This is a genomic window from Paraburkholderia aromaticivorans (assembly GCF_002278075.1).
Taxonomy (GTDB): Bacteria; Pseudomonadota; Gammaproteobacteria; order Burkholderiales; family Burkholderiaceae; genus Paraburkholderia; species Paraburkholderia aromaticivorans.
The window spans coordinates 572,224-687,099 of the sequence record NZ_CP022989.1 but is presented as its reverse complement, the minus strand read 5'-3'; the positions used below and the strand labels follow the sequence as shown (position 1 = coordinate 687,099).

The following is a 114,876-nucleotide window of genomic DNA, read 5'->3' as shown; positions in this document are numbered from 1 at the left end:
GGCCTCGTTCAGGTCGTCTGCGACCCGGACCGCGCCGAGATGTTCAAGGCTGCCGAAGGCGTGCGCAACGAGTTCTGCCTGCAGATCAAGGGCGTGGTTCGTGCGCGTCCGGAAGGCACCACGAACGCCGCGCTGAAAAGCGGCAAGATCGAAGTGCTGTGCCACGAGCTGATCGTGCTGAACCCGTCGATCACGCCGCCGTTCCAGCTCGACGACGACAACCTGTCGGAAACCACGCGCCTCACGCATCGCGTGCTGGACCTGCGCCGTCCGCAGATGCAGCACAACCTGCGTCTGCGTTACCGCGTCGCGATCGAAGTGCGCAAGTATCTGGACGCGCAAGGCTTCATCGACATCGAAACGCCGATGCTCACCAAGAGCACGCCGGAAGGCGCGCGGGACTACCTGGTGCCGTCGCGTACCAACCCGGGCCAGTTCTTCGCGCTGCCGCAATCGCCGCAGCTGTTCAAGCAGCTGCTGATGGTGGCGAACTTCGACCGCTACTACCAGATCGTCAAGTGCTTCCGCGACGAAGACCTGCGCGCCGACCGTCAGCCGGAATTCACGCAGATCGACTGTGAAACCTCGTTCCTGTCGGAACAGGAAATCCGCGATCTGTTCGAAGCGATGATCCGCCACGTGTTCAAGGAAACGATCGGTGTCACGCTGGACGAAAAATTCCCGGTCATGCTGTATTCGGAAGCCATGCGCCGCTTCGGTTCGGACAAGCCGGACCTGCGCGTGAAGCTCGAATTCACGGACCTCACGGATGCGGTCCGCGACGTCGACTTCAAGGTGTTCAGCACGCCGGCCAACACGAAAGACGGCCGCGTCGCGGCCATTCGCGTACCGAAGGGCGGCGAGCTCTCGCGTGGCGATATCGACAGCTACACGGAATTCGTGCGCATCTACGGCGCGAAGGGCCTCGCGTGGATCAAGGTCAACGAAGTCGCGAAGGGCCGTGACGGTCTGCAAAGCCCGATCGTCAAGAACCTGCACGACGAAGCGGTCAAGGCGATCATCGAGCGCACCGGCGCGCAAGACGGCGACATCATTTTCTTCGCGGCGGATCGCGCGAAGGTGGTGAACGACAGCCTCGGCGCATTGCGTCTGAAGATCGGCCATTCGGAATTCGGCAAGGCCAATGGTCTGGTCGAAAGCGGCTGGAAGCCGCTGTGGGTGATCGACTTCCCGATGTTCGAATACGACGAGGAAGACAACCGCTACGTCGCCGCGCATCACCCGTTCACGAGCCCGAAAGACGAGCACCTCGAGTATCTGGAAACGGATCCGGCGCGCTGCCTCGCCAAGGCCTACGACATGGTGCTGAACGGCTGGGAAATCGGCGGCGGTTCGGTGCGTATCCACCGTGAAGAAGTGCAGAGCAAGGTGTTCCGCGCGCTGAAGATCAACGCGGAAGAAGCGCAAGCCAAGTTCGGCTTCCTGCTCGACGCGCTGCAATACGGCGCGCCGCCGCACGGTGGTATCGCATTCGGTCTGGACCGCATCGTCACGATGATGGCCGGCGCCGATTCGATCCGCGACGTGATCGCGTTCCCGAAGACGCAACGCGCGCAGTGTCTGCTCACGCAGGCGCCGAGCGAAGTGGACGAGCGCCAGCTGCGCGAGTTGCACATCCGTCTGCGTCAGCCGGAGCCGAAGGCGTAATGGCGTGAAGCCAGTCAACGCTGTCTGAAAACGACAGCGGCCGCAACCGGAAAAGGCGCTCATGCGCCTTTTTCGTTTTTTGCGTTACAGTCGATGCAACTGCGTTCGACCGCTCGTCGAACACTCGCCGACATGTACCGCGCAAGCGTTGCGCCTCGTTTTCACGCCATGCCGAAACCGCCGAAGATTCCACAATCCGTACTCGTCATCATTCATACGCCCGCGCTCGACGTTCTGCTGATCGAGCGCGCCGATCACGCCGGTTTCTGGCAGTCGGTCACGGGCTCGAAAGATCAGCTCGATGAACCGCTCAAGGAGACAGCGGCGCGCGAAGTCGCCGAAGAGACCGGCATCGTGGTGGGCAGTGCGCTGGTGCCGCAAAGCGCGTTGTTCGACTGGCAATATTCGATCGAATACGAGATCTACCCGGAGTTCCGGCATCGCTACGCCGAAGGCGTGATCCACAACACCGAACACTGGTTCAGCCTGCAGGTGCCCGAGCAACTCGAGGTCACGCTGGCGCCGCGCGAGCACACCGCGTTTCTGTGGCTGCCGTATGAAGAGGCGGCGTCGCGCTGCTTTTCCTCGTCGAATGCCGATGCGATCCTGCAGTTGCCTAAGCGGCTTGCCGGGCGCGCTGCCGTTGGGCGTTCCGCGGAGCGTGGCCGGTGAGCGTCGGCGGCGCGCGCCGTTTCGCCCGACTGCGACAATCGCTGCTTGGCCGTCGCTATTGGCAACGCTACCGGTTCACGAGCGGCAACGACGTCAAGCTGCTGCGTTCCGGCGACGAGTTCTTCAGTGCGCTGATCGCGCGCGTCGATGCCGCGCAGAGCGACGTGGTGCTCGAAACGTATATCTTCTGCTATGACAACGCCGGGCAGGCGGTCAGCGCGGCGCTGCTGCGCGCCGCCGCACGCGGCGTCAAGGTGCGGGTGATCACCGACGGCATCGGCACCGCGCGTTTGCCGATGTTCAACGAATGGTCCGCCGCCGGCGTCGATCATCGCATCTACAACCCGCATCTGTTCGGCCGCTTCGGCTTTTCGCGCACGCACCGCAAACTGGCGGTGATCGACGATCAGTTTGCGTTCTGCGGCGGGATCAACATCGTCGACGATTACGAGAACAACGGCGAGAAGCTGCCGTACCGGCGCTGGGACTTCGCGGTCGAATTGCATGGGCCGGTGGTCGGCGATATCCGCCAGGCGTTCGAGGTGCAGTGGCGCCGGATTCGTCTCGGGCATCGGCCGCTCGAATCCATAGCGCCGGATCTCGGGCCGAAGACCACCGCTTCGCTCGGCAGCCTGCGCCGGCGCCGCCGTCGTCGCAACGAGGAGTTGTGGGCGGGCGGTCAGCCCTGCGTGGCGTTCGTCGCGCGAGACAATCTGATCAACCGGCGTGCCATCGAGAAAGCCTATCTGGCCGCGATCGGCCAGGCGCGCAATGAAGTGCTGCTCGCCAATCCGTACTTCATGCCGGGGCGCAAGCTGCGGCGGGCGCTGGTGTTCGCCGCGCACCGCGGCGTAGTGGTCAAGCTGATTATCGGGCGCAAGGAATTCAAGGCGCTCGATTATGCGGTGCCGTTTCTGTATCGCTCGTTGCTCAAGGCCGGTGTGCAGATCGCGGAGTACGAGAAAACGCTGCTGCACGGCAAGGTCGCGGTAGTGGATTCGAACTGGGGGACGGTCGGCTCGTCGAACCTCGACGCACTGAGCCTGATGCTCAACAACGAAGCCAACGTGGTCCTGGTGAACGATCCGTCGATCGACGCGCTGCGCGAAGCGATCCTCGTCGCCTTCAAGGACTCGCGCCGCATCGACGAGGCGCGCTACCACGCGCGGCCGGCCGGTGAGCGCGTGCTCAACTGGCTCGCTTATACGACCTACCGGGCTGTGATGAAGCTGCTGACGGTCGGGGGCTACGATTGACTTCGCGGTAACGCGCTGACCGGCTGGCGCCCGCCACGCGCGCGCCAGCGTCAGGTGCAATGCTTGAGCGTCGTGCGTCCTGCGCCTCGCCGACGCATCGCACGCCACGCCACGTTTCGGAACGGTCCTAGAGACGGGCCGCCGCCCTGGCGAACATAATCTGCGCTCGCCATAGATCAAGTGGTCCAGCATCGAGTGGTCCGGCGAATTGCAGGCGCCACTCAAGCGCCTTCCCTTATCAAGCCTCGCGGCCGTTTCGACTGCGCGCTCACGGCAAGCGGATCGGCCGCGCAATGGATACGCATTCGGATCCGCATTCGCCAACCATGTCCACTTTCCCTTCCTCGCAGGTTGTCGACCATTCAAGTCTGCATGACGAGGCCGTGCAGGCCTATCAAGCCGGCCACCATGACGTGGTGCGCAGGCTCGCCGGGAAAATCCTCGCCGAGGACGCGGAGCATGTCGGCGCCATCCACTTGCAAGGCCTGCTCGCGCTGGCGTCCGGCAACTCGCACGACGCGCTGCGCTGGCTCGAACGCGCGATCCGGATTCGGCCGGAGCCGATCCTGTACAACACGCTGTACGCGATTCACCTCAAGCTCGGCGACTTCGCGGGCGCCGTGCGGAGTATTCGGCAGGGATTGGCAATCCAGCCCGACTTCACAGCGTTCCACTACAACCTCGCGTTGACACTGCACCATCTCGGCCATATCGAGGACGCCGCGCTCGGCTATCGGCGCACGCTCGAACTCGAGCCGGGCAACTCGGCGGCGCACAACAATCTCGGTCGCGTCTGTGCGGACCTCGGCGCAATGGAGGAGGCCGAGCTTCACTACCGGCGCGCTATCGAGCTGGCGCCCGCCAACCTCGTCGCGCGCAACAACCTGGCCATGGCATTACTCGCGACCGGCCGCTACGACGAGGCGTGGCCGTATTTCGAGGATCGCTGGGTCAGTTTCAAGCTGGCGGACGGCCGGCCCGTTCCCGCGCCGGTGGAAGTGCCGCTGCCGCGCTGGCCGGACCAGGGCGTGCGTCTAATCCAAGACGCGCGGGAAGCGCACAGATCGGCGCAAAACCTTCTCGTGCTTCACGAGCAAGGTTTCGGCGATAGCCTGCAGTTCGTGCGGTATCTGCCGCTCGCGCTCGCACACTGTGCTCAGGTGGGCTATGTGTGCCCGCCGGCCTTGCGGCGCCTCTATGAGCAGTCGTTGTGTTCACGCTGGCCGGGCCTCGTGTTGCTCGACGCCGTCCCCGCCGATCTGTCCGCGTGGCACCGCTATATTCCGCTGATGTCGCTGCCCGCGGCGTTCGCCACGCAAGTAGCGACGATCCCTGCCGCACTGCCTTACCTGCATGCCGACGCCGGGCTCGCCGCCGTCTGGCGCGCGCGGCTCGAAGCGCTGCCGGCCCCACACCAGCCGCGTGTCGGGCTGGTGTGGGCGGGCGGCCATTCGGGCATCGCCGTGGACCGTTTGCGCAGCCTCACCGCCGCGCAAGTCGCACCGCTGCTGGCGCTGCCTCACGTGCGCTGGGTCAGTCTGCAAAAGACCGACGATCCGGCCAAGCTTCCCAACGCCGCCGCCCGCGCGCAGCTCATCGACTGGACCGACGACATCGCCGACTTCGCGGATACCGCGGCCTTGATCGACAACCTCGACCTGGTGATTTCCGTCGATACCTCGGTCGCGCATCTTGCCGCGGCGATGGGCAAACCGGTCTGGCTGCTCAACCGTTTCGCCGGTTGCTGGCGCTGGTTGTATGGTCGGGACGACAGTCCGTGGTATCCCGGATTGCGCCTTTTCACGCAAACGCGCCGCGCCGATTGGGATGACTTGCTGGCGCGCGTCGCCGCTGCCCTTGCGCAAGCTTTCCCACCGCACGGCAACGCGTCCTGACGCGCTCCTCTGCCTCCCGCTCACTATCAAGCGATCCTGAAGCGGCGAGCGCAACGGCGTCAAGGCCGTGTCAGGCTTGCACCTCACGGAGCGTTCCGGTGGCGTTCCAGCATGGGATCCGCCGTGCCGCAGTGCTCTTCCAATACTCGTGATACGCCAAATCCTTCTGGATTCGCGCCAACTTGCTGCATGATGTCGGCCGGCTGTGCTAATCAGAGAAGCGTGCACTTTGGCAGGCAACCCCTGTCTCAAGGCAAACGCCTCTAAAAAATCTCATTCCTCTGATTGACGGATGCCGCAGAATTGAAACCAGGTTAGAAACCGGTTTCTAATAAAGTCCTTGTTTCGCGGACGGCAGCACTCAATAATAGTACGGCCGTTCGATTTTCTTTCGGTCACATTAGAACGGTAAAAAGCTATGCGAAAAGGCGAACAGACGCGAGCCGCAATTCTCGAAGCAGCACTTGATCTGGCAAGCCGCGACGGACTGGAAGGTCTGACGATCGGCTTGCTGGCCGAGCGTATGCAGATGAGCAAAAGCGGTGTGTTTGCGCATTTCGGGTCGCGCGAGGATTTGCAGGTCGAAGTCGTGCGCGAATATCACCGTCGTTTCGAAGACGAGGTGTTTTTCCCGAGTTTGCGCGAGCCTCGTGGATTGCCGCGCTTGCGCGCGATGATTTCCCGCTGGATCGAGAAACGCATTCAGGAAGTCACCACCGGTTGCATCTACATCAGCGGCGCCGTCGAATACGACGACCGCGCGGATAACCCGGTGCGCGAGCAACTGGTGTCGAGCGTGACGATCTGGCGTGCGGCGCTCACGCGCGCGATTTCGCAGGCAATGGAAGAAGGGCATCTGCGTGCCGACACCGATCCGCAACTGATGCTGTTCGAACTGTACAGCTTCACGCTCGGTCTGCATCACGACGCGCGCTTCCTGCATTTACCGGATGCGGTGCGTCTCACGTGGGCCGCGCTGGAAAAATTGATTGTTTCGTATCAGAGCGAAAGCCGTTAGCGGCGTCGCCGCCAAACAGGCGGATTCAGCGGCGCAGAAAGTTCCGATCCACGGACTCAGCTAACGGCCTGGCTTCTTGTCAAACTTGGGAGAGAGAGTCATGGGACAGTACGCCGCGCCGCTGCGCGACATGCAATTCGTGTTGCACGAACTGCTTAACGTCGAAGCCGAAATCAAGCAGATGCCGAAGCACGCGGATCTCGATGCCGACACGATCAACGCGGTCCTGGAAGAAGCCGGCAAGTTCTGCTCCGAAGTATTGTTCCCGCTCAACCACAGCGGCGATCAGGAAGGCTGCACGTACGTTGGAGACGGCGTCGTGACCACCCCGAAGGGCTTCAAGGAAGCCTACGCGCAATATGTCGAAGCAGGCTGGCCCGCACTGGGCTGCGATCCGGAGTACGGCGGCCAGGGGCTGCCTGCGTTCGTCAACAACGCGCTGTACGAAATGCTGAACTCGGCGAATCAGGCGTGGACCATGTATCCGGGCCTCTCGCACGGCGCGTACGAATGTCTGCACGCGCACGGCACGCCGGAGTTGCAGCAGCGCTATCTGCCGAAGCTGGTGGCGGGCGTCTGGACCGGCACGATGTGTCTGACCGAGCCGCATTGCGGCACGGACCTCGGCATTCTGCGCACCAAGGCCGAGCCGAACAGCGACGGCTCGTACGCGATCAGCGGCACGAAGATTTTCATCTCCAGCGGCGAACACGATCTCGCGGAGAACATCGTTCACCTGGTGCTCGCGCGTCTGCCGGATGCGCCCAAGGGCACCAAGGGCATTTCGCTTTTCATCGTGCCGAAGTTCGTGCCGAACGAGGCGGGCGAGCCGGGCGAGCGCAACGGCGTGAAGTGCGGTTCGATCGAACACAAGATGGGCATTCACGGCAACGCGACCTGCGTGATCAATCTCGACAACGCCAAGGGTTGGCTGGTCGGCGAGCCGAACAAGGGCTTGAACGCGATGTTCGTGATGATGAACGCCGCGCGTCTGGGCGTCGGCATGCAGAGCCTGGGCCTGACCGAAGTCGGCTATCAGAACTCGCTGGTGTACGCGAAGGAGCGTCTGCAGATGCGTTCGCTGACCGGCCCGAAGGCGCCGGAAAAGGCGGCCGATCCGATCATCGTGCACCCGGACGTGCGCCGCATGCTGCTCACGCAGAAGGCCTACGCCGAAGGCGCTCGCGCTTTCTCATACTGGTCGGCGCTGCATATCGACAAGGAACTGTCGCACGCTGACGAAGCGGTGCGCAAGGAAGCCGCCGACCTCGTCGCGCTGCTCACGCCGATCCTGAAAGCGTTCCTGTCGGACAACGCGTTCGAGAGCACCAACCACGCCATGCAGATCTACGGCGGCCACGGCTTCATCGCCGAGTGGGGCATGGAGCAGTACGTGCGCGACGCGCGCATCAACATGATCTACGAAGGCACCAACGCGATCCAGGCGCTCGACCTGCTCGGCCGCAAGATCCTCGGCGACATGGGCGCGAAGATGAAGAAGTTCGGCAAGCTGGTGTCCGAATTCGTCGAAGCGGAAGGCGTGAAGCCCGAGATGCAGGAGTTCATCAACCCGCTCGCGGACATCGGCGAAAAGGTGCAGAAGCTGACGATGGAAATCGGCATGAAGGCGATGCAGAACCCGGACGAGGTCGGCGCCGCCGCCGTGCCGTATCTGCGCACCGTGGGCCATCTGGTGTTCTCGTACTTCTGGGCGCGCATGGCACGCATCGCGCTCGACAAGGAAGCGTCGGGCGACCCGTTCTACAAGGCGAAGCTCGCCACGGCACGCTTTTACTTCGCGAAGCTGCTGCCGGAAACGGCCATGACGATCCGTCAGGCCCGCGCCGGCTCGAAGTCGATGATGGAAGTCGACGAAGCACTGTTCTAAGCCACATCGCGGCAGGCGCCACGCGCTCGACAACGCGTGGCGCCTGCGTCAGCCATTTATCGCGAAGCGTCCAACCAGGCTTCGCGACCTCGCATAACTCCCCGGAGGAACGACGTGAGCAATCTGATCATTCGCAAGGTGGCCGTGCTCGGCGCCGGCGTGATGGGCGCGCAGATCGCCGCGCACCTGATCAACGCCAAGGTGCCTGTGCTGCTGTTCGATCTGCCTGCCAAAGAAGGCCCGAAGAACGCGATCGCGCTGAAGGCGATCGAGAATCTGAAGAAGCTGTCGCCCGCGCCGTTCGGCGTGAAGGACGACGCGCAATACATCCAGCCCGCGAACTACGACGACGACATCGAGAAGCTCGCCGAATGCGACCTCGTGATCGAAGCAATCGCCGAGCGCATGGACTGGAAGCACGACCTGTACAAGAAGGTGGCGCCGCATCTCGCGCCGAACGCGATCTTCGCGACCAACACGTCGGGGCTGTCGATCACCGCCTTGTCGGAAGGTTTTTCGGATGAACTGAAGGCGCGCTTTTGCGGCGTGCACTTCTTCAATCCGCCGCGCTACATGCATCTGGTCGAACTGATCCCGACCGCGACCACGCGCCCGGAAATCCTCGACCAACTCGAGTCGTTCCTGACCAGCGTAGTCGGCAAGGGCGTCGTGCGCGCGAAAGACACGCCGAACTTCATCGCCAATCGCGTCGGGATTTTCTCGATTCTCGCCGTCGTGACCGAAGCCGCGAAATTCGGCCTGCGTTTCGACGAAGTGGACGACCTGACCGGCGCGCGTCTCGGCCGTGCGAAGTCGGCCACGTTCCGTACCGCGGATGTGGTCGGTCTCGATACGATGGCGCACGTCATCAAGACGATGCAGGACACGCTGAAAGACGACCCGTTCTATCCGGTCTACGAAACGCCTGCCGTGCTGGCCGAGCTGGTGAAGAAGGGCGCGCTGGGTCAGAAGACCGGCGGCGGCTTCTACAAGAAAGAAGGCAAGGCGATCAAGGTGCTCGACGCAAAGACGGGCGAGTACGTGGACGGCGGCGCGAAGGCGGACGAACTGGTCGGCCGCATTCTGAAGCGCCCGCCGGCGGAGCGCCTGAAGCTGCTGCGCGAATCCGAGCATCCGCAGGCGCAGTTCCTGTGGGCGATTTTCCGCGACGTGTATCACTACATCGGCGTGCATCTGGAGTCGATCGCCGACAACGCGCGCGACGTCGATCTGGCGATCCGCTGGGGCTTCGGCTGGAACGAAGGTCCGTTCGAAGGCTGGCAGACGGCCGGCTGGAAGCAGGTCGCCGAGTGGGTGCAGGAAGATATCGCGGCCGGCAAGGCGCTCTCGAACGTGCCGCTGCCGTCGTGGGTGCTGGAAGGTCCGGTGGCCGAGAAGGGCGGCGTGCATACCGACGAAGGTTCGTGGTCGCCTGCTTCGAAGACGTTCGTGCCGCGCTCGTCGCTGTCGGTGTACGACAAGCAGGTGTTCCGTGCACCGCTGGTCGGCGAAACCACGGCTGATCCGAAAACCTACGGCAAGACGCTGTTCGAAACCGACGCCGTGCGCGCCTGGGTCGACGATCGCGCGGGCGAGAACGACGTGCTGATCGTGTCGTTCAAGAGCAAGATGAACACGATCGGACCGTCGGTGATCGACGGTCTGACGCAGGCGATCGAGCTGGCCGAAAAGGACTACAAGGGGCTGGTGGTGTGGCAGCCGACGTCGCTGAAACTCGGCACGCCGGGCGGCCCGTTCTCCGCTGGCGCCAACCTCGAAGAAGCGATGCCGGCCTTCATGATGGGCGGCGCAAAGGGCATCGAGCCGTTCGTGAAGAAATTCCAGCAAGGCATGCTGCGCGTGAAGTACGCCAGCGTGCCGGTGATCTCGGCCGTGTCGGGCATCGCGCTCGGCGGCGGTTGCGAGCTCGCGCTGCATAGCGCGAAGCGGGTCGCGCATATCGAAAGCTATATGGGCCTGGTGGAAGTCGGCGTGGGTCTCGTGCCCGCGGGCGGCGGCCTGAAGGAAGCGGCGCTGCGCGCGGCGGAAGCGGCGACGCAAGTCGGCGCGACCAACGACCTGCTGAAGTTCGTGCAGAAGTCGTTCGAAAACGCGGCGATGGCCAAGGTCTCGGCCTCCGCGCTCGACGCCCGCGCAATGGGCTACCTGAAGCCGTCCGATACGATCGTCTTCAACGTGTTCGAACTGCTCGACGTCGCGAAGAAGGAAGCGCGCGCATTGTCGGCGGCGGGTTACCGTCCGCCGCTGCGGGTCACGCAAGTGCCGGTGGCCGGGCGTTCGGCGATCGCGACCATCAAGGCGTCGCTCGTCAACATGCGTGATGGCCGTTTCATCAGCGAGCACGATTTCCTGATTGCGAGCCGCATCGCGGAAGCGGTGTGCGGCGGCGACGTGGAAGCGGGCAGTCTGGTCGACGAAGAATGGCTGCTGCAACTCGAGCGTCGCGCGTTCGTCGATCTGCTCGGCACGCAAAAGACGCAGGAACGGATCATGGGCATGCTGCAAACCGGCAAGCCGGTGCGCAACTAAGCGACGAGGGAGATTTCCAAATGGCAAAGCAACTGCAAGACGCATACATCGTCGCCGCGAGCCGCACGCCGATCGGCAAGGCGCCGCGCGGCATGTTCAAGAACACGCGTCCGGACGAACTGCTGGTGCACGCGATCAAATCGGCCGTGGCGCAAGTGCCCGGCCTCGACACCAAGGTGATCGAAGACGCGATCATCGGCTGCGCGATTCCGGAAGCGGAACAAGGCCTGAACGTGGCGCGCATGGGCGCGCTGCTGGCCGGCCTGCCGAATACCGTCGGCGGCGTGACGGTGAACCGCTTCTGCGCGTCCGGCCTGACCGCGCTCGCCATGGCCGCCGACCGCATCCGCGTCGGCGAGTCGGACGCGATGATCGCGGGCGGCTGCGAATCGATGAGCATGGTGCCGATGATGGGCAACAAGCCGTCCATGTCGCCGCATATCTTCGACCGCAATGAAGACATCGGCATTGCCTACGGCATGGGCCTGACGGCAGAGAAGGTGGCCGAGCGCTGGAAAATCAGCCGCGAAGCGCAGGACGCTTTCTCGGTCGAATCGCACCGCCGCGCCATCGCCGCGCAGCAGGCCGGCGAGTTCAAGGACGAAATCGCCGCCTACACGATCACCGAGCGCTTTCCCGATCTCGCCACCGGCGAAGTCCGCGTGAAGACCCGTGAAGTGTCGCTCGACGAAGGTCCGCGCGCGGAAACGTCGCTCGAAGGTCTGGCCAAATTGCGCGCGGTGTTCGCCAACAAGGGTTCGGTGACGGCGGGCAACAGCTCGCAGACTTCGGACGGCGCGGGCGCGCTGATCGTGGTGTCGGAAAAGACGCTGAAGGAATTCAACCTGACGCCGCTCGCGCGCTTCGTCAGCTTCGCCGTGCGCGGCGTGCCGCCGGAGATCATGGGCATCGGCCCGAAGGAAGCGATTCCGGCCGCTCTGAAGGCCGCGGGCCTGAAGATCGACGACCTGGACTGGATCGAGCTGAACGAAGCGTTCGCCGCGCAATCGCTGGCGGTGATTCAGGACCTCGGGCTCGATCCTTCGAAGATCAACCCGCTCGGCGGCGCGATCGCCCTCGGCCACCCGCTGGGCGCGACGGGCGCGATTCGTGCGTCGACCGTGGTGCATGGTTTGCGCCGCCGTAACTACAAATACGGCATGGTCACGATGTGCGTCGGCACGGGCATGGGCGCAGCGGGCATCATCGAGCGCCTGTGAGCTTGATCATTCCGGCGTTCACCCCGATGTTCGCTTGGGTTCTCGCGGCAAGCTCCGGGGCGACCCGTTAAGAACCGCGCAACGGTTCGCAGGCCATCCGGCTTGCGGACCGTTTTTACATTCTGAGCAGGAGTACGAGGAGATGACGATGGATATTCTGGTCGAGCGCGCCGACGGCGTGCTGACGATTGCCTTCAACCGGCCCGACAAGAAAAACGCGATCACGGCCGCGATGTACCAGACGACGGCCGATGCGCTGGTCGAAGCGCAAGGCGACGCCGCGGTGCGCGCCATCCTGATCCGCGGCAGCGCGGGCATTTTCAGCGCCGGCAACGATCTCGAAGATTTCATGAAGGCGCCGCCGATGGGCGAAAACGCGCCGGTGTTCCAGTTCCTGCGCGCGATCAGTTCGGCGGAGAAACCGGTGGTGGCGTCGGTGGCGGGCCCGGCGGTGGGCATCGGCACGACCCTGCTGTTGCATTGCGATCTGGTCTACGCAGCCGACACGGCAAGCTTCTCGCTGCCTTTCGCGCAGCTCGGCCTGTGCCCGGAAGCGGCCTCGAGTCTGCTGTTGCAGCGTGTGGGCGGCTACCAGGCGGCGGCGGAGAAATTGCTGCTGGGCGAAGCGTTCGACGCCGCCGAGGCGCACCGCATGGGCTTCGTGAATCGCGTGCTGCCGGCTGCCGAAGTCGATGGGTTCGCCGCTTCGCAAGCTGCGAAGCTGGCTGCGCTGCCGGCCTCGTCGCTGCGTGTGACGAAGAGCTTGATGAAGCGCGCGAGCCACCAGGAACTGCAGACGCAGATGTCGGAAGAAGCCGTGCATTTCGGCAAGATGCTGCTCGCGCCCGAAGCACGCGAGGCGTTCAAAGCGTTCTTCGAGAAGCGCAAGCCGGACTTCCGGCAGTTCGACTGAGCGCCGCGCCTGAGCGCATCAGGCGCTCAGGTGTTCAGGCGCCCAGCCGCTCAAGGCTGCGCCGGCTGCAACGTGTCGTAGTCGACGTAGCTCTTTTCGCGGCAGAAGCTCACCAGCCGCACGCCCGCCTTGCGGGCAATCGCAATGGCCAGCGACGACGGCGCCGAGATCGTGGCGACCATCGGCACGCCGACCCGCGCGGCCTTGCGCACCAACTCGTAGCTGGCGCGGCTCGACAGAAACACGAAGCCCTCTTTGGTATCCACGCGATCGAGCACGAGCCGGCCGATCAGCTTGTCGAGCGCGTTGTGGCGGCCCACGTCCTCGAACGCGTAGCGGATCGCGCCTGCCGCGTCGCACCATGCGGCGGCGTGCAGGCCGCCGGTCAGCCGCGTCAACGCCTGGTGCCCGGGCAATTCCCGCGCGGCGCGCGCGATCGCGTCCGGCGCGAGCCGTTGCAGGAAACCGGTGTCCGGCACACGCTCGGGCTCCAGATCCAGCAGATCGATGCTTTCGATCCCGCACACGCCGCAACCGGTGCGCCCGGCGAGCGCGCGGCGCTTTTCCTTCAGCGCGACGAACGCCTGCTGCACGACCTGGAGCTGCACTTCGGCGTGCGGCAATTCGCCGTCGTCGTGCAACTCGACCTCGATGTCCTGAATGTCGCTGCCGCGCGCCACGATCCCTTCGGAAATGGCGAATCCGACCGCGAACGCTTCCAGATCGCGCGGCGTGCACATCATCACCGCGTGCGAAATACCGTTGAAGACGAGTGCGACCGGCCATTCCTGGCCGACGTGGTCGGTGACGGTTTCGACCACCTCGCCGCGATGCCGGCGCACCTGGCGCTCCACCGCGCCCGGTTGCCCGGCTGTTTCCAGTTCGTTCAAGCTAGTGACTCCTATGCCATGCTGCGCGCGCCTGGGCGGCTGGCGGGCCTGGGCGTTGCCGCCAGGCCGTGCCGCTGCCGCGCGAATAAGGTTCTAAAATACCTCAAGCTGGGCTTAAGCGTGGCCCGCCATCCACGAGGGACACTGCCATGGGACTCAACGAAGCGCCGCTTCTGTTCAACTTCGAGGTCGAGTCTTCGGAGAATTTCACTTACATCCCGATGTCCGTGCGCTTTAACCTCGACCGGTTCGGGCTGCGCATCTCGCTTGCGCAGTGGCAGTCGCTGCCGCTGGAAGACCGCAAGCTGCTGGCGCGTTTCCCGGTCGAGGAAGACGCGGAAATCGAACCGAATTTCGATCATGCGCTATTCGAAATGCTGCGCACCCACGCGAATGTCGAGCCGGAGTGGTTCACGCCCGAGGAAGCACCGGCCTGGCGCCGCACGGATAGCGTGCCGGAGGGCATCGCGCATCAGGCGCAACTGGCCGGCATCGCCGCGCCGGGCGTGGCCCGCTGGGCCGAACTGGAGCCGTTCAAGCGCTACGTGCTCGCCAAGCTGTCGCGCAAGCCGGAGGCCAACCACGACTTCATCCCCGCCATGAAGGAGTTCGGCGCGGCCGGCTAGGGCGGCCGGCCACGTTTTTTTCGTCCACTCCCCTCAACCTGTTCCGAACCCTGCCGTTATCCATGGGTTGGCGCGTAAAGAAATCCGTATCGATGCGGCCCGATGCATCGAAAGCGGCCGCGCACTCCCGCCCGCAGAACGATTGACGTTCGGAACCCATGACTTCTTTTCTATCGAAGCGGCTGCTGATCAACCTGGCGGTCGTCGCCGCAGCGGTCGGCGCGAACGCGTTCGTCGCCTACACGCAGATTTGCGGCCAGCGCGACGCCGACGCGCGCATGCTGCGTTCGACGAGCGTGCGCCAGAACCTCGACGCCTACCAGTCGACGCTCGACGGCGGCCTTGCCGCGCTCGGCCGCTTCGAGGCGTCGGGCGAGTCCGCGCCGGCCGGCGCGGCGACCGCCATGGCCGCGACGCTTGCGCGTCTGGAGCGCGACCTGCGCAGCGAGCTTGCCGGCGAACCCGCGCTGCTCGACGCGCTCGCCAGGCTGAGCACGGACAGCCACGCGTTGCAGCGCGACATCGACGACGCGCTGCTGCGAAGCGCCGGTGGCGGGCCGAACGCGTCGCGCGCGTGGGCGGCTTCGACCTACACTCACCTCGGGCTCGGCCTCGATCACGTCGAAGCCGCGCTGGCGGCGCTGCGCGGCGAGGAGAACCGCGCCTTGCGGGCGTCGCTCGCGGCCTCGGCAAGCGAAACCCAGCGGGCGATGTTCCTGCTGATCGTGACGATGCTGGCCGGCAGCGTGTTGCTGATCTACACGTTCGGCGCCCGCGAAAACAGCGCGCGCGAGAAGCTGCGCAGCGTGCGCGCGCTCGGCCGTCACGACGAACGCTTTCGCGGCCTGTTCGACGACCATCCGGTGCCCATGTACATCGTGGATCGTGAGACGCTGCGCTTTCTCGCCGTCAACGCGGCCGCGATCCAGCAATACGGCTATACCGAAAGCGAATTCCTCGCCATGACGATTCGCGCGATCCGGCCGCAAGCCGAAATCTCGCGTCTCGAATCGCACCTGCAGCGCAGCGACGCGACCCAGCACGGCCGCACCATGGCGGGTATCTGGCATCACCGGCGCAAGGACGGCTCGACGATCAGCGCCGACATTTCGTATCACGCGCTGAACTTCATGGGCCGCGCCGCGTTTTTCGTGCTCGCCGACGACGTCACCGACCAGATCAACGCCGAAGCCGAAGCGCAGCGTTCGAACCAGATGCTCGAAGCGGTGATCGACAACATTCCGCAGCGCGTGTTCTGGAAAGACATGGAGTCGCGCTATCTCGGCTGCAACATGGCGTTCGCGCGCGATGCGGGGCTCGCGTATCCCGAGCAGGTGGTGGGCAAGAGCGACGCCGACATGCCGTGGCGCGACTTCTCCAGTCTGCTGAGCGAGCACGACAAGGAAGTGGTGAGCACCGGCGTGCCGAAGATGAACTTCGAAGTCGATCTGATGATCGACGGCGTGCACCGCACCACGGTCACGAGCAAGCTGCCGTTCACCGACGGCGACGGCCGGGTGATCGGCGTGCTCGGTTCATACACGGATATCACCGAGCGCAAGCGCGCCGACCTTGCCTTGCGTCTGCAAAGCCGCGCGCTCGATGCCAGCGTCAACGCGATTCTGATCACCGCGCCCTCGCCGGCGGGCAATCTGATCGAATACGTGAACCCGGCGTTCATGCGCATTACCGGCTACGATGCCGCCGAGGCGATCGGCCACGATTGCCGCCTGCTGCAGCGTGACGACCGCGACCAGGAAGGCGTCGCGCTGATCCGCCAGGCGCTCGCGGCGAACCGTGAGGTGAGCGCGGTGGTGCGCAACTATCGCAAGGACGGCGCGTTGTTCTGGAATCAGCTCTTCATCGCGCCGGTGCCGAATCAGGACGGGGTGATCACGCATCACATCGGCGTGATCAACGACGTGACCGACCTGATGCGCTATCAGGAACAGCTCGAATATCAGGCCAATTACGACAGCCTGACGCGCCTGCCGAATCGCAACCTGCTGCGCGACCGTCTGCAGCATGCGCTGATCGTCGCGCAACGGCATCACAAGGGCGTCGCGGTCGTGTTCATCGATCTGGACGGTTTCAAGAACGTCAACGACAGCCTCGGCCACAGCGTGGGCGACCGGCTGCTGAGCGTGGTTGCCGAGCGCCTCGCGCGTTGCACGCGCACGAGCGACACGGTGGCGCGCCACGGCGGCGACGAGTTCGTGATCGTGATGACCGACACGGTTGACGAAAAGTCGCTGATTGCGTGGATGGAACGCGTGCGCGCGTCGATCTCCGAGCCGGTCTGGCTCGACGGCACCGAGCTGTACGTCGGCTGCAGCATGGGCGCGAGCCTGTTTCCGCAAGACGGCGAAGATGCCGAAACGCTGATGAAGAAGGCCGATCTCGCGATGTATCGCGCCAAGGACATGGGCCGCAATACGTTCCAGTTCTATCAGCCGGAAATGAACGCGAGCGCGGGCACGCGCCTGAATCTCGAGCGGCGGTTGCGCCGCGCGTTGCGCGACAACCAGTTCCTGCTGCACTACCAGCCGCAGGTGGATATCGAGAGCGGACAGATCGTCGGCACCGAGGCGCTGGTGCGCTGGCGCGATCCGGAAGTCGGACTGGTGCCGCCGTCGTCGTTCATTCCGGTGGCGGAAGAAAGCGGGCTGATCGGGCCGCTCTCGGAGTGGGTGCTGCGCGAGGCGTGCCGGCAGAACAAGGCGTGGCAGGACGAAGGTTTGCCCCCGGCGCGTGTCTCGGTGAATCTGTCGGCGCGGGTGTTCCAGCAGCGCGATATCGCCAAGCTGGTCATGCAGGTGCTGGACGAAACCGGCCTCGCGCCGCAGTACCTCGAACTCGAACTGACCGAAAGCACCATCATGCGCAACGCCGAAGAAGCCGTGTCGATGCTCAACGAGCTGCACGCGCTCGGCATCGGCCTTGCCATCGACGACTTCGGCACCGGCTATTCGAGTCTCAGCTATCTGAAGCGCTTCCCGGTGGACCGCCTGAAGATCGACCGCTCGTTTGTCTCCGACATCGGCGTGTCGGGCGACGATGAGACGATCACCTCGGCGATCATCGCGCTCGCGCACTCGCTGAAATTGCAGGTGATCGCCGAGGGCGTGGAAACCTCCGCGCAGCTCGACTTCCTGAAAGAGCGCGCGTGCGACGAGATGCAGGGCTTCTACTTCGCGAAGCCTTTGTCGACGGACGCGATGTCCGAGCTGCTGCAGGGCGGCGTGGGGCGCGAACTGGCGATGGTTTGAGCGTTCGCGCCGGGCGCGCTCACTGCGCCGGCGTGCTCACGAAAACCGGCAGGGCTTCCGCCTTTTCGGAGAACGACTGCAGGACGGGATGCGCCGTCTTGCTGACCATTCCCGGCAACATCATCTGCGTGAAATGCCAGGCCACCGCCACGGTGACGCCGGCCGCATCGAACTGATCGGCCTCGCCCGGCAGCGCCGCCGCCGCGAGATCGCGTTCGAGTTCGGCGTAGGCGGCGAACAGCTGCGTGCTCACGCGCTCGACCCACGGCTCGTGCTGCTTCTCCGCAGGACGCAGGTTGCGTTCGTAGACGATCTGCACGCTCTTCTCGCACGCGGCGAGCGCGAGACCCGTGAGACGGGCGGCGCGCAAGGCGGCCTCCGGCCGTGTCGGGAAGAGCTGCTGGTTCGGGCCGGCGAGCGTGGCCAGATACTGGAGAATTACCGTCGAGTCCATCACGGTTTGGCCGTTGTCGGCGATCAACGTAGGCGCCTTGACGACGGGATTGATTCTCGCGAACTGCTCGTAGGTGCTGAACACCGAGATCGCCTCGTGCTCGAACTCGAGCTTCAGCAATTTGAGGCAGATGGCGACCCGGCGTACGTAGGGCGAGTCCAGCATTCCAATCAGTTTCATCTCATTCCCGTTAGAACATCTATCATGGCGCGCCCAACTCCGCAGGGTTCCCGCGGTGCCCCCGTCGGTCGGGGACAAGGGCGCTCTGAGCCAATAGATTAAGCATCTCCGCGCATCAAAAAAAGCGACAATTAACGACGATCTACGTCAGAATTTCTTACATGAAACCAATCCCGCCTTTGACCGCGCTGCGCTGCTTCGAGGCCGTCGCCCGCCTGGGCGGCGTGACGCACGCTGCACGCGAACTGCATGTCACGCACTCGGCGGTGAGCCAGCAGATCAAGGTGCTGGAAGATTCAATGGGCGTCGCGCTGTTCACGCGCGAGGCGCGCGGGCTGCGGCTGACCGAGGAAGGGCGGCTTTACGCGCTCGACATCCGCATGGCGCTGCGCGACATCACCCATGCCACGCGCCGCGCGCAGGCGCGCCCGCACGAAAGCGAACTGGTGATCACGACCTTGCCGTCGTTCGCGCAGCATTGGCTCGTGCCGCGCCTCGCCAGCTTTCGCGAGGCCTACCCGCACTACCGCATCCGCTTGCTGACGAGTTTGCAGGTGGAGGACTTCCGTCAGGGCGTGAGCGATATCGGCATCCGCATGGGCCAGGGACATTGGCCCGACGTCGCGCAACAGAAGCTGTTCGACGACGAGATGGTGGTGGTCGCGGCGCCGCATTTCGCGCTCGCGCCGAACGGCCGCTTTCCCGCCAGCGCCGAGGACGTGATGGCCTGTCCGCTGATCTCGAGCCCCGATACGCCATGGCATGACTGGTGTCAGGCGGCGCAGGTGGCGGAACCGGCCGACGGGGCCGTGGTGTTGTCGGCGAACGATTCGAATATCGTGATCGGCGCCGTGCTGCAGGGCCAGGGCGTCGCGCTCGAACGGCGCAGCCTGGTCGCGTACGCACTCGCCCGGGGCGAACTGCGGCAGATCACCGATATCCGCGTGCCTTATCGTTACCCGTACTGGCTCGTCTGGCAGCAACGCGAAATCCTCGATGCGTCGCAGGCCCATTTCGCTCAGTGGATCGAAGGCCAGGTCGACGCCTATCTGCGCGGTAGCGGCGCATCGGTGGTGGGCCGTCGCGCGGGGTAGCCCGTGCGGCTTCGCGCTGGGCGGGCCGTGACGCGGGGGCTATGACGCGTGGGTTGTGACGCGTGAGCTTCGACGCACGGCTTCCGGCGTGGGCTTTCGAAAAACGCGACGCTCGCAACGACGTTTTTCGAAAAAGCGCGTCTGTCGGATATATTGATGCTTCCCATCTCAACATGCGCTGGGAACCACGAAGCACCGATTCACGTGGCGTTGCGCCCGCCTTTCGCTGCTCGCACCGGGTGATGGGCGTTTCGCCGTCGACTATTCGCCAATCCGCGCCAATCCGACTGGAGAGAACAATGACGTCGTCACCTGCAAAGAAGCTGTCTGTGTTGCTGGCATCGGTTGTACTGAGTGTGGCATGTGCCGCGCCGGCGTTCGCGCAGAGCGGCGGCGGCGGTGGCCCGGCGGGGAACGATTCCGACGCGGCGATACCGTCGGCCGCATCGAAAGCGGCTCCGTCCACCAAGGCTGAGCGCAAAGCCGCGCGCAAACAGGCGCGGGCGAAGAAAAACGCCGAGTTGAAAAAGTTGGAGGCCAACGGCTATCAGCCGTCGCGCAACGATCCGAACTATCCAAACGACATTCAGAACGCGCAGAAGAAGGCGGGAATCGGCGCGGCGGCGAGCCAGTAACCCGGCGTAGCGTTTGACGCTCGAGCTGTGAAGCCGAAACACAACGAGGCGCCTCGGCGCCTCGTTTTTCGTTTACCGCGGCCGCTCAATCCAGCGCCGGCAGCGCGCGCGGACGACGGTCGCTGTCGGTGGCGACGTAGGTCAGCGTGGCTTCGGTGACCTTCACGAGGTCTTCGGTCAGGCTCATGCGTTGCGCGTAGACCTCGACCTCGACGGTGACCGACGTGTTGCCCGTCTTGACGATGTCCGCGTAAAAGCTCAGCAGATCGCCGACGAACACCGGCTGCTTGAACACGAACGAATTGACCGCGATGGTCGCCACCCGCCCGTTGGCGCGGCGGCTCGCCGGAATCGAGCCGGCAATGTCCACTTGCGCCATGATCCAGCCGCCGAACACGTCGCCGTGGACGTTCGCGTCCGAAGGCTGCGGCACCACGCGCAGCGCGCAGTGCTTTCGCGGGAGTTGAAGAAGTTCGGTCATCGGGGCACCCTTGAGAAACGTGTTGGTTCGGTAGGCTGGACCAGCAGGCGGGGCAATTCACGACAACGTTACGGCACGCACCGCGCGGCCAACGTGCAACCTACGGCCGGTCAACCCATGAAAAGCGGCGCCAGCCGGCTTCTGCGACAATAGAAAGATCAGGAATTGTACGGGAAAGCGCCCAGCCGGGTCGCGCGACAAGATGCGGTGTGCCGGGCCGGCATGCCGCGGTCGGCGCGCCGCTGCGAACTCCGGCACTTCCACACTCTCCCCAGCCGATTCCCATGCGCCGCACGCCCTCGTCCGAACCCTCTCCGATCTCCACCCAGCCGCGCAACGACTGGCAGACCATTCTGTCGCTGCTGCCGTACCTCGCCACGTATAAATGGCGCGTCGCCTTCGCGCTGAGCTGCCTGATCGGCGCGAAGGTCGCCAATCTGGGGGTGCCGATCGTCATGAAGCGAATCGTCGACAGCCTCGCCTCGGTCCAGCATCTCACCGCGCTCGGCCGCGCCAACGATTCGCCGGGCCTCGTCCTGCTGGGCGGCGTCGGCCTGCTGGTGGTCGCGTATGCGGTGGTGCGGCTGTCCACGTCGCTATTCACCGAACTGCGCGAGATTCTGTTCTCGAAGGTGACCGAAAGCGCGGTGCGCCAGTTGGCGCTGAAAGTGTTCCGGCATCTGCATGCGCTGTCGTTGCGCTTTCATCTCGAACGGCAGACGGGCGGGATGTCGCGCGATATCGAGCGCGGCACGCGCGGCATTACGCAACTGATCTCGTATTCGCTGTACAGCATTCTGCCGACGCTCGTCGAAGTCGGACTCGTGCTCGGCTTTTTCGTCGTCAAGTACGAGGCGTATTACGCGGTGGTCACGTTCATCGCGCTCGCGGTGTACATCGTCTTCACGGTGAAGGTGACGGAGTGGCGCACGCATTTTCGCCGCACCATGAACGATCTCGATTCGAAGGCGAATTCACGCGCGATCGATTCGCTGCTGAACTACGAGACCGTCAAGTACTTCGGCAACGAAGAGTGGGAAGCGAGCCGTTACGACGAAAACCTGAAGCGCTATCGCACGGCGGCGATCAAGTCGCAGCGCTCGCTGTCGGCGCTGAACTTCGGCCAGCAGGCGATCATCGGCACCGGGCTCGTGTTCATTCTGTGGCGCGCCACGCAAGGCGTGATGGCCGGGCGTCTCACGCTGGGCGATCTGGTGTTGATCAACACCTTCATGCTGCAACTCTATATTCCGCTGAATTTTCTCGGCGTCGTGTATCGCGAGTTGAAGCAGAGCCTCACCGATATGGACCGCATGTTCACGCTGCTCGGCGCGGCGCAGGAAGTGCCCGACGTGGACGGCGCACCCGCGCTGCGCGTGAGCGGCGCGCAGGTGCGCTTCGAGCACGTGAACTTCGCGTACGAACCGGCGCGCCAGATTCTGCACGACGTGAGCTTCACCATTGCGGCGGGCACGACGACGGCGGTGGTCGGCCACAGCGGCTCGGGCAAGTCGACCCTCGCGCGGCTGATGTTCCGCTTCTACGATCTGGATCGCGCGACGGGCGGCGCGATCACCATCGACGGTCAGGATATTCGTGACGTCACGCAGGATTCGCTGCGCGCGTCGATCGGCATCGTGCCGCAGGATACGGTGCTGTTCAACGACTCGATCTACTACAACATCGCGTACGGCCGGCCGTCGGCGACCCGCGAGGAGGTGATCGCGGCGGCGCGCGCGGCGCATATTCACGAATTCATCGAGGGGCTGCCGAAGGGCTATGAAACGCCGGTCGGCGAGCGGGGCCTGAAGTTGTCCGGCGGCGAAAAGCAGCGCGTGGCGATTGCGCGGACCATCCTCAAGAATCCGCCGATCCTGTTGTTCGACGAAGCGACTTCCGCGCTCGATTCACGTTCCGAGCGCGCGATTCAGCACGAGCTCGATCTGATCGCCCGCGAGCGGACCACGCTAATCATTGCGCACCGGCTTTCGACCGTCGTGCATGCGCAGCAGATCATCGTGATGGACAAAGGGCGGATCGTCGAGCGCGGCACGCATGCGGAGCTGTTGCGCGCGAACGGCCTGTTCGCGCAGATGTGGGCGTTGCAGCAGCGTGCGAGCGAGGCGCCGGAATCGGCGGAGACGGTCGGCGCGGGGGACGGTGGGCGATAAGAAACGGCTGCGGTCGCCTGGCGTCGCGCGGCGCTAACCTTCAGCGCCGGATGCCGGATGCCAAACGCCAAACGCCAAACGCCAAACGCCAAACGCCAAACGCCGACAGAAGAGAGCGGAACGCCTAGCGCTTCTCGTCCAACGCGCGCAAACGCCGATCCAGCTCGCCTAACTGCGCGGGCGTGCCGACGTTCTCCCACAAGCCCTCGTACAACTCGCCGCTCGCCAGACCGCGTGCAATCGTGTCGCGGTAATACGGCGTGAGCGCGCGCCGCGTGCCGCGTGGCAGGTCACGGAACATGCGGGTGTCGTAGAGGCCGATGTTGCCGAACGTGAAGCGCGGCTCGGCCTCGAGCGACAGTGCGCCGTCGGCCAAACCGAAGTCGCCCACGGGATGAAACGCCGGATTCGGCACCATCACGAGATGCATGCCCGGCTCGGGTAACGCCGCGAGCTTTTCCGCGCGAGCATGCAACGTGGCGTAGTCGAAGTCCGCGTACACGTCGCCGCTGACCGCGACGAACACGTCACTCGCGCCGTTGTCTTCGAGCAGCGGCAACGCCTGCACGATGCCGCCCGCGGTCTCCAGCGCCTCGCGCTCGGCCGAGTAGCGCAACGCCACCTGCCAGCGCGAGCCGTCGCCGAGCGTGGCCTCGATCTGCTCGCCGAGCCACGCGTGATTGATCACGATGGTTCGAAAGCCCGCGTGCACGAGCCGCTCGATCTGCCAGACGATCAGCGGCTTGCCGCCCACTTCGAGCAAAGGCTTGGGACGCGTATCGGTCAACGGACGCATGCGCTCGCCGCGGCCGGCGGCGAAAATCATCGCTTTCTTGAGGGACATCGTCATCGGTCAGAAGGTGTAGCCGACTTCATTCGCGCGGCCTTCGAGATCGTCGAGCAGCTTCGCGAACGGACGCAGCGGCGCATAGCGTTCCGCGACCTTGCGCGCGTAGCCGATGAAACGCGGCAGGTCCTTCATGTAATGCGGCTTGCCGTCACGGTAGTTGATCCGGCAAAAGAGCCCCAGCACCTTGATGTGCCGTTGCAGACCCATCCATTCGACCTGACGATAAAACTCGCCGAAATCGGGATCGACCGGCAGACCGGCCTTTTTTGCCCGCTCCCAGTAGTACACGAAGCAATCCAGCTCGAACTCTTCGTCCCAGCTCAGGAACGCATCGCGCAACAGCGAGGCGACGTCGTAGGTGATCGGGCCGTACACCGCGTCCTGGAAGTCGAGCACGCCCGGGTTCACCGGATTGGGCTCGGCGGCGACCATCAGATTGCGCGGCATGAAGTCGCGCAGCATGAACACCTGCGGCTGCGCGCGGGCGCTCGCGATCAGCAGCGCAAACGTGCGCTCCAGCACGCCACGGGTCTTTTCGTCGGCCTCGCGGCCCAGATGCCGGCCGAGAAACCACTCCGGCATCAACTCCATCTCGCGGCGCAGAAAGGCTTCATCGAACGGCGGCAGCACGCCTTCGCGCGAGGTGAGCTGCCAGCGGATCAGCGCGTCGAGCGCATCGTGCATCAGCGTGCGGGCGCGGCGCGGGTCGCCTTCGTGTTGCGCTTCGGTGAGCGCGCCAAGGTACGAAGCCGTGCCCAGATCCGTGACCAGCATCAGGCCGGCCTCGAAATCGACCTCCAGAACACGCGGCACGTGCACGCCGGCGGTCTCGAGCAACTGCGCGAGCTGCACGAATTCGCGGCATTTTTCGGGCGGCGGGGCGTCGACGGCGATCAGGGTGGCCCTGCCTTCGCCTTCCGCCGCCTTACCGGCGAGCCGGAAATAGCGGCGAAAACTGGCGTCGGACGAAGCCGGGACGAGTGTGTCGAGCTCGAGCGCATAGCGCGCCGCATGGCCGTTCAGCCAGGCTTTGAGCAGTTCGAGACGGGTGTCGGTGGAGTCTTGGAGTGGGGGCAGCGTCATGAAAACCGGCGGCAAATTCAGAGGGGCAACGTCTTGCCATATAATACCCCACGACTTTTTTGACGCGGCTCACGCCGGCTTTCGCGTATTCCGCTTTACCGCCCGCCTCATTGTTCGACAGATTGTAAATATTGATGTGCAGCCGACTGTCACGGTCGGGGTGTGCAGGCGGTGGACCGTGACTGCAGAAGCTGATGGACGAGCCGATTCGCCAAACGATACATGCCGCCTAGACAGCTTTCCCAAACGACTCCCTCCTGTGCCACCGTGCCGCGCAAAAGGCGGCTCGTCGCGGCGTTAATCGCCGTTCCGGGCCTGATGCCCGCGCTTGCGCACGCCCAGTTGGTGGGGGAAGCTGCGCAGCCGCAACCCATCGACGCGCCGTGGGGCATGCAGCTCGCCCCGCAACTCGAGGAACGTCCGCTGCAGCCGGGCCAGAAGCCGGCCACGTTCGTGCTCGGCGATGCGACGAGCGGCACCACCGACCAGGACATGGCCGCCAAGGGTTCAGCCGAGGTGCGCCGCAATACGGTCGTCATCAAGGCCGACGCACTGCACTATGACGAGGACACGGACATGGCCGACGCGTACGGCCAGGTCCACGTGGTCAACAACGGCAATTCGTTCGTCGGGCCGGAAGCGCATATGCGCGTGGATTCGAGCGAAGGCTTCATGACCTCGCCGAAGTACCACTTCAACGTGACGGGCGGCTCGGGCAGCGCGGAGCGCGTCGACCTGCTCGACAGCGAGCGCTCGGTGTTCACCAGGGGCACCTACACGGCCTGCGCGTGCGCGGACGACCCCGCCTGGTACATCAAGGGCAGCGAATTCGATTTCGACACCGGCGCGGACGAAGGCGTCGCGCACAACGGCGTGCTGTTCTTCCAGGGCGTGCCGGTCTTCGCCTCGCCCTGGCTGTCGTTCCCGCTCTCGGGCGAACGCCGCAGCGGGATTCTGCCGCCCACGTTCTCGGTGAGTTCGTCGAACGGCTTCGAACTGTCGGTGCCGTATTACTTCAACATCGCGCCGAATCGCGATCTGACGCTCACACCGCGTCTGATCTCCAAGCGCGGCGTGCAGTTGCAGTCCACGTTCCGTTATCTGTCGCCCACGTATTCCGGCTCGATCACCGGCGAGTTCCTGCCGGACGATCACCTGACCAAGACCAACCGCTACGCGCTGTACATCCAGCACAACCAGAACTTCGGCAACGGGTTCGGCGGCTACATCTACTACAACAAGGTTTCGGACAACACGTATCCGGAAGACCTGTCGTCGTCGGTCAATCAGTTCATGAACGGCACCCAGCTCCTGTATCAACAGGAAGCCGGGTTGACCTATAACAACGGCCCGTGGTCGGTGCTCGCGCGTGAGCAGCACTGGCAGACGCTCACGCCGTCCGTGGCGCCGTACGGCCGCGAGCCGCAGTTGAACGTGAAGTACGCGAAGTACAACGTCGGCGGCTTCGACTACGGCGCGGAAGCCGACTACACGAATTTCCGCATCACCACGGCGGACATGACCGAAGGTCAGCGGGTGATGTTCAACCCGTACCTGTCGTATTCGGTGGTCGGGCCGGGTTACTTCGTCACGCCGAAGGTGCAATGGCACTTTGCGTCGTACAACCTGAACCACCTGAGCGCCGCCGACGTCGCGGCCGGCACGCCGAAAAACTTTACCGAATCGATCCCGACGCTTTCGTTCGATACGGGACTGATCTTCGACCGCTCGGTGCGGATCTTCGGTCAGGATTACATCCAGACGCTCGAACCGCGCCTGTACTACGTGTACACGCCGTATCGCAACCAGCAATCCGCGCCGCTGTTCGACACGGCCGAGTCCGACTTCGGCCTCGCGGAAATCTTCACGCCGAACACCTTCGTCGGCAACGACCGGATCGCCGACGCGAACCGTCTGACGGCCGCCCTCACCACGCGTTTCATCGACGCGGCCACGGGCGACGAACGGGCGCGTTTCGTGATCGCGCAGCAGTACTACTTCCAGGACCAGCGGGTCACGCTGCAGCCGACCCAGACCAGCGCGCAGGCCACGCATTCGGACCTGATCGCGGGTGCGTCCTTCAAGCTCGGCGCGGGTTTCGCTTCGGAAACGGCGTTCCAATATAATGCCGACAACAACCAGTTGGTGAAGACGAGCGTCGGCTTCGGGTTCAGTCCGGCCACCGGCAAGGTGATCAACGTCGCGTACCGCTACACCCGCGCGAACACCACGCTGGACAACACGCCGATCAATCAGGTGCTGATTTCGGGCCAATGGCCGCTCGCGCACCGCGTGTACGGGGTCGGCCGTTTCAATTACGACCTGGGCGGGCATCGGATCGTCGACGGTCTGGTCGGCCTGCAGTACGACGCCGATTGCTGGACGCTCGGCGCCGGGATTCAGCGCTATGCGAACGGCCTGAACACCTCGGGGCAGAATCAGTCGAGCACGCGGTTTCTCGCGCAGTTGACGTTCAAGGGCTTGTCGAGCGTCGACAACGGGCTGATGACCGCATTCCGCAGCAGTGTGGCGGGCTACACGCCGCTGCCGCCGCCGCCGCCGCCGGAATCGCGTTTCACCAACTACGAATGACGCTCGCCCGATCATTTATAAAGTGCGAAAAGACGGGCCAGGCGCGCCCGACATCATTGGAGTATCTGTGGCAATCATGAAAAAGCTTCGCTTGGCAACGCTTGCGGCCGGTCTTGCCGCCGTGGCGTCTTTCCTGTCGGTTGCTGCGCCGGTGCAGGCGCAGGCGCTGGGCGGCAATAGCGGCCAGACGGTCGACACCATTGCCGCAGTGGTCAACAACGGTGTCATCACGCGGCGCGAACTCGACGAACGCATGGGCCTGATCACCCGCCGCCTGAATCAGCAGAACGCGCCGGTCCCGCCGGCGGACCAGCTGCGCCAGCAGGTGCTCAACCAGATGGTGCTGGAACGCATTCAGTTGCAGAAGGCGAAAGAAGACGGTATCAATATCGACGACGCCACCGTGCAAAGAACGCTTGAACGGCTTGCGGCGGCGAACAACCTGACGCTCGACGTGTACCGCTCGCGGATCGAGGCGCAAGGCGTGCCCTGGAGCACCTTCACCGGTGACGCGCGAACCGAACTCACGCTCTCGCGCCTGCGCGAGAAGGAAGTGGACAGCAAGGTCACGGTCTCGGACGCCGAGGTCGCGAACTACATCGCCAGTCAGCGCGGGCCGAACGCCGGCCTGACGAGCGACCTGCATCTGCAGCACATTTTCATCAAGGCGCCGCTGAACGCGCCGGAGACCGATATCGAAGCGGCGCAGAAGAAGGCTCAGGCCCTGCTCGCCGAAGCCAAGGGCGGCGCCAACTTCGAAAAGCTGGCGAAGTCCAATTCGCAGGCGCCGGACGCATCGAAAGGCGGCGATTCGGGTTTCCTTGCGCCGGCCAAGCTGCCGCCTGAATTCGTCAAGGCCGCCTCGACGCTGCGCCCGGGCGAAGTCAATCCGGATCTGATCCGCACCAACGACGGTTTCGAAATCGTGCGCCTGGTCGATCGCCGCGCGGGGCAGGGCACCAGCTCGGATGCGCCGAAGCTCGTGCAAACGCATGTGCGCCACATTCTGCTGCGCGTCGGCGACGGCATGTCGGAGCCGCAAGCGCGTCAGAAGCTGCTCGAAATCAAGAACCAGATTGCCTCGGGCGGCGACTTCGCCAAATTCGCGCACACCTACTCGCAGGACGGCTCGTCGTCGCAGGGCGGCGACCTCGGCTGGATCAGCCCGGGCGAGACGGTGCCGGAATTCGAGCGTGCCATGAACAGCCTGCAGGACGGCCAGATCAGCGACCCGGTTCGCAGCGAATACGGCTACCATCTGATTCAGGTGCTGGGCCGCCGCGAATCCGAAGGCTCGGTCGCCCAGCAGATGGATCTGGCGCGCCAGGCCATCGGTCAGCGCAAGGCGGAACAGGCCTACGCCGACTGGCTGCGCGCACTGCGCGACACCGCGTATGTGGAAGTGAAGCCCACCCTGTCGAGCACGCAATAAACGTCATGACAACCGCCGCCCAGTCCGCCCGCCCACCGTTGCAGATCGCGATCACGACCGGCGAGCCCGCCGGCGTCGGCCCCGAGCTGACGGCGCAGGCGCTCGCCGGCGCGGCGGCGCATTGGCCCAACGCACAGTTCACCGTGCTCGGCGACGCGGACCTGCTTGCCGAACGCGCGCGCGCCGTGGGTGTCGACTGGAGTGCGCTGGTGGCCGATGGCAAGCGCGTGCGTGTGCTGCACCGGCCGCTTGCGGCGCCTGCTGTAGCGGGCAAGCTGGACGCGGCCAACGGCCGCTACGTGCTCGATCTGCTCGACAGCGCGATAGACGGCGCGCTGGCCGGCACCTTCGACGCGATCGTGACCGCGCCGCTGCAAAAGAGCACCATCAACGATGCCGGCGTGCCGTTCACCGGCCACACGGAGTATCTGGCCGAGCGCACCCACACGCCGCGTGTGGTGATGATGCTGGCCGGCACCGGCAAGCGCCCGTTGCGTGTCGCGCTGGCCACCACGCATCTGCCGCTCAAGGATGTGTCCGCCGCGTTGTCCATCGAAAGCATTCTCGAGACGCTGCGCATTATCGATCACGATTTGCGGCATCACTTCGGTTTGCCGGCGCCGCGCATTCTCGTGACGGGCTTGAATCCGCACGCGGGCGAAAACGGTTATCTCGGGCGCGAGGAAATCGAGGTCATCACTCCGGCGCTGAAGCTCGCGGACGAGCAAGGCATCGACGCGCGCGGTCCGTACCCGGCTGACACGCTTTTCCAGCCGCGTTATCTCGAGCAGGCCGACTGCGTGCTGGCCATGTTTCACGACCAGGGCCTGCCGGTATTGAAGTACGCCACGTTCGGCGAAGGCATCAATATCACGCTCGGTTTGCCGATCATCCGCACCTCGGTCGATCACGGTACCGCGCTGGATCTGGCCGGCACCGGCCGCGCCGACGCGGGCAGCCTGATCGCCGCAATCGAGACGGCGGTGTCGATGGCGCAGCACCGCCGCCCGGGCTGAGCCGAGGGCGACACACGGCTTCGTGCGCGCTCTTTGCGCGTTTTTTACCATGTATGCTGCCGCTGCACGGCACGTGCGGCTCGGCGAGCGGGCGCGACAAAGCGCATCGGTCAGCAAGCTCCTATTCTTAAGCAGTTCTCTTTCTTAGCGTTTCTTCGATGTCCACCAGCAGACAGCAACAGGGCCGGCACCAAGGTCATATCGCGCGCAAGCGTTTCGGTCAGAACTTTCTGGTCGACATGGGCGTGATCGATTCGATCGTCGACGTCATCCGGCCGCAGCGCGGCGAGCGCATGGTCGAGATCGGGCCGGGCCTCGGCGCGCTCACCGAACCGTTGATCGAGCGTCTGGCGACGCCTGACGCGCCCTTGCACGCCGTGGAACTGGATCGCGACCTGATCGGCCGTCTGAAGACGAAATTCGGCGACCTGCTCGAACTGCATGCGGGCGACGCGCTCGCGTTCGACTTCGGCTCGCTGGCCGCGCCTGGCGAGAAGGCGTCGCTGCGTATTGTCGGCAACCTGCCGTACAACATTTCGAGCCCGCTGCTGTTTCATCTGACGGCGTTCGCGCATCGCGTGATCGACCAGCACTTCATGTTGCAGAACGAAGTGGTCGAGCGGATGGTGGCGGAGCCGGGCACCAAGGCGTTCAGCCGACTCTCGGTGATGCTGCAATACCGTTACGTGATCGACAAGCAGCTCGACGTGCCGCCCGAAGCGTTCCAGCCGCCGCCGAAAGTCGATTCGGCGATCGTGCGGATGATCCCGTACGAGTTGCATGAACTGCCGCCCGTCGACGAGCGCGTGCTCGGTGAAGTGGTGACAGCGGCGTTTTCGCAGCGCCGGAAGATGCTACGCAACACGCTGGCCGCGTATCGCGATTCGGTGGATTTCGAAGGGCTCGGCTTCGATCTGCAGCGCCGCGCCGAAGACGTGCCGGTGGCCGAATACGTGCGCGTCGCGCAGATCGTGGCGGGCAAGGCCTGAGCCCAACGCCTGTGAGCCAGATTCCTAGGTGCTCACGCGCTTTGCCGGCGCGTTGACCAGCGCGATGCCCGTCAGCACCAGCACCGCGGCCATCAGAAAACGCAGACTGAACGACTCGCCGAGCAGCAGCACGCCGAAGCTCACGCCGAACAGCGGCGTGAGAAACGAGAATACCGACAGGCGCGACGCGATATAGCGCGTCAGCAACCAGAACCACACCAGATAGCTGACGAACGCCACGATCACGGCTTGATACGCGAGGCTCACCACCGCCAGCGGCGTGACGGTCTCCACGCGCGCCTGGCCGAGTCCGAATGCAAGCGTGAGCAGGACCACCGCCGACACCGTCAGTTGATAGAACAACGTCTTGCTCGCGCTCGAGTGGGCGAGGCGCGTGGCGCGCACCACCACGGTCGTGGCGGCCCACGCAATGCCGGCCAGCACGCCGAGCGCGTCACCGGCGACACCTGTCAGCATCGAGCTGCTTGCGGCGTGGCCATGCAGGAAACCATCCGCAAAGGCGAGCGCCATCCCCATGAACGCCACGAAGATACCGAGCCACTGAATCCGCCGCATGCGCTCGCCGGCGACGAACCAGTGCAGGCCGAGCGCCGTGAAGCACGGCGCGGTGTACAGAAAGACCGCCATGCGCGACGCGCTGGTCAACGTCAGGCCCAGAAAAATGCACACGAACTCGCTGGCGAACAGCACGCCCGCGAGCACGCCGGCGCCCAGGGTGCCGTCGTCGCGAAAGAGCGGTGTGCCGCGTGAGCGCGCCCAGCCCCATACCAGCACCGCCGCGATCGCCGAGCGCAGGCCGGCCTGAAAAACCGGCGGCAGCGCCACGTTGGTGCTCTTGATCGCGACTTGTTGAAGACCCCAGATCGCGCACAGGCCGATCATCAAGAGGATGGCGAAGCTATCCGGGGCGCGGCGTGCGGGCAGGGAGGTGGTGCTCATGAGCTGAGTGGAGGCGGGAATAGCTCGTACGATAGCAAACCTCGCCGTCACGCCGACCGATGACCCCACCGCCTACGCGTGCTTCTTACACGCCGCAAGCTTTTTGCTGATTTCACGACACCCGCGCAACACCGACCTCAGACTAATTTCGCACCGTTACCGTTTCGCGCTAAGGTTCAGCCACTAACGTTTTGTCAGGACATTCTCACCGGCCGCATCCTGTGCGGCGCAAGGCTTCTCAGTACGAAGAACGCGAAGTACAGACGGACAGCGGGCCGGACGGGCTCGATGGTCCGCCACGGCAGACGAACTCCATCCGCGCGACGCGGAGCCTATACGAGGAAAAGCGATGAAGAACGTAGGCAGGTGGGCGGCGGCCGCGGTGCCCGCGGCGTTGGCGTCGTTGGTGTGCCAGACGGCGCACGCGCAATCCAGCGTGACGCTCTACGGTGTGGTCGATGAGAGCGTGCGCTATCTGACTCATGCCAACCGGGCCGGCGATTCGTCGATCGGACTCGGCAACGGCGGCATGACGCAGAGCCGCTGGGGGCTGAAGGGCGTCGAGGATCTGGGCGGCGGCTGGTCCGCTTTCTTCAAGCTCGAAAACCGCATCTATATCAACAGCGGCCAAAGCGATCCCACGCTGCCGTTCTTCAATGAAGCGCAGGTCGGTGTACGTTCGGATTCATACGGTCAGATCATCCTCGGCCGTCAGTACAACGTCGTGATCGAAGGCGTCACGGTGGCCGGCTACGGCAGCAATGCCTGGATCCCGTACGACTTCAGCTTTCAACCTGAAGTGACGATGACGGGCGGCATCTGGACCAGCAACCAGGTGCAATATCAGGCGAGATATAACGGCTTCACGTTCGCGGCCGGCTATGCATTCGGCGGCAATGCCGGCAATTCCTATGGCAGCCAGATCGGCGCGGCCGCGGCTTATAAGCCGGAGGGCGGCCCGCTAAGCGTGGGCGGCGCATACGAAGTGTCGAAAGACTCCGTCAACGGCGCGGCCGCGAAGACCTGGACTTTCGGCGGTGCGTACACCTGGAACCTCACGCGCTTTTCGGCTGGCTACATCGTCAATCAGAACGATGCGGGCTTTTCGAATTTCGCCAATGGGCCGTTTACCGCGCCCGCGCTGGCGGCCCTCAAGTACACGGACTTTGCGCGGCGCCGCATGATCATGGGCGGCATCACTCAACAGGTCAGCAACAAGTGGCACTTCGCCGCGAACGTCTGGCGCACCCTGCAGGACGGCAAGACCGCCGCGCAGGACGGCTCAGCCTGGCAGTACCAGCTGGTTGCCGACTACAACCTGTCCCGCCGCACCGACATCTATCTGGAAGGCGACTATTCGATCTATCGCGGCGATCTGATCGGGGCGCAACTGCAAGGCGTCAACGGCGTCGGGCTCGCGCAGAAGGGCACGCAGATCGGCTTGATGGCGGGCGTGCGGCATCAGTTCTGAGGTCGGGCTTGGGTCAGGCGCGCCCTGCAGCGCCGCGGGATTCCGGGTACATTTACGTTCTCGCTATCACGCAACAGGGAGTGCACAATGCGCCTGCTTCACACCATGCTCCGGGTCGGCGACCTGGACCGCTCGATTGCCTTTTACACCGAACTGCTCGGCATGAAACTGCTGCGCCGCGAGGATTATCCGGACGGTAAATTCACGTTGGCCTTCGTCGGTTACGAAGATGAGCGCGACGGCACCGTGCTCGAACTCACCCACAACTGGGACACGCCTTCTTACGACCTCGGCACCGGTTTCGGCCACCTTGCCGTCGAAGTGGACGACGCGTACGCCGCATGTGACAAGATCAAGGCGCAAGGCGGCACGGTCGTGCGCGAAGCCGGCCCGATGAAGCACGGCACGACCGTGATCGCTTTCGTCACGGATCCGGACGGCTACAAGATCGAGTTCATCCAGAAGAAGAAATGAAGCAGGGCGGCGGGGCGAGATCGAACGATGAATAACAGCAATCCCTACTTCAAGGAACTCGACGAGATCCACGTCGAAATCGAGGCCCTGTTCGACGGTTCCGCGGATGAAGGCGCGCTGCAACGAATCATGGCGCGCTTCGCTCCGCAATTCACGCTGGTCATGACCTCGGGCATCGCGCTGGATTACGCCGGCTTGCGCGAAACATTCTCGAAGCTGCGCGGCGCGCGTCCAGGCTCGCAAATCAGCATCCGCGACAAGGAGATCGTCGCCGAGTATCCGTCAGGCGCGGTGGTGAAATATCGCGAGTATCAGCGCGACAACACCGGCAATGCCAACGTGCGGCGCTCCACGGCAGTGATGGATCTCGACGCGCACGGCAAGGTAACGTGGCGTCATCTGCAGGAAACCTTCTGCTCCGAATGAGCCGAATGAGCCGAATGAGCAAAGGAGTCTGACAAGCCGGCGCTTCAGTTTGACATTGAAGCGCCGGTTTCAAGGCGCATGGAAAACCTTAAAGCGTCGGCAGCAATTCCGGCGGGTGCGACTTCAACGTCTGCCGCGCTTCGCGGAACTCCGGAAAAATCGATTCGACGGTTTGCCAGAAGCGCGGGCTGTGATTCATTTCCCGCAGATGCGCGAGTTCGTGGGCAACGACGTAATCGATGATGGAAAGCGGAAAGTGAATCAGCCGCCAGTTCAGGCGAATCTTGCCGTCACTCGAACAACTGCCCCAACGCGTCGCCGCTGAAGAAAGCGCGTACGCGCGGTAGTTCACGCCCAGCTTCTCCGCGTAAATGGCGAGGCGCTCGCCGAACAGGCGCTTTGCTTCGCCCTGCAGCCAGCCTTGCACGCGGTCCTTGATCTGCTGCGGGTCCGCTTGCAGCGGCAGCGGTACTTGCAACGCCGCGTCGTCCGCGTTGAACGCGACCGTGCCTTGCGGCGAGCCGAGCGTCACGCGCACCGGGTGACCCAGATAGGGCACTTCAGCGCCATCTTTCCAGTCGACCTTCGGCAACGCGCGCTGCTCGACGCGCGTCTGCCATTCGATCAGCTTCGTGAAAATCCAGCGCTGCTTTTCGGTGATCGCGGTTTCGATATCGGCGAGCGTGACCCAACGCGGTGCGGTGATGGTCAGCCCCGTGCTGTCGATCGCAAAGCCGATCGAGCGGCGCGCCGAACGCTTGAGGGCGTAATGGAGCGTGCGTGAGCCGATCGCGAGGCTGCGCAGCTTGCTGCCATCCGGTGCGAGCGGCACGGCCGCTTGCTGGCTTTCGGGCGCGCTCTGGAAAGCGCCAGGCGTGGGTGCCGAAGGTGAAGGGGACGACGACGTCGACCCCGGCTCTGCGAAGAGCGGGAGATCGAGCTGCCGGTTATCGAGCGCCGCAGCGGGCTGCGACGTAGGAGACTTCTGCATCGGATTCGGCTTCGCGCAAATACGCCTTCGAGGGCGTGGGCGCGTCAGATTGGTGCCGCGGCGGAACTGCTTTCCGCCGCGCGGTACGCGGTAGGATCGATGCGACGCATTTCAGCTTCGATCCACCGTTCGACGCGCGTGTTCACTTCATCGGGCGTGAGCCCCGTCGTCTCGATCGGCTTGCCGATCGACACTGTGACTATACCCGCATATTTGAGAAACGAGTTGCGCGGCCACACACGTCCTGCGTTGTGTGCGATCGGTACGACCGGCGCGCCGGTGGCTATCGCGAAACGCGCACCGCCGGTTTTGTACTTACCTTGTTTGCCGGTCGGCGTGCGCGTGCCTTCCGGAAACATGATGACCCAGGCGCCTTCCGCCATGCGCGCTTTGCCTTGCTTGATGACCGATTCGAACGCGTACTTGCCTTCCTTGCGATCGATATGAACCATCTTCAGCATGCCGAGCGCCCAGCCGAAGAACGGCACATACAGCAGTTCGCGCTTGAACACATAGCACAGCGGCTTGGGCATGAGCGCCGGAAACGCCAGCGTTTCCCATGCCGATTGATGCTTGGACAGCAGCACGGCGGGACCGTCTGGCAGATTCTCCATGCCCTCGATCCGGTAGCGGATGCCGTTGAGCCAGCGCACCGTATGCAGCGTTGCGCGGCACCAGCCGGCCGCCATCCAGTAGCGGTTGTCGGCGCGCATGAATGGAAATGCGATGAAGCAGGCGGTCGCGTACGGCACCGTGAACAGAACGAAGTAGATCAGCAGAAGCAAAGAACGGATAAAGCGCATCGGCGTGGTCAGTGAGGGATGGGGACGCGCATGGCGCGCGTCACTCTTGAGCGTCGGCGAGGAAGTCGAGCGCGAAGGCACGCAGATCGTCGTGCACGATCGTGCCTTCGGGCAAGCCGCCGGCCGCGAGCGTTTTGCGCCCCTTGCCGGTCAGCACCAGATGAGTCGGATGGCCGAGTGCCGCGCCGGCTTGCAGATCGCGCATGGCGTCGCCGACTACCGGCGTATTTTCAGGATCGACCTCGAAGCGCTCCGTGATCATTTTCAGCATGCCGGGCTTCGGCTTGCGGCACTCGCAATGGTCTTCCGCCGTGTGCGGGCAGAAGAACACCGCGTCGATGCGCCCGCCGACCGCGGCCGCCATGCGATGCATCTTCAGATGCATCGCATTGAGCGCGTTCATGTCGAACAGACCGCGGCCGATGCCCGACTGATTGGTCGCGATCGCCACGCGATAGCCCGCCTGGTTCAGACGCGCGATGGCTTCGAGCGAACCGGGCAGCGCGACCCATTCGTCCGGCGTCTTGATGAACGCGTCGGAGTCGACGTTGATCACGCCGTCGCGGTCGAGGATCACCACTTTTTTGGTCGGCATGGCGCGGGGCTCAGGCGGCGAGTCGGGAAATGTCGGCGACGCAGTTCATCTGCTGATGCAGTGCGCCGAGCAAGGCCAGACGGTTGGCGCGCAACGCCGGATCTTCGGCGTTGACCATCACGTCGTTGAAGAACGTGTCGACCGGTTCGCGCAACGCGGCAAGCGCGGTCAGCGCACCCGTATAGTCGCGCGCGGCCAGTTGCGATTGCACGCGCGGCGCGACCTGTTCGAGTTGCGCATGCAGGGCTTTTTCTGCCGCTTCGACGAGCAGCGCGACCTGTACGCCGCCGGTCGCCGCGTGTTCCGACTTCTTCAGAATGTTCGAGATGCGCTTGTTGGCCGCCGCGAGCGAAGCCGCCTCAGCCAGCGACGCGAATTCGCGCACGGCATCCAGACGCGCGACGATGTCGTCCAGGCGCGTGGGGTTCAGCGCCAGCACCGCGTCGATTTCGCCCGGCGCATAGCCGCGCTCGCGCAGCAGACCGCGCAGGCGGTCCATGCAGAACTCATAGATCGCTTGCGTCGAATCGGCGATGTTCGGCACCGCGGCGAATTGTGCGTAAGCGGTGCGCAGCAGTTCGATCAGATCGACCGGCAGTTGCTTCTCGACGAGAATGCGCAGCACGCCGAGCGCGTGACGGCGCAACGCGAACGGGTCTTTCTCGCCGGTGGGTTGCAGGCCGATGCCCCAGATGCCGACCAGCGTTTCGAGCTTGTCGGCCAGCGCGACGACAGTGCCGGTTGCGGTAGCGGGCAATGCGTCGCCGGAGAAACGCGGCTGATAGTGTTCCGAGCACGCGAGCGCGACTTCTTCCGGCTCGCCGTCGTGGCGCGCGTAGTAGGTGCCCATCGTGCCTTGCAGCTCGGGGAATTCGCCGACCATGTCGGTGATCAGATCGGCCTTGGCCAGACGTGCGGCGCGCCTGGCGAGCGCCACGTCCGCGCCGATCAGTCCGGCAATCGCGCCGGCCAGCGCTTCGACCCGCTCCACGCGTTGCAGTGCCGAGCCCAGCTTGTTGTGATACACGACGTTCGCGAGCAGCGGCACGCGATCGGCGAGCGACTTCTTCTTGTCCTGCTCGAAGAAGAACTTCGCGTCGGCCAGACGCGGACGCACCACGCGCTCATTGCCTTCCACGATATCGCCCGGCGTGGACGTTTCGATATTCGACACGATCAGGAAGCGCGAGCGCAGCTTGCCGTTCGCATCGGTCAGCGCGAAGTATTTCTGGTTGGTCTGCATGGTGAGGATCAGGCATTCCTGCGGCACTTGCAGGAATTCGTCCTCGAAGCGGCAGGCGTAGACCACCGGCCATTCAACCAGCGACGTCACTTCGTCCAGCAGCGATTCCGGCATCACCACCTGGTCGCCGTTTGCTTGCGCGAGCAGATGCGTGCGGATGGTCTCCTTGCGATCGGAGAAATTCGCCACTACGCGGCCTTTGTGCAGCAGCGTCTCGGCGTACGAATCCGCGTGCTGGATCTGCACGAAACCTTCGGAGAGGAAACGATGGCCGAGCGTGGTGTCGTCGGCGTCGATGCCGAGCGCGCTCACTGCCACGATCTGTTCGCCATGCAGCGCGATGAGGCGATGCGCCGGACGCACGAATTGCACGTTGGTGCCGTCCGGACGCTGATACGTCATGACCTTCGGAATGGGCAGCCTGGCCAGCGTTTCGTCGAGCGCGCCTTGCAGGCCTTCGGCGAGCGTGGCGCCGGGCGCAGCATAGCGCAGGAAGAACGCTTCAGCCTTGCCGTCCTGTGCGCGCTCCAGGTCGTTCACCGAGAAATCGGGGAAACCGAGCGCGGCGAGTTTCTTGGCGAGCGGCGCGGTGGGCTGGCCGTCCTTATCCAGCGCGACGGAAACCGGCAGCACTTTTTCGCGCACGTGTCTTTCCGGCGCGACCGCGCGCACGTTCCTGATCGTGACGGCGAGGCGGCGCGGCGTGGCATAACGTTCGAACGACAATTCGCCTTCGACCAGGTCGCGCGCCGCGAGGCGCTGCGCAATGCCTTCCGCGAAGGCGTCGCCGAGACGCGCCAGCGCTTTAGGCGGCAATTCTTCGGTCAGCAGTTCGACGAGCAGGGTAGCTTGATGGGGTTGAGTCATTTCTTGATGTTCTCGTCAGTCCTGGTCGATCTTGCGTTCGACTTTCAGCGGCGGCGCCCATGCGGGCATGGCGGCGTCCTGTTCGTCAGTCGTGAGGCCGGGCACGCCGTGCACCGGATTGCCGAGCATCGGGAATCCGAGCTTCTCGCGCGAATCGTAGTAGGCCTGGGCGACCAGCTTCGACAGCGCGCGAATGCGGCCGATATATGCCGCGCGTTCCGTGACCGAAATGGCGCCGCGCGCGTCGAGCAGGTTGAACGTGTGGCCGGCTTTCAGCACCAGCTCATAGGCGGGCAGCGCGATCTGCGCCTCGATCATGCGTTTGGCTTCGGCTTCGTAACTGTTGAAGATCGAGAACAGCAACTCGACGTTCGCGTGCTCGAAGTTGTAGGCGGACTGTTCGACTTCGTTCTGATGGTAGACGTCGCCATAAGTCAGGCGACGCAGTTCGGGGCCGTTCGGCCCTTGCTCTTCCCACTCCGTCCAGACCAGGTCGTAGACGTTTTCTACCTTCTGCAAATACATGGCGAGGCGCTCGAGGCCATACGTGATTTCGCCGAGCACCGGCTTGCAGTCCAGACCGCCAACCTGCTGGAAGTAGGTGAACTGGGTCACTTCCATGCCGTTCAGCCACACTTCCCAGCCGAGACCCCAGGCGCCGAGGGTGGGGTTTTCCCAGTCGTCTTCGACGAAGCGCACGTCGTTCTGCTTCAGGTCGAAGCCGAGGGCTTCGAGCGAACCGAGGTACAGGTCGAGGATATTTTCCGGCGCCGGCTTGAGCACCACCTGGTACTGGTAGTAGTGCTGCAGACGGTTCGGATTCTCGCCGTAGCGGCCGTCTTTCGGACGGCGCGACGGTTGCACGTACGCCGCGCGCCACGGCTCGGGGCCGATCGCGCGCAGGAAAGTATGGACGTGGGACGTGCCCGCGCCGACTTCCATGTCGATTGGCTGGAGCAACGCGCAACCCTGCTTGTCCCAGTAGGACTGCATTGTCAGGATGATTTGCTGAAACGTGAGCATGAAGTGCCTTTCGGGCATGAGGCCGCGCCGTGAACGCCGAAGCGCGCCGGGGTGGCCGTGGAGCGAAGTGCTAAACCGGAGATTTTAACGGAAAGGGAGGGGGGTGTCCGTTTTGCGGGGTGATGAGGTCGACGGGAGCCGTCGAGTGCCCACTTTTTCATTCGGCCAGGATCTGGGTCCAGTCGGTTGTCCCTGGTTGCTCTTTCAGCACTTCCCCTCGTCTGACCGGAAGGCACGGGTTGCTGTATTTGTCGTTCTCGTTGTCGCTATCGAAATCGGGTGATATCTGACGGGTGCATGCGCGGTTTCCCACATAAGATCTGAATGTTCGTAAGGCCTTGTTGTCGCCACTAAAAGGAAGCCGCGAATTTAGGAATCGTCGGATTTCCCGGTTGCCGTGCCCCTTATAGGGTGCTTGTGCATGAAACAAGCACAACCGATAACCGATGGGGACGACGATGAAAAACAATGGAAGCACCAAGGGAACAGCAGGCGTTGCATTGCGACTGCTGGCGGCGTTCACGCTGCTCATGGGCGCATTTAGCGCAAACGGGGTCGACTGTTTCGCGCTTTATTCGCAATCCGGCGCAACGCCCGGTTCGAGGACCTGCAAGCTTGACGTGGTCAGCAATACGCCAGGCGGTATGGGCAACTACGCTTGCATCAATGACCTTGCTCTGGTCGATCAGTGGTGCAACTCAACCGAAACTCTGCCTGATGATACGTGCCCGGTAGCTGACCCAGTGTTCGCCGCCAGCGGTGCGGTTACATTGGTGGAGGCTGACTTCATCAGCGGCGATGAACTTCCCGTTACGTTCACACGCACATACCGTTCGTCTGTCTTCCTGAAGACGGCAAGTTCTATCGGGTCAATGTGGTTTCATAGTTGGCAACGGCAGTTGAATGTCACGGGGGCGGCGGGCGGTTCCGGCAACATCGTCGCATATCGTGCGAACGGCGAGCCGCTAACGTTTGGCTTGGCGGACGGCGTCTGGCGAACTAAAAGTTTTAGCGGCCTCTTACTTACCCGGAATGCTGCCGGCTGGGCGCTCACCGATCTGGTGACCGAAAACACTGAGACGTATTCCTCTCAAGGCGTTTTGCTATCGGAGGCAACCAAGACAGGGTTTATCAGAGCGTTGAGCTATGACGGTTCAGGTCGACTCGTTGCGATTTCGCAGCACGGCTGAAATACTAAAGCGGACTATGACCTCACCCTTCGTTTCGCATACGACGAGAAAGGCCGCATTGCGCGACTCATTGACCCTGCGGGCCATTTCACGCAGTACCAGTACGACGCAAACAATAATCTCACTTCTGTCATCTGGCCCGATGGAAACGTACGGCAGTACGTGTATGGCGACTCGCGTTTCAAAGGCGCGCTGACTGGCGTCATAGACGAAACCGGCTCTCGCATCGCAACGTGGACATACGATTCACAAGGCAGAGCGATAGCTGTTGGTCATCCCGACACAACAAGGAACGTACAATTTGCCTATGGATCGGGAGCGACCACTGTCACGGATAGCAACGGCGCGAGGACGCTTTCTTTTGCGACAGTAGGTGACAAGGTTCGCCCAACCGGCAGCAGCGGTTCCATAACAGGCGTAACGACGTGGGATGCATCTGGCAGTCTCCTTGGGACTGCCACGCCGTCACGCAACGCAGTCTACGCATATGACGGCATAGGTCGTCCCGTGAAAGCGACGGTGAAGAGCTCCTCTGGTGTCTCGGTCACCTCGGTGCGGTACGCCGATGCAACGAGCCTTCATCCTGCGACAGTCGCCATGCCGGCGCGGTTGCTGTCATTTGTCTATGACAACAACGGCAACGTCACGGGTTACAGCGAGCGCCTGACAAACGATTTGACTGGGGAGGCCGGGTTCGATGCTACGTGGGACGGCCAGCAACAGCGAACCACCGGCGCCCGATACGACCGGTTCAACCGACTGGTTCAGGCGATCACCTATATCAACAACGTCAAGACCGCGGACTGGTGGTATGACTATGATTTCACTGGGAATCTCAACACAGCGCAGAACATCGTTTCCCACTGGCTCTTTGGTGATCAAGATCGGGACGCCGCACACCGTGTCACCCGGCAGACTGGCAACGACCGCGAGGCACGTATCGCATACGACCTCAGAGGTCGCGTCAGCCGGTTCACATATGATGAACAGTCGGTAATTGCAACGGGTCGCAGACGCCGTTTGCTAACTGTCGAGTATGGTTACTCCGCCGACGGCAAGTTGATATCCCGCAACGGGACTATATCGACTGATGGCGGATCAACGGTTGCAATCAGTAGCGAAGACATCGGCAAGTGGCTTGATAACTACCAGGCGGGTCTCGACCCTGTCGGGCCTCCGGCGGCCCTTCCCGGTTTGACGGGATCGCTTTTATCCGATGCGCCTGAGAGCATTGGCACCGTTTGTGCAGAATGTGGGTTCATCCAGGCACGCCCAGCATGGTCGCTATTCCTGCGAAATCTCTATATCAATTCGCAGACTGGAAAGCCTGTCCCGGATAACCCCGTTGAAATTCAGGTCGCAGCGCAAAACCAGTTGCCGTTTCCGGTCCTGACACCAAACCTGTCGCAGCGGAGCGCGCTCTATGCAAAGGTGTTCGCCGGTAGTGCAGCGCAAGGGTCAGGCTACATAAAATGCAAGGACGACTCGAATTGCGATGCCGTGAGGGCGACGTGCCGGGCAAAATGTTCGAATAGTTCATTGCCGACCGGCGATTTCGGATTCAGGTTCTGGAATTGCGTCAATGACTGTGCGGAGCTTAGCGGCTGTCCGAGAATCTAGAGCGCATCTTGCTCCGCATCTGCTTGCCGGGAAGCACGGTACCCGGCTGTGAAGTGCGAGCCGAATGAATCCGAAGGAGTGAAAAAGTATGTTTCAAGATAAAGCAGTGGCACTGGAAGTGAGCAAGCGAATGTTGAAGATAAACGGTTCACTAGACGAGACGATCGCCTTTGTTCAGGCACACTGCTCGAATGAAGAGCTTGAAGATTTCAAACATGCTATGGGAGAGGTCATGTACATGGTGTTCGAAAAGGTACTCATCCCCGTATACAAGCGGCACCCGGAACTCATTCCTGAGGGGCAACGGGTAAGCGGAATTACCGACTGAGATATGGAAGGCGTGGTGAGGGGCGATGAGATCCCTTTGCGCCCGGAGCAATGCAGGTCCCTCCGTTACGATGGGAGCGCGCGCTGGACCGACAAGCTGCCCGGCTAAAAGGATGACGAGACGTCCTGGTCCCCGAAGGGGCCAGGATCGAATTGAGACAGGCCGGTCAATACGATCCCGCCAGCCGCCGGAGAACGTCGGTTGGCGCAGAAAAGACCGTGCAAATATATGGTTCGCTAAAGTGCCCGTATGGAGATATGGGGCGAATTCTCAAGCGGAATCACGTCGCCGCCAACTCCACCTTCGGCGAGAACGAATCGCTTTGCGCCACCGGCCAGTACTTCTCGAACAGCGAGTAGCGATAATTGCCGTTGAGCAGATCGTTCGGATCGAGATACTTCAGCAGCTCCGACATCAACTGCACCTCATGCGACGACACGCGCCGCACGATGTGATGCGCGCGCAGTTCCGCCGGATGCTTCAATCCCGCGGCCTGAATGATTTCCTTCAGCGCATGCAGCGTGTTGTGATGGAAATTGAAGACGCGGTCTGCCTTGTCGGGAACCACCAGGGCGCGCTGGCGCACCGGGTCCTGCGTCGCGACGCCGGTCGGGCAGCGCCCGGTGTGGCAGGTCTGCGCCTGAATGCAGCCCACCGCGAACATGAAGCCGCGCGCCGCGTTGACCCAGTCCGCGCCGATAGCGAGCGTTTTGGTGATGTCGAACGCGGTGATCATCTTGCCGCTCGCGCCAATGCGAATACGTTGCCGCAAGCCGATGCCCACCAGCGTGTTGTGCACCAGCAGCAGGCCTTCCTGCAACGGCACGCCGACGTGATCCGTGAACTCCAGCGGCGCCGCGCCCGTGCCGCCTTCCGCGCCGTCCACCACGATAAAGTCAGGCAGGATGCCCGTTTCCAGCATCGCCTTTGCAATGCCGAAAAATTCCCACGGGTGCCCGATACACAGCTTGAACCCGGTCGGCTTGCCACCCGATAGCGTGCGCAGACGGTCGACGAATTCGAGCAGGCCGCGCGGCGTGGAGAACTCCGAGTGCGTGGCGGGCGAGATGCAGTCGCGCCCCATCGGCACGCCGCGCGTCTCGGCGATTTCCGGCGTGATCTTGGCGGCCGGCAGGACACCGCCGTGACCCGGCTTCGCGCCTTGCGAGAGCTTCACTTCGATCATCTTCACTTGCGGCTCGGCGGCCTGCTTCGCGAACTTCTCCGCGCTGAAGGTGCCGTCTTCGTTGCGGCAGCCGAAGTAGCCCGAGGCGATTTCCCAGATGATGTCGCCGCCGTGCTCGCGGTGATACTTCGACATCGAGCCTTCGCCGGTGTCGTGCGCGAAGTTGCCTTTTTTCGCGCCGAGGTTCAGCGCCATGATCGCGTTCGCCGACAGCGAGCCGAAGCTCATTGCCGAGACGTTGAAGATCGACATCGAATAAGGCTGCGCGCGATCCGGTCCGACGACGATGCGGAAGTCGTGACTATCGAGCCTGGTCGGCGCGAGCGAGTGGCTGATCCATTCGTGCGCAACGGCCTTGACGTCGAGCTCCGTGCCGTACGGGCGGCTGTCGACGTCGTTCTTCGCGCGCTGATAGACGATGCTGCGCTGGGCGCGCGAGAACGGTTTTTCGTCGGTATCGCCTTCAACGAAATACTGGCGGATTTCCGGCCGGATGAATTCGAACAGGAACCGGAAGTGGCCCCACAGCGGATAGTTGCGCAGGATCGCGTGACGCTGCTGTGTCAGGTCGAACAGCCCGAGCGCGACGAGCGCGAGCGGCACGATGATCCAGAACCACGAGATGTGATGCGTGGCGGCGAACGCCGCACAGACCGCGAACAGCGCGGCCGCGCACCACATGGCGAGATAACGTCGAGAAAACATGGGGACTCCGGTGCAGTGAGGATCGTCACGGCGGGATCGCCAGCGCGGCCGGCGCAGGCGGAATCCGTCGTGGAGGAAATCGGGCGACTGCTTGTCATGGTGAAGCGGGCTGCCGTTTGAAGCGCGAACGCATGGATGCCGCGAGCAGGTTCAGACGTGAGCATGCGGCGCGTACGGCGCCGCGCGGCATGGTTCAACGAATGAATGCATGGGTCAACGGGCGCTCAGCAGCGCGGCTTTTTGCGGCTGGCGTGCCACCGGCTGGCCGGTTACCGCATGTTCGATAATGCCGCCGCCCAGACACACGTCGCCATCGTAGAGCACCGCGGATTGCCCTGGTGTGACAGCCCATTGGGCCGTGTCGAAATTCAGCTCGAAGAGGCCTTCGCCGGCCCCCGCCGAACTGAACGTGCACGGCGCATCCGCTTGCCGGTAACGGGTTTTCGCCCCGCACGCGAAGCCGTCGGCCGGCGGCTCGCCCGCCACCCAGCTCGTGTTGCCCGCGGACAGCGTATGGCTGAGCAGCCACGGATGATCGTGGCCTTGCGCGACGTACAGCGTGTTCGACGGGATGTCTTTGCCGGCCACGAACCACGGCTCGCCGCTGCCGTCCTTGCTGCCGCCCAGACCGATGCCCTTGCGCTGGCCGAATGTATAGAACGCGAGGCCGATGTGTTCGCCGACCACCTTGCCCTCGGTGGTCTTCATCGGGCCGGGCCTGGTCGGCAGGTAGCGGTTCAGGAAGTCGCGGAACGGCCGTTCGCCGATAAAGCAGATGCCGGTCGAATCCTTCTTTTTCGCATTGGGCAGCGCGATCTGTTCGGCGATCTCGCGCACCTTGGTTTTTGGAATCTCGCCCAGCGGAAACAGGGTTTTCGACAACTGCGCCTGATTCAGCCGGTGCAGGAAGTACGACTGATCTTTCGTATGGTCGAATGCCTTCAGCAGTTCGAAGCGGCCGTTGTTCTCGCGCACGCGCGCGTAGTGGCCGGTCGCGATGGTTTCCGCGCCGAGCGACATGGCGTGATCGAGGAACGCCTTGAACTTGATTTCGGCGTTGCACAGCACGTCCGGATTCGGCGTGCGGCCGGCCGAGTATTCGCGCAGGAATTCGGCGAACACGCGGTCCTTGTATTCGGAGGCGAAGTTGACCGCTTCCACGTCGATGCCGATCAGGTCCGCCACCGAGACCACGTCGATCCAGTCCTGCCGCGTCGAGCAGTACTCGCTGTCGTCATCGTCTTCCCAGTTTTTCATGAACAGGCCGACCACGTCGTAACCCTGTTCCTTCAGCAGCCACGCGGTAACCGACGAATCGACGCCGCCCGACATGCCTACTACGACTTTCTGCTTGCTCATAAGGTGCTCACTGGGTGCTGCATGACTTCATGGATCGTGGGTCGCCGCTCGTGACGGCTGCCGCGATAATTACCGTTTTTGCCCGACCGAATGCGTGTGCACGAAGTCGAGCGGGAAACGCCGGCCCGCGAGGTAGTCGTCGAGACATCGCATGACGAGCGGCGTGCGGTGCCGCTCGGGACAGGCGCGCAATTCGTCAGCGCTCATCCACAACGTGCGGACGATGTCGGGGTCGAGCGCGCGCTTCGTGTCGGGCTCGCCGCCCGCGCCGCAATAGGTGAAGCGCAGGTAGGTGACACCTCCGCTCATGCCTTCGTTGCCAGGCCCGCCGCCGGCCCGCTCGAAGTGGGTCATATACATGCCCACCAGCGCCTCGGGCGTGAACGGATGGGCGGTTTCCTCGAGCGTTTCGCGGATCACCGCTTCGACCAGCGTTTCGCCCGCTTCAAGATGGCCGGCGGGTTGATTCAGGCGCAGGCCGTCGGCGGTATGTTCCTCGACCACGAGAAAACGCCCGTCACGCTCGACGATGGCCGCGACGGTGACGTGCGGCAGCCAGGTTTCCGGTTTCATGGGTGCGCATTTTACCGTTTATGGGCTGCGCCTGCCGGGAAGCGGGCCGGGAAGCGGGCCAGGAAGCGGGCCATGAAGCGGGCCGGGCGCGGCGGCCGGTCTTGCCCGTCCGCGGCCCGCCACGACGCGGCCTGCATCCGCCAAGGGCCCCCGCATTGTCCCCGATTTCGACGCGGCGCCCGTTTCGGTTAAAGTGAGGCGTTAGCCGTTGCACTTGCAAGCCGGCGTGCCTCGTCGGCGGATCTGTCGTAAAACAGGAAGTCGAGGAGGAACAACGATGCACATCGGAGTGCCAGCCGAGACGCGCGCGCACGAAACCCGCGTCGCCGCGACGCCCGAAACGGTCAAGAAGTATGTGAGCCAGGGCCACCGGGTCACGATCCAGAGCGGCGCCGGCACCGGCGCGAGCTTTCCAGACGATGCCTTTACGGCCGCCGGCGCGGAAATCGTCGACGCGGCGACCGCTTTCGGCGCCGACCTCGTCCTCAAGGTCCAGTCGCCGACCGACGCCGAACTGCCGCTTCTGAAGCGCGGCGCGACGCTGGCCGGCATGCTCGATCCGTTTAATACCGAAAACTCATCAAAGCTCGCGGCCGCGGGCATTACTGCGTTCGCGCTCGAAGCCGCGCCGCGTACCACGCGCGCGCAGAGCCTCGACGTGTTGAGCTCGCAGGCGAACATTGCCGGGTACAAGGCGGTGTTGCTGGCGGCCACGCTGTACCCGCGCTTCATGCCGATGCTGATGACCGCCGCGGGCACCGTGAAAGCGGCGCGCGTGCTGATTCTCGGCGCGGGCGTGGCCGGTTTGCAGGCGATCGCGACCGCCAAGCGTCTAGGCGCCGTGATCGAAGCGTCGGACGTGCGTCCAGCGGTGAAGGAGCAGATCGAATCGCTCGGCGCCAAGTTTCTCGATGTGCCTTACGAAACCGATGAGGAGCGCGAAGCCGCACAAGGCGTCGGCGGCTACGCGCGGCCGATGCCGCCATCGTGGCTCACGCGTCAGTCGGCACTGGTCCACGAGCGCGCCAAACAGGCCGACGTGGTGATCTCCACCGCGCTGATTCCGGGCCGCGCCGCCCCGACGCTGATCTCGGTCGACACCGTCCAGGCGATGAAACCGGGCTCCGTGCTGGTGGACCTCGCGGCCGGACGCGGCGCCGAGTATGAAGGCCGGCGCGGCGGCAACTGTCCGCTCACCGAAGCGGACCAGGTGGTGATCAGGCACGGCGTGACGATCGTCGGCTATACGAATCTGGCCTCGATGGTGCCCGCCGACGCGTCCTCGCTCTACGCGCGCAACCTGCTCGACTTCCTCAAGCTGATCATCACGAAGGAAGGCGCCCTGAACATCGATCTCGCGGACGACATCGTCGCGGCCACGCTGCTGGCCCGCGACGGTGAAGTCACGCGCAAGGCCTAAAGGAGAACGGCGATGGAAGTCATCAACCACACCGTCATCAATCTCATCATCTTCGTGCTGGCGATCTACGTCGGCTACCACGTGGTCTGGAACGTCACGCCCGCGCTGCACACGCCGCTGATGGCCGTGACCAATGCGATCTCGGCGATCGTGATCGTCGGCGCGATGCTCGCCGCAGGCCTCACTTTGGGCGCGCCCGGCAAGTTCTTCGGCACGCTCGCCGTCGCGCTCGCGGCGGTGAACGTGTTCGGCGGATTCCTCGTGACGAGGCGAATGCTGGAGATGTTCCGCAAGAAAGAGCCGAAGAAGCTGATCGCAGATAAGACGGCCAAGGAGAACGCGTAATGAGTCTGAACGTCGTCACGCTGCTTTACCTGGTCGCTTCGGTCTGCTTCATTCAGGCGCTCAAGGGGTTGTCCAATCCGAAGACCGCGCGCATCGGCAATACCTTCGGCATGGCCGGGATGGCGATCGCGATCCTCACCACCATCGCGCTGATCGTCAAGCAGGCTAACGGGCTCGGCTCGAATCTCGGTCTGGGTCTCGGTCTGCTGCTGGTCGCGCTGGTGATCGGCGGCGCGGTCGGCGCGTTCGTCGCCGCGCGCGTCGAGATGACCAAGATGCCGGAACTGGTCGCGGCCATGCACTCGCTGATCGGTCTGGCCGCCGTGTGTATCGCGTATGCGGTGGTCTCGGAGCCGTCCGCGTTCGGTCTGGTCGATCCGGAGAACACCGCGCCGGGCTTCCTGCCGTATGGCAATCGCGTCGAGCTGTTCATCGGCACGTTCGTCGGCGCGATCACGTTCTCCGGTTCGGTGATCGCGTTCGGCAAGCTGTCGGGCAAGTACAAGTTCCGGCTGTTCCAGGGCGCGCCGGTCGTGTACGCCGGGCAGCATCTGATCAACCTGCTGCTCGCGCTCGCGATGCTCGGCTTCGGCGTGATCTTCTTTCTCACGCAATCGTGGCTGCCGTTCATCATCATGACGCTGATCGCGTTCGTGCTCGGCGTGCTGATCATCATCCCGATCGGCGGCGCGGACATGCCGGTGGTGGTGTCGATGCTGAACTCGTATTCGGGCTGGGCGGCGGCGGGCATCGGCTTCTCGCTGAACAATCCGATGCTGATTATCGCGGGCTCGCTGGTCGGCTCGTCCGGCGCGATTCTGTCGTACATCATGTGCCGGGCGATGAACCGTTCGTTCTTCAACGTGATTCTCGGCGGCTTCGGTAACGAGCCGGGCGCGGCGGCGGCGGGCGGCTCGGCCGAGCAGCGTCCGGTCAAATCCGGTTCGGCCGACGACGCGGCCTTCATGCTCGGCAATGCCGAAACCGTGGTGATCGTGCCGGGTTACGGGCTGGCCGTGGCGCGCGCGCAGCATGCGCTGAAGGAGCTGACCGACAAGCTGGTGGAGAAGGGCATCGAGGTTAAGTACGCGATTCACCCGGTGGCCGGCCGGATGCCGGGCCACATGAACGTGCTGCTCGCCGAAGCCGAAGTTGCCTACGACATGGTCTACGAAATGGACGACATCAACGGCGAATTCGGGCAGGTCGACGTGGTGCTGGTGCTCGGCGCGAACGACGTGGTGAATCCGGCCGCGAAGAACGATCCGAAGTCGCCGATCGCGGGCATGCCGATCATCGAGGCATATAAAGCGCGCACGGTGATCGTCAACAAGCGTTCGATGGCGGCGGGCTATGCCGGGCTCGACAACGACCTGTTCTACATGGACAAGACGATGATGGTGTTCGGCGACGCGAAGAAGGTGATCGAAGACATGGTGAAGGCGGTCGAGTAAACCTGTCTGTCACGAGATCGCGGTTTGCCTCGCCACGGCAAGCCGCGATCGTCACTTCGGCTTCGCATTCACATGCCGCAACAGGTCTGCGAGCCGCCTGCCTTCCTGATCCGGATACGGTTCGAGCACCTGAAGATTCTGGATCTTCTCCAGTCCGAAATTGCGGAAGTCGCTCCGCAATTCACACCATGCGCCAAGCGTCCAGCGCGCGCCCCAATAGGCGAGCGCAAGCGGCCAGACCCGGCGCTCGGTCGCCGCGCCGTTCACGTCGACATACGCGAAGCTCACTACATGCCGTGTGTCGATCGCGCGATGCAGCGCGTCGAGTTGCGCGGAAAAATCCCCCTTGATGTGAAACGACGGCGCGAAGACCGCCAGCCTTTCCAGCGTCGCGCGCTTGTCGGCGGGCATGGCCGAGGCGATTTTGGCGAGCGCGCCGCGCGCGCCGCCCGCAAAGCCGGCGCCGCCCCACGATTCGAGCATGCGTGCGCCCGCGGCGAGCGCGGCCAGTTCGTCAGCGGTGAACGTGAGCGGCGGCAAGCTCGCCGTGCGGCTCAACCGGTAGCCGATGCCGGCTTCGCCTTCGATCGGCACCCCTGACAGTTGCAGGTCGCGCACATCGCGATAGACCGTGCGCAGCGAAATATTGAGCCAGTCGGCGAGTTGCTGCGCGGTGGTCAGGCGCCGTCCGCGCAGCAGTTCGGCGATCTGGAACAGGCGGTCGGCACGGCGCGTCATCGTGGGCGTTGTGTTGAAGAGGACAGGGACAGTCCCGCGATGATAGCGCCGCATGCCGCGCTCCGGTCAGCGCGCGTGCGCGGCGCTTGCTGGCCGCCGCGCACGCGCGTCGTGGCGCTTAAGCGTTGGTCCGCGAGTGCAGGCCGAGGCGATTGCCTTCGGTATCGGTAAAGAACGCGATATAGCCGATATCCTGCGGCAGCTTGATCACCGGGCCGTCGGTTTTGCCGCCGGCTTTCTCGATGCGCGCGAGGGTGGCGTCCACCGTCGGTTGCGCGTTCAGGTAGACCAGCACGCCGTCGCCGGTCGGCGTCGTCGACGGGCTGTGGACGATCGCGCCGCCGGTGGCCGGTTCTTCGTAGGCGAACACGGCGATCGGCTGGCCGCCGATGTCCTGCACGTTCAGTTTGACGTCGAGCGCGGTTTCGTAGAAACGCACGGCGCGATCGAAATCGACGGACGGAATCTCGAACCAGGCAACAACTTTGGATGCTGCGGACATGTCACTCTCCTGTGTAGGGCGGGTAAGCCGTGCAAAGCGCCGGATGGCGTGAGAAGGAGTGTGCGGGGGTGCTACTGACAGCGTGGTGTCAGTAGGAAGTGGCAGGAGCGATGAAAGCAGCGAGCGGCCGAACAAGGCCGCAGGCCAAAAAAAACCGCGAGGCCGGTTCGCGGCTCGCGGTTTTTATCGTCTCGCAGCGGTGCAGGAAACGGTATGTCTCAAGCCGCCGGCGTATCGGTTTGCGGCCGCTGCCGCACGCTGCCCGCGATCAGGTCGAAGCGGAACAGCCGGCATTCGAGCGCGCCGTTAAAGAGCGGCGTCTTGGTCGATTCACGCAGGCGCAACTGGCCCGGCAGCTTGCGGTCCGACGTCAGGATGAACGCATGCCAGCCGGTGAAGCGTTGCTTGAGCGCGTCGCCGAGCGACTGGAAGAATTCGCTGTCCGGCGTTTCTTCCTGGGCGCGGCGAAAGCCGTCGTCTTCACGGTTGTCGCGATTGCCGCGGCCCTCGCGAAGTTCGCCGCGCGCATTGCGTCCGCGCACTTCGATCCGTTCGCCATAGGGCGGGTTGGCCACGAGAATGCCCGGGGCGGACGTGGGCGGCGTCATGTTGCGCGCGTCGATCTGCTTGAGCGGAATCGACGGCAAGCCGGCACGCTGGAAGTTGGCGCGCGCCTTGTCGAGCATGTCGCCGGAAATATCGCTGCCGAAGATTTGCAGATCGGCGCGCGAACTGCGTGCGGCGTGCTTTGCGTCGAGCGCAGCGGCCTTCAGCGTTTGCCAGGTCTTGGCTTCGTATTGCTTGAGTTTTTCGAAGCCGAAGCGGCGTTCCGCGCCCGGCGCGATATTCAGCGCGACCTGCGCGGCTTCGGCGAGGAACGTGCCGCTGCCGCACATGGGGTCGTACAGGGGCGTGCCGGCGGTCCAGCCGGTCAGACGCAGAATGCCCGCGGCCAGATTCTCGCGCAGCGGCGCCGCGCCCTTGTCGAGACGCCAGCCGCGCTTGAAGAGCGGGTCGCCCGAGGTGTCGAGATACAGCGTGCAGTCGGTGGCGGTGAGAAACGCGAACACGCGCACGTCCGGCATGGCGGTATCGATGCTCGGACGCGCGCCGCTGACTTCGCGCAGACGGTCGCAGATCGCGTCTTTCACGCGCAGCGTGGTGAATTCCAGGCTGCGCAGCGGCGACTTGATCGCGGTGACGTCCACCCGCAGCGTTTCGTTCGCCGAGAACCATTGCTCCCAGCGCTGTTCGACCGCGAGCGCGTAAATATCCTGCTCGCTGCGATACGGACGATGCGCGATTTTCAGCAGCACGCGGCTCGCGAGGCGCGAATACAGGTTGGCGGCCATGCCGGCAGCCCAGCCTCCGCGGAAATGCACGCCGCCCGGCACTTGTGCGCCGGCCGTGAACGGCGCGCCGTTCAGGTGCTGGGCGGCAATTTCGGCGAGTTCAGCCGCAAGCGAAGCTTCAAGGCCGCGCGGGCAAGGGAGGAAGAAATCGAAGGACATTGAGGTTGCCGGAAGGCGTTGGATAAGGCGCCATTGTACGCGGTCGGGGTGGGCCGCCATGCACGATTGCCCTGGCGGCAAGCCGCGCCCGCCTGTGCGGCGGCTCGGCGAGCGGTTTGCACCGCGAGCCGCTACCTGGTCGCGCGTGCCGCTTTGGCCGGCCAGACCAGCTCCAGCGGATGCCGGAACATCCGTTGCCAGATCGCGCCGCGCAGCGAACGCACCGCGTTGCGCCGCAAGTCGCGCGACTTCACCGCCATGTAGAAGGCGAGCGCAAAGCTCACGGCCACGTTGAGTATCGCCATGCTGCCGACGCCCGCCACGGCCCACCACAACTCCGGCAGCTTCAACGCGTCCTGGCCGAGCACGCCGAGCGCGACGCCGATCGAGCCGGCGCTGAGCGTGACGTGCCGCACTTCGAAAGAGAACGCGAATGCGGTGAGAATCGCCGGCACCAAGCCGAGCATCAGGCCGAGCGTGATATTGCCGACCACCCCTGCCACATTCGCGCGGCAAAATCGCGCGATGCGGTTGGCGCCGGCCGCGCCGAGCGTCAGGCGCAGACGGCGGTTATAGGCGAGGGCGTCGGCGACGCGATGCAGCACGAACCAGTTGTCCGCCCAACCCGCGAGCAGGCTGGACGACCACAGCAGCACGCCGGTCAACGCGGCATAGAACGGCGTGGGCCCCCAGAGCGAGAAGGAATGCAGCGTGGCGTGCGCCTTCGCCGGCGTGATGATGTCGGCGTGAAACAGCGCGTGCCATAGCAATTGCACGCCGAGGCTCACGGGGAACACCAGCAGCACGTTGCCGAGCACCGCGGCGGCCTGCGTGCGCATCAGCGCGGTCACCGAACTGACGAAGCTGTCGACCCCCGCCGGCGTGCCGACACCGTCGAGTTCCCGCGCAAGCGTCGGCGCGGTCATGGCCGGCTGCTTGGTGGCGAGCGAGAAGTGCAGGAAGTGCATCAGCAGAAAGCTCGCCGCATAGTTGATACCGGCCAGCAGGCCTTCGAACATCGCTTGAAAATGCGCGCCGGTTATGGCGAATTTCACGCACACCGTGACGACGGTGACGAGGCCGCCGCCCGCCGCCATGCGCAGCATCTTCAGATATTCGGCGCGATCCCGGGCAATGTAATGCTCACCCGTATCGGCGCTGTATTCGACAACCTTGCGCGCCAGCAGCGAAAAGTTGCTGCGCACCAAGTGCGCGACGCTCTGGCTCGCATGATTCGCGTTGACGAGTTCGGCGGTGAGACGCGCGCCGGCGTGCAGATCGTCGTGCGCCATCCAGGCATTCAGCAGATGCTCGGCGCGCACGATCCGCATGCGCATCCGTTCGACCTGAAACACGATGTCGACGCTCACGCCGTTGCGATAGAGATGCGCGAAGACGTTATCGGTCGCGGCGCGGCATTCGTCGAGCAGTAGCCGCAGATAGTTGACCTCGCGCAGCAGCGGGTCTTGGGCGGCGCCCGCCACGAACGCCTGATGCGCGGCTTCGACGGCGAGCATCGCGCGGGTGAGCCGGTAGAACGGTTGCTTTTCCATCGCGACGCGCATGTCGCTGGCTTCGGGCGTGTCGTGGCCGTCGCGCCAGCGGTGCGTGTGAGCGAAGCCGCCGTCGTCCGGATCGGCTCCGCCCAGGCGGCTGCGCACGGTTTGCGACAGACCGGTCGAGCTGATCTGGCAGGTCAGGTTATGCAGTGCGGCCAGCAGGTCGAGCGAAAACGGCGTGGCGTCGCGTGGTTCGTCTTCCTCCGCCGCGTAGTCGAACAGCGCGCGGATGCGGACCAGCAGGTCGGTGGGAAGCGCGGCGATCCATTCGGCGTCCCGCTGCGAGCTGAACATGAGCGTGACGATCGCGGTGAGGTCGCGCCGGTTCGGCGCGGGCGGGATCAACGCGGCTTCGAGCCGTTCGAACAACGCACCGAAGAAGCCCGAATGCACGGGCATGCCGGCGTCGCACAGCAGCGAGAGGCCGTCGCTCTCGCGCAGCAGCGCACGCAGCATACCGGCGACGTTGGCCTTCCAGACGGGGTTGCGATCCAGCACATGGAGGAGATAGCGGATTCGCGTATGCGGCGCGGCCGCGTGGCGAGCGGCGTCTTCAGCGGTGGTGCCGGATGGGACCGCGCGGCCCCGGCGAATCCAGTGGGCAAGTTCGATCAGCCACTCGCTACGCTCTGGATAAGGGGCGCCACGGTCGGCGATCGCCAGCAGCGCATCGAGCTGGTGACTGCCGTCGCGCGAGGCACGCCATTTCCTGATAAATCGTTTGAACGAATCGAACACTTCAGGCGCCGGTCCCCGCAGCGCTGTTCGTTGAAGGACAGGCCGGCACGGCCACCGTCACGGCCGTCCCTTTAGTCGACGCCGAAGATGCGCCCTTGGTGCCTTGGGCTTGCGGAGCAGCGGCCGCCATGGCCTTAACGGCGGAGGCCACCTGCACGGAAATCTGCTGCAGCGCCCGCCGATGCCCGTCGATCAGCGCGTCATAGCTGCCGCTCACCGGTTCGCTGACCACGCTGCGGCAGGTCATCACCGCGTTGCTGCGTACCGAGCGAACGCTCCACACCGCGTCGATCAACGCGTGCGATCCGGGCCATGACTCGAAGCGCTGCACATTCATGCTGACCCGGTACACCGGTGTGGCATCGGAGTGCGCGGTGCCATACACGTCGATCGTATTGAGCTGCTGCGTCAGACTCGTCGACAACGCGCGCCGGATCTCGTCGCCGGGCAGCGACGCCCAGCGCTCTTCTTCGAGCACTTTGACCTGGGTCGGTCCCGTCTGCACCACCAGCTGATTCTTCGACACCTGCGGCGGCACGTCGATCGGCGCGACTTCGATCAGCCACGCTGGCGCAGCCGATGTCCGGCCACTGACCGGCGCGGCGGCCCCGGCAGCGCTATCCGCTCCCAAGGTGTAGAAGCGGCTCGACGGCGACGAGCATGCCGCCAGCGCGACCAGTCCGGCCACAGCGCCGGCAAGAGCGGCGCCGCGCGCGAACCCGCGCGGCGGCAGAGGGAGCCGGGCAAACATCATGGTTTATCTCCTGTTTTACCGCGCAGCAGCGATTCGGGATGACGCTCCAGATAATCCGACAGCGCATTCAGCGACTGCAACGTGCGCGTCAATTCCTGCAACGCCTGGTGAACATCGGACTGCAACGGCGAATCCTGCTGCAACGTGGCCTGGGCCGAACCGAAGGTCTGCTTCGCCGCCGCGAGCGTGTCGCGAGCCTGCGGCACCACTTCCTTGTCGAGCCGCGTGAAGAGCTGGTCGGCGTTCTTCAGCGCGCTGTTCAGGTTGTTGCCGATCTGGTCGAACGGCACCTTGTCGAGCTTCTTCGCAATGTCGGCCACCTGCAGCTGCAACTCGTCGAGCGTGTTCGGAATGGTCGGCAATTCGAGCGGGTCGCTCGCCACGTCGACGGTTGCCGGCGGCGCCTTCGGGAAGATGTCCACCGCCACGTACAACTGGCTCGTAATCAGATTGCCGGTGCGCAACTGGCCGCGCAAACCGTGTTTGACGAGTTGCTGCAGCATGGTTTGGCCCGCGAGGCTGCCCGGTGCCGGCGCGGTTTCGCGGAAGCGCCTGCCGAGGCGGTCCGGATAGAGGTTCATCGTCACCGGCATGGTGAAGCTGCGCGTCTTCGGATCGTAGTCGATGCCGATGTTGGTCACCTGGCCCAGCACGATGCCGCGGAAATCGACCGGTGCGCCGATCGACAGGCCGCGCAGCGACTGGTTGAAGTTCATCACCACGCGCAGCGGCACGCCGTCCGGCTCGCGCATCGCATCCGCTTCATCCGAGCCGAGGCGGAAGGTCATGTTGTTCGGCGCCTGCGCGCCCACGCCCTGACCGGGCGGCGACTGGAACGACAGGCCGCCCACGATCACCGTCGCGAGCGACTGCGTGTTCAGCTTGAAGCCGCTCGAATCGAGCCGCAGATCGACGCCGCTCGCGTGCCACCAGCGCGAATTGGTGCCGACGTACTGGTCGAACGGCGCCGAGACGAACACCTGCATGGTGACGCCGGTGCCGTCCTTGTCGAGCGAGAAGCCGACCACCTGGCCGACCTGCACGCGCCGGTAGAAGATCGGCGAGCCGATGTCGATCGAGCCGAGCGAGTCGCCGTGCAGGACGAACTGGTGGCCCTTCTGGTCGCCGGTGATCGGCGGCGGCGTTTCGAGACCGACGAAGTCCTTCTCGCTATCCGGCGAGTGCCCGGCGTCCGCGCCGATGTACGCGCCCGAGAGCAGCGTGGTGAGACCCGAGACGCCGCTTGCGCCGACGCGCGGCCGCACGACCCAGAAACGCGAATCCTTGACCGCGAAGTCTTCGCCTTCCTTGGTCAATTGCACCTGCACCAGCACGTGCGACAGATCTTTCGACAGCGTGATGGTCTTCACGGAGCCGACGTCGACGTCCTTGTACTTCACTTTGGTCTTGCCGGGTTCGAGGCCCTCGGCGCTGACGAAGCTGATCGTGATGGTCGGGCCTTTCGCGGTGACCGATTTGATCACGAGCGCGATGCCGATCAACGCGGCGATCAGCGGAATCACCCAGACGAGCGAAGGCAGCCAGCGGCTGCGCGGTTCGATGTCAGGGTCTGGGAGTTGGGGCGGCAGCTTCGGTCCGTTCGAATCGTTGCGCGGCGCATCGGAGGCGGGCGTCGGTTCTTGCGGGCTAGTCATGTTTGAGGTCCTGAGGTTTTTGGGTACTGCCTTCCACGCTGCCTTCCACGTTATCCCAGATGAGCCGTGGATCGAACTGCATGGAGGCCAGCATGGTCAGAATCACGACCGAGCCGAAGGCGATGGCCCCCGGGCCGGCTGTAATGACGGCTAGCGATTTGAAGCGCACCAGCGCGACGGTCAGCGTGACGACGAACACGTCGAGCATCGACCAGCGTCCGATCCGTTCGACCATCCGGTAGAGCGTGATGCGCTGATCGGGCCGCCAGCGCGAACGGCGCTGCGCCGTCACGGTGAGCAGCACCAGCACGCTTAGCTTGAGCATCGGCACCATGATGCTGGCGATAAACACGATCACCGCGAGCGGCCAGTCGCCCGAGGTCCAGAAATAGACGACGCCGCTCATGATGGTGTCGTCCTCGGAGCCGAGCAGCGATGCGGTATGCATCACGGGCAGCAGATTCGCGGGAATATACAGCAGCGCGGCGGCGATCAGCAGCGCCCACGTGCGCATGAGGTTGTCGGGGTTGCGCGAGTGAAGGTGCGCGCCGCACCGTGAACAGTGCTGCGCCGTGACGGAACGAATGCGCGGCTCGACGCGTCCGCACGCGTGGCAGCTGACGAGGCCCGCGCGTCTCGCGGTGACGTATTTCATGGCGTGCTCATCCCCGACGTGGCACCGGCGGCGCCGGCGGCACCCCGGGCGGCAAGGCGGACGGCTCCGCGCCACGCACCTCGGGCGGACCGGCGACCGAATTGACGGCGGCCGCCGCACTGTCGGCGGAAGTGCGCGGCAGCGGCCGTTGGTCGCGTGCGCCCAGTTCGTCGGCGAGGTCCCAGAGAATGCGCGGATCGAATGTGACCACCACGGCGAGCATCAGCGTGAGCACGCCGAAGGCGAACAACGCCGCTTCGGGGATCACGCGCGCGAGGCTCACCATCTTCACGATCGTGATCAGGATGCCGAGCATGAAGACTTCGATCATGCCCCACGGGCGCACGAATTGAATGGCGCGCAGCACCCGGTTGAATGCATGCGGCACATAGCCGGCGCGCAGCGGAATCAGCACGTAGAGCAGCGCGACGAGTTCGGTCAGCGGGAACAGGATGGTCGAGCAGAACACCATGACCGCGACGATCTGCATGTCCTCGTCCCACAGCGCGATGAGCGCGCCGAACAGCGTGGTCTTCGAGGTAATGCCGTTGGTTTCGAGTTCGACGATCGGGAAGCCCTGCGCGATCAGGAAGGTGATCAGCGCGCCCAGCGTCATGGCGCTGATGGCGTCGAGCTTGCGGGATACGCCGCGGTAGAGCGTTGCTCCGCAGCGCGGACAACGCGCGACCGTGCGCCCGACCAGCCGCGGTTTGCGGAACAGCGTATCGCATTCATGGCACGCGATCAGGTTGTCATGTTCCATAGGGCAAGGGGCTGACAGTGTGAGGGGAAGCGTGCAATGCCCGTTTCTTTGGCAGGTCTGATAAAAGGGTGGAGCAATAGTACCAAAGGCGCTCCGCGGTCGCACCGGCTGTTGCGCCAAGGCCCGATTGCGCGCCACGGCGGCCGTCGACGGACAGTGAATCCTACATTGGATCCGTATCGCTCTGACAGTCTCCGTCCCTAATTGTTCAATGCACGCCCAATGCATGTTCAATGCGCGCGGCATGTGCGCTGAAAGGTCACGTGCGTGGCCCTCCGCCACGCTCTGCCAGTTTTTTCCGGTTCGGGTAGCATGGCCGCCTTGGCGCGTGTCGTGGCGCGCATCGTCCGGTCGTCCGAGCGGATGCTCGACGCATCGGCCTGCGGAATATCCGCGCGGCCCGCGCCGTTAACCTTTCCTAGCTTGCGTCGACCTGTCATGGCACTCAATCCTTCATTCGGTAACCAGGAGTCGTACACGCGCACTGCCATTGCCTTGCATTGGCTGATCGCGCTGCTGATCGTGTGCGGCTTCGCGCTCGGCTGGGTGATGACCGATATCCCGGGCTTCACGCCCACCAAGCTGCGCTACTTCTCGTGGCACAAGTGGATCGGCGTGACGGTATTCGCGCTCGCCGTCCTGCGCATTCTGTGGCGCGCCACGCACGTGGCTCCCGTGATGCCGCGCCGCATGCCGTTCTGGCAGCGCGGCGCCGCGCATCTCGTGCATCTGCTGCTGTATCTGCTGATGATCGCGATTCCCGCTTCGGGCTACCTCTATAGTTCGGCGGCCAACGTGCCGGTGGTGTACCTCGGGCTGATTCCGCTGCCGCGCCTGATCGCGCCGGATCCGCACCTCAAGGAGCTCCTGAAGAATCTGCATATCGTGCTGAATTACACCCTGCTCGTGCTGGTCGCGCTGCATGTCGCGGCAGCGCTCAAGCATCAATGGCTGGATCGCGACGGCCTGCTTTCGCGCATGCTCCCTTTCCTCAAATAAGGACAACCATGAAGGTCTCGTTTTATCGCTACATGCTCGCCGCGTTCGCCGCGGCTTCGTTGACCGTGGCAGGCAGCGCCATGGCGCAAGTCGACGTCGCGAAGAGTTCGGTGACCGCGACGTCCAAACAGATGAATGTGCCGGTGGAAGGCAAATTCGGTAAATTCACCGCGCAGGTCAAGTTCGATCCGGCAAAACCGGCCGACGGCAGTGCGCAGTTCAGCATCGACGTGGCCAGCTACGATCTCGGCGACGAAAGCTACAACGACCAGGTGCGCGGCAAGGACTGGTTCGACGCGAAGACGTATCCGAGCGCCACCTTCGTCTCGAGCGCGATCGCGCCCGCCGGCGGCAATCAGTTCAAGGTGACAGGCAAGCTGACCATCAAGGGCAAATCGCAGACGGTGGTGGTGCCGGTCACGGTGTCCCAGCAAGGCGCCCTGCAAACCTTCGACGGTTCACTGCCGATCAAGCGCTCGCAATTCGATATCGGCACCGGCGAATGGAAAGACACCTCGGTGGTCGCCGACGACGTCGTCATCAAGTTTCATATCGTTGCAGCACATAAGTGACGTTCGCCACGCCGCGTGAGCGCGGCAGTTTTTCTCTGGAATCCAGGAGCACGAATTGAAAACATCCCTGTTGATCGCCGCCGGTGCGTTGGCTGCTTCTTTCTCATTGGGCGCGTTCGCGGCCGCCGACACTTATCAGCTCGACCCGACCCACACGTATCCGAGCTTCGAGGCGGATCACTTCGGCGGCCTGTCGGTGTGGCGCGGCAAGTTCACCAAGAGCTCCGGCACGGTCACGCTCGACCGCGCGGCGAAAACCGGTACGGTCGACGTGACGGTCGATCCCGCTTCGATCGACACCGGCAACGGCAAGCTCGACGAGCATCTGAAGACGGACGCGCTTTTCGACGTCGCCAAATATCCTTCGGTGACTTACAAGGGCACTGAGATCAAGTTCGACGGCGACAAACCGGTCGAAGTGATCGGCAATCTGACAATGCACGGTGTCACCAAGCCGCTGAACCTGAAGATCGAGTCGTTCAAGTGCATGCAGCACCCGGTGCTCAAGCGCGAGGTGTGCGGTGTGGAAGCGAGCGCGCATTTCAGCCGCGCCGATTACGGCATGGACTTTGGCGCCAAGTACGGCTTCAGCATGGATACCAAGCTGCACATTCAAGCCGAAGGTATCAAGCAATAAGGGCTTCACCCGTCGGCTGACCGCGGGTATTGAATCGCGCGGCCGTTGCGTCGCAACAAGAAACCGCTTCGTTCGCTTTGGCGACGAAGCGGTTTTTTGTTGACTGCCTGAAACCCGCCAAGCCTTATGCAGCGGCATAGCGCAATTTCGCACTCGCGCCGTATTAATTTTTCGGGTACATAGAGCGCAGGCACCGCACTGGTTGTGCGCGCATCCAGTCGGGCCTTCAGGCACCACGCCGACATGAACAATATTTCGCGCGAATCGGAGATCTGCATGAATGCAACGACAGCAGCAAGCCTCGCGGGGAGCCGGCAGAGTTCTTGGCGCGCGGTGGTCGCAGCCTCGATCGGCAACGCGCTGGAATGGTTCGATCTGGTGGTGTACGGTTTTTTCGCGGTGGTCATCGCGAAGCTGTTTTTCCCGGCCGGTAACGATACGGTTTCGCTGCTCCTCACGCTCGGCACGTTCGGCGTGTCGTTCTTCATGCGGCCGCTCGGCGCGATCGTGATTGGCGCATACGCCGACCGTGCCGGCCGCAAGGCGGCGCTCACCCTCTCGATCCTGCTGATGATGGGCGGCACGCTGATCATCGCGATTTTGCCGACCTACCGGAGCATCGGTCTCGCCGCGCCGGTAATCCTCGTGCTGGCGCGTCTCATGCAGGGCTTTTCGGCGGGCGGCGAGTTCGGCAGCGCCACCGCGTTTCTCGCGGAGCATGTGCCGGGGCGGCGCGGCTTTTTCGCGAGCTGGCAGGTGGCGAGCCAGGGGCTCACCACGCTGCTGGCCGCCGGCTTCGGCGTGCTGCTCACGGGCAAGCTCTCGCCTGAGCAAATGGCGTCCTGGGGTTGGCGGGTGCCGTTCTTCTTCGGTCTGCTGATCGGACCGGTCGCCTGGTACATCCGCACGAGGCTCGATGAGACACCTGAATTCCTCGCGGCCGAAACGACCACGACGCCGCTGCGCGATACCTTCACCAGCCAGAAACTGCGCCTGCTGATTGCGATCGGCGTGGTGGTGCTCGGCACCGTATCGACCTATCTGGTGCTGTTCATGCCGACCTTCGGCGTGAAGCAATTGGGACTGGCGCCCTCGGTCGCGTTCGCGGCGATTGCGCTGACCGGCTTGATCCAGATGGTGTTCTCGCCGCTGATCGGCCACCTGTCGGACCGGCACGGACGCACCACGATCATGCTGATTTCGGCGCTACTGCTGCTCGTCCTGATCTATCCGGCCTTCGTGTATCTGGTTGCGCATCCGACCTTCGGCAACCTGATCGCGATGCAGATCGTGTTCGGCTTTCTGATGACCGGCTATTTTGCCGCGCTGCCGGGTCTGCTGTCGGAGATGTTTCCGGTGCAAACGCGTACGACCGGCATGTCGCTCGCCTATAACATTGCGGTGACGATTTTCGGCGGCTTCGGGCCGTTCATCATCGCGTGGCTGATCAGCGTGACGGGCTCGAAAGCCGCGCCGAGCTACTACCTGATTTTCGCCGCGCTGGTGAGTCTCGTCGCGCTGATCGCGGCGCGTCGCAAGCTCGGTTTTCGCTGAAGCGGGCGCGTTGTGCTGCCGCTCAGGATCGCGCGGGAGGGCGGCTGAGCAGAGCAGGGCGGCTGTAAACACAAAAGGCCGGTTCAACATGAACCGGCCTTTTGCATGGCGAGGTCTGAAGCTACAACAGGATCAGACTTGCGCGCCCGCGTTCGGATCGTCCGCGTCCGTGCGTTCCTTCTTGTCCTTGATCAGGTCTTCGCGCTTCACGCCGAACCACATGGCGAGCGCCGCAGCGACGAACACCGACGAGTAGATACCGAACAGGATACCGACCGTCAGCGCCAGAGCGAAGTAGTGCAGCGTCGGGCCGCCGAACAGGAACATCGACAGCACCATCATCTGCGTACAGCCGTGGGTGATGATGGTTCGCGACATCGTGCTGGTGATCGCGTGGTTGATCACCTCGATCACGGTCAACTTGCGTTCGCGGCGGAAGGTCTCGCGAATCCGGTCGAAGATAACGACCGATTCGTTCACCGAGTAGCCGAGCACCGCGAGCACGGCGGCCAGCACCGACAGCGAGAACTCCCACTGGAAGAACGCGAAGAAGCCGAGAATGATCACCACGTCGTGCAAGTTCGCGATCACGCCGGCCACCGCGTACTTCCATTCGAAGCGGAACGACAGATAGATCACGATACCGACCACCACGCAGGCGAGCGCGAGCAGCCCGTCGGTGGCGAGTTCCTTGCCGACCTGCGGGCCGACGAACTCGACACGCTGCAGTTGCACCTGCGGGGTCTCGGCTTTCAGCGCGGTCATCACCTGATCGCTCTGTTGCGCGGACGTATAGCCCTGCTTGAGCGGCAAGCGAATCAACACGTCGCGCGAGGTGCCGAAGTTCTGCACCTGAGCGTCCGCGTAGCCGAGCTTGCCCAGCGTGCCGCGCACCGGCTCGAGCGGCGCGGCGCCCGGATACTGCACTTCGATCACCGTACCGCCGGTGAACTCCACCGACAGATGCAGCCCGCGATGCAGCAGGAAGAACACAGCAGCAAGGAACGTCAGCAGCGAGATGGCGTTGAAAATCAACGCGCGCTGCATGAACGGAATGTCTTTGCGGAAACGGAAAAATTCCATGGTCTTGTTTTCTCCGGGACTCAGCGGGATGAACCCGGTTTCTGCGGCGTATTCGAGGAACCCGGCGAGGAACCCGGCGACGAACCCGTCGACGAACCCGTCGACGAACCCGGCCCGTTGCGGCGGCGCACGGTCGGCTTGCCGGCACGCGCCTGCGCGACCGCTGCCTTGGCCTTCGACGGCTTGGCGGCGGCTGCGGCGATGGCTCGCGCCGTGTCGGTCGCGGCGTCTTCGTCACCGAGGTAAGCGGCCGGGCCTGCGGGCGCCGTTTCCGGACGCCACACCTGGCCGATGGCCAGCGACTTCAGCTTCTTCTTGCCGCCGTACCAGAGGTTGACGATGCCGCGCGAGAAGAACACGGCCGAGAACATCGACGTGAGAATGCCGATACAGTGCACGATCGCAAACCCGCGCACCGGGCCCGAGCCGAACGCGAGCAGCGCGATACCGGCAATCAGCGTGGTGACGTTCGAGTCGAGAATCGTTGCCCAGGCGTGCGCGTAGCCGTTCTGGATCGCCAGTTGCGGCGGCGCGCCGTTGCGCAGTTCTTCACGCACCCGTTCGTTGATCAGCACGTTCGCGTCGATCGCCATACCGAGCGCGAGCGCGATAGCGGCGATACCCGGCAAGGTGAGCGTGGCCTGCAGCATGGACAACACGGCGATCAGCAGCAGCAGGTTGACCGACAGGCCGATCATGGAGATCACGCCGAACAGCATGTAGTACGCGATCATGAAGACGGCGATCGCCGCGAAGCCCCACACCACTGAGTGGAAGCCCTTCTTGATGTTGTCGGCGCCGAGGCTCGGGCCGATCGTGCGTTCTTCGATGATGTCCATCGGCGCGGCCAGCGAACCGGCGCGCAGCAGCAGCGCGAGGTCGGCGGCGCCTTGCGGCGTGGCCTGGCCGGTGATCTGGAAGCGGTCGCCCAGTTCCGACTGGATGGTCGCCACCGTCAGCACTTCGCCCTTGCCCTTTTCGAACAGCACCATGGCCATCGGCTTGCCGATGTTGTCGCGCGACACGCTGCGCACCGCGCGGCCACCGGCCGAATCTAGGCGGATATTGACCGACGGGCGCTGGTGTTCGTCGAAGCCCGCCGACGCGTCGATAATCCGGTCGCCCGTGAAGATGATCTGTTTGCGCAGCAGCACCGGTGTCTGGTTGCCTTGCGTGAACAGTTCGTCGCCCGGCGGCACCGGATCGGACGGGTTCGGATGCGTGTTGACCGGATCGGCGAGGCGCGCTTCGAGCGTTGCCGTGCGGCCGATGATGTCCTTCGCCTTCGCCGTGTCCTGCACGCCCGGCAGTTCGACCACGATGCGGTCGGAGCCTTGCTGCTGGATCACCGGCTCGGCCACGCCGAGTTCGTTCACGCGGTTATGCAGCGTGGTGATGTTCTGCTTGAGCGCGGCGTCCTGCACGGCTTTCTGCACCGTCGGCGTGAACGTGCCGACGAGTTGTACGCTGCCGTCCGGGCTCGCTTGCGAGGCCCACTGGAGTTCGCTGATGCTGCGGCTCAGTTGCTTCGATGCGTTGTCCGCGCTCGCCTGGTCGGCGAAATTGATCACCACCGTCTGGTTGACGCGGTTCACGCCGCCGTCGCGGATATTGTTGTCACGCAGCAGCGTGCGCGCGTCCGAAGCGTCCGAGTCGAGCTTCTTGTTGAGCGCGCCGGCCATGTCGACCTGCAGCAGGAAGTGAACACCGCCGCGCAGATCGAGACCGAGGTACATCGGCAGCGCGTGCAGGGCGGTCAGCCAGCGCGGCGACGCGCTTTGCAGATTCAGCGCCACGATGAACTGCGGGTCGGTCGGGTCGCTGTTCAGCGACTTCTGCAGCAGGTCCTTCACGCGCAGTTGCGTGTCGGTGTCCGGCAGACGCACGCGGATGTTCGCGTTGGTCGACGCGTTGTCGAACGTGACGTCGTCCGGCTTGATCTGATTCGCGGCGAGCGCGGCTTCGACAGCCGACAGCGTGGTCGAGTCGAGCTTGACCGTTGCCTTGCCGCTCGACACCTGCACCGCCGGCGCTTCGCCGAACAGGTTGGGCAGCGTGTACACGAGGCCGATGACCAGAGCCACCAGCATCACGGCGTATTTCCAGAGGGGGTAACGATTCATGAGTGGTCCAACGGGAAGGTTGGCTTGGAAGCGATGCGTCCGGCGATGAGCGCGGGCGATCCAGCGGCGGATTGCATGGATTGCCGGCGAGGCCGCGCCGGACGCGAGAGAGCAGGCCTTACAGCGACTTGATCGTGCCCTTCGGGAGAATCGTCGTGACCGACGCTTTTTGCACGGTGATTTCCGTGCCTTCCGAGATTTCGATGCCGACGTAAGCTTCGCCCACCTTGGTCACCTTGCCGACGATGCCGCCGTTCGTCACCACTTCATCGCCCTTGGCCATCGCGGCGAGCATGTTGCGATGTTCCTTCTGGCGCTTCATTTGCGGGCGAATCATGATGAAGTACAGCACGCCGAACATCAGGATCAGCGGCAGGAAGCTCATCAGATTCGACTCAACGCCACCTGCTGCGGTGCCTTGGGCGAAGGCATTGGAAATGAACGACACGTTGGTCTCTCCGTTATAAGTCAAAACGATCAAAAAAATCAGCCGGTTATTCTACCACCGGCCTGACGCGCGTCGGCGCGGCGAATCGGCTTTACGATCAATCGTTTAAAGCCTGCTTCGCCGTGTTTGCCGCCGCTCGCGAAAGTGAATTGTAAGGTTTTCCCGGCGAGGCCGACGGATTCTTCGGTTGAATCCGCAGCGCCCGCGCCGTCACGGCGCCTCGGCGGTGCCGCGCGCGCGGTTCTCGTGGAAGCGTTTGCGGAAGGGTTCGAACATTTTCGCGTCGATCGCGTCGCGGATTTCCTGCATCAGTTCGAGGTAATAGTGCAGGTTGTGGATCGTATTCAACTGCGCACCGAGGATTTCCCCTACACGATGCAGATGATGCAGATAGCCGCGAGTGAAATTTCGGCAGGTGTAGCAGCCACATTGCTCGTCGAGCGGGCGCAGCGAATTCCTGTGCGTGGCGTTGCGGATCTTGATGTCGCCAAAACGCGTGAAGAGCCAGCCGTTGCGCGCGTTGCGGGTCGGCATCACGCAATCGAACATGTCGACGCCGGCGGCGACGCCCGCCACCAGGTCTTCCGGCGTGCCGACGCCCATCAGGTAATGCGGCTTGTTGGCTGGCAGCTTCGGGCCGATGTGGTTCAAGACGCGCATCATGTCTTCTTTCGGTTCGCCGACCGACAGGCCGCCGATCGCCAGACCGTGGAAATCCTTCTCCGCGAGCCCCGCCAGCGACTCGTCGCGCAGGTCTTCGAACATGCCGCCCTGAACGATCCCGAACAGCGCGTTCGGATTGCCCAGCCGGTTGAATTCGTCGATGGAACGCTGCGCCCAGCGCATCGACATGCGCATGGAATCGGCCGCTTCCTTGTGCGAGGTCGGCACGTTGTTGGTGGCGTACGGCGTGCATTCGTCGAACTGCATGGCGATGTCCGAGTTCAGCACCTTCTGGATCTGCATCGACACTTCGGGCGACAGGAAGAGCTTGTCGCCGTTGATCGGTGACGCGAACGTGACGCCATCTTCGGTGATCTTGCGCAGATCGCCGAGAGAGAACACCTGGAAGCCGCCCGAGTCGGTCAGGATCGGCTTTTTCCAGCCCATGAAGCCATGCAGGCCGCCATGCGCCTCGATGGTTTCCAGACCCGGACGCAGCCACAGGTGGAAGGTGTTGCCGAGGATGATCTGCGCATGCATTTCTCCCAACTCGCGTGGCTGCACGGCCTTCACGGTGCCGTAGGTGCCCACGGGCATGAAGATCGGCGTTTCCACCACGCCATGATTCAGCGCGACGCGGCCGCGACGGGCCAGGCCGTCGACGCCGAGCAGTTCGAATGTGAGGCCGTTTTCGGGGCGGACATGCTCGCCGAGGTAAGCGCCGTGGTCGGCGCGCGTGCTAACGGGATGACCGTCGGTCATGAATGACTCCTGTGCTACCGGAAGACAGTCCGGCGCAAATGATGAATGCCGCCGGAAGGGTTTCCGGCGGCGCTTGCAACTGCGAAATTTTGACGGCTGGCCTGGGGCTCAAACGTCGCGCCGCGTAAGCAGCATCGCGTCGCCGTAACTGAAGAAGCGGTAACGCTGCTCGATCGCATGGCGGTACGCCTCGCGAATCGTTTCGACGCCCGCGAACGCCGACACCAGCATCAGCAGTGTCGACTTCGGCAAATGGAAATTGGTCACCAGCCGGTCGACCACGCGAAATTTATAGCCCGGCGTGATGAAGATGTCGGTTTCCGTGCTGGCGGCGGCGAGCGGCCGGCCCGCGGCTTCGGCGTCGCGCGCGGCGGCTTCGAGCGCGCGCATCGAGGTCGTGCCCACGGCGATTACGCGGTTGCCGCGCGCGCGCGTCGCCGCGATCCTGTCGGCGAGCGATTGCGGCAGGTGATACCACTCGCTATGCATCTTGTGCTCGGCGAGGTTTTCGACCCGCACCGGCTGAAACGTGCCGGCGCCGACGTGCAGCGTGAGCGTCGCGCGCTCCACGCCCTGAGCGTCGAGGCGCGCGAGCAGCGCCTCGTCGAAATGCAGGCCCGCCGTGGGCGCGGCGACCGCGCCGGGATTCTGCGCGAATACCGTCTGATAGCGGGTTTCGTCGGTCGCGTCGGGATCGTGCTCGATGTACGGCGGCAGCGGCAGGCGCCCGAACTGCTCGATCAGGGTCAGGCAGTCGCCGGGGAAATGCAGCGTGTAGAACGGCTCGACGCGTTCGCCGACCATGACGTCGAAAGCATCCGCCAGCCGGATCGTGGTGCCCGGCTGAGGGCTCTTGCTCGCGCGGATCTGCGCGAGCGCCGTGCGCTCGCCCGTGAGGCGCTCCACCAGCACTTCGATCTTGCCGCCACTGGCTTTCTGGCCGAGGAAGCGCGCCTTCAGGACTTTGGTATCGTTGAAGACCAGCAGGTCGCCGGGCGCGATGCAGTCGGGCAACTCGGCAAAGCGGCGGTCGATCAAATGCGCCGGGCTGGCGGCCTCGGCCGGATTGGCCACCTCGAGCAGACGGCTGGCGCTGCGCTCGGGCAGCGCGACCTGTGCGATCAACTGGGGAGGCAGATCGAAATCGAAATCGGAAAGCGTCAACATGCGAACGACTGAAAGCGAATTGGGACTGAATTGAGCCGAAGCCGGAGCCGGGCGGCTATGATTGCGGGACGCCTGAGCGGCCCGCAAGCGAGCGCGCCGTATGGCGGCGAACCCTTTGACAGCCGATATTGTACTTGCGAAGCAGCCCATGCCTTTGTCCGACCGCCGATTGCCCTCCGCTAACGACGAAGTGAGCGCCGAACCCAAGCGCCGCGTCTCGCGAGCCAAAGCGGCGATGGAGGCGGGCGATGTCGGCGCGCAGGTGGCGCCGCACAGCGAACAAGTCGTGCCTGAAGACGCTGGGCCCGGCATCCGGCCCGCTGACAAACCAGACGACATATTCGGCGACAAACCGGCCGGCAAATCTGCCGCCGCAGCCGGCGCGAAATCGACGGCGAAGTCCACGAGCAAGCCCGCGGCGAAGCCGTCCGCCAAGCCCGCCGAAAAAACCGCCGACAAGCTCGCCAAACTCGGCCTCACGCGCGACATCGACCTGGTGTTGCATCTGCCCATGCGTTACGAGGACGAGACCTCGCTCACGCCGATCGGGCATCTGCTGCCCGGCGGCATCGCGCAGACCGAAGGCGTAGTGTTCGACAACGAGATCGCCTATCGTCCGCGCCGTCAGTTGCTGGTCAAGCTGCATGATGACGCCGGCGACGAACTCGTGCTGCGCTTCCTGAATTTCTACGGCTCGCAGGTCAAGCAGATGGCGATCGGCGCGCGGCTGCGGGTGCGTGGCGACGTGCGCGGCGGCTTCTTCGGCATGGAGATGGTGCATCCGGCCGTGCGCGTGGTCGACGAAGACACACCGTTGCCGCAGGCGCTCACGCCGGTCTATCCGAGCACCGCGGGCGTGACGCAGGCGTATCTGCGCAAATCGATCGACAACGCGCTCGCGCGCACCTCGTTGCCGGAGTTGTTGCCCGAGCCGGTCGCGCGCACGTGGTTGGAGCCGCTCGGCGTGCCGTCGCTGATGGACGCCGTGCGCACACTGCATCATCCGGGCGTGCAGTCCGATGAGACGGCGCTGATCGACGGCACGCATCCGGCCTGGGTGCGCATCAAGTTCGAGGAACTGCTCGCGCAGCAGATGTCGCTTAAGCGCGCGCACGAAGAGCGCCGCACGCGCGCGGCGCCGGCCATGCCGCGCCGCAAGCTCGGCGACGAGTCCGCGCTGGTGGCGCGCCTCCTGAAGGCGTTGCCGTTTTCGCTGACGGCCGCGCAGGAGCGCGTGGGCGGCGAGATCGCACTCGATCTGACCCAGCCTCACCCGATGCAGCGGCTGTTGCAGGGCGACGTCGGCAGCGGCAAGACGATCGTTGCCGCGCTGGCTGCGGCCCAGGCCATCGACGCGGGCTATCAGGCCGCGCTCATGGCGCCGACCGAGATTCTCGCCGAACAGCACGCGCGCAAATTGCGTGGCTGGCTGGAGCCGCTCGGCGTGAGTGTCGCGTGGCTGGCCGGCAGTCTGAAGACCCGGGAAAAGCGCGCCGCGATCGAAGCCGCCGCGCTCGGCACGGCGCAGCTCGTGATCGGCACGCACGCGATCATTCAGGACGCGGTGGAGTTCGCGCGCCTCGGGCTCGTGATCGTCGACGAACAGCACCGCTTCGGCGTGGCGCAACGGCTCGCCTTGCGCGCCAAGGCGCAGAACGCCGCGGACGGTGCGCGTGACTTCCAGCCGCATCAACTGATGATGTCGGCAACGCCGATTCCACGCACGCTCGCGATGACCTATTACGCCGACCTCGACGTTTCGACCATCGACGAATTGCCGCCGGGGCGCACGCCGATCCTGACCAAGCTGGTGTCCGACGCGCGGCGCGAGGAGGTGATCGGCCGCGTGCGCGAGGCCGCGCTGACGGGGCGCCAGGTGTACTGGGTGTGTCCGCTGATCGAGGAAAGCGAGACGTTGCAGTTGCAGACCGCGGTCGAGACCTATGAGACGCTGGTGGCCGCGTTGCCCGAGCTGAATGTCGGCCTCGTGCATGGGCGTCTTGCGCCGGCTGAGAAAGCGGCGGTGATGGATGCGTTTACTCGCAATGAAGTGCAATTGCTGGTGGCGACGACGGTGATCGAAGTGGGGGTCGATGTGCCGAACGCGTCGTTGATGGTGATCGAGCATGCCGAGCGGTTCGGGCTTGCGCAGTTGCATCAGTTGCGGGGTCGGGTGGGGCGTGGGAGTGCGGCGTCGGTTTGCGTGCTGCTTTACACCGGGCCTTTGTCGATGACAGCGCGGGCGCGGCTTCAGACCATGCGCGAGACGACCGATGGTTTTGAGATTGCCAGGCGCGACCTGGAAATTCGTGGGCCGGGGGAGTTTCTGGGGGCGCGGCAATCGGGAGCGGCGATGCTCAGGTTTGCCGATCTCGAGAATGATCAGTGGCTGATTGAGCCTGCGCGGGAGGCGGCCGCCGAGTTGCTGGGGAAGTATCCTGAGGTGGTGATGCAGCATCTGGCGCGGTGGCTTGGGGCGCGGGAGCAGTATTTGAAAGCGTGAAGTTCAGAGGGGTTTTTTGCCTGCGGCGCGCTTTTTTTGGGTGTGTTTCTGAGGGGTTGGCCCGAAAACCACACCCCACCAGCGCCCCGCGCAACCCCAGGAGGTTGGCGAACCGACCCTATAGGTGTATAACTAGAACCTATCGAACTCACAGCACTGATTGGTCCCCCAATGACGCTCACCGAATTGAAATACATCGTCGCGGTTGCCCGCGAGCGGCACTTCGGCCGGGCCGCCGAAGCGTGTTTCGTCAGCCAGCCGACCCTGTCGGTCGCCATCAAGAAGCTCGAAGACGAGCTCAACGTCCAGATCTTCGAACGCGGTACCAGCGAAGTGAGCGTCACGCCCATCGGTGAACAGATCGTCACCCAGGCGCAACGTGTCCTCGAACAGACGCTCGCCATCAAGGAAATCGCCAAACAGGGCAAAGACCCGCTGGTCGGCCCGCTGCGCCTTGGCGTCATCTACACGATCGGACCCTACCTGCTGCCCACGCTCGTCAAGCAGATGATCAAGCGCGTCCCGCAAATGCCCTTGATGCTGCAGGAAAATTACACGCTCAAGCTGATCGAACTGCTCAAACAAGGCGAAATCGACGTCGCCATCATGGCGCTGCCCTTCCCGGAAACCGGCCTGATGCTGCGCCCGCTGTACGACGAGCCTTTCGTGGTCGCGCTGCCGTCCGGTCATGCCTGGGAGAACCGCGAGAAAATCGACGCCGACGACCTGAAGCAGGAAACCATGCTGTTGCTCGGCAGCGGGCACTGTTTCCGTGACCACGTGCTGGGCGTCTGCCCGGAACTGATGCGCTTTTCGCAAAACGCGGACGGCATCCAGAAGACCTTCGAAGGGTCGTCCCTGGAAACCATTCGCCACATGGTGGCGAGCGGCGTCGGCATTACCGTGCTGCCGCGCATGTCCGTGCACGAAGTTAAACCGCACGCCGGCGGCATCGACGCCGGGCTGCTCAGCTACGTCGCGTTCGACGAACCCGTGCCGGATCGCCGCGTCGTGCTGGCCTGGCGCAAGAGCTTCACGCGCATGCCGGCCATCGACGCCATTTGCGACGCCATCAGCGCCTGCGATCTGCCCGGCGTCAAGAAGCTCGACTTGCCGGTCGCCGTCAACTAATAGTGCGGTCGCCCCCCGTCCAGGCCGGTTCGCTGCGCATGTCCAGCAACCGGCCCGGCGCCCGTTAAAGGCGCCAATAGCTGCAAGCCCTATCGAATAGATAAAATTAATTAAACACGATAAATCGATAGGATTGTTATAGTGTCCTCCATGGATCGCCCGATCCCACAAGACCTGGAGGAAATCATGACGCAAGCAAATCCGCAGCAAGTCCAAGCCCTCGCGGCTCGACCGGCCGTCGTGTCCGGCGGCTTTGTCGCGTCGATGCTCGGCATGCGCACCGTCGCGTTGTCCTTGCTGGTCGATCGGGCCTTGTCCGCTTGAGCCCTGACGCATGAGCGTCTGACATCAGTGCGCCGCGCCTCTCCCCACACTCTGTTCCCATCAAAGCCCTTCAGGAGTTACGCATGTCCGAACGTAAGCTCACCAATGCCGCCGGCGCTCCCGTCGCCGACAATCAGAATTCGATGACCGCCGGCGCGCGCGGTCCGGTCGTCCTGCAAGACGTCTGGCTGCTCGAAAAACTCGCTCACTTCGATCGCGAAGTGATTCCGGAACGCCGCGTTCATGCCAAAGGTTCGGGCGCGTTCGGTACGTTGAAGGTCACGCACGATATCTCGCGCTACACGAAGGCGAAGGTGTTCGCGCAGGTCGGCAAGGAAACGCCGCTTTTCATGCGCTTTTCGACGGTGGCCGGCGAGCGCGGCGCAGCCGACGCCGAACGCGACGTGCGCGGCTTCTCGATCAAGTTCTACACGGAAGAAGGCAATTGGGACGTGGTCGGCAATAACACGCCGGTGTTCTTTATCCGCGATCCGCTGAAGTTTCCCGACTTCATTCACACGCAAAAGCGCGACCCGTACACCAACATGCGCAGCAATGTGGCCGCGTGGGATTTCTGGTCGCGTCATCCGGAGTCGCTGCACCAGGTGACCATTCTGATGAGCGACCGCGGGATTCCGCAGAACTTCCGTCAGATGCACGGCTTCGGCTCGCACACGTACTCGTTCATCAACGCCGCCAACGAGCGTTTCTGGGTGAAGTTCCATTTCAAGTCGATGCAAGGCATCGAGAACTTTACGGACGCCGAGGCCGCACAAGTGGTCGCGCAGGACCGTGAAAGCGCGCAACGCGATCTGCTGGCGAACATCGACCAGGGCAATTTCCCGAAATGGCGCTTCGCCATTCAGGTGATGCCGGAAGCGCAAGCCGCAACGTATCGCTTCAATCCGTTCGACATCACGAAAGTATGGTCGCAGAAGGACTATCCGTTGATCGACGTCGGCACGATCGAGTTGAATCGCAACGCCGCGAATTATTTCGCGGACGTGGAGCAGGCGGCCTTCACGCCGGCCAACGTGGTGCCGGGCATCGGCTTCTCGCCGGATCGTCTGTTGCAGGGGCGGCTGTTCTCGTATGGCGACACGCAGCGCTACCGCCTGGGCGTGAACCACCATCAGATTCCGGTGAACGCATCGCGTGTGCCGAGCCCGCATTCGTTCCATCGCGACGGTGCGATGCGCGCGGACGGCAACCTCGGCGGCAATGTGAATTACGAGCCGAACCGTTTCGGCGACTTCGCGCAGGACGCCAACGCAGCCGAGCCGCCGCTCGCGGCGGGCACGGTGGACCGCTACGATCATCGCCTGGATGACGACTACTACACGCAGCCCGCGATGTTGTTCGCGCTCTTCGACGCGGCTCAGCGCGAGCGTCTGTTCGGCAACATCGCACGCCATATCAACGGTGTGCCGCAGGAGATCGTCGCGCGTCAGATCGAGCATTTCCGCCGCATCGACCCGGCTTACGCACAAGGCGTGATCGCGGCGCTGGCCGAACTCGCGGAAGGCAGCAACAAGTAAGCAGCCAATCAGCCGTTCACGTGATGCAGCAAAGCGGGGCGCCTCTGCGTCCCGCCGGTATCGATACGAACCGAAGGAGCACGATCATGATGCAGATGATGATGGCCACGCTGGGCGGCACGTCAGCCGCACGCGGCGCGCAACAGCAGTACGCGTGGATGGCGCGCAAGGCAGTGGGCTTTGCGATCCTCACGAGCGGGCTCGCGGTGCTCGCCGCGCAAGCGCTGCAACATGCGCTCGGCGGCTGATAGAAGCCGTGCCGTGGTTGCGGCAAGTGGCCACGCGTCATACGAGCGCAGCCGCTTTCCAGGCTAAACTGTCGGGCGTTCGATATGCCGGTTTTGCTCTTCGCAGACCGTCACTTGCCGACCGGTTCGTATCACTCTTCAAAGGAGTCATCATGGCCAAAAAAGAAGCCGCAGCAGCCGTACAGCACGTCAATATCGGGATCAGCGACAAGGATCGCAAGAAGATTGCAGAAGGTCTGTCGCGCCTGCTCGCCGACACCTATACGCTGTACCTGAAGACCCACAACTTTCACTGGAACGTGACGGGGCCGATGTTCAATACGCTCCACCTGATGTTCGAAACGCAATACAACGAGCTGGCGCTGGCGGTGGATTCGATCGCTGAACGGATTCGCGCGCTGGGCGTGCATGCGCCGGGCAGCTACAAGGAATTCGCCAAGCTGTCGTCGATTCCGGAAGCGGATGGCGTGCCGGCCGCGGAAGAAATGATTCGCCAGCTGGTGGAAGGTCAGGAAGCCGTGGTCCGCACCGCACGCGCGATTTTCCCGTCGACGGAAGCCGCCAACGACGAGCCGACCGCCGACCTGCTGACGCAACGCATGCAAACGCACGAAAAGACCGCGTGGATGCTGCGCTCAATGCTGGCTTGAGCATCGTGCGCGCCGGGTACTTGGCCCGGGTTTCAACGTAGCGCTGCGTTTCGGCGCCGGCGTCGAAAGGTCCTGCAAACAAAGCCTCCCCACACGGGAGGCTTTGTTTTTGCGGTGCCGGCTTTTTCGGACTTGCTCGCCTTGCGGCGAGCCGCCGTCCGCATCCCGTAAAATAGCCGGACCGTCTCGCACTCTCACCGACTCCGCCCATGTTCGCCCGACTCCCTCTGTATCTGCGCCTCGTGCGCATGGACAAGCCGATCGGCAGCCTGTTGCTGCTATGGCCGACGCTCAACGCGCTGTGGATCGCCTCAGACGGTCGTCCCTCGTTGCCGCTGCTGGTGATTTTCACGGTGGGCACGGTGCTGATGCGCTCGGCGGGTTGCGCGATCAACGACTACGCCGACCGCGATTTCGACCGTTACGTAAAGCGCACCGAAAATCGTCCGATCACCTCGGGCAAGATCAAGGCGTGGGAAGCGGTGGCGCTGGCGGCCGCGCTGTCGTTGCTGGCATTTCTGCTGATCCTGCCGCTGAATACGCTGACCAAGGAACTCTCGGTGGCGGCGCTCTTCGTCGCCGGTTCGTATCCGTTCACCAAACGGTTCTTCGCCATTCCGCAAGCTTATCTGGGCATCGCATTCGGCTTCGGCATTCCCATGGCGTTCGCCGCGATTCAGAACCACGTGCCGCTGCTCGCGTGGGTGATGCTGCTTGCCAATGTGTTCTGGTCGGTCGCCTACGACACCGAATACGCGATGGTCGACCGAGACGACGACATCAAGATCGGCATCCGCACTTCGGCGCTGACGTTCGGCCGCTTCGACGTGGCCGCGATCATGCTCTGCTACGCGGTGACGCTGGGGATCTACGTCGGCATCGGCGTGATGCTCGGTTTCGGCGTGCTGTACTGGCTGGGATGGGCCGCCGCCGCGGGCTGCGCGATCTATCACTACACGCTGATCCGCGGTCGTGAGCGGATGGCGTGCTTCGCCGCGTTCCGGCATAACAACTGGCTGGGCGGCGCGCTGTTCGCCGGTATTGCCGCGCATTACGCGGCGACGTGGTTTTAGTTTTTTCGCCGGGCCTTAAGCCGGCTTTGCGTCATTTCTTCGCCAACACCGCAGCGGCTTGAATCGAAGCGCTGCGGCGTTCACTTCTGCTGTGCGGCTTGCGCGCTTACTGCGTGCCGAGTTCGTCGCCCATTTCCCGCGCGCGAGCGTTGGCGGCGAGTGCGCCACGCACGATCGCATCCTTGATACCGTTCGCCTCGAACGACGCCAGCGCGGCCGCCGTCGTGCCGCCCTTGGACGTCACGCGTTCGCGCAGCAGGCTCGGCGGCTCGTCGGAATTGGCCGCCAGTTGCGCCGCGCCGGTGAAGGTCGCCACGGCGAGCGCGCGGCCTTGCGCTTCGTCCATGCCGAGTTGGCGGGCGGCTTCCTGCAACGCCTCGATGAAATAGAACACGTAGGCCGGCCCGCTGCCCGAGATGGCGGTGACGGCGTCGATCTTCGCTTCGTCGTCGAACCAGACCGTTTCGCCGACCGCGCCGAGCACTTGCGACGCGAGCGCGCGGCCCGCTTCGTCGACCCCGGCGGTCGCCACGAGACCCGTCACGCCCATGCCGATCAGCGCGGGCGTATTGGGCATGACGCGCACGATGCGGCTGTGACCGTTCAGCCAGCGCGACATGTCGCCCATGCGAATGCCGGCGACGATGCTCACGGCCAGTTGCGACGCGTTCAGATGCGGCGCGACCGCTTCGGCGACGCTCTTCAGGATCTGCGGTTTCACCGCCAGCACGACGGCGTCGTACGCGGCGAGCGCGGCATCCGCGGCGGCGCCGGTCTTGATGCCGAACTGCTGCTCATTGCGCTTGCGCGCGTCTTCATTGGGATCGATTGCGTAGAGGTCAGCGGGCGCGACGCCACGCTTGATGAGTCCGCCGATCAACGCGGCGGCCATGTTGCCCCCGCCGATAAAAGCAATTTTCATGATGGTCCGAAGGAAGTGCCGTGAAGAGACTGACGAGCCTGAAAAGGTTCGTAAGGTCAGTTAGAGTAATCTCGCGCGCCGAAGATCGCGGTGCCCACCCGCACGATCGTTGCGCCTTCCAGCACGGCGGCCTCGAGGTCGCTCGACATGCCCATGGACAGCGTGTCGAGCTCGAGCCCGTCGTCGCGCAAACGCTCGAGCAACTCGCGCAACTGCCGATGCGGCACGCGTTGCTCGTCGATGCCGCCGGCCGGTTCGGGAATCGCCATGAGCCCGCGCAAATTGAGCTTCGGCAGGGCGGCGATCGCGTGCGCGACTTCCACGGCTTCGGGAATGCTCACGCCGCTCTTGGACGCCTCGCCGCTGATGTTGACCTGCAGACACACGTTCAGCGGCGGCAGATTGTCCGGGCGCTGCTCGGAGAGCCGCTGCGCGATCTTCAGCCGATCGACCGAGTGCACCCAGTCGAAATGCTCGGCGACGGGCCGCGTCTTGTTCGATTGCAACGGCCCGATGAAGTGCCACTCGATCGTGGCGCGCAGGTCGGCGAGCGCCTCGATCTTGGTGAGGGCTTCCTGCACGTAGTTCTCGCCGAACGCGCGCTGGCCGGCTGCGTAGGCGGCGCGCACGTCTTCGGCGGGAAAGGTCTTCGAGACCGCGAGCAGGTGGATCGAGCGCGTGTCGCGCCCGGCCACGTGCGCGGCCATGGCGATGCGCTGCCGCACCGCTTCGAGATTGTGAATCAGATCGGGCATGACGGATCCGGAAGTCCAGCGAAAGTCGATTACCCGATTATACGGACAGCATGTGCTCGACCAATTCGATCCAGTGCGCGACGGGTGTCGAGGTGCCGCTTTGCAGATGCGCAATGCAGCCCACGTTGGCCGACACGATCACCTGCGGCTCCTGCGCCTGCAGCCGCTCGAGCTTCTGATCCCGCAACGCATACGAGAGCTTGGGTTGCGTCAGCGAGTAAGTGCCGGCCGAGCCGCAGCACAGATGACTGTCGGGGGGCAGGCGCACTTCGACACCCAGCGCGGCCAGCAGATGCTCGACCTTGCCGCGGATCTGCTGACCGTGCTGCAACGTGCAGGGCGGATGAAACGCGACTGTGTGAACCGAGCGCCGTCGCGTCACCGAGACCAGCGGTTCTTCGAACTCCGGCAGAATCTCCGCGATGTCGCGCGTCAATTCCACCACGCGGCGCGCTTTTTCCGCATACGCCGGATCGTGGCGCAACAGGTGCGCGTATTCCTTGACCGTCGCGCCGCACCCGGACGCATTCATCACGATCGCCTCCACGCCTTGTTCGACATAGGGCCACCATGCGTCGATGTTGGCGCGCAGGTCGTCGAGGGCGTCGTCGTTGTAGCCCAGATGCAGACGGATCGCACCGCAGCAGCCGGCATCCGGCGCGATCAGCGTTTCCACGCCGAGCGCGTCGAGCACGCGCGCGGTGGCGATGTTGACGTTCGGCATCATCGACGGTTGCACGCAGCCCGCCAGCAGCAACATCTTGCGTGGATGTTTCGCGGTGGGCCATTCGAGCGGACGCTGTCGCGCGGGCACCTTGTCGCGCAGCTTCTTGGGCAGCAGAGGCCGGAAATGCTGACCGATACGCATGGTCGGCGAGAACAGCGCGCTGTTCGGCACGAAGCTCGCAAGCAGCCGGCGCGTCAGGCGCTGACCGAGCGGACGCGTGACTTTTTCCTCGGTGAGCTTGCGGCCGATTTCCACCAGCCGGCCATATTGCACGCCGGACGGGCAGGTCGTTTCGCAGTTGCGGCACGTCAGGCACCGGTCCAGGTGGACCTGGGTGCTGCGCGTGACCGGCGCGCCTTCCACCATCTGCTTGATCAGATAGATCCGTCCGCGTGGGCCGTCGAGTTCGTCGCCGAGTATCTGATAGGTCGGGCAGGTGGCCGTGCAGAAGCCGCAATGCACGCAATTGCGCAAAATGCCGTCGGCTTCGTCTCCGTCGGGCGTGTTGCGAATGAAGTCCGCGAGGTTGGTTTGCATCGCGTCGCTCAGAAGTCGGGGTAGAGACGGCCGCGATTGAAGATGCGGGCCGGGTCGAAGGCGCTTTTCAGGCCGCGATGAATTTTCATCACCGGCGCGGGAAGCGGCGTGAACACGCCGGCGCCGCGGTCGTAGCCGTGGCCGGTCCGGAATATCGTGGCGTGGCCGCCGGCCTGCTTGGCGCTGATGCGCACGGTCTGCGCGTCGGTGTCGGTAATCCACCAGCGCTGGGCGCCGCCCCATTCCATGAGTTGCGCGCCGGGCAGTTGCAGCGGCTCCGTGATCGAAGGCAGCGCGAGGCGCCAGAGCGCGGCGTTCGGCGGAATGGCCGCGAAGAACGTGTCGGTCTGTTCGCGCAGGCCCGCCCAGAAGCGTTCGGCTTCGACCGCATCGACGACTTCGCCGCCGAGCGATGTACGCGCCGATTTGACCGCGGCCTCGGCGCCCGCGAGGCGCACGGCCAGCGTGCCATGACGCCAGGCGCTCGCGGTAATCGGCAACGGCCGGCCGCCCCATTCGTTGAGCTTGCGGACCGCGTCGGTGCCGTTCATGTCGAATTTGAGCGTGGCTTCGGCCTGCGGCAACGGCAGCACCTTGATCGACAGTTCGAGGATCAGCCCCAAAGTGCCGAGCGAGCCGGCCATCAGGCGCGAGACATCGTAGCCGGCCACGTTCTTCACCACCTGGCCGCCGAAATGCAGCGTCTGGCCCTGGCCGTTCATGACCACGGCGCCGAGCACGAAGTCGCGCGCCGCGCCGGCCGCGGGGCGGCGCGGACCGGCAATGCCCGCCGCGATGCAGCCGCCGAAGGTGGCCTGCGACCCGAAGTGCGGCGGTTCGAAGGCGAGCATCTGATGGTGGTCGGCGAGCACGGCTTCGATGTCCTGCAGGGACGTGCCGGCGCGCGCGGTGATGACCAGTTCCGCCGGATCGTACGCAATGATGCCGCGATAAGCGCGCGTGTCGAGGATGTCACCTTCCAGCGTCTGACCGTACCAGTCTTTGGTGCCGCCGCCACGGATGCGTAACGCGCGCCCTTCGGCGCTGGCCGAACGCACACGTTCCGACCACCCGGCGACGATGTCGTCCTCTTCCATGGTGTCCTGCTTCGTTGTGTTTCGGTTGATTGTACCGGGCGGGGGCGCTCTGGCAACCCGGAGCGGACCCGCATCGGGTAATCAGGGTGAAAGCAGGAAAAGCGGCGCGCGCGCGGGCTATGCGCGATGCGTCGGCGGGCAGGACAATGTTAGAAACGCGGCAGGTCCGGATGCGGCAGCAAGCCGCCACGCACGTGCATCTTGCCGTATTCGGCACAGCGGGCGCGCGTGGGAATGCCTTTGTCGGGATTCAGGAGGCCGGGCGCGTCGAAAGCCCGCTTGACCGCGTGGAACGCGTCGCGCTCTTCGGGCGAGAACTGCACACACATGGAATTGATCTTCTCGATGCCCACGCCGTGCTCGCCGGTCACCGTGCCGCCCAGCTCCACACACGCTTCGAGAATGTCGCAGCCGAACGCTTCGGCCCGGTGCCACTCGTCCTGGTCGTTGCCGTTGAACAGGATCAGCGGATGCATGTTGCCGTCTCCCGCGTGGAAAACGTTGATGCAGCGCAGGTTGTAGATCTTCTCCATCGCCTCGATGCGCGTGAGCAGCGGGCCGATACTGCGGCGCGGCACGGTGCCGTCCATGCAGTAATAGTCGGGTGAAATGCGCCCGGCGGCCGGAAAGGCATTCTTGCGTCCCGACCAGAAGCGCAGCCGTTCATTCTCCGAGCGGGAAATCTGGATGCGCGTGGCGCCGTGTTCGCGCAGCACCGCGGTCATGCGGACGATTTCGTCGGCGACTTCTTCGGGCGTGCCGTCCGATTCGCACAACAGGATCGCCGCCGCGTCGAGATCGTAGCCCGCGTTGACGAATTCCTCGACGGCGCGCGTGGCCGGCTTGTCCATCATCTCCAGACCCGCCGGGATGATGCCCGCTGCAATGATGCCGGCAACCGCGTCGCCGCCTTTCACGACGTCGTCGAAACTGGCCATGATGACCTGCGCGGTTTGCGGCTTCGGGATCAGCTTGACGGTGACTTCGGTGACGATTGCAAACATGCCTTCGCTGCCGATCAGCACCGCCAGCAGGTCCAGACCGGGCGCATCCGGCGCGAGCGAGCCGAACTCGACGATTTCGCCTTCCATGGTGACGGCGCGCACGCGCAGCACGTTATGCACCGTCAGGCCGTATTTGAGGCAGTGAACGCCGCCGGAATTCTCCGACACATTGCCGCCGATCGTGCAGGCAATCTGCGACGACGGGTCCGGCGCGTAATACAGACCGTAAGGCGCGGCGGCTTCCGAGATGGACAGATTGCGCACACCGGGCTGCACCGTGGCGGTTCGCGCGTACGAATCGACTTCGACGATCTTGCGAAAGCGCGCGAGCGATACCACCACGCCGTGACGGATCGGCATGGCGCCGCCGGACAGCCCGGTGCCCGCGCCGCGCGGCACGATCGGCACGTCGAGACGGTGGCAGATCTGCACGATGCGTTGCACCTGTGATTCCGTTTCCGGCAAGGCGACCGCGAGCGGCAGGCGCCGGTAGGCGGCGAGACCGTCGCACTCGTAGGCGACGGTGTCTTCTTCGCGGTACAGCAAACAGTGGTTCGGCAATACGGCCATCAACGCCTGCACGACTTCGCGCTGGCGCTGGGCGAGTACTTCGGGCGTCAGTTCAGCGGGTGCGTTCATGTGACTTGTCTCCTCGTGCCTTTCAAGTCCGGCGCGGCGCTTCGTCTCAGGCAGCCGCGCCTGAAGACGCCTCAAGCTGCCCAGGTGAAGATCTTGCCCGGGTTCATCAGATTGTGCGGATCGAGCGCGTGCTTGATCGAGCGCATGGTGTCGACCGCGACTTCACCGTGTTCTTCGAGCAGGAAGCCCATCTTGTGCAGGCCCACGCCGTGCTCGCCCGTGCAGGTGCCGTCCATGCGCAGCGCGCGCTGCACGATGCGATGGTTCAGGCGCTCGGCTTCGACGAGTTCTTCCGGCTTGTTGGGATCGATCAGGATCGCGACGTGGAAGTTGCCGTCGCCGACATGGCCGACGATCGGGCAGGGCAGCGGTGACGCCTTCAGGTCCTGTTCCGTTTCCTCCACGCATTCCGCGAGGCGGGAGATCGGCACGCAGACGTCGGTCGTGACCGCGCGGCAGCCGGGTTTGAGCTGCAGCATGGCGAAGTAAGCGTTGTGGCGCGCGTTCCACAGACGGCTGCGGTCTTCCGGCCGCGTAGCCCATTCAAAGCCTTCGCCGGCATTTTGCGCGGCGATTTCCTGGACCAGTTCGGCCTGCTCTTTCACGCCGGCCTCGGTGCCATGGAATTCGAAGAACAGCGTGGGCGCTTCGCGCAGCGTCAGATTCGAGTGGCGATTGATCGAGCGGATGGCGAGCGAGTCGACGAACTCGACGCGCGCGATCGGCACGCCGATCTGGATCGTTTCGATGACCGCGCGGACCGCGTCGCCCATTGACGGGAACGCGCACACCGCCGCGGACACCGCCTCCGGTTGCGGATACAGGCGAACTGTAATTTCCGTGATCACGCCGAGCGTGCCTTCCGAGCCGACGAACAGGCGCGTGAGGTCGTAACCCGCGGACGACTTGCGGGCCCGCGTGCCGGTCTTGATCACGCGGCCATCGGCCAGCACCACGGTCAGTCCGAGCACGTTCTCGCGCATCGTGCCGTAGCGCACGGCGTTGGTGCCCGACGCGCGCGTGGCCGACATCCCGCCGATGCTCGCGTCCGCGCCCGGGTCGATCGGGAAGAACAGGCCGGTGTCGCGCAATGCCTCGTTCAACTGCTTGCGCGAGATGCCGGGCTCGACGGTGACCGTCAGGTCTTCGGCGTTGATCGACAACACCCGGTTCATTTCAGACAGATCGATCGATACGCCGCCTTGTACGGCGAGCAGATGCCCTTCGAGCGACGAGCCGTTGCCGTAAGGGATGATTGGAACGTTGTACTGGCCGCACAGTTTGACGACGGTTTGCACGTCTTCGGTCGTGCGTGCGAAGACGACGGCGTCAGGCAGTTGGGGATCGAACGGCGACTCGTCGCGGCCATGATGAACGCGCACGGCTTCGGATACGGACACGCGATCGGCGAACGCGGCTTTGAGCGCGCTCAGCAACTCGGCGGGAAACGGTCGGCGCAGCGGGGCCGGCGGCACGGGATGGTTCACGCATGTCTCCTGATATGTAGGACTATGCTGGTTTGCAGCAGGTGTTTCATTTTACGCCGATCGCCCGTGGGCCGGCGTTGGAGCAGGCGGGCGCTCCTATAATGGCGGCGACTTCACGATGCGCGCAATATGGATAAACGCGGTGCCCGATGAGCCGCCTGGGGGCCGCGCTCGGCCGCACTGGGCCGCGCATCGTCACTGAATGCATGGAGATATGAGATGGGCAACCGCTTGAGCAAGATCGCCACCCGCACGGGCGACGACGGCACCACGGGTCTCGGCGACGGCAGCCGTGTGCGCAAGGACAGCGTGCGGATTGCCGCGATCGGCGACGTGGACGAACTCAACTCGAACCTCGGCGTGCTGTTGTGCGAGACCTTACCGGACAAGGTTCGGGCCGCGCTGGTCGCGATTCAGCATGATCTGTTCGACCTTGGCGGCGAGTTGTGCATTCCCGGCCATACGATGATTACCGACCGGCATCTCGCGCAACTCGACGACTGGCTCGCGGACTACAACGCGGCCTTGCCGCCGCTGAAGGAATTCATTCTGCCCGGCGGCTCACGCGCGGCTTCGCTCGCGCATGTGTGCCGCACCGTGTGCCGGCGTGCCGAACGGGCGATTGTTGTGTTGGGCGAACACGAGACCATCAATGCCGCGCCGCGCCAGTATGTGAACCGGCTGTCCGATCTGCTGTTCGTGCTCGCACGCGTGCTCAATCGCGCGGACGGCGGCACGGACGTGCTGTGGCAACACGATCGCGGCGCACACTAGAGCCGGGCCGCGGCGGTACGCGTATGACAGCGCGACGACGCACGCAAGATCGCATGCAAGGGCGAGCCGTGCACGTTAGCCGACCGCCAGCGTGACCGGCTTGCCGATCCGGCTCATCATTTCCACGAGGGTGTCGACGGTGAACTTGGTGGTCTTCTTGTTGACCACGTCGGACACGCGCGGGCGCGACACCATCAGAATCTCGGCCGCCTCGGCCTGCTTCAAGTGATGCTGTTCGATCCAGCTGGACAGCTCCGTCATGAGCTGCTCCTTGAGCAGCCGCGTGTCGTTGATCGGTTTTTGCGACGCTGCGTGCAGCCGCTTCGCCTCTTCGGCGGAAAAGCCGAGTTCGAGGAACAGATTGGCGCCCGGCCGGGTGACGTGACGAATTTTGGTGTCGATCGTCATTTGTTAAGTTTTCCTATCATTAATGGTGATGCGGGCGGGCGTGCAACCCGATGGCGCGATACCGCGTTTCGGCAATCTGCCTGGCGCGCGGACTGAGCTTCTGCGTTTTCTTCTGGAAGCAATGCAACACATACAGCGCTTCCACGAACTTGGTGACGTACATGACGCGAAAAACGCCGTCTGCTTCCCTGATACGAATCTCGCGCGTTCCGGGGCCGATCGAGTCGAACGGTTTCCAGCCGTCAGGGTCGAGGCCCGCCTGAATCTTGCCGAGTTGAAATCCCGCTGGACGACGCATTTCCTCGGGAAAGGCGAGTAAATCGCGATAGCTGGAGCCAAGCCAGCGAATTTCTTTTTCCTGCTCCATAGCCGCCTTCTATGTATAAAACGTCATACATAACCTGCATCCCGGTCAAGTCGCATTCGACCCGGCCACGAGTGGTTACGGTACAGAGGCGGCTAAAGGCGCACCATTCGTCCGATCGGCCAAAAAAAACCCGGCTTCTTGGAGCCGGGTCTGTTTGCAGGGCTGCAATCCGCGCGGGTTCAGTTGCCGCTGCCGCGCGCCACACGACGCTGTTTCACTGCGTCGGCGAGCCCTTCCAGCACGGCGACGCTTTCGTCCCAACCGATGCACGCGTCGGTGATGCTCTGGCCGTACGTCAACGCGCAGCCTTCCTGCAGATCCTGGCGGCCCGCCACCAGATGCGATTCCACCATCACGCCGACAATCCGTTCGTCGCCCGAAGCAATCTGGCGGCCGATATCCGCGCACACCGGAATCTGATTCTCGTGCTTCTTCGAGCTGTTCGCGTGGCTCGCGTCGATCATCAGACGCGCGGCGAGACCGGCCTTGCCGATATCCGCGCACGCGGCGTTGACGCTGTCCGCGTCGTAGTTCGGCGTCTTGCCGCCGCGCAGGATGATGTGGCAGTCCTCATTGCCCGCGGTGGACACGATCGCCGAGTGGCCGCCCTTGGTGACCGACAGGAAATGGTGCGGCTGCGAGGCGGCCTTGATCGCGTCGACCGCGATCTTGACGTTGCCGTCCGTGCCGTTCTTGAAGCCGACCGGGCACGAGAGGCCCGAAGCCAGTTCGCGGTGCACTTGCGATTCGGTGGTCCGCGCGCCGATCGCCCCCCACGAGATCAGGTCGGCGATGTACTGCGGGCTGATCATGTCGAGGTATTCGGTGCCCGCCGGCAGGCCGAGTTCGTTGATGCGCAACAGCAACTCGCGCGCGGTGCGCAGGCCTTCGTTGATCTTGAAGCTGTTGTCCATATGCGGGTCGTTGATGAGACCCTTCCAGCCCACCGTGGTGCGCGGCTTTTCGAAGTACACGCGCATCACGATTTCAAGTTCGCCGGCAAAGCGCTTGCGCTGCTCGACCAGACGCCCCGCATATTCCATTGCCGCCTTGGTGTCGTGAATCGAGCACGGTCCGATGATGACGATCAAGCGATCTTCCATGCCGTGCAGAATGCGATGCATCGCGGTACGCGAGTTGTAGATCACGTCGGACACCGTTTCGTCGCAGGCGAATTCGCGGATCAGGTGAGCGGGCGGCGTGAGTTCCTTCAATTCGCGGATGCGGACATCGTCGGTATTGTGCGGGGGCATGTTGTTCTCCAATCGGTTCGTAGCGTGTTCGCGCGGGCAGTCAGGATTGCGATGAAGCAGCGATGCCAGAGCGGACAACCATCAAAAATAAAGTTTCAAAGACATGAGGCGAAAAAAAACCGCCAGGCTGGCTGGCGGTTTTTCGGGAATTCTCGGTGTTCTGCGTGCACTAACACCCCTCTCGATCCGCCAGCGGTCTGAGATGCCAAAAAAAGTAAAAATAAAACTTGGCGGACATGACGAATGAGGTCGCAGGTCAAAAAGGGTGAGTGACTTTATAACCCGGGCAGGCTGCACTTGCAAGCTACGGGGCGCAAAAATGCGGGAATTCCGCATACTTCGTGCAATACATGCACGAAGTATGCGTTTGTTGCGAATCAGGCGGTGCCGCCGACTGTCATTTTCTCGATGCGCAGCGTCGGCTGGCCGACGCCCACCGGCACGCTCTGGCCTTCCTTGCCGCACACGCCGACGCCCGAATCGAGCTTCATGTCGTTGCCGATCATGGTCACGTATTTGAGCGATTCCGGGCCGCTGCCGATCAGCGTCGCGCCCTTCACCGGGTACGTGATCTTGCCGTTTTCGATCATGTACGCCTCGGAAGCCGAGAACACGAACTTGCCGTTGGTGATGTCGACCTGGCCGCCGCCGAAGTTCACCGCATACAAACCGTTCTTCACGGAGGCGAGGATTTCCTGCGGGTCCTTGTCGCCGTTGAGCATGTACGTGTTGGTCATGCGCGGCATGGGCAGCGCCGCATACGACTCGCGGCGCGCGTTGCCCGTCACCGGCATCTTCATCAGGCGCGCGTTCAGCGTGTCCTGAATGTAACCCTTCAGGATGCCGTCTTCGATCAGCGTGGTGCACTGGGTCGGATTGCCCTCGTCGTCGATATTGAGCGAACCGCGACGGTTCGGCAGGGTGCCGTCGTCCACCACGGTCACACCCTTGGCGGCAACCTGTTCGCCGATGCGCCCCGCGAATGCCGACGAACCCTTGCGGTTGAAGTCGCCTTCCAGACCGTGGCCGATCGCTTCGTGCAGCAGTACGCCGGGCCAGCCTGGTCCGAGCACGACTGTCATCGCGCCGGCCGGCGCCGGACGGGCCTCGAGGTTGACCAGCGCCGCATGCACGGCGTCGTCGACGTAGCCCGACAGCACCTCGTCGGTGAAATAGCCGTAGTCGAAACGGCCGCCGCCGCCGCCGCTGCCGATTTCGCGGCGGCCGTTCTGCTCGGCGATCACCGTGACCGACACGCGCACGAGCGGCCGGATGTCGGCCGCGAAGCCGCCGTCACTGCGCGCGACGAGCACCACGTCGTATTCACCGGCGAGGCCGGCCATGACTTGCTGGATGCGCGGATCGCGGCCGCGCGCCATCTTTTCGATGCGCTCGAGCAGCTTGACCTTGGCGGTGGCGTCGAGCGAATGCAGCGGATCGGCGGGCAGGTACAGATCGCGCCCGGCGATGCCGGTCAGCGACGAGGCCACCTTGATCTTCTGCTTGCCGCCGCCCGCCTTGGCGATCGAGCGGGTGGCGAGCGCCGCCTGGCGGATCGCTTCGGGCGACAGGTCGTCCGAATAGGCGAACGCCGTGCGGTCGCCCGACACGGCGCGCACGCCGACGCCCTGGTCGATGCTGAAGCTGCCGGACTTCACGATGCCTTCTTCGAGACTCCACGCTTCGCTGCGCGTGTACTGGAAATACAGGTCGGCGTAGTCGATCTTGTGCGTGAAGATGTCGGCGAGCGTGCGGGTGAGCAGGGCTTCGTCGAGACCGTAGGGCGTCAGGAGAATGTCCTTGGCGGTGGCGAGATTACGGATACCGGGTTCGATGATGTTCATGCGAAGTATGTTCTGCTCAATACGAAGGATTCGGTTAGCGCCTCTGTCACACACTATGTGAGTAGCAGGCGCCGCAGTTTCAATGTCACGCGCAGGGATTTGTCCACTGGGTCAGGTGAGTCAACTGAGCACGCGGTGACGCCAGGCGGGCAGACTCTGTCGCACTTCGTCGATGCGCGCACGCTCGAGATTGCCGGCGACCACGCCTGCGCCCTCGTCGCGCACCGCGACGATTTCGCCCCACGGGTCGATCAGCATGCTGTGGCCCCACGTACGGCGGCCGTTTTCGTGTTTGCCGCCTTGCGCCGCGGCCAGCACGTAACACTGGTTTTCGACCGCGCGGGCACGCAGCAGCATTTCCCAATGCGCGCGGCCGGTCGTGTAAGTGAACGCCGACGGCACCACGATCAGCGCGCAGTCGCCCATGCGCCGGTACAGCTCCGGAAAGCGCAGATCGTAGCAGACCGACAGGCCGACGCGGCCGAACGGCGCCTCGAAACTGCGCACTTCGCCGCCGGGGCAGATGGTGCGGGCTTCGTCGAACGATTCCTCGCCCTTTTCGAAGTTGAACAGGTGGATCTTGTCGTAGCGCGCGGCCTCGTTGCCCTGCGGATCGAACACCAGCGTGGTGTTCAGCACGCGCGAGGCTTCGGGCGACATCAACGGCAGTGTGCCGCCGATCACCCAGACCTGGTGGCGGCGCGCGGCGTCCGCGAGAAAGCGCTGGATCGGTCCGTCCTGATAGGGTTCGCGCACGGCGAGCTTGTCCGTGTCCTTGAAGCCCATGAAGCAGAAGTACTCCGGCAGCAGCACGAGTTGCGCGCCGCCGGCGGCGGCTTCGGCGATCAGACGCCCGGCTTCGGCGAGATTGCGTTCGCGATCCGGCGTGCTCACCATTTGCAGCGCGGCGACACGGAAGGCGCTTTCCAGGAACCCGCTGGACGCGGTTGAAGAGACGAGTGTTTCGCTCATGAGCGTTTCGGAAAACTCCCGGCAAGGCGGCGGCGCGCACCGCTTGCGCCGCAAACGTCGTTCAAGACTGGCTGGGGCCGCGGGTGCGGCACGGCGCCTGTCTGACCGGGCAAAGGGTCGATTACAGGCTCAGTGCGCTTCCACGGTCGAAGCCGGAGCGTCCATCTTACCGCGATCGCTCGTCACCCGCTCGACGTGCGGTTTCGACCACGATCCGGTGATCGCATACTCCCGCGCGAACGCGTGCGAGATCGACTGGCTGAACGCCAGATCGGCCACCAGCGCGCCGAGCCCGAGCAGCGGATTGATGACCGTCGCGGCGATCACGGCGGCGCCGGCGCTGACCGTCGGCACGATCTGGACGTGCAGATCCTGGGTTTCCTGGGCGAGATCGACCGAGCCCTTCATTTCGGCGCGCGCCGGGGCGGTGACCATCTCGAAGTTCTCGGTGCGGCCAATGCCGTTGTGAATCTGCGCGGTGCCCGTGACGTGCTCGAACGGCAGGCCTTCGCCGATCACGTCGCGGAAGTTCAGGGTGGCGAAGCGGGCGAGACTTTGCAGGCTGAGCACGCCCAGCAGCTTGGCGACGCCCGGATCGACCTTGAGGATCTGGCCGTGGCGCAGGTCGACCGCCAGATTGCCGTTGAGCGTCGGATAGTCGATCCTCGCCGGGCCGCCTTGCCACACCATCTTGCCCGACAGCGAGCCGTTGCCCGCCTTGAGCGTGCGCGGCTGGCCGAAGCGCTCGAGCAGCGCGCCGGCGTCCTTGATGTCGAGCTTGAAATCGAACACGGTGCGGCGCGGCGTGGCTTCGTCGGCGCTATTGCCGAGTTCGGTCGCGGTGCGCCAGTTCGCGGTGGCGCTCAGCGTGGCGGCGGGATTCGTAATGTCGAGCTTGTCGAGTTGCCAGACCGGCACGCCGTCTTCGTCGAAGTTGTGCGCGTCGACTTCGAGACGGCCGATGTTGTGGTCGCGCACGATCAGTTCGTTGACCACCAGATCGATGGACGGCATGTTCTGCGCGGGCGCCGACATCGCCTGGCCGAGCAGGTCCTTGTCGGTTGCCGACGGAATCACCACGCGGGCAAAGCGCGCCTGCAGCGTGCCGGGCGACTCTCTGGTCGGGCCCGGCAGCCACGACACGTGGCCGGATACCTGATTCGAGGCGATATTCGCCTGCCACGTGCGATCCGCATGCGACGCGCCGACGATCACGCTGTCCCAGTGACGCTTGAGCAGCGTCAGCGTGTCGATGTGCACCGCGAAGCGGCTCGGCAGGAATTGCGTGACGGTGGGATTCGGCGCGGCCGGCGTCGCCGCGGGGGCGGGCGCTTCTTTACCGCGCATTTGCGTGACCAGCGCGCGCCACGCGTCCGCGTCGAAGGCGTCGAGATCGACGGCGGCGATCACGCCTTCGGACGGCAGGTCGGCGGGTTTGTTCACGCCGACCGCGCCGCGCACCACCGTTGGCGGCATTTTCGGCTGATAGCGCAGCAGATAGGCGGCGGCGACCGGGCCGAAGGTGAGGTCGGCGCGCTCCAGTCCCGCTTCGCCCGGCGCGCCGGAAGGGCTGACGGCGAAGCGCAGCGGCAACGGCGTGCCGACCGGCTTGTTGAACGGCGCCGGGAAGTCGAGCGCGAGGCCGCTCAGGTCGGAGTTCGCGGTCACTTCGGGCAGCCGTCCCTTGGCGCCGCGCACATTGAGCGCATAGGGCGCGTTGCCGCTCATGCGGGTGAGCACCTGGGCCGCCGGGCCGTGCAGATCGAGTCCGCGCGCCGCGTCGACGGCGATATGGCCGCCGAGGTCGAGCGCATACGTGCCGTCCCGCTTCAGGCCGCCGTTGGCATGCACGTCGCCGCCGAGGAATTGCCCGGAGAGCCGGTCCACCTGCGCCGTGTACTCGGTAAAACGCACCTTGCCCTTTAGTTGCGACAGCGGCGGCACGTTCTCGACGCTCAAGCGGTTGTTCTGGAAGCCGACCGCGCCTTCCACGGCGATATGCGGCTTCGGCGTGCGCGGCACCGTCAGCTTGAGCGCGAGTGACGCGGGCCCTTCGGCGCGCACCTTGTCCGTCTCGTGCTTCGCCATGATGCCGAGCGAGCTGGCGTTCACGTAGTCGAGCATGTCGGCGAGCGGCCCGTGGCCGTCGCCCTTGATGACGAGGCTCGACGCCTTGGTGCCGAGGTCTTCGATCCTGCCGTTGACGCCGGTGAGCGCGACCTGCTTGTAATGCGCCCGGTCGATGTCGAAGCGCATCACGTTCTGCTTGAGTTCGAACACGCCGTCAATGCCGTCGAGCGCCGGCCACACGTTCGGCGTGCCGTTCTTCATCTTGCGCGGCGGGTAGGGCGTCGGATCGAACTTGCCGCCCTTGAACGGCGCGACGATATGGAACTGCCCGGCGCTCGGGTCGCGCGAGTAGGGGAACCTGGTCAGGTCGCCGTGCACTTCGATGGTCGCGCCGTGCGACATGCCGGCCTGCAAGCCGTGGCCCAGATAGATGCGCAGCTTCTCGCTGATGCTGGTCGGCAGATAACGGGCAATGCGCGGCACCTGCGCGCGCTGGAAGTCGGCCTTCAGATCGAGCGAGCCGCGCCCGTGGCCCGGGTTGCTGTAGTCGGCGGTGGCGGTGGCCGCGACGTCGGCGTTCGAGACGCCGAAATCGGCCAGCTTCACGGTGAAGGCAGGGTGGTTCTCGCCCGGCGCCTTCGGCGTGATAGTCCAGTCGGCGCGGCCATGCAGACGGTCGAGCTTCAGGCGCGGATCGTCGAAAACGCCGGGCAGCGTGATGGCGACGTTCGAGGTGTCGAGCAGGGCGGTGCCGCGGGTTTCATCGGCGTCCACGTTGCCCCACAGATTTTCGATACCGGGAATGCCCGCGCGCGGGTGATTCAGCGGCGTGAGCCCCGGCGGCGGTTCCTGGGCGGCGACGCTGATGCCTTGCAGATCGCCCTTGAAACGATAGCGCTCGATCGGTTCGGCACCGCTCGGACGGCGGTCGCTGCCCGCTTCGCCGGACTCCGGCCTGCCGCGCTCGACTTCGATCAGATAGTTGGCGACGAGGCCGCGCGGGTTGTAGCGCAGCAGATTGTTCAGGAGGCGCCTGGGAAGAGGCAACGCGCGGCTGAATTCGGCCAGGATCCCCAGGTCGACGCGATCGCCGCTCACGCTGACCAGTTGCCCGTGTTGCTGCGAGGCGGTGCGGTAGCGTCCGTTCAGTGTGTTGAAGGCGAGCATGCGCGTGAGCGGCGTGCCGTCGTCGAGCGGCGGCTGGCCGAGTTCCGCGTGCAACTGGCTCAGCTGCAGTTTGTAGTCGCCCTGTTCGGCTTCGAGGCGCCACGAAAAATTGGCCACCGGGACGAGCAGCTTCGGCTGTGTCGGGCGCACCCGCAAGGCGACGTCGGTGCCGGCCAGTTGTCCGCCCGCCGACTTCATGCGGCCCTCGGCGAAGTCAATCCAGATGGCGTTGTCGATGCGGCCGGCAAACGTCTCGATCGGGAAATCGACGTAGCGCGCGAGCGTCGGCAGATCGACCGGGCCGGTCGAGACGTACACCTGGCCCGTCCAGTTGATAGGCTTGCCAATGGCGGAGAGGGGCGCGTGCCGGAAATTCGTACGGAAATCGAGCGGGCCGTGCAGGACCTGGCCTTCGGCGGGCGCCTGCAGCGCCAGCCGGTGATCGTAGCCGTCGTTGAGAATCGCGATCCGGATATCGCGCAGGGCCAGCTCCGGCGCGTCATGCTGCGCATCGCGCCAGCGCAGCACGCCGCCGCGCACCACGATTGCCTGTTGGCGCAGTAGCCAGGTGGACAGGATGTCGTTGCCGCTGTGACGCGTCGGCACCGGCACGCCCGCCACCGAGAGCACGCCGTCGCTGCTGCGCGACACCAGCACGTCCGGCTGATCCACGATCAGGCTGGACAGCGCGGGGCGAAACTGCCACAGCGACTTCCACGAGAGCGTGGCGGTGGCATGCGGAATCGTCAGCGCGGTTTTGCCTTCATGATCGCGGATCACGAGATTGGTGACGTCGAGGCCCGGCTGGAAGCCGCTCCAATAGGGCGCGAGTTTGCCGATGGTGAACTGTGCGTGGAGCTTGTCTGAAACGATGGCTTCGATACGCGGACGGAAGGCGTCGGCGCGCGGCAGCACCACGTAGCGCAAACCGAGAAACAGAGCCGTCGCAACAAAGTACAGGACGAGCGCGATCGCGAGGACCACGTGTAAGGTCCGGCGCAGCACGATATGGTCGCTTCCGCTCACAGGCCGGACCTGCCCGGTTTCGTGAGGGTCGGCGGATTCGTTTCGCTCGGACATGCTGCGGCGGGTGGGCGTATGGTAGTTTTGCGAATTAACGACGAAATGTAACACACGGGATAGCGTGGGCGGACTTCCTGCAAACCCTGTCTGCGCGCCGTCTCGCGACCTGCGCGAGGCTGCCGCGCCGGTGTGCTACTGCGAATTGAACCACGCTGATCAAGCAACGAGCGAGCCAGACCCTTGATGACAGACGCCACTCTCCTGAGTTCCAGCTATTCACACTACGCGGCGCGTGCCGCGGCGGCCCGTCCGCAACTCGTGGCGCAGGTGGCGGCGCTCGCGTCCGCGCCGCTGACCCGGGAGCGTATCGACGCCCGTTTCGACGCGCTGTGCGCCGAAGCCTCCGGCGCGAGCAGTGCGCCGCTGAGTGAAGATGCACTCAAACGGGCGTTGCGCCAGTTGCGCACCGAAGTGTTTTGCGCCGTGATGGAGCGCGATCTGACGGGCGCGGCGGACGTCGCCGAAGTCACCGGCGCAATGACCGATCTCGCCGAGACGACGATCCAGCGGGCGCTCGCCGTGCTGTCCGCCGAACTCGAAGCGCTCTACGGCGAGCCGCGCGGACCGCACGGCGAACGGCTTGCGCTCGGCGTGGTGGGCATGGGCAAGCTCGGCGGGCGCGAGCTGAATGTGTCGTCGGATATCGACTTGATCTTCATCTATGAAGAGGACGGCGAGACAGCCGGCGGCCAGCGCTCGTCGATCGCCGTCCAGGACTTTTTTACGCGCCTCGGCAAGCGCCTGATCGGCGCGCTCGCCGAAGTCACCGCCGACGGCTACGTGTTCCGGGTCGATATGCGGCTGCGGCCGAACGGCGACTCGGGACCGCTCGTCTGCAGCCTCGGCATGCTCGAAGAATATTTCTACGTGCAAGGCCGCGAGTGGGAGCGCTACGCGTGGATCAAAGGACGTCTCGTGTCCGAAGGCGCGAGCGAAGCGGCGCAGCGGCTGCAGAAGCAGCTCGACGCGATCGTCACGCCGTTCGTCTACCGCCGCTATCTCGACTTCGGCGTGATCAGCGCGATTCGCGCGCTGCATCTGCAGATTCGCCAGGAGGCGCAGCGGCGCGCCTCCATGCGGCCCGACAAGGCCGACGACATCAAGCTCGGGCGGGGCGGCATCCGCGAAATCGAATTCAGCGCGCAGGTGTTCCAGTTGATCCGTGGCGGCCAGGACGCGGGCTTTCGCGTGCGGCCGACCCTGGCTGTGCTGCGGCACGCGGCCACCCACGGGCTGATCGACTCGTCGGTCTGCGTGAAGCTCTCGCAGGCGTATCGTTTCCTGCGCGAACTCGAACACCGTCTGCAATACCGCAACGACGCGCAGACCCATGCCATGCCGGTCGCGCCCGAGGAGCGCGCGGCGCTCGCGCGCGCCATGGGCTGCGACGACTACGCAACGTTGATGGCGAAGCTCGATGCGCACCGTGAATTCGTCGAACAGCAGTTCGATCAGATTTTCGCCGACAAGGTGAGCGGCCGTGACGGCTGCGGCGCACCCGAAGACGGCGCCGCCGCGTGGGTGTGGAGCAGCGCCCTTGCCGACGACAGCGCCGACGAAGTCCTGCAGGCGCGCCTGACCGAACTCGGCGTGGCCGAGCCGGGCGAACTGCTGGCGCGGCTGCGCGCGGTCTGGCAGTCGTCGCGCTACGCGGGGCTGGCCGAGCGCAGCCGGCAGCGTTTCGACATCGTCGCGCAACGTGCGCTTGAAGCCGCCCGCACGCTCGAGCCCGCCGAACGGCGCGGCGATACCGTGGCGCGCTTCTTCGACCTGCTCGAGGCGGTGAGCCGGCGCGGCGCCTATCTGGCGCTGCTGACCGAATATCCGCAGGCGCTGCATCGCGTGCTCTCGGTGCTCGGCGGTTCGCGTTGGGCGGCCGGCTATCTGATCCGGCATCCGCAATTGCTCGACGAACTGCTCGACGACGAGGCGATGGACAGTCCGTTCGACTGGCCTGAATTCAAGCGCACCTTGCGCCTGCGTCTGGCCGCCGCCGACGGTGTGGAACAGCAGATGGACCTGCTGCGTCACGCGCATCAGGCCGAAGTGTTCCGCATTCTGCTGATCGATCTGGCTGGCAAGCTGAGCGTCGAACACGTGAGCGACCGGCTGTCCGAACTCGCCGACGCGGTGCTCGACGTCACGCTCGAAGCCGTCTGGAAGCAGTTGCCGAAGCGCCATCGCGATGTGCCGCGCTTCGCGGTGATCGCGTACGGCAAGCTGGGGGGCAAGGAACTGGGTTACGCATCCGATCTGGACGTGATCTTTCTCTATGACGACCCCGACGATGCCGCGGCCGACGTCTACTCCACCTACACGCGTCGCCTGATCACCTGGCTCACCACCGCCACCGGCGCGGGCACCCTGTTCGACGTGGACTTGCGGCTGCGGCCGAATGGCGAGTCGGGTCTGCTCGTCACCGATCTGGACGCGTTTCGCCGTTACCAGTTGCGCGAGGGCGACGCGGCCAATACGGCGTGGGTGTGGGAGCATCAGGCATTGAGCCGCGCCCGTTACTGCGCGGGCGACGCCGAGATCGGCGCGAAATTCGAGGCCATCCGCGAACAGGTGCTGACCACGCCGCGCGAAGCGGCGTCGCTCGCCACGGAGATCGTCGAGATGCGCGAGCGCGTGGAGGCCGGACATCCGAACCATACGGCGCTCTTCGACCTGAAGCACGACCGCGGCGGAATGGTGGATATCGAATTCACCGTGCAGTACTGGGTGTTGTTGCACGCGGCGAGCGATCCCGAACTGATCCGCAATACCGGCAACATTGCGCTGCTGCGGGAAGTGTCGCGCTTCGGCCTGATGAGCGAGGCGGAAGCGGAGACGGTCGGCGCGGCGTATCGCACCTACCGCAAGCTGCAACACCAGCTGCGGCTCGACGGGATGGAGAAGGCGCGGGTCGAGCCGGCGCTGGTGGCGACCGAGCGTGAAGCCGTGCTGGGGCTGTGGAAGCGCGTGTTTGGCTGAAGGCGCGGGTTGATCGCGACGGATGACGGGGGATGTCCCCCGTCTCGCGAAAAACTAGGCCGCCAGCATTTCCTTCGCGTGCTTGCGGGTGGTCGGGGTGATCTCCAGGCCGCCGAGCATGCGTGCCACTTCTTCGATGCGGCTCGCCTTGTCGAGCGAGTTCACGCTGCTGACCGTGCCGCCTTTGCCGTTGCCCGCTTTGGCCACCTGGAAATGATGGTCGCCGCGCGCGGCGACTTGCGGCAAGTGCGTAACGCATAGCACCTGGCGCTGTTGGCCGAGCTGATGCAGAAGCCGCCCGACCACTTCGGCGACGCCGCCGCCGATACCGGTGTCCACTTCGTCGAAAATCAGCGTGGGTGTGGGGCTCGCGGCGCTTGCGATCACCGCCAGGGCGAGGCTGATCCGCGCCAGTTCTCCGCCCGAGGCGACCTTCGCGAGCGGCCGCAGCGGCACTCCGGCATGGCCGGCGACGCGGAATTCGACCTGTTCGAGCCCATGCGCGCCACCTTCGGGCAGCGGCACCAGCGCGACTTCGAAGCTGCCGCCTTTCATCGACAGTTCCTGCATGCCCGTGGTGACCGCCGCGCCCAGTGCCTTGCCCGCCTTGGCGCGCGCCTTGGACAGTTTCTTCGCCTCGGTGAGGAAGTCTTCCCTGGCCTTGGCTTCGGCGGCGTGCAGGCTGTCGAGGTCGGCGGCCGCGTCGAGCGCGGCCAGTTGCGCGCGACGCGCCTCGTGTTCCTCAGGCAGCGTTTGCGGCTGCAGACGGAATTTGCGCGCCGCCGAATGCAATGCGTCGAGGCGCTTTTCGACCTGCGCCAGCCGCTCCGGATCGAGTTCGAGCTTTTGCGCGTAATGGCTCAACGAATAAGCCGCTTCCTGCAGCTGGATTTCGGCCGGCTCGAGTGCGGCGAGTACGTCGTTCAAAGCGGGATCGATTTCCGCCAGATCGCGCACCTTCGACACGATCGAAGACAGATGCGTGATCATCGCCTCGTCCGATTCGGACAGCGCGCCGAGTGCGCCTTGCACGCCGTCGATCAGATTGGCCGAATGCGACAGCCGCCGATGCTCGGCGTTGACCTCTTCCCACTCGCCGGGCAGCGGTGCGAGCTTGTCCAGTTCGGCGAGCTGCCAGGCGAGCCGCTCGCGCTCCAGTTGCAGCTCACGGTCGCGCGTTTGCGCGTGCTCGACCGCCTGAACCTTTTCGCGCCATGCCCGCCATGCCCGCGTGACGGTCGCCGCGGTGTCGGACAGGCCCGCGTGCGTGTCGAACAGTTCGCGTTGGGCGTCGGGACGCATCAGCAACTGGTGCGCGTGCTGGCCATGAATATCCACCAGCATTTCGCCGACCTCGCGCAACTGCGCGAGCGTCGCGGCCGTGCCGTTGATAAAGGCCCGCGAACGGCCGTTGGCATCCACCACGCGCCGCAGCATTACGGTGCTGCCGTGATGCCCGTCGGCACCGGTCGTGCCGAGCGCCTGCTCGTCGAGCCAGTGCTCGAGCTGCGCGTGAGTCTCGAATTCGGCGGTGATGTCCGCACGGCTTTCGCCGGTGCGCACGACGTTCGCGTCGGCGCGGGCGCCGAGCGCGAGCGCCAGCGCGTCGATCAGGATCGACTTGCCGGCGCCGGTTTCGCCGGAGAAAACAGTGAAGCCGCTGTCGAATTCGAGATCGAGCGCGGCGACGATGACGAAGTCGCGTATCGAGAGGTGGCGAAGCATGGAGGTCGTCTGGTGAGCTGGGTAGTCAGGGTTCGGCAGCGGCGGCGTTCGCGTTCCGGGTGTCCTTGCCGCTCAGGGCTTGGGGTCTTCTTCGTGCGACGGGTACTCGTTCCAGTGCAGCTTCTTGCGCAGCGTGGCGAAGTAGCTGTAGCCGACCGGATGCAGCATCGGCACTGTATGGCGCGAGCGGCGCACTTCGATCGTGTCGCTCAGTTCGAGCGAGGTGAACGACTGCATGTCGAAATTGACGTTCACTTCACGCCCCGAGACGATCTGGATGCTCACCTTGGAATCGTCCGGCAGCACGATCGGACGGTTCGACAGCGCGTGCGGCGCGATCGGCACCAGCACGATGCCTTGCAACTGCGGATGCAGAATCGGCCCTTGCGAAGACAGCGCGTAGGCGGTCGAGCCGGTGGGCGTAGCCACGATCAGGCCGTCCGAGCGCTGGTTGTACATGAAGCGGCCGTCCACCGAGACATGCAGTTCCGCCATGCCCGAGAAGCCGCTGCGGTTGACCACCACGTCGTTGAAGGCCAGCGCGTGATAGATCGGGGTGCCGTCGCGCATGATGCGCGCTTCGAGCAGCACGCGTTCTTCGCGTTCGAAATTGCCGGCCAGCATTTGCGGCACGATCTCGCGCATGTCGGAGATCGGAATGTCGGTGATGAAGCCAAGCCGCCCGTGGTTGATGCCGATCAAAGGCGTGCGGTATGGCGCCAGCTGGCGGCCGATGCCGAGCATGGTGCCGTCGCCGCCCAGCACCACGGCCACGTCGGCGCGCGCACCGATCTCGGCGGGACGCAGCGCCGGGTAGTCGGTGACGCCGATCTCGGCGGCGGTGTCGGCTTCGAACACGACCTCGAAGCCGCGCTTTGCGATGCACAAGGCGAGCGCGGTCAACGGCTCGGCGATGCCCGGCGTATTGTTGCGCCCGACGAGCGCGACGGTCTTGAACTGGCTGGTCACTTGCATGCCGGCATTACACCATAGGTAGGGCCTGAAAAGAACCGTAGACAGACCCCGGTGGCGGCCCGGCCCGCGCGGGCCGCCAGCGCATCTCGCGATTATCGTTAGAATGGTGAAGCCTTGATGACATGCGCGCCGGTTAAAGTGCAATGAGGTACCGGCCGCCGGGCGGCCCGGAAGGCGGTCCGCCCGGTGGTCCGCGCGATGATCCGCAACGCGCCGGGCTGAACGCCGGCCAACGGGCCGGACCGAAGGCAACGTGCCGCAGCGGCAAGCGGTGGCGCGTTCGTCAGGGATGGGCGCCCCTAGCGCTCGCGGTAGTCGTGCCATTGAGCTAAAATTTTCCGTCATGCTAGATCCTCGCGCACAAACCCTCCTCAAAACGCTGATCGAGCGCTACATCGCCGAGGGTCAGCCGGTCGGCTCGCGCACGTTGTCGCGCTATTCGGGCCTCGAACTGAGTCCCGCAACCATCCGCAACGTGATGTCCGACCTCGAGGACCTGGGGCTCGTGATCAGTCCGCATACTTCCGCAGGCCGCATTCCCACGCCGCGCGGCTACCGCCTGTTCGTGGATACCATGCTGACGGTGGAGTCCGCCGCCGACGAAGAAGCGGTGATGCGCACCGTGAAGACCACGCTGCAGGCGGGTGAGCCGCAGAAAGTCGTTGCTGCGGCGGCAAGCGTGCTGTCCAATCTGTCGCAGTTCGCGGGCGTGGTGCTGACGCCGCGGCGCAGCCACGTGTTCAAGCAGATCGAGTTCATGCGTTTGTCCGACAAGCGCATTCTGCTGATCATCGTCACGCCGGAAGGCGACGTGCAGAACCGCATCATGGCGACCCAGCGCGATTTCTCGCCGTCGCAACTGGTTGAAGCCTCCAACTACATCAACGCGCACTTCGCGGGCCTCTCGTTCGACGACGTGCGCCGCCGCCTGCGCGAAGAAATCGACGAACTGCGCGGCGACATGACCACGCTGATGCACGCCGCCGTCACGGCCAGCACGGACGAAGCCGACACGGGCGAGACCGTGCTGATTTCCGGCGAGCGCAACCTGCTCGAAGTGGCCGACCTGTCGTCGGACATGGCGCGCCTGCGCAAGCTGTTCGATGTGTTCGACCAAAAGACTAGTCTCCTTCAATTGCTCGACGTGTCGAGTCACGCGGCCGGCGTGCAGATTTTCATTGGCGGCGAGTCGAACCTCGTGCCGATCGAGGAAATGAGCGTGGTCACCGCGCCTTACGAGGTGAACGGAAAGATCGTCGGCACGCTGGGCGTGATCGGACCGACCCGCATGGCCTACAACCGCGTGATTCCGATTGTGGACATTACCGCACGCCTGCTTTCCCTGACTCTGAGCCAGCAGTAGAAACAGCTTTCTTCGACTCCCGGCCGCGCCGGTTTCTGCCGCAAATAATGCGTGACGGCGCGCGGCTTGCCAATTGGCCGAATGGCCAGGGGTGTCCGGCGGACCGGTGCATGAAACACGCCGCTATAATGGTTTCCACCTGAACCGATACTCCGCCTACACGGGTTACCCCTGCTGCCTATGCGCTTCGACCTCGAGCGGCCTTCTCAGAACGCCACGTCACATCGTGTCGCGGTGCTGCTGATCAATCTCGGCACGCCCGACGCGCCGACGCCGCGCGCGGTCCGCCGCTATCTCGCGCAGTTTCTCTCCGATCCGCGCGTGGTCGAAATTCCGGCGCTGCTCTGGCAAATCATCTTGCGCCTGCTGATCTTGCCGTTCCGCGGCCGCGCCTCCGCCAAGAAGTACGCCACGGTGTGGATGCCCGAAGGCTCACCGCTGCGCGTGTTCACCGAGAAGCAGACCGAAGGCTTGCGCCATCTGCTGCAACTGAACGACTACACGGTGCTCGTCGATTACGCGATGCGCTACGGCACGCCGGGCATTCCGGCCATGCTGAACCAGCTCAAGCTGGCCGGCGCCGAACGTGTGCTGCTGATGCCCATGTATCCGCAATATTCGTCGTCCACCACCGCCACCGCGTTCGACGAGGCCTTTTCGGCCCTCAAGCGCATGCGCAATCAGCCGGAAATCCGTACGGTGCGCCAGTACGCCGATCATCCGGCCTACATTGCGGCGCTTGCCGCGCAGGTTCATCACTATTGGCATCAACACGGCCGGCCGGATTTCGCCTCGGGCGACAAGCTGGTGCTGAGTTTTCACGGTGTGCCCAAACGCACGCTGGATCTTGGCGATCCGTATCACGAGCAATGCCAGCAAACCGGCGCGCTGCTGATGCAGGCGCTCGAACTGACGCCGGTGGAGTGCCGCATCACCTTCCAGTCGCGGTTCGGCAAGGCAGAGTGGCTGCAGCCGTATACCGCGCCCACGCTCAAGGAGTTGGGCGCGGCGGGCGTGCGGCGCGCCGATCTGTTCTGTCCGGGTTTTACTGCCGATTGCCTCGAAACCATCGAGGAAATCGGCATGGAAGTGCGTGACGAGTTCCTCCATGCGGGCGGCCAGGATTTCCATCGGATTCCCTGCCTGAACGCCTCGCAGGCGTGGATTGCCGCGCTGGGCGAAATCGTCGCGCAAAATCTGCAGGGCTGGCCGGTGCAGGCGCTGCCCGTACCGCATACGACGGGAGCTTGAGCGGGCTCATGAACTACCGGATTTCGACCGAAGCGGGCGCGAAACTACGCATCGACAAATGGCTTTGGGCGGCGCGCTTTTTCAAGACGCGTTCGCTCGCGGCGGCGGCCGTCGAAAAAGGGCATGTGCGCATTGACGGCGTCAGTGTCAAGCCGGCCAAAGACGTGCGGGTCGGCGACCTGGTCGAGGTCGAGATCGAACGGATTGTCTGGCAGGTGGCGGTGCTGGGCGTGTGCGACGTGCGTGGCCCGGCGAGCATCGCGCAAACGCTTTATGCGGAAACCGAGGAGAGCAAGGTGAAGCGGCAGGTCGAACAGGAGCGGCGCAAGACGTATCGCGAACCGGCGGCCGCATTGCACGGCCGACCGACCAAACGCGACCGGCGCACTATCGACAAACTTTCAGGTGGGGGTTGAACAATTGTTCCATGGTCGCGTGCACGCCACCATATTCGGTAGTGCGGTCGTTGACAGCCCCGGACATGCAGATGGTCGTGGTGCCCGCAATCAGAACCAATGCGACCACCGAGATTGCAAAGGTCAGTTTCACGGTACTCCCCTCGGGAAGGTTCAGGATAAAGACGGGCGAATCGGGTGAAATTGCAATATGTCGGAAAGGCTTACGTCAGATTAGGGTTAACGCGTCTTTTCCGGTGCTTTGTTGGAGCATAGGCCACTTGCCGTCCGCACTCAATCTCAATCTGATTGCGTCGCATTAATGGTTGTAACCGGGCATTTCCGCCGCCCAGCCTTGGTGCGAAAAGATCCGGTAGAACCGCTTGAAATGGTTCTTTCCGGCCTCATCTGCCGTGTTGATTTGCGGTGGCTCGCGAAGTAGTCTGTCGCGATTTTGCAACGCACAAATCGCGTCAGCCTGGATGCGCGGCCGCCACCGTTGGCTTTTACTCATTTAACGACTTTCAGCGACATGGAAAACACGCAAGAGAACCCGACGAGCCAGAATCCCACGCCCGCCGACGAAACCGCGCGCCAGGCCGCCGAGGCTGCGGCACCTCAGCAGGAAGCGGCCGCGAACGCGGCGACCGACTCGCCGGCGAGCGCCGAGCAAGCGGCTTTGGCCGAGGCTCAGGCGAAGATCGCCGAATTGCAGGAAAGCTTCCTGCGGGCTAAGGCCGAGACCGAAAACGTGCGCCGCCGCGCTCAGGAAGACGTCGCCAAGGCTCATAAGTTTGCGATTGAAACTTTTGCCGAGCATCTGTTGCCGGTGATCGACAGCCTGGAAGCCGCCGTCGCCCACTCGTCCGACGATCTGCCCAAGGTGCGCGAAGGCGTCGAACTCACGCTGCGCCAACTCACGGGCGCGCTGGAAAAGGGTCGCGTGGTCGCCCTGAATCCGATTGGCGAGAAGTTCGACCCGCACCGCCATCAGGCCATTTCCATGGTTCCGGCCGACCAGGAGCCGAACACCGTGGTGGCCGTGCTGCAAAAAGGCTTCGTGATCGCGGATCGGGTGCTGCGTCCGGCACTCGTGACCGTCGCTGCCCCGAAGTAATCGGCACAGGGCTTCTGTAAGCCGCTACGTCCGGCAGGCATTGCCATGGCCAGCATTCCCGTCGACGCCTCCGCATTCGCCGCCTTCGGAATGCAGGAGCTCAGCGCCGAGTCATTCGACGCCGGGCTCGCCGAGGCGGGGGACCAACTGGCCGTGGTGTTCTTCTGGGGTCTCGACTGCTACAACTGCGAGATCGCCAAGAAAGCCATGCTGGCGCAGCCGGACGCGATTCGCGCGCTCGGTCTCAAATGGTTTCACAGCAACGTTTACGAGCATCGCGAACTGGGCCGGCGCTTCCTGCTGCACGGCGTGCCCACGTGGTTCTTCTTTTACCGCGGCAAGCGGCTCGGCCGGGCAACCGGCTGGCATGGCCTCGGGCAGTTCGAGGCCGCGGTCGCGGCTGCGCGGGAGAAGATCCGGGCGATCGATGCCGCAAAAACCGCCGGCGAGTACCTTGATGGAACAAATCCGGCCGAAAGTTCGGCCGATTGAAAAAAATTAAAGACCGCATCGTAAAAGAGGTCTTGAAAACGATGCGGACGCACTTATGTTGAGTGCAGGTAGGAATTGAGAGCGGATCGCCTTACCGCCAGCTGGGCAAACAAGGCGCTTCCCGCAGCGATCAAAGTCAGGAGATTAGTAAAAATGGGCAAAATCATCGGCATCGACCTCGGCACGACCAACTCGTGCGTGGCGATCATGGAAGGCAATTCGGTCAAGGTGATCGAGAATTCGGAAGGCGCGCGCACCACGCCGTCGATCATCGCTTACATGGAAGACGGCGAGATTCTCGTCGGCGCGCCTGCGAAGCGTCAGTCGGTCACGAACCCGAAGAACACGCTGTACGCGGTCAAGCGTCTGATCGGCCGCCGCTTCGAAGAAAAAGAAGTGCAGAAAGACATCGGCCTGATGCCGTACAAGATCATGAAAGCCGACAACGGCGACGCATGGGTCGAAGTGCGCGATCAGAAGCTCGCTCCGCCGCAAATTTCGGCGGAAGTGCTGCGCAAGATGAAGAAGACCGCTGAAGACTACCTCGGCGAGCCGGTCACGGAAGCCGTGATCACGGTTCCCGCGTACTTCAACGACAGCCAGCGTCAGGCCACCAAAGACGCAGGCCGCATCGCCGGTCTGGAAGTGAAGCGGATCATCAACGAACCGACCGCGGCCGCGTTGGCTTTCGGCCTGGACAAGAACGAGAAGGGCGACCGCAAGATCGCGGTGTATGACCTGGGCGGCGGTACGTTCGACGTGTCGATCATCGAAATCGCGGACGTCGACGGTGAAAAGCAGTTCGAAGTGCTGTCCACGAACGGCGATACGTTCCTGGGCGGTGAAGACTTCGACCAGCGCATCATCGACTACATCATCGGCGAGTTCAAGAAAGAGCAGGGCGTCGATCTGTCGAAAGACGTGCTCGCGCTGCAACGCCTGAAGGAATCGGCTGAAAAGGCCAAGATCGAGCTGTCGTCGAGCCAGCAAACCGAAATCAACCTGCCGTACATCACGGCCGACGCATCGGGTCCGAAGCATTTGAACCTGAAAATCACGCGTGCGAAGCTGGAGGCGCTGGTTGAAGAGCTGATCGAACGCACGATCGAACCTTGCCGCGTGGCGATCAAGGACGCAGGCGTGAAGGTCGGCGAAATCGACGACGTGATTCTGGTCGGCGGTATGACCCGCATGCCGAAGGTGCAGGAAAAGGTTAAGGAATTTTTCGGCAAGGACCCGCGCCGTGACGTGAACCCGGACGAAGCCGTGGCCGTTGGTGCTGCGATCCAGGGCCAGGTTCTGTCGGGCGACCGCAAGGACGTTCTGCTGCTCGACGTGACCCCGCTGTCGCTCGGCATCGAAACGCTCGGCGGCGTGATGACGAAGATGATCAACAAGAACACCACGATCCCGACCAAGCACGCACAGGTCTACTCGACGGCCGACGACAATCAGGGCGCCGTGACGATCAAGGTGTATCAGGGCGAACGCGAAATGGCAGCCGGCAACAAGCTGCTCGGCGAGTTCAACCTGGAAGGCATTCCGCCGGCACCGCGCGGCACGCCGCAGATCGAAGTGAGCTTCGACATCGACGCGAACGGCATCTTGCACGTCGGCGCGAAAGACAAAGCGACCGGCAAGGAAAACCGCATCACGATCAAGGCGAACTCGGGTCTTTCCGAAGCCGAAATCGAGAAGATGGTGAAGGACGCCGAAGCGAACGCGGAAGAAGATCACAAGCTGCGTGAGCTGGCCGATGCCCGCAACCAGGGCGACGCGCTGGTCCACAGCACGAAGAAGGCGCTCACCGAATACGGCGACAAGCTGGAAGCTTCCGAGAAGGAAAAGATCGAAGCCGCGCTCAAGGACCTCGAAGAAACGCTGAAGAGCGGTTCGAGCGACAAGGCCGCGATCGAAGCCAAGATCGAAGTGGTGGCCACCGCCTCGCAGAAGATGGGCGAGAAGATGTACGCGGACATGCAGGCTGCGCAAGGCGCGGAAGCGGCGGCAGCAGGCGCGGCGGGTGCGGGCGGCGCGGGTGCATCGGCGGGTGGCGCGAGCCAGCAGCAGGACGACGTGGTCGACGCCGAGTTCAAGGAAGTCAAGAAAGACTAAAGCCAGGTCGCATTTCGACCGTAAAGCCGCACACAGCAATGTGTGCGGCCCGGCTGCACAAGGGATTGCGTCCAACCGGGCGACATGAACGTGCGAAAGCGGTTATCGCGCCTGGCGAGCCTTTCGGGGCTCTCCGGGCACATTTGTTTTATGGAGGGCGTTGTTTTCAGGCCATGTTGAAAGGGCATGAAACAGCGGCCGGACGAGTCGTTAGACTCCAGCATTCAAGAGGAGCCACCGCGTCGCATTGCGCGAGTGGCGTTGAACCGATATGGCGAAACGGGATTACTACGAGGTTCTGGGCGTCGCAAAGAACGCGAGCGACGACGAAATCAAGAAGGCTTATCGCAAGCTCGCGATGAAGCACCACCCCGACCGCAATCCGGGCAACAAGGATGCGGAAGGGCATTTCAAAGAGGTGAAGGAAGCCTATGAAATGCTGTCGGACTCGCAAAAGCGTGCCGCGTACGACCAGTACGGCCACGCGGGCGTCGATCCGAACATGGGCGGTGCCGGAGCGCAAGGCTTTGGCGGTTTTGCCGACGCATTCGGCGATATTTTCGGCGACATCTTCGGCCAGGCGGCCGGTGGCGCCGCACGTGGCGGTGGCGGCCGCGCGGGCCCGCAGGTGTATCGCGGCGCCGATCTGCGCTACAGCATGGAAATCACGCTGGAACAGGCCGCGCACGGCTACGACACGCAGATTCGCGTGCCGAGTTGGGTGTCGTGCGAGGTTTGCCACGGTTCGGGCGCCAAGCCCGGCACCAAGCCGGAAACCTGTCCGACCTGTAGCGGTTCGGGTTCGGTGCGGATGTCGCAGGGCTTCTTCAGCATTCAGCAAACCTGTCCGAAGTGTCACGGCACCGGCACCTACATTCCCGACCCGTGCGGCCACTGCCACGGCGCGGGCAAGGTGAAGGAAACCAAGACGCTGGAAGTGAAGATCCCGGCAGGTATCGACGACGGCATGCGTATCCGTTCCGCCGGCAATGGCGAGCCGGGGATCAACGGCGGCCCGTCGGGCGATCTGTATGTCGAGATCCACATCAAGCAGCACTCGGTGTTCGAGCGCGACGGCGACGATCTGCACTGCCAGATGCCGATTCCGTTCACCACCGCGGCGCTCGGCGGCGAGATCGAAGTGCCGACCCTCGCCGGGCGCGCCAGCTTCACGGTGCCGGAAGGCACGCAATCGGGCAAGACGTTCCGTCTGCGTGGCAAAGGGATCAAGGGCCTGCGTTCGAGCATTGCCGGCGATCTGTACGTGCACGTGCAAGTCGAAACGCCGGTCAAGCTCACGGAGCCGCAGCGCGATCTGCTCAAGCAGTTCGAAAAGGCGCTGGTCGAGGGCGGGTCGCGGCATAGCCCGCAAAGCAAGAGCTGGTTCGACCGGGTGAAGAGCTTCTTCGATTAATGACAGTTCGAATGTGGCGGTAAGCATGACGGCAGATGAGCACGGCGCGGTTTTCGCATTGCTCGACGATTGCGACGCGACGCCGGCGCGCCCTTCGAGTCGTCTGTACACGGGATTTGTGCAGGAATGGGTGTGTGCGGATGCGGCGCAACTCGAAGCCGTGTGCGAGAGCGTGGCGGCGGAAACCCGGCGTGGTTCGCATGCCGTCGTGCTCGCCGACTATGAGTTTGGCCGGGATCTCCTCGGCGCCGAGGCGCACTGGTCTCTGAAAACGCAGCGTGGCGATGCCACGCTGCGTTTTTTATTGTTCGAACGTTGCGAAAAGCGTTCGCGTGAAGAGGTCGACGCGTGGCTCATGGCACGTGACCAGGGCGCGGCCGAGCCCTCGGTGGCGGGCACGGCCAACGTGCGCGCGAGCGTCGATCCGGCGCAGTTCAACACGGCGATCGAGGCGGTCCACGAGGCTCTGCGCGCGGGCGATTCCTATCAGGTCAACTACACGTACCGGCTCGGCTTCGACGTGTTCGGTCCGCCTGTCGCGCTGTATCGGCGGCTCAGAGCGCGTCAGCCGGTGCGGTACGGTGCGCTGATCGCGTTGCCGGGCGGCGATTGGGTATTGTCGTGCTCGCCAGAGCTCTTCGTCGAAAAGCAGGGCGAGACGCTGCATGCGCGGCCGATGAAAGGCACGGCGCCGCGTTCCGACGACCCGGCGGCGGACCGGCGCGCCGCCGAATTCCTCGGCAGCGATCCGAAAAACCGTGCCGAAAACGTGATGATCGTCGACCTGCTGCGCAACGATCTGTCGCGGGTGGCGCAAACAGGCTCGGTCAAGGTGCCGGCTCTCTTTTCGGTCGAGCCGTATGCGACGGTCTGGCAGATGACCTCGACCGTGCATGCGGCGTTGCGGCCCGGCACCTCTTTTGCCGGGATCCTGCGTGCGCTGTTTCCATGCGGCTCGATCACGGGCGCGCCGAAGCATCGCACGATGCAGTTGATCGACGAACTGGAGAGCACGCCGCGCGGGCTCTATACGGGCGCTATTGGCTGGCTGGACGCACCGTCAACGGACGCCGACACCACGGGGGCGGACAACCGCGCGTCCGCCGCGAACGAAACCGCCTGTGGCGACTTCTGCCTCTCCGTTGCGATCCGCACGTTGACGTTGAGCCGGTCGACGCAAACCGGCCGACTGGCGGGCAAGATGGGTATCGGCGCGGGCATCGTGCTCGACAGCGTCGCCGCCGACGAATACGCGGAGTGCCAATTGAAAGCCCGCTTTCTGACCGGCGCCGAGCCGGGTTTCGAACTCTTCGAAACGATGTACGCGACGCGCGAAGACGGCGTGCGGCATCTGTCGCGTCATCTTGCGCGACTCTCGTCGAGTGCGGCGGCACTCGGCTTCAGACTCGACGACGCAAACGCCATTCGCGCGGAAGTCGCGGCGAAGTGTGCGTCGCTGCCGGCAAATACGCCGCATCGCATGCGGCTTGCGTTGAGCAAGAACGGCACGGTGCACCTCACCGCGGCGGTGCTGACGCCGTTGGCCGAATCGACTGTCGGCGTGTTGCTCGGACCCGATCACGCTTTCGCGGCAACCGACGCCGCCGACCTGCTGCTGCGGCACAAAACCACCCGCCGCGCCGAATACGATCGCGGCTGGCGCGAAGCCGAAGCGAAGGGTGCGTTCGACACGCTGTTCTTTAACGCGCAGGGCGAGTTGACCGAAGGTGGCCGGTCGAATGTGTTCGTGAAGATGGCTGGCCGCTGGTGGACGCCGCCGCTTGCGTCGGGCGTGTTGCCTGGTGTGATGCGCGGCGTTCTGCTCGAGGAAGAGTCGGGCCTGCAGGCCGCCGAACGTGTGCTGACCCGCACCGATCTGCACAACGCCGAAGCGTTGATGGTGTGCAATGCGCTGCGAGGCGCGGTGCCGGCGCGGCTCGTGGACTGAGTGAGCGTGAGCCGTTACCGGCTGAGCCGTCTCGGCCGGTCTGCGAAGAAAGACAAATGCTTTGCGGGCCTTTACAGGCCATATCGGATATAAGCCGAAACGGGCGCGAATCCCCCCGTTTTGCCCGATCTTCTATTGGTTGAAGCTCAGAACGTGTGCTCAGGTCCTGGAAACGCGCCGTCCTTCACCGCGCGGACATACGCTTCCACGGCCGCCAGAATACTCGGCTGCCCCTGCATGAAATCCTTCACGAAGCGCGGCCGCTTGCCGGGGAAAATGCCCAGCATGTCGTGGAGCACCAGCACCTGACCCGAGCAATCCAGTCCCGCGCCGATACCGATCGTCGGAATACGCAATTGTTTCGTGACGTCGCTCGCGAGCAGTGTCGGGATTGCTTCCATCACGATCAACTGCGCGCCGGCCACCTGCACGGCGAGCGAGTCGCGCAGCAATTGCGTCGCGCCCGCCTCGGTCTTGCCTTGCACCTTGAAGCCGCCGAACGCATGCACGGATTGGGGCGTCAGGCCGACGTGCGCGCACACGGGAATCGACCTCTCCACCAGGAAGCGCACCGTGTCCGCGAGCCATTCGCCGCCTTCGAGCTTCACCATCTGCGCGCCGGCGCGCATCAACTCGACCGAGCTTTTGAACGCGTCTTCCGGCGTGCCGTACGTGCCGAACGGCAGGTCGGCCACGATCAGCGCCGCGGGCCGCGCGCGCGCCACGCTAGCCGTGTGATACGCGATGTCGGCGAGCGACACGGGCAGCGTGGTCGTCTGGCCTTGCAGCACGTTGCCGAGCGAGTCCCCGATCAACAGCACGTCGACGCCCGCGCGATCCAGCAGCGCGGCGAAGCTCGCGTCGTAACAGGTGAGCATGGCGATTTTTTCGCCGGCGTCGCGCATTGCCTGCAGTTTCGGCACGGTGATGGCGTTCCGGCTCGCTTCCTGCAAATAGGTCATGGGTCAATCCGTTGAGAAAAAGAGGTAGCCGCGCCGCTCAGAGCGACGTGCCTTTGACAAAGAATTCCTTGCGGCCGCGCATGGTTTCGATGCGTTCGGCGAGTAGCGCAAGGTCCGCGTCCGAGTCGAGCGGATTCAGGTGTTCGGCGTTGACCGTCAGCACGGGCGCGCGGTCGTAGTGATAGAAAAACTCGTTGTACGCATCGCACAGGGCGTGCAGATAGGCGTCGGAAATCTGCAGTTCCATCGGCACCGCGCGCTTCTGGATGCGCGAGAACAGCACCTCGGGGCTCGCCTGCAGATACACCACGAAGTCCGGCGCCGGCGCGCTGACTTCGAGCCGCGCGGCAAGCGCGCGATACAACTGCCACTCGTCTTCCTGCAGCGTCAGACGCGCGAAGATGTCGTTCTTCTGCGTCATGAAATCGGCGATCAGCGGCGTGCCCGACATGTGCGCCGCGCTCACGTCCTGAGCCTGCTGCGCGCGTTGCAAGGCGAAGTGCAATTGCGTGGGCAACGCGTAACGTGCGGTGTCGCGGTAAAAGCGTTCGAGAAACGGATTGTCCTGCGGCCGTTCGAACAGTTCCTGCATCGACCAGCGCTGCGCAAGACGGCGTGCGAGCGACGTCTTGCCGACGCCGATCGGGCCTTCGATCGCGAGGTAGCCGAACGGCGGCCGCAGCTGCGGCGCCGTGACGGTGAGCGGCGATGAATTCATTCGCAGCGGCCCTTGCCGGCAGAGTTTTCACCGGCGGTCAATGCGTTGAGCATAGGGCACTGGCAAGGCCCTTTGACCTTCTCGATGCGCTGATCGCTCACGCGGCTGAGCAGCGCCTCGGCACGGCCCTGTTGCGGAATGACCAGCGCGGCGTCGATTTCGACGAGCGGCACCAGCGCGAAAGCGCGTTCGGTCAGGCGCGGGTGCGGCACGATCAGATCGGCTTCGTCGATCGATTGATCGCCAAATAGCAGGATGTCCAGATCGAGCGTGCGCGGTGCGTTGCGAAACGGCCGCTCGCGGCCGAACTGATGCTCGATCTTGTGGCATAGCGCAAGCAGATGCCGTACGGGGAGCGTCGTATCGACCTTCACGACGCAGTTGAAATAGTCGTCACCGCCCGCGTCGATCGGGGCAGTGCGATACAGGCTCGACTTGGCGAGCACGGTGATGGTGTGCTGTTGTGCGAGGCACACCACCGCGTCTTTCAGGGTCTGGCGCGCGTCCCCGAGATTCGCGCCGAGGCCGAGATAAGCAACCGTCATGGCATAACTTCCTGCAACTATCGTTCGACGGCAACCGCTAACGCCGTGTCAGTCTTCGTGCGAGCCGTCGTGGCCCGCGTCGTCGGCTGTGCGTTCGGCTGGCGTGCCGCCCTCCAATCCGTCGCCCGGCTTGCGGCTTCTGGCGCCACTGCTGCGCCGCCGTCGTTTTCTGGGGCTTCGGTCCTTCCCGCCTTGCGTGAGCAATGCCTCACGTGCGGCGACGTCTCCTTCTATGAACTCCGTCCACCACGCACCGACCGACTCGTCGAGTTCGCCCGATTCGCAGCGCAACAGGAGGAAATCATACCCCGCTCTAAATCTTTGGTGTTCCAGCAGCTTCAGCGCGCTTCTTCCCGAACGTTTTTCGAGGCGCAACTGCAGGCCCCAGATCTCGCGCATATCCGACGAGAAGCGCTTGTGGATCGCGAGTTTCTCGGTTTGCATGTCAAGCACGTCGTCCATCGCGCGATGCAGCGCGGGGACCGGATATTCGCCGTTCGCTTCGAATTTTTGCCAGCGCTGCTGCACGTCGTGCCATAACAACGTGGCGAACAGGAAGCCGGGCGACACCGGTTTGCCGGCGCGCACGCGGGCATCCGTGTTGTTCAGCGCGAGCGTGATGAATTTTTCGCCGGTGGGCTGTTCGAGCACCACGTCGAGCAAGGGCAGCAGGCCATGATGCAGGCCTTCCTGCCGGAGGCGTTTCAAACACGCGAGCGCATGGCCGGAGAGCATCAGCTTGAGCATCTCGTCGAACAGGCGCGCGGCAGGCACGTTGTTGATCAGATCGGCCATGTTGGCGATCGGCTCGCGGGTGCTGTCCTCGATCTCGAAGTCGAGCTTTGCCGCGAAACGCACCACGCGCAGCATGCGCACCGGATCTTCGCGGTAACGCGTGGCCGGGTCGCCGATCATGCGCAACAGGCGTGCGCGCATGTCGGCCATGCCGTTGTGATAATCCAGCACGGTTTGCGTGGCCGGATCGTAGTACATCGCGTTGATCGTGAAGTCGCGGCGCGTGGCGTCTTCGTGCTGCTCGCCCCAGACGTTGTCGCGCAGCACACGGCCGCTCGCGTCGACCGCGTGGGTGCGGCGGTCGAGCTCGTCGCGCTTCAGGCGGCGCGCCGGCGGCGCGTCGGCCGCGGGCGGGTCGACCAGCGCGCGGAACGTGGAGGTCTCGATGATTTCCTGGCCGAACTGCACGTGCACGATCTGAAACCGGCGGCCGATGATGCGCGCGCGCCGGAACAGTTTCTGCACCTGTTCAGGCGTGGCGTCGGTCGCGACGTCGAAGTCTTTCGGTTTGATGCCGAGCAGCAGATCGCGCACCGCACCGCCGACGATGAACGCGCGGTGCCCGGCCTGTTGCAGACCTTCGGTCACGCGAATCGCGTTCCTCGAAATCAGCGCCTGGTCTATGCCGTGCACGTCGTGCGGAATGATGACCGGCACGTCCGGATCGCGCACGGCTTTCACGGGCGCGCTGGAGCGGGTGGGCTTGCGGCGCGTTTTGCTCGCGCCTGACGATGTGCGCGCCGGTGCGCTGCCGGTTTCGTCTGTTTCGGCTTCGGCGGGCAGGGTGTCGTCAGCGGGTGCCGAGTCCTGGCCGAACAGCTTGCGGATAAATTTTTGGCTCGTCGGCGGAATCTGTGGGTGGTTTGATGCGATTCATGAGGGACAGAGGAAGCGATAGAGTTTCTTGCAGGTAGCGTCAAAGGCGTTCTGCTCGTGCTCGGAGAGGTGCCTCGAAAGCGGGCCACCGAACTCGTGGATCTCATTGAGAAGCAGTGTGCGGGCATCCATGGCGGCTAAGTCCGGATCGACGTGACGGACTTCGATGAGATGGCCACCAAGCATCCAAAGGTGATCGCGGTGGCGGTGCAACGTTTTGCGGGCATAGCCGTGGGTCAGCAGGTGTTGCAGGAAAGGTGTGAAGACCTTCACGAGCGCCTGTCCGAATGGGATGTCCTCGTCCTCGAAGCGCCATGAGGCAGGCCAGTTCTGCAAGTCCGGGACGTAGCGCTCCAGTGCGTGCGGATCTGAGGTAACAATAGCGTCTTTACTGATTCCCGCGCGCTTGCTAACCATGTTGCTGACCCGCCTGCTCAATGCCTGCCATCATTTTCCCGGCTTCGTCTATGAAAGTGCCCGACTGTGCGAGCAGTCCAAAACCATCGAGATCGACGTGCGGCCACGCAAGGGTTCGAAGCCGATCTGTTCGTGTTGCAACCGGCCTGGCAGCGGCTATGACACGCTCGCATCGCGTAGTTTCGAATTTATTCCGATCTGGGGCTTCGCGGTGATTTTGCTGTACGCCATGCGCCGCGTCGACTGCCGTGAGTGCGGCGTGAAGGTCGAGACGGTGCCGTGGGCCATCGGCAAGCACACGCTGACCAAGGCCTACATGCTGTTTCTCGCGCAGTGGGCACGCAAGCTCTCCTGGAAAGAGACAGCGCAAAGCTTTCGCACCAGTTGGGAGAAGGTTGCCCAGGCGGTGGAGTGGGTGGTCGACTGGGGGCTGGCCCATCGCGAACTCGGCACCATCCGCGCTTTGGGCGTCGATGAAATCCAGTATGGCCGAGGGCACAATTATCTCACGCTGGTCTATCAGATCGAGGCCAGCTGCGTGCGCCTGCTTTGGGTTGGCCAGGAGCGCACGAAGGAAAGCTTCGCAAAGTTCTTCGTCATGATCGGCAAACGGTTGTGCGAGCAGGTCGAGTTCGTCTGCTCGGACATGTGGCGGCCCTACATCGAGATGATCGCACTACATTGCCCCAACGCGCTGAACATCCTCGACCGCTTCCACATCGTTGCCAAAATGAACAAGGCGATCGACGAGGTTCGCGCCGAGGAAGCTCGCCGCATGACCCGCGACGGCTATGAGCCAGTCCTCAAGAAGTCCCGCTGGTGTTTGCTCAAGCGGCCAGAGAACCTTACTGACAATCAGCGACTGCGCCTGCGCGATCTGCTGCACTACAACCTGCGCAGTGTCCGCGCCTATCTTCTCAAGGAGGAGTTCCAGCAGATCTGGGATTACATCTCGCCTGTCTGGGCAGGCAAGTTCCTCGATCAGTGGTGCACCCGGGTCATGCGCTCACGCATCGAACCAATGAAGAAGTTCGCACGCACCGTGCGCGCCCATCGAGAACTGATTCTCAACTACTTTCATGCGCGCAAGCAGTTCTCCAGCGGAATCGTCGAGGGTTTGAACAACAAGGCCAAAGTCACCATGAGAAAAGCGTACGGCTTCCGGACGTTTCGAACGACGGAAATCGCGCTATATCATGCACTTGGCAATTTGCCCGAGCCGCCGACAACCCACACTTTTTACTGACGAACCAAATTTTTTGATCACGAGGGTTGGAAGAGTTCGAGGATGCGCCAGCCTTTGGCCTGCGCATGAGCGCGCAATGTGTCGTCGGGATTGGTCGCGATCGGGTCCGTGACTTTTTCGAGCAGCGGAATGTCGTTGTGCGAATCGCTATAGAAATAGCTGTGCTCGAAGTCGCTCCACGTCTTGCCGAGCGAGGCGAGCCACGCTTCGGTGCG

General features: G+C 64.0%; 96 protein-coding genes and 1 pseudogene (2 of these 97 cut by a window edge). 50 read left to right on the top strand and 47 right to left on the bottom strand.

Annotation, left to right across the window (positions count from 1 at the left end; translation table 11 throughout):
- From aspS to CJU94_RS02940, 9 genes are all read left to right on the top strand, one after another.
- On the top strand, window positions 1–1,668 hold the 3' portion of the coding sequence (aspS, locus tag CJU94_RS02980) for an aspartate--tRNA ligase (RefSeq protein WP_095417491.1). It extends 132 nt beyond the left edge of the window; the window shows 1,668 of its 1,800 coding nt (coding positions 133–1,800); the start codon falls outside the window, past its left edge; the stop codon is at window positions 1,666–1,668.
- A 168-nt stretch (window positions 1,669–1,836) separates the two neighbouring features.
- Entirely contained in the window at window positions 1,837–2,340 is a 504-nt protein-coding gene (nudB, locus tag CJU94_RS02975) for a dihydroneopterin triphosphate diphosphatase (RefSeq protein WP_095420199.1), read from the top strand.
- Window positions 2,337–3,596 (top strand): cardiolipin synthase ClsB, encoded by a 1,260-nt coding sequence (clsB, locus tag CJU94_RS02970; protein ID WP_095417490.1) that lies wholly within the window; start codon window positions 2,337–2,339, stop codon window positions 3,594–3,596. The genes nudB and clsB overlap by 4 nt, the downstream gene beginning before the upstream one ends.
- Window positions 3,597–3,889: 293 nt before the next feature.
- The gene (locus tag CJU94_RS02965; RefSeq protein WP_095417489.1) at window positions 3,890–5,491 is read left to right on the top strand and encodes a tetratricopeptide repeat protein; all 1,602 of its coding nucleotides are present in this window, start codon (window positions 3,890–3,892) and stop codon (window positions 5,489–5,491) included.
- 418 nt (window positions 5,492–5,909) lie between these two features.
- On the top strand, window positions 5,910–6,509 hold the full coding sequence (locus CJU94_RS02960) for a TetR/AcrR family transcriptional regulator (RefSeq protein ID WP_091796739.1): 600 nt from the start codon (window positions 5,910–5,912) through the stop codon (window positions 6,507–6,509).
- A gap of 100 nt (window positions 6,510–6,609) precedes the next feature.
- A complete protein-coding gene (locus CJU94_RS02955) occupies window positions 6,610–8,397 on the top strand; it encodes an acyl-CoA dehydrogenase C-terminal domain-containing protein (protein WP_095417488.1) in 1,788 nt (595 codons plus the stop codon).
- A gap of 114 nt (window positions 8,398–8,511) precedes the next feature.
- Entirely contained in the window at window positions 8,512–10,947 is a 2,436-nt protein-coding gene (locus CJU94_RS02950) for a 3-hydroxyacyl-CoA dehydrogenase/enoyl-CoA hydratase family protein (protein ID WP_095417487.1), read from the top strand.
- Window positions 10,948–10,967: 20 nt separating this feature from the next.
- The gene (locus CJU94_RS02945; protein ID WP_095417486.1) at window positions 10,968–12,167 is read left to right on the top strand and encodes an acetyl-CoA C-acyltransferase; all 1,200 of its coding nucleotides are present in this window, start codon (window positions 10,968–10,970) and stop codon (window positions 12,165–12,167) included.
- 142 nt (window positions 12,168–12,309) lie between these two features.
- Window positions 12,310–13,080, top strand: a complete 771-nt coding sequence (locus CJU94_RS02940; protein ID WP_095417485.1) for an enoyl-CoA hydratase — start codon at window positions 12,310–12,312, stop codon at window positions 13,078–13,080.
- A gap of 50 nt (window positions 13,081–13,130) precedes the next feature.
- On the opposite strand, the gene fdhD is transcribed toward CJU94_RS02940, so the two are convergent.
- Window positions 13,131–13,970 carry a formate dehydrogenase accessory sulfurtransferase FdhD gene (gene fdhD, locus CJU94_RS02935; protein WP_095417484.1) on the bottom strand — a complete coding sequence of 280 codons (840 nt, stop codon included), beginning with the start codon at window positions 13,968–13,970 and terminating at the stop codon, window positions 13,131–13,133.
- A 149-nt stretch (window positions 13,971–14,119) separates the two neighbouring features.
- Here fdhD and CJU94_RS02930 point away from each other — a divergent pair, with 149 nt between their 5' ends.
- Both CJU94_RS02930 and CJU94_RS02925 read left to right on the top strand, forming a co-directional pair.
- Window positions 14,120–14,596 (top strand): nitrate reductase associated protein, encoded by a 477-nt coding sequence (locus CJU94_RS02930; RefSeq protein WP_095417483.1) that lies wholly within the window; start codon window positions 14,120–14,122, stop codon window positions 14,594–14,596.
- 158 nt (window positions 14,597–14,754) lie between these two features.
- Window positions 14,755–17,865, top strand: coding sequence for a sensor domain-containing protein (locus CJU94_RS02925; protein WP_095417482.1), 3,111 nt, complete (start codon window positions 14,755–14,757; stop codon window positions 17,863–17,865).
- A 19-nt stretch (window positions 17,866–17,884) separates the two neighbouring features.
- Here the strand turns inward: CJU94_RS02925 and CJU94_RS02920 are convergent, their stop codons facing one another.
- Entirely contained in the window at window positions 17,885–18,499 is a 615-nt protein-coding gene (locus tag CJU94_RS02920; RefSeq protein ID WP_095417481.1) for a glutathione S-transferase, read from the bottom strand.
- A gap of 161 nt (window positions 18,500–18,660) precedes the next feature.
- On the opposite strand from CJU94_RS02920, the gene CJU94_RS02915 reads away from it, so the two are divergent.
- On the top strand, window positions 18,661–19,593 hold the full coding sequence (locus tag CJU94_RS02915) for a LysR substrate-binding domain-containing protein (protein WP_095417480.1): 933 nt from the start codon (window positions 18,661–18,663) through the stop codon (window positions 19,591–19,593).
- A gap of 299 nt (window positions 19,594–19,892) precedes the next feature.
- On the top strand, window positions 19,893–20,228 hold the full coding sequence (locus CJU94_RS02910; RefSeq protein WP_091796729.1) for a DUF4148 domain-containing protein: 336 nt from the start codon (window positions 19,893–19,895) through the stop codon (window positions 20,226–20,228).
- A gap of 85 nt (window positions 20,229–20,313) precedes the next feature.
- Here CJU94_RS02910 and CJU94_RS02905 read toward each other — a convergent pair whose 3' ends face one another.
- Window positions 20,314–20,709 (bottom strand): acyl-CoA thioesterase, encoded by a 396-nt coding sequence (locus CJU94_RS02905; protein WP_095417479.1) that lies wholly within the window; start codon window positions 20,707–20,709, stop codon window positions 20,314–20,316.
- A gap of 284 nt (window positions 20,710–20,993) precedes the next feature.
- On the opposite strand from CJU94_RS02905, the gene CJU94_RS02900 reads away from it, so the two are divergent.
- On the top strand, window positions 20,994–22,880 hold the full coding sequence (locus CJU94_RS02900; protein WP_095417478.1) for an ABCB family ABC transporter ATP-binding protein/permease: 1,887 nt from the start codon (window positions 20,994–20,996) through the stop codon (window positions 22,878–22,880).
- Window positions 22,881–23,004: 124 nt separating this feature from the next.
- Here the strand turns inward: CJU94_RS02900 and murU are convergent, their stop codons facing one another.
- Window positions 23,005–23,730 carry an N-acetylmuramate alpha-1-phosphate uridylyltransferase MurU gene (gene murU, locus CJU94_RS02895; protein ID WP_095417477.1) on the bottom strand — a complete coding sequence of 242 codons (726 nt, stop codon included), beginning with the start codon at window positions 23,728–23,730 and terminating at the stop codon, window positions 23,005–23,007.
- A gap of 3 nt (window positions 23,731–23,733) precedes the next feature.
- Window positions 23,734–24,813 carry an aminoglycoside phosphotransferase family protein gene (locus CJU94_RS02890; RefSeq protein WP_095417476.1) on the bottom strand — a complete coding sequence of 360 codons (1,080 nt, stop codon included), beginning with the start codon at window positions 24,811–24,813 and terminating at the stop codon, window positions 23,734–23,736.
- 222 nt (window positions 24,814–25,035) lie between these two features.
- Here CJU94_RS02890 and CJU94_RS02885 point away from each other — a divergent pair, with 222 nt between their 5' ends.
- The 4 genes from CJU94_RS02885 to rsmA all read left to right on the top strand — a co-directional run bounded on the left by CJU94_RS02885 (window position 25,036) and on the right by rsmA (window position 30,842).
- A complete protein-coding gene (locus tag CJU94_RS02885) occupies window positions 25,036–27,405 on the top strand; it encodes an LPS-assembly protein LptD (protein ID WP_095417475.1) in 2,370 nt (789 codons plus the stop codon).
- A gap of 67 nt (window positions 27,406–27,472) precedes the next feature.
- Window positions 27,473–28,837, top strand: coding sequence for a peptidylprolyl isomerase (locus tag CJU94_RS02880; protein WP_095417474.1), 1,365 nt, complete (start codon window positions 27,473–27,475; stop codon window positions 28,835–28,837).
- A 5-nt stretch (window positions 28,838–28,842) separates the two neighbouring features.
- Entirely contained in the window at window positions 28,843–29,853 is a 1,011-nt protein-coding gene (gene pdxA / locus CJU94_RS02875) for a 4-hydroxythreonine-4-phosphate dehydrogenase PdxA (RefSeq protein WP_095417473.1), read from the top strand.
- 158 nt (window positions 29,854–30,011) lie between these two features.
- Window positions 30,012–30,842, top strand: a complete 831-nt coding sequence (gene rsmA, locus CJU94_RS02870; RefSeq protein ID WP_095417472.1) for a 16S rRNA (adenine(1518)-N(6)/adenine(1519)-N(6))-dimethyltransferase RsmA — start codon at window positions 30,012–30,014, stop codon at window positions 30,840–30,842.
- A gap of 24 nt (window positions 30,843–30,866) precedes the next feature.
- On the opposite strand, the gene CJU94_RS02865 is transcribed toward rsmA, so the two are convergent.
- On the bottom strand, window positions 30,867–31,802 hold the full coding sequence (locus tag CJU94_RS02865; RefSeq protein ID WP_095417471.1) for a DMT family transporter: 936 nt from the start codon (window positions 31,800–31,802) through the stop codon (window positions 30,867–30,869).
- A 349-nt stretch (window positions 31,803–32,151) separates the two neighbouring features.
- Between CJU94_RS02865 and CJU94_RS02860 the strand changes: the two genes are divergently transcribed.
- The 3 genes from CJU94_RS02860 to CJU94_RS02850 all read left to right on the top strand — a co-directional run bounded on the left by CJU94_RS02860 (window position 32,152) and on the right by CJU94_RS02850 (window position 34,173).
- Window positions 32,152–33,273, top strand: coding sequence for a porin (locus CJU94_RS02860; RefSeq protein ID WP_095417470.1), 1,122 nt, complete (start codon window positions 32,152–32,154; stop codon window positions 33,271–33,273).
- 87 nt (window positions 33,274–33,360) lie between these two features.
- Complete coding sequence (gloA, locus tag CJU94_RS02855) at window positions 33,361–33,747, top strand: lactoylglutathione lyase (RefSeq protein ID WP_095417469.1); 387 nt, start codon at window positions 33,361–33,363, stop codon at window positions 33,745–33,747.
- Window positions 33,748–33,774: 27 nt separating this feature from the next.
- Entirely contained in the window at window positions 33,775–34,173 is a 399-nt protein-coding gene (locus CJU94_RS02850; RefSeq protein WP_095417468.1) for a hypothetical protein, read from the top strand.
- Window positions 34,174–34,261: 88 nt separating this feature from the next.
- On the opposite strand, the gene CJU94_RS02845 is transcribed toward CJU94_RS02850, so the two are convergent.
- The 5 genes from CJU94_RS02845 to glyQ are packed head-to-tail and all read right to left on the bottom strand — an operon-like array spanning window position 34,262 to window position 39,695.
- Entirely contained in the window at window positions 34,262–35,164 is a 903-nt protein-coding gene (locus tag CJU94_RS02845; protein WP_095417467.1) for a M48 family metallopeptidase, read from the bottom strand.
- Between the two features lie 44 nt (window positions 35,165–35,208).
- Window positions 35,209–35,967, bottom strand: coding sequence for a lysophospholipid acyltransferase family protein (locus tag CJU94_RS02840; RefSeq protein WP_095417466.1), 759 nt, complete (start codon window positions 35,965–35,967; stop codon window positions 35,209–35,211).
- Window positions 35,968–36,007: 40 nt separating this feature from the next.
- Complete coding sequence (gmhB, locus tag CJU94_RS02835; RefSeq protein WP_095417465.1) at window positions 36,008–36,562, bottom strand: D-glycero-beta-D-manno-heptose 1,7-bisphosphate 7-phosphatase; 555 nt, start codon at window positions 36,560–36,562, stop codon at window positions 36,008–36,010.
- 10 nt (window positions 36,563–36,572) lie between these two features.
- Window positions 36,573–38,672, bottom strand: coding sequence for a glycine--tRNA ligase subunit beta (glyS, locus tag CJU94_RS02830; RefSeq protein WP_095417464.1), 2,100 nt, complete (start codon window positions 38,670–38,672; stop codon window positions 36,573–36,575).
- Between the two features lie 15 nt (window positions 38,673–38,687).
- The gene (glyQ, locus tag CJU94_RS02825; RefSeq protein WP_011486812.1) at window positions 38,688–39,695 is read right to left on the bottom strand and encodes a glycine--tRNA ligase subunit alpha; all 1,008 of its coding nucleotides are present in this window, start codon (window positions 39,693–39,695) and stop codon (window positions 38,688–38,690) included.
- A 458-nt stretch (window positions 39,696–40,153) separates the two neighbouring features.
- Here glyQ and CJU94_RS02820 point away from each other — a divergent pair, with 458 nt between their 5' ends.
- The 4 genes and pseudogenes from CJU94_RS02820 to CJU94_RS02810 all read left to right on the top strand — a co-directional run bounded on the left by CJU94_RS02820 (window position 40,154) and on the right by CJU94_RS02810 (window position 42,833).
- Window positions 40,154–40,885, top strand: coding sequence for a DUF6531 domain-containing protein (locus CJU94_RS02820; protein WP_157763712.1), 732 nt, complete (start codon window positions 40,154–40,156; stop codon window positions 40,883–40,885).
- 57 nt (window positions 40,886–40,942) lie between these two features.
- Window positions 40,943–41,098 (top strand): annotated as a pseudogene (locus CJU94_RS42685) (DUF6531 domain-containing protein); the annotation flags it as partial.
- 294 nt (window positions 41,099–41,392) lie between these two features.
- Window positions 41,393–42,505, top strand: coding sequence for a hypothetical protein (locus CJU94_RS02815; RefSeq protein ID WP_244220910.1), 1,113 nt, complete (start codon window positions 41,393–41,395; stop codon window positions 42,503–42,505).
- 88 nt (window positions 42,506–42,593) lie between these two features.
- Window positions 42,594–42,833, top strand: coding sequence for a hypothetical protein (locus CJU94_RS02810; RefSeq protein ID WP_095417462.1), 240 nt, complete (start codon window positions 42,594–42,596; stop codon window positions 42,831–42,833).
- Window positions 42,834–43,113: 280 nt separating this feature from the next.
- Here CJU94_RS02810 and CJU94_RS02805 read toward each other — a convergent pair whose 3' ends face one another.
- The 3 genes from CJU94_RS02805 to CJU94_RS02795 all read right to left on the bottom strand — a co-directional run bounded on the left by CJU94_RS02805 (window position 43,114) and on the right by CJU94_RS02795 (window position 46,656).
- Window positions 43,114–44,724 (bottom strand): FMN-binding glutamate synthase family protein, encoded by a 1,611-nt coding sequence (locus CJU94_RS02805; protein ID WP_007179306.1) that lies wholly within the window; start codon window positions 44,722–44,724, stop codon window positions 43,114–43,116.
- 213 nt (window positions 44,725–44,937) lie between these two features.
- A complete protein-coding gene (gene mnmA / locus CJU94_RS02800; protein ID WP_095417461.1) occupies window positions 44,938–46,083 on the bottom strand; it encodes a tRNA 2-thiouridine(34) synthase MnmA in 1,146 nt (381 codons plus the stop codon).
- 69 nt (window positions 46,084–46,152) lie between these two features.
- On the bottom strand, window positions 46,153–46,656 hold the full coding sequence (locus CJU94_RS02795) for an NUDIX hydrolase (RefSeq protein WP_095417460.1): 504 nt from the start codon (window positions 46,654–46,656) through the stop codon (window positions 46,153–46,155).
- 277 nt (window positions 46,657–46,933) lie between these two features.
- Here CJU94_RS02795 and CJU94_RS02790 point away from each other — a divergent pair, with 277 nt between their 5' ends.
- The 3 genes from CJU94_RS02790 to CJU94_RS02780 are packed head-to-tail and all read left to right on the top strand — an operon-like array spanning window position 46,934 to window position 49,875.
- Window positions 46,934–48,076, top strand: coding sequence for a Re/Si-specific NAD(P)(+) transhydrogenase subunit alpha (locus tag CJU94_RS02790; protein WP_095417459.1), 1,143 nt, complete (start codon window positions 46,934–46,936; stop codon window positions 48,074–48,076).
- Between the two features lie 12 nt (window positions 48,077–48,088).
- Window positions 48,089–48,421 (top strand): NAD(P) transhydrogenase subunit alpha part 2, encoded by a 333-nt coding sequence (locus tag CJU94_RS02785; protein WP_007179302.1) that lies wholly within the window; start codon window positions 48,089–48,091, stop codon window positions 48,419–48,421.
- A complete protein-coding gene (locus CJU94_RS02780; protein WP_095417458.1) occupies window positions 48,421–49,875 on the top strand; it encodes an NAD(P)(+) transhydrogenase (Re/Si-specific) subunit beta in 1,455 nt (484 codons plus the stop codon). The genes CJU94_RS02785 and CJU94_RS02780 overlap by 1 nt, the downstream gene beginning before the upstream one ends.
- Before the next feature lie 51 nt (window positions 49,876–49,926).
- Here the strand turns inward: CJU94_RS02780 and CJU94_RS02775 are convergent, their stop codons facing one another.
- The 8 genes from CJU94_RS02775 to CJU94_RS02740 form a co-directional block, all read right to left on the bottom strand.
- Window positions 49,927–50,667 (bottom strand): helix-turn-helix transcriptional regulator, encoded by a 741-nt coding sequence (locus CJU94_RS02775; RefSeq protein WP_095417457.1) that lies wholly within the window; start codon window positions 50,665–50,667, stop codon window positions 49,927–49,929.
- 64 nt (window positions 50,668–50,731) lie between these two features.
- A complete protein-coding gene (locus CJU94_RS02770) occupies window positions 50,732–51,115 on the bottom strand; it encodes a VOC family protein (RefSeq protein WP_095417456.1) in 384 nt (127 codons plus the stop codon).
- Between the two features lie 218 nt (window positions 51,116–51,333).
- On the bottom strand, window positions 51,334–52,626 hold the full coding sequence (locus tag CJU94_RS02765) for a THUMP domain-containing class I SAM-dependent RNA methyltransferase (protein WP_095417455.1): 1,293 nt from the start codon (window positions 52,624–52,626) through the stop codon (window positions 51,334–51,336).
- A 131-nt stretch (window positions 52,627–52,757) separates the two neighbouring features.
- Window positions 52,758–54,923, bottom strand: a complete 2,166-nt coding sequence (locus CJU94_RS02760) for a site-specific recombinase (protein ID WP_095417454.1) — start codon at window positions 54,921–54,923, stop codon at window positions 52,758–52,760.
- A 1-nt stretch (window position 54,924) separates the two neighbouring features.
- Window positions 54,925–55,677, bottom strand: a complete 753-nt coding sequence (locus CJU94_RS02755; RefSeq protein ID WP_095417453.1) for a PqiC family protein — start codon at window positions 55,675–55,677, stop codon at window positions 54,925–54,927.
- On the bottom strand, window positions 55,674–57,332 hold the full coding sequence (locus tag CJU94_RS02750; RefSeq protein ID WP_095417452.1) for a PqiB family protein: 1,659 nt from the start codon (window positions 57,330–57,332) through the stop codon (window positions 55,674–55,676). The genes CJU94_RS02755 and CJU94_RS02750 overlap by 4 nt, the downstream gene beginning before the upstream one ends.
- Entirely contained in the window at window positions 57,325–57,987 is a 663-nt protein-coding gene (locus CJU94_RS02745) for a paraquat-inducible protein A (RefSeq protein ID WP_095417451.1), read from the bottom strand. The genes CJU94_RS02750 and CJU94_RS02745 overlap by 8 nt, the downstream gene beginning before the upstream one ends.
- Window positions 57,988–57,994: 7 nt before the next feature.
- Window positions 57,995–58,750 (bottom strand): paraquat-inducible protein A, encoded by a 756-nt coding sequence (locus CJU94_RS02740; RefSeq protein ID WP_095417450.1) that lies wholly within the window; start codon window positions 58,748–58,750, stop codon window positions 57,995–57,997.
- 438 nt (window positions 58,751–59,188) lie between these two features.
- Between CJU94_RS02740 and CJU94_RS02730 the strand changes: the two genes are divergently transcribed.
- The 4 genes from CJU94_RS02730 (at window position 59,189) to CJU94_RS02715 (ending at window position 62,512) form a co-directional block, all read left to right on the top strand.
- Window positions 59,189–59,749: a cytochrome b gene (locus CJU94_RS02730; RefSeq protein WP_095417448.1), complete on the top strand. Its 561-nt coding sequence runs from the start codon at window positions 59,189–59,191 to the stop codon at window positions 59,747–59,749.
- A gap of 8 nt (window positions 59,750–59,757) precedes the next feature.
- Window positions 59,758–60,321 carry a YceI family protein gene (locus tag CJU94_RS02725; protein WP_095417447.1) on the top strand — a complete coding sequence of 188 codons (564 nt, stop codon included), beginning with the start codon at window positions 59,758–59,760 and terminating at the stop codon, window positions 60,319–60,321.
- Between the two features lie 67 nt (window positions 60,322–60,388).
- Window positions 60,389–60,958: a YceI family protein gene (locus CJU94_RS02720; RefSeq protein WP_095420197.1), complete on the top strand. Its 570-nt coding sequence runs from the start codon at window positions 60,389–60,391 to the stop codon at window positions 60,956–60,958.
- A gap of 276 nt (window positions 60,959–61,234) precedes the next feature.
- Window positions 61,235–62,512 carry an MFS transporter gene (locus tag CJU94_RS02715; RefSeq protein ID WP_095420196.1) on the top strand — a complete coding sequence of 426 codons (1,278 nt, stop codon included), beginning with the start codon at window positions 61,235–61,237 and terminating at the stop codon, window positions 62,510–62,512.
- A gap of 132 nt (window positions 62,513–62,644) precedes the next feature.
- Here the strand turns inward: CJU94_RS02715 and secF are convergent, their stop codons facing one another.
- From secF to queA, 5 genes are all read right to left on the bottom strand, one after another.
- Window positions 62,645–63,595 carry a protein translocase subunit SecF gene (secF, locus tag CJU94_RS02710; RefSeq protein ID WP_095417446.1) on the bottom strand — a complete coding sequence of 317 codons (951 nt, stop codon included), beginning with the start codon at window positions 63,593–63,595 and terminating at the stop codon, window positions 62,645–62,647.
- Between the two features lie 20 nt (window positions 63,596–63,615).
- On the bottom strand, window positions 63,616–65,718 hold the full coding sequence (gene secD, locus CJU94_RS02705) for a protein translocase subunit SecD (RefSeq protein ID WP_095417445.1): 2,103 nt from the start codon (window positions 65,716–65,718) through the stop codon (window positions 63,616–63,618).
- 118 nt (window positions 65,719–65,836) lie between these two features.
- Entirely contained in the window at window positions 65,837–66,166 is a 330-nt protein-coding gene (yajC, locus tag CJU94_RS02700) for a preprotein translocase subunit YajC (protein ID WP_095417444.1), read from the bottom strand.
- Between the two features lie 210 nt (window positions 66,167–66,376).
- Window positions 66,377–67,591 (bottom strand): tRNA guanosine(34) transglycosylase Tgt, encoded by a 1,215-nt coding sequence (gene tgt / locus CJU94_RS02695; protein ID WP_095417443.1) that lies wholly within the window; start codon window positions 67,589–67,591, stop codon window positions 66,377–66,379.
- 108 nt (window positions 67,592–67,699) lie between these two features.
- A complete protein-coding gene (queA, locus tag CJU94_RS02690) occupies window positions 67,700–68,758 on the bottom strand; it encodes a tRNA preQ1(34) S-adenosylmethionine ribosyltransferase-isomerase QueA (protein WP_095417442.1) in 1,059 nt (352 codons plus the stop codon).
- Between the two features lie 148 nt (window positions 68,759–68,906).
- Between queA and recG the strand changes: the two genes are divergently transcribed.
- From recG to ubiA, 7 genes are all read left to right on the top strand, one after another.
- Entirely contained in the window at window positions 68,907–71,261 is a 2,355-nt protein-coding gene (gene recG / locus CJU94_RS02685) for an ATP-dependent DNA helicase RecG (protein WP_095420195.1), read from the top strand.
- Between the two features lie 171 nt (window positions 71,262–71,432).
- Window positions 71,433–72,392, top strand: coding sequence for a LysR substrate-binding domain-containing protein (locus tag CJU94_RS02680; protein WP_095417441.1), 960 nt, complete (start codon window positions 71,433–71,435; stop codon window positions 72,390–72,392).
- Between the two features lie 186 nt (window positions 72,393–72,578).
- Window positions 72,579–72,716 carry a hypothetical protein gene (locus CJU94_RS41335; protein WP_167397511.1) on the top strand — a complete coding sequence of 46 codons (138 nt, stop codon included), beginning with the start codon at window positions 72,579–72,581 and terminating at the stop codon, window positions 72,714–72,716.
- Between the two features lie 83 nt (window positions 72,717–72,799).
- Window positions 72,800–74,254: a catalase gene (locus CJU94_RS02675; protein ID WP_095417440.1), complete on the top strand. Its 1,455-nt coding sequence runs from the start codon at window positions 72,800–72,802 to the stop codon at window positions 74,252–74,254.
- 86 nt (window positions 74,255–74,340) lie between these two features.
- Window positions 74,341–74,502 carry a hypothetical protein gene (locus CJU94_RS41330; protein WP_167397510.1) on the top strand — a complete coding sequence of 54 codons (162 nt, stop codon included), beginning with the start codon at window positions 74,341–74,343 and terminating at the stop codon, window positions 74,500–74,502.
- A gap of 152 nt (window positions 74,503–74,654) precedes the next feature.
- Window positions 74,655–75,152: a Dps family protein gene (locus tag CJU94_RS02670; RefSeq protein WP_012431774.1), complete on the top strand. Its 498-nt coding sequence runs from the start codon at window positions 74,655–74,657 to the stop codon at window positions 75,150–75,152.
- Window positions 75,153–75,361: 209 nt separating this feature from the next.
- On the top strand, window positions 75,362–76,225 hold the full coding sequence (gene ubiA, locus CJU94_RS02665; RefSeq protein ID WP_095417439.1) for a 4-hydroxybenzoate octaprenyltransferase: 864 nt from the start codon (window positions 75,362–75,364) through the stop codon (window positions 76,223–76,225).
- Between the two features lie 106 nt (window positions 76,226–76,331).
- Here the strand turns inward: ubiA and proC are convergent, their stop codons facing one another.
- From proC to CJU94_RS02635, 6 genes are all read right to left on the bottom strand, one after another.
- Window positions 76,332–77,147 carry a pyrroline-5-carboxylate reductase gene (proC, locus tag CJU94_RS02660; protein ID WP_095417438.1) on the bottom strand — a complete coding sequence of 272 codons (816 nt, stop codon included), beginning with the start codon at window positions 77,145–77,147 and terminating at the stop codon, window positions 76,332–76,334.
- 56 nt (window positions 77,148–77,203) lie between these two features.
- A complete protein-coding gene (locus tag CJU94_RS02655) occupies window positions 77,204–77,902 on the bottom strand; it encodes a YggS family pyridoxal phosphate-dependent enzyme (protein ID WP_095417437.1) in 699 nt (232 codons plus the stop codon).
- A gap of 37 nt (window positions 77,903–77,939) precedes the next feature.
- The gene (gene glcF, locus CJU94_RS02650) at window positions 77,940–79,166 is read right to left on the bottom strand and encodes a glycolate oxidase subunit GlcF (RefSeq protein ID WP_095417436.1); all 1,227 of its coding nucleotides are present in this window, start codon (window positions 79,164–79,166) and stop codon (window positions 77,940–77,942) included.
- Window positions 79,167–79,174: 8 nt separating this feature from the next.
- A complete protein-coding gene (gene glcE / locus CJU94_RS02645) occupies window positions 79,175–80,263 on the bottom strand; it encodes a glycolate oxidase subunit GlcE (protein WP_095417435.1) in 1,089 nt (362 codons plus the stop codon).
- Between the two features lie 149 nt (window positions 80,264–80,412).
- Window positions 80,413–81,906, bottom strand: a complete 1,494-nt coding sequence (locus tag CJU94_RS02640; protein WP_095417434.1) for an FAD-linked oxidase C-terminal domain-containing protein — start codon at window positions 81,904–81,906, stop codon at window positions 80,413–80,415.
- A 71-nt stretch (window positions 81,907–81,977) separates the two neighbouring features.
- Entirely contained in the window at window positions 81,978–83,393 is a 1,416-nt protein-coding gene (locus CJU94_RS02635) for an FAD-linked oxidase C-terminal domain-containing protein (RefSeq protein ID WP_095417433.1), read from the bottom strand.
- A gap of 219 nt (window positions 83,394–83,612) precedes the next feature.
- On the opposite strand from CJU94_RS02635, the gene CJU94_RS02630 reads away from it, so the two are divergent.
- Entirely contained in the window at window positions 83,613–84,167 is a 555-nt protein-coding gene (locus CJU94_RS02630; protein WP_095417432.1) for a cob(I)yrinic acid a,c-diamide adenosyltransferase, read from the top strand.
- Between the two features lie 75 nt (window positions 84,168–84,242).
- Here CJU94_RS02630 and CJU94_RS02625 read toward each other — a convergent pair whose 3' ends face one another.
- From CJU94_RS02625 to CJU94_RS02600, 6 genes are all read right to left on the bottom strand, one after another.
- Window positions 84,243–84,575 (bottom strand): helix-turn-helix domain-containing protein, encoded by a 333-nt coding sequence (locus CJU94_RS02625; RefSeq protein WP_095417431.1) that lies wholly within the window; start codon window positions 84,573–84,575, stop codon window positions 84,243–84,245.
- A 19-nt stretch (window positions 84,576–84,594) separates the two neighbouring features.
- The gene (locus CJU94_RS02620; RefSeq protein ID WP_095417430.1) at window positions 84,595–84,942 is read right to left on the bottom strand and encodes a type II toxin-antitoxin system RelE/ParE family toxin; all 348 of its coding nucleotides are present in this window, start codon (window positions 84,940–84,942) and stop codon (window positions 84,595–84,597) included.
- 179 nt (window positions 84,943–85,121) lie between these two features.
- On the bottom strand, window positions 85,122–86,195 hold the full coding sequence (gene aroG, locus CJU94_RS02615) for a 3-deoxy-7-phosphoheptulonate synthase AroG (RefSeq protein WP_095417429.1): 1,074 nt from the start codon (window positions 86,193–86,195) through the stop codon (window positions 85,122–85,124).
- Between the two features lie 377 nt (window positions 86,196–86,572).
- The gene (tldD, locus tag CJU94_RS02610) at window positions 86,573–88,039 is read right to left on the bottom strand and encodes a metalloprotease TldD (RefSeq protein ID WP_095417428.1); all 1,467 of its coding nucleotides are present in this window, start codon (window positions 88,037–88,039) and stop codon (window positions 86,573–86,575) included.
- A 120-nt stretch (window positions 88,040–88,159) separates the two neighbouring features.
- Window positions 88,160–89,011 carry a carbon-nitrogen hydrolase family protein gene (locus tag CJU94_RS02605; protein WP_095417427.1) on the bottom strand — a complete coding sequence of 284 codons (852 nt, stop codon included), beginning with the start codon at window positions 89,009–89,011 and terminating at the stop codon, window positions 88,160–88,162.
- A 129-nt stretch (window positions 89,012–89,140) separates the two neighbouring features.
- Complete coding sequence (locus CJU94_RS02600; RefSeq protein WP_095420194.1) at window positions 89,141–93,328, bottom strand: YhdP family protein; 4,188 nt, start codon at window positions 93,326–93,328, stop codon at window positions 89,141–89,143.
- 186 nt (window positions 93,329–93,514) lie between these two features.
- Here CJU94_RS02600 and glnE point away from each other — a divergent pair, with 186 nt between their 5' ends.
- Entirely contained in the window at window positions 93,515–96,307 is a 2,793-nt protein-coding gene (gene glnE, locus CJU94_RS02595) for a bifunctional [glutamate--ammonia ligase]-adenylyl-L-tyrosine phosphorylase/[glutamate--ammonia-ligase] adenylyltransferase (protein WP_095417426.1), read from the top strand.
- A 54-nt stretch (window positions 96,308–96,361) separates the two neighbouring features.
- Here glnE and recN read toward each other — a convergent pair whose 3' ends face one another.
- Both recN and CJU94_RS02585 read right to left on the bottom strand, forming a co-directional pair.
- The gene (gene recN / locus CJU94_RS02590) at window positions 96,362–98,032 is read right to left on the bottom strand and encodes a DNA repair protein RecN (RefSeq protein ID WP_095417425.1); all 1,671 of its coding nucleotides are present in this window, start codon (window positions 98,030–98,032) and stop codon (window positions 96,362–96,364) included.
- Between the two features lie 72 nt (window positions 98,033–98,104).
- Window positions 98,105–99,007, bottom strand: a complete 903-nt coding sequence (locus tag CJU94_RS02585; RefSeq protein ID WP_095417424.1) for an NAD kinase — start codon at window positions 99,005–99,007, stop codon at window positions 98,105–98,107.
- Between the two features lie 343 nt (window positions 99,008–99,350).
- Between CJU94_RS02585 and hrcA the strand changes: the two genes are divergently transcribed.
- The 8 genes from hrcA (at window position 99,351) to pabB (ending at window position 109,102) form a co-directional block, all read left to right on the top strand.
- Window positions 99,351–100,370 carry a heat-inducible transcriptional repressor HrcA gene (hrcA, locus tag CJU94_RS02580; RefSeq protein ID WP_095417423.1) on the top strand — a complete coding sequence of 340 codons (1,020 nt, stop codon included), beginning with the start codon at window positions 99,351–99,353 and terminating at the stop codon, window positions 100,368–100,370.
- Between the two features lie 180 nt (window positions 100,371–100,550).
- Window positions 100,551–101,621 carry a ferrochelatase gene (hemH, locus tag CJU94_RS02575; protein ID WP_095417422.1) on the top strand — a complete coding sequence of 357 codons (1,071 nt, stop codon included), beginning with the start codon at window positions 100,551–100,553 and terminating at the stop codon, window positions 101,619–101,621.
- An 8-nt stretch (window positions 101,622–101,629) separates the two neighbouring features.
- Window positions 101,630–102,037, top strand: coding sequence for an RNA-binding S4 domain-containing protein (locus CJU94_RS02570; RefSeq protein ID WP_095417421.1), 408 nt, complete (start codon window positions 101,630–101,632; stop codon window positions 102,035–102,037).
- A 511-nt stretch (window positions 102,038–102,548) separates the two neighbouring features.
- Window positions 102,549–103,133 (top strand): nucleotide exchange factor GrpE, encoded by a 585-nt coding sequence (gene grpE / locus CJU94_RS02565; protein WP_095417420.1) that lies wholly within the window; start codon window positions 102,549–102,551, stop codon window positions 103,131–103,133.
- Window positions 103,134–103,178: 45 nt separating this feature from the next.
- Entirely contained in the window at window positions 103,179–103,625 is a 447-nt protein-coding gene (locus CJU94_RS02560; RefSeq protein WP_095417419.1) for a thioredoxin family protein, read from the top strand.
- Between the two features lie 153 nt (window positions 103,626–103,778).
- Window positions 103,779–105,740, top strand: a complete 1,962-nt coding sequence (gene dnaK, locus CJU94_RS02555) for a molecular chaperone DnaK (protein WP_095417418.1) — start codon at window positions 103,779–103,781, stop codon at window positions 105,738–105,740.
- 271 nt (window positions 105,741–106,011) lie between these two features.
- Window positions 106,012–107,154 (top strand): molecular chaperone DnaJ, encoded by a 1,143-nt coding sequence (gene dnaJ, locus CJU94_RS02550; RefSeq protein ID WP_007179199.1) that lies wholly within the window; start codon window positions 106,012–106,014, stop codon window positions 107,152–107,154.
- A gap of 25 nt (window positions 107,155–107,179) precedes the next feature.
- Window positions 107,180–109,102: an aminodeoxychorismate synthase component I gene (gene pabB, locus CJU94_RS02545; protein ID WP_095417417.1), complete on the top strand. Its 1,923-nt coding sequence runs from the start codon at window positions 107,180–107,182 to the stop codon at window positions 109,100–109,102.
- A gap of 146 nt (window positions 109,103–109,248) precedes the next feature.
- On the opposite strand, the gene panB is transcribed toward pabB, so the two are convergent.
- The 5 genes from panB to CJU94_RS02520 are packed head-to-tail and all read right to left on the bottom strand — an operon-like array spanning window position 109,249 to window position 113,415.
- On the bottom strand, window positions 109,249–110,064 hold the full coding sequence (panB, locus tag CJU94_RS02540; protein WP_095417416.1) for a 3-methyl-2-oxobutanoate hydroxymethyltransferase: 816 nt from the start codon (window positions 110,062–110,064) through the stop codon (window positions 109,249–109,251).
- A 37-nt stretch (window positions 110,065–110,101) separates the two neighbouring features.
- Window positions 110,102–110,782: a deoxynucleoside kinase gene (locus tag CJU94_RS02535; RefSeq protein WP_095417415.1), complete on the bottom strand. Its 681-nt coding sequence runs from the start codon at window positions 110,780–110,782 to the stop codon at window positions 110,102–110,104.
- Window positions 110,779–111,327 (bottom strand): 2-amino-4-hydroxy-6-hydroxymethyldihydropteridine diphosphokinase, encoded by a 549-nt coding sequence (folK, locus tag CJU94_RS02530; RefSeq protein ID WP_095417414.1) that lies wholly within the window; start codon window positions 111,325–111,327, stop codon window positions 110,779–110,781. The genes CJU94_RS02535 and folK overlap by 4 nt, the downstream gene beginning before the upstream one ends.
- A 48-nt stretch (window positions 111,328–111,375) precedes the next feature.
- The gene (gene pcnB, locus CJU94_RS02525; RefSeq protein WP_095417413.1) at window positions 111,376–112,974 is read right to left on the bottom strand and encodes a polynucleotide adenylyltransferase PcnB; all 1,599 of its coding nucleotides are present in this window, start codon (window positions 112,972–112,974) and stop codon (window positions 111,376–111,378) included.
- A gap of 21 nt (window positions 112,975–112,995) precedes the next feature.
- Window positions 112,996–113,415, bottom strand: a complete 420-nt coding sequence (locus CJU94_RS02520; RefSeq protein WP_095417045.1) for a hypothetical protein — start codon at window positions 113,413–113,415, stop codon at window positions 112,996–112,998.
- Between CJU94_RS02520 and CJU94_RS02515 the strand changes: the two genes are divergently transcribed.
- Window positions 113,414–114,661, top strand: a complete 1,248-nt coding sequence (locus CJU94_RS02515) for an ISL3 family transposase (protein WP_095417046.1) — start codon at window positions 113,414–113,416, stop codon at window positions 114,659–114,661. The two genes, CJU94_RS02520 and CJU94_RS02515, sit on opposite strands and share 2 nt — an antisense overlap.
- 17 nt (window positions 114,662–114,678) lie before the next feature.
- Here CJU94_RS02515 and CJU94_RS02510 read toward each other — a convergent pair whose 3' ends face one another.
- Window positions 114,679–114,876, bottom strand: the 3' end of a protein-coding gene (locus tag CJU94_RS02510; RefSeq protein ID WP_095417412.1) for a histidinol-phosphatase. The gene runs 489 nt beyond the window's last position; 198 of the gene's 687 nt are visible here — the last part of the coding sequence; its start codon lies beyond the right edge, outside the window; the stop codon is at window positions 114,679–114,681.

What these genes read in the sequence shown, in the direction of transcription:
- nudB (WP_095420199.1), top strand. Translation starts at nt 1,837, where the DNA reads ATGCCGAAACCGCCGAAGATTCCACAATCCGTACTCGTCATCATTCAT.
- CJU94_RS02965 (WP_095417489.1), top strand. Translation starts at nt 3,890, where the DNA reads ATGGATACGCATTCGGATCCGCATTCGCCAACCATGTCCACTTTCCCT.
- CJU94_RS02960 (WP_091796739.1), top strand. Translation starts at nt 5,910, where the DNA reads ATGCGAAAAGGCGAACAGACGCGAGCCGCAATTCTCGAAGCAGCACTT.
- CJU94_RS02955 (WP_095417488.1), top strand. Translation starts at nt 6,610, where the DNA reads ATGGGACAGTACGCCGCGCCGCTGCGCGACATGCAATTCGTGTTGCAC.
- CJU94_RS02945 (WP_095417486.1), top strand. Translation starts at nt 10,968, where the DNA reads ATGGCAAAGCAACTGCAAGACGCATACATCGTCGCCGCGAGCCGCACG.
- CJU94_RS02940 (WP_095417485.1), top strand. Translation starts at nt 12,310, where the DNA reads ATGACGATGGATATTCTGGTCGAGCGCGCCGACGGCGTGCTGACGATT.
- CJU94_RS02930 (WP_095417483.1), top strand. Translation starts at nt 14,120, where the DNA reads ATGGGACTCAACGAAGCGCCGCTTCTGTTCAACTTCGAGGTCGAGTCT.
- CJU94_RS02925 (WP_095417482.1), top strand. Translation starts at nt 14,755, where the DNA reads ATGACTTCTTTTCTATCGAAGCGGCTGCTGATCAACCTGGCGGTCGTC.
- CJU94_RS02920 (WP_095417481.1), bottom strand. Translation starts at nt 18,499, where the DNA reads ATGAAACTGATTGGAATGCTGGACTCGCCCTACGTACGCCGGGTCGCC.
- CJU94_RS02915 (WP_095417480.1), top strand. Translation starts at nt 18,661, where the DNA reads ATGAAACCAATCCCGCCTTTGACCGCGCTGCGCTGCTTCGAGGCCGTC.
- CJU94_RS02910 (WP_091796729.1), top strand. Translation starts at nt 19,893, where the DNA reads ATGACGTCGTCACCTGCAAAGAAGCTGTCTGTGTTGCTGGCATCGGTT.
- CJU94_RS02905 (WP_095417479.1), bottom strand. Translation starts at nt 20,709, where the DNA reads ATGACCGAACTTCTTCAACTCCCGCGAAAGCACTGCGCGCTGCGCGTG.
- CJU94_RS02900 (WP_095417478.1), top strand. Translation starts at nt 20,994, where the DNA reads ATGCGCCGCACGCCCTCGTCCGAACCCTCTCCGATCTCCACCCAGCCG.
- murU (WP_095417477.1), bottom strand. Translation starts at nt 23,730, where the DNA reads ATGACGATGTCCCTCAAGAAAGCGATGATTTTCGCCGCCGGCCGCGGC.
- CJU94_RS02890 (WP_095417476.1), bottom strand. Translation starts at nt 24,813, where the DNA reads ATGACGCTGCCCCCACTCCAAGACTCCACCGACACCCGTCTCGAACTG.
- CJU94_RS02885 (WP_095417475.1), top strand. Translation starts at nt 25,036, where the DNA reads ATGCCGCCTAGACAGCTTTCCCAAACGACTCCCTCCTGTGCCACCGTG.
- pdxA (WP_095417473.1), top strand. Translation starts at nt 28,843, where the DNA reads ATGACAACCGCCGCCCAGTCCGCCCGCCCACCGTTGCAGATCGCGATC.
- rsmA (WP_095417472.1), top strand. Translation starts at nt 30,012, where the DNA reads ATGTCCACCAGCAGACAGCAACAGGGCCGGCACCAAGGTCATATCGCG.
- CJU94_RS02865 (WP_095417471.1), bottom strand. Translation starts at nt 31,802, where the DNA reads ATGAGCACCACCTCCCTGCCCGCACGCCGCGCCCCGGATAGCTTCGCC.
- CJU94_RS02860 (WP_095417470.1), top strand. Translation starts at nt 32,152, where the DNA reads ATGAAGAACGTAGGCAGGTGGGCGGCGGCCGCGGTGCCCGCGGCGTTG.
- gloA (WP_095417469.1), top strand. Translation starts at nt 33,361, where the DNA reads ATGCGCCTGCTTCACACCATGCTCCGGGTCGGCGACCTGGACCGCTCG.
- CJU94_RS02850 (WP_095417468.1), top strand. Translation starts at nt 33,775, where the DNA reads ATGAATAACAGCAATCCCTACTTCAAGGAACTCGACGAGATCCACGTC.
- CJU94_RS02845 (WP_095417467.1), bottom strand. Translation starts at nt 35,164, where the DNA reads ATGCAGAAGTCTCCTACGTCGCAGCCCGCTGCGGCGCTCGATAACCGG.
- CJU94_RS02840 (WP_095417466.1), bottom strand. Translation starts at nt 35,967, where the DNA reads ATGCGCTTTATCCGTTCTTTGCTTCTGCTGATCTACTTCGTTCTGTTC.
- gmhB (WP_095417465.1), bottom strand. Translation starts at nt 36,562, where the DNA reads ATGCCGACCAAAAAAGTGGTGATCCTCGACCGCGACGGCGTGATCAAC.
- glyS (WP_095417464.1), bottom strand. Translation starts at nt 38,672, where the DNA reads ATGACTCAACCCCATCAAGCTACCCTGCTCGTCGAACTGCTGACCGAA.
- glyQ (WP_011486812.1), bottom strand. Translation starts at nt 39,695, where the DNA reads ATGCTCACGTTTCAGCAAATCATCCTGACAATGCAGTCCTACTGGGAC.
- CJU94_RS02820 (WP_157763712.1), top strand. Translation starts at nt 40,154, where the DNA reads ATGAAAAACAATGGAAGCACCAAGGGAACAGCAGGCGTTGCATTGCGA.
- CJU94_RS02810 (WP_095417462.1), top strand. Translation starts at nt 42,594, where the DNA reads ATGTTTCAAGATAAAGCAGTGGCACTGGAAGTGAGCAAGCGAATGTTG.
- CJU94_RS02805 (WP_007179306.1), bottom strand. Translation starts at nt 44,724, where the DNA reads ATGTTTTCTCGACGTTATCTCGCCATGTGGTGCGCGGCCGCGCTGTTC.
- mnmA (WP_095417461.1), bottom strand. Translation starts at nt 46,083, where the DNA reads ATGAGCAAGCAGAAAGTCGTAGTAGGCATGTCGGGCGGCGTCGATTCG.
- CJU94_RS02795 (WP_095417460.1), bottom strand. Translation starts at nt 46,656, where the DNA reads ATGAAACCGGAAACCTGGCTGCCGCACGTCACCGTCGCGGCCATCGTC.
- CJU94_RS02790 (WP_095417459.1), top strand. Translation starts at nt 46,934, where the DNA reads ATGCACATCGGAGTGCCAGCCGAGACGCGCGCGCACGAAACCCGCGTC.
- CJU94_RS02785 (WP_007179302.1), top strand. Translation starts at nt 48,089, where the DNA reads ATGGAAGTCATCAACCACACCGTCATCAATCTCATCATCTTCGTGCTG.
- CJU94_RS02780 (WP_095417458.1), top strand. Translation starts at nt 48,421, where the DNA reads ATGAGTCTGAACGTCGTCACGCTGCTTTACCTGGTCGCTTCGGTCTGC.
- CJU94_RS02775 (WP_095417457.1), bottom strand. Translation starts at nt 50,667, where the DNA reads ATGCGGCGCTATCATCGCGGGACTGTCCCTGTCCTCTTCAACACAACG.
- CJU94_RS02770 (WP_095417456.1), bottom strand. Translation starts at nt 51,115, where the DNA reads ATGTCCGCAGCATCCAAAGTTGTTGCCTGGTTCGAGATTCCGTCCGTC.
- CJU94_RS02765 (WP_095417455.1), bottom strand. Translation starts at nt 52,626, where the DNA reads ATGTCCTTCGATTTCTTCCTCCCTTGCCCGCGCGGCCTTGAAGCTTCG.
- CJU94_RS02755 (WP_095417453.1), bottom strand. Translation starts at nt 55,677, where the DNA reads ATGATGTTTGCCCGGCTCCCTCTGCCGCCGCGCGGGTTCGCGCGCGGC.
- CJU94_RS02750 (WP_095417452.1), bottom strand. Translation starts at nt 57,332, where the DNA reads ATGACTAGCCCGCAAGAACCGACGCCCGCCTCCGATGCGCCGCGCAAC.
- CJU94_RS02745 (WP_095417451.1), bottom strand. Translation starts at nt 57,987, where the DNA reads ATGAAATACGTCACCGCGAGACGCGCGGGCCTCGTCAGCTGCCACGCG.
- CJU94_RS02740 (WP_095417450.1), bottom strand. Translation starts at nt 58,750, where the DNA reads ATGGAACATGACAACCTGATCGCGTGCCATGAATGCGATACGCTGTTC.
- CJU94_RS02730 (WP_095417448.1), top strand. Translation starts at nt 59,189, where the DNA reads ATGGCACTCAATCCTTCATTCGGTAACCAGGAGTCGTACACGCGCACT.
- CJU94_RS02725 (WP_095417447.1), top strand. Translation starts at nt 59,758, where the DNA reads ATGAAGGTCTCGTTTTATCGCTACATGCTCGCCGCGTTCGCCGCGGCT.
- CJU94_RS02715 (WP_095420196.1), top strand. Translation starts at nt 61,235, where the DNA reads ATGAATGCAACGACAGCAGCAAGCCTCGCGGGGAGCCGGCAGAGTTCT.
- secF (WP_095417446.1), bottom strand. Translation starts at nt 63,595, where the DNA reads ATGGAATTTTTCCGTTTCCGCAAAGACATTCCGTTCATGCAGCGCGCG.
- secD (WP_095417445.1), bottom strand. Translation starts at nt 65,718, where the DNA reads ATGAATCGTTACCCCCTCTGGAAATACGCCGTGATGCTGGTGGCTCTG.
- tgt (WP_095417443.1), bottom strand. Translation starts at nt 67,591, where the DNA reads ATGACCGACGGTCATCCCGTTAGCACGCGCGCCGACCACGGCGCTTAC.
- queA (WP_095417442.1), bottom strand. Translation starts at nt 68,758, where the DNA reads ATGTTGACGCTTTCCGATTTCGATTTCGATCTGCCTCCCCAGTTGATC.
- recG (WP_095420195.1), top strand. Translation starts at nt 68,907, where the DNA reads ATGCCTTTGTCCGACCGCCGATTGCCCTCCGCTAACGACGAAGTGAGC.
- CJU94_RS02680 (WP_095417441.1), top strand. Translation starts at nt 71,433, where the DNA reads ATGACGCTCACCGAATTGAAATACATCGTCGCGGTTGCCCGCGAGCGG.
- CJU94_RS41335 (WP_167397511.1), top strand. Translation starts at nt 72,579, where the DNA reads ATGACGCAAGCAAATCCGCAGCAAGTCCAAGCCCTCGCGGCTCGACCG.
- CJU94_RS02675 (WP_095417440.1), top strand. Translation starts at nt 72,800, where the DNA reads ATGTCCGAACGTAAGCTCACCAATGCCGCCGGCGCTCCCGTCGCCGAC.
- CJU94_RS41330 (WP_167397510.1), top strand. Translation starts at nt 74,341, where the DNA reads ATGATGCAGATGATGATGGCCACGCTGGGCGGCACGTCAGCCGCACGC.
- CJU94_RS02670 (WP_012431774.1), top strand. Translation starts at nt 74,655, where the DNA reads ATGGCCAAAAAAGAAGCCGCAGCAGCCGTACAGCACGTCAATATCGGG.
- ubiA (WP_095417439.1), top strand. Translation starts at nt 75,362, where the DNA reads ATGTTCGCCCGACTCCCTCTGTATCTGCGCCTCGTGCGCATGGACAAG.
- proC (WP_095417438.1), bottom strand. Translation starts at nt 77,147, where the DNA reads ATGAAAATTGCTTTTATCGGCGGGGGCAACATGGCCGCCGCGTTGATC.
- CJU94_RS02655 (WP_095417437.1), bottom strand. Translation starts at nt 77,902, where the DNA reads ATGCCCGATCTGATTCACAATCTCGAAGCGGTGCGGCAGCGCATCGCC.
- glcF (WP_095417436.1), bottom strand. Translation starts at nt 79,166, where the DNA reads ATGCAAACCAACCTCGCGGACTTCATTCGCAACACGCCCGACGGAGAC.
- glcE (WP_095417435.1), bottom strand. Translation starts at nt 80,263, where the DNA reads ATGGAAGAGGACGACATCGTCGCCGGGTGGTCGGAACGTGTGCGTTCG.
- CJU94_RS02640 (WP_095417434.1), bottom strand. Translation starts at nt 81,906, where the DNA reads ATGAACGCACCCGCTGAACTGACGCCCGAAGTACTCGCCCAGCGCCAG.
- CJU94_RS02630 (WP_095417432.1), top strand. Translation starts at nt 83,613, where the DNA reads ATGGGCAACCGCTTGAGCAAGATCGCCACCCGCACGGGCGACGACGGC.
- CJU94_RS02625 (WP_095417431.1), bottom strand. Translation starts at nt 84,575, where the DNA reads ATGACGATCGACACCAAAATTCGTCACGTCACCCGGCCGGGCGCCAAT.
- CJU94_RS02620 (WP_095417430.1), bottom strand. Translation starts at nt 84,942, where the DNA reads ATGGAGCAGGAAAAAGAAATTCGCTGGCTTGGCTCCAGCTATCGCGAT.
- aroG (WP_095417429.1), bottom strand. Translation starts at nt 86,195, where the DNA reads ATGCCCCCGCACAATACCGACGATGTCCGCATCCGCGAATTGAAGGAA.
- tldD (WP_095417428.1), bottom strand. Translation starts at nt 88,039, where the DNA reads ATGAACATCATCGAACCCGGTATCCGTAATCTCGCCACCGCCAAGGAC.
- CJU94_RS02605 (WP_095417427.1), bottom strand. Translation starts at nt 89,011, where the DNA reads ATGAGCGAAACACTCGTCTCTTCAACCGCGTCCAGCGGGTTCCTGGAA.
- CJU94_RS02600 (WP_095420194.1), bottom strand. Translation starts at nt 93,328, where the DNA reads ATGTCCGAGCGAAACGAATCCGCCGACCCTCACGAAACCGGGCAGGTC.
- glnE (WP_095417426.1), top strand. Translation starts at nt 93,515, where the DNA reads ATGACAGACGCCACTCTCCTGAGTTCCAGCTATTCACACTACGCGGCG.
- recN (WP_095417425.1), bottom strand. Translation starts at nt 98,032, where the DNA reads ATGCTTCGCCACCTCTCGATACGCGACTTCGTCATCGTCGCCGCGCTC.
- CJU94_RS02585 (WP_095417424.1), bottom strand. Translation starts at nt 99,007, where the DNA reads ATGCAAGTGACCAGCCAGTTCAAGACCGTCGCGCTCGTCGGGCGCAAC.
- hrcA (WP_095417423.1), top strand. Translation starts at nt 99,351, where the DNA reads ATGCTAGATCCTCGCGCACAAACCCTCCTCAAAACGCTGATCGAGCGC.
- hemH (WP_095417422.1), top strand. Translation starts at nt 100,551, where the DNA reads ATGCGCTTCGACCTCGAGCGGCCTTCTCAGAACGCCACGTCACATCGT.
- CJU94_RS02570 (WP_095417421.1), top strand. Translation starts at nt 101,630, where the DNA reads ATGAACTACCGGATTTCGACCGAAGCGGGCGCGAAACTACGCATCGAC.
- grpE (WP_095417420.1), top strand. Translation starts at nt 102,549, where the DNA reads ATGGAAAACACGCAAGAGAACCCGACGAGCCAGAATCCCACGCCCGCC.
- CJU94_RS02560 (WP_095417419.1), top strand. Translation starts at nt 103,179, where the DNA reads ATGGCCAGCATTCCCGTCGACGCCTCCGCATTCGCCGCCTTCGGAATG.
- dnaK (WP_095417418.1), top strand. Translation starts at nt 103,779, where the DNA reads ATGGGCAAAATCATCGGCATCGACCTCGGCACGACCAACTCGTGCGTG.
- dnaJ (WP_007179199.1), top strand. Translation starts at nt 106,012, where the DNA reads ATGGCGAAACGGGATTACTACGAGGTTCTGGGCGTCGCAAAGAACGCG.
- pabB (WP_095417417.1), top strand. Translation starts at nt 107,180, where the DNA reads ATGACGGCAGATGAGCACGGCGCGGTTTTCGCATTGCTCGACGATTGC.
- panB (WP_095417416.1), bottom strand. Translation starts at nt 110,064, where the DNA reads ATGACCTATTTGCAGGAAGCGAGCCGGAACGCCATCACCGTGCCGAAA.
- CJU94_RS02535 (WP_095417415.1), bottom strand. Translation starts at nt 110,782, where the DNA reads ATGAATTCATCGCCGCTCACCGTCACGGCGCCGCAGCTGCGGCCGCCG.
- folK (WP_095417414.1), bottom strand. Translation starts at nt 111,327, where the DNA reads ATGACGGTTGCTTATCTCGGCCTCGGCGCGAATCTCGGGGACGCGCGC.
- CJU94_RS02515 (WP_095417046.1), top strand. Translation starts at nt 113,414, where the DNA reads ATGTTGCTGACCCGCCTGCTCAATGCCTGCCATCATTTTCCCGGCTTC.
- CJU94_RS02520 (WP_095417045.1), bottom strand. Translation starts at nt 113,415, where the DNA reads ATGGTTAGCAAGCGCGCGGGAATCAGTAAAGACGCTATTGTTACCTCA.